Genomic DNA, 109,670 nt, shown 5'->3' with positions numbered 1-109,670 from the left:
GGCTCGCTCGCCGAGCTCGACGCGGACACCCGGACCCAGGTACTCGACCGCTACCTCGCCGGCGAGCTCCCACCGCCCGCCACTGCCCCCGCCACTGCCCCCGCCACCGACCCCGCCACCGACCCCGGCGCGGACCCGAAAGCCGAACTGGCGGCCCTGTTCCGCACCTACTTCGAGCGCGGCTTCCGGCTCGCGGTGACGGGTGATCAGCACGCCAAGGTGGACCACCTGGTGCACTGCGGGCCCTCGATGGGCGCCTTCAACCAGGTGGTGGCCGGCACCGAGCTGCACCCCTGGCAGGCCCGCACGGTCGCGGCCATCGCCGACGTCCTGATGGAAGGCGCAGCCGCCCACATCACCGCCCGCCTGCACACCTTCCGCTGACCGCCTCCCGCCGACCCACACGACCCGCCAACGGCGACCCGCTAACGCCGACCCGCGAACGGCGACCCGCTAACGGTGAACGGCCGACCCGCGAACGGCGAACGGCCCGCCCCTTCTCCGGGGCGGGCCGTTCGTGTGGGACTTGTGTCAGCGGGACTGCTGCGCCGGGACGCCGAGGGCGTCGTCGGTGGGCAGCGAGGCGGCCGCCACGGCCGCGCCGGTCAGGGTGGCCAGCATCTCGCGGACGTTGGTCAGCTGGGCGTTGATCGAGTCGCGGCGGTTGGTCAGCGCCGCCAGCTCGCGCTCGGACTCGCTGCGGATCCGGTCGGCCTTGGCGTTGGCGTCGGCCACGATGTCCTCGGACTGGCGCTGGGCCGTCTCCACCGTCTGGCGGGCGCGGCGCTCGGCGTCGGTGCGCAGCTTCTCGGCCTCCAGGCGCAGCTGCTCGGCCCGGTGCTCGATCTCCGCCAGCCGCTTCTCGGCCTTGGCCTGACGGGCCGCCAGGTCGCGCTCGGACTGCTCGCGGCGCTTGGCCAGGTTGGTCTCGAACTCCAGCGCGGCCTGGGCGGCCTTGGTGCGGGTCTCCTCGAAGAGGGCGTCCGCCTCCTCACGCTTGTTCTGCGCGTCCTTGTTGGCCTCGGCGCGCAGCTGGGAGCTGTCGCTCTTGGCCTTGTCGACGATCCGCAGGCCCTCGTCCTCAGCCTTGGCCTTGCGGTCCTTGGCGTAGTTCTCCGCCTCGGAACGGACCTGCTGGGCGGCGGCCTCGGCCAGCTCGCGGTGCTGCTCGGCGGCGCGGTGCGCCTCCTCGCGCAGGTCCTTCGCCTCCTCCTCGGCCAGCCGCAGGATCTTCTCGACCCGCGCGCCGAGACCAGCGTACGAAGGTTCGGCATCGGCCACCTGAGCCTGGGCGCTCTGGGTCTCCAGGTGGAGTTCTTCGATCCGCTTCTCCAGCGCGCTGATCCGGGTCAACGCGCTGTCACGGTCGGCCACCAGCTTGGTGATCCGCTCGTCGACCTGGGCGCGCTCGTACCCACGGCGCACCAGGTCGAAGCCGTGAGGGGAGTGACTGTCGCTCATGGGGTTCTGGGCTTCCTGTCGTCAAACCGCTGAGGTGGTTGAGGGAATCCTGACACGTTACCGGAGTGTCGTAGGCGAAAAGCCTATGGCTGACGGACAATGTCCGCTCAATCGGGTGGTGTCCCTTGGGAGCGACCGCCACCCGATCGGGGGGCGCCCACTCCAGCGCCCGCCTTTGATCCCCCGTTGGCTCCGTTCCCCTTGCCGCCGCCCTGCGCGGGCGGTGTCTCGCGAGCCGCCGCCTGCTGGACAGGTGACGGTGCCTCAAAGGCCTCCAGTGCCGAGAGCACGTCCTGCACGCGCGAGATCTCGGTGTTGATGTCCTTGCGCCGGCGTACCAGCTCGTCCAGCTCGCGCCGACCCTCGTCGGTCACCCGCTGGGCCTCGGTGCGGGCGGTGCTCGCCACCCGGTCGGCCTCCTCCTCGGCCAGCCGCAGCTGCTCGGCCGCCGTCTCCTCGGCGGCCCGCACCCGCTTGGCGGCCTCGCCGGCCGCGGCCTCCAGCTGCTCCTCCGCCTCGTCCTGGGCGGACTTGAGCCGCTGCTCGGCCTCGGCGGCCAGCTTCTCGGCCTTGGCGGTGGAGGCGGCGAGCTTCTGGTCGGCCTCCTTGAGCAGGCCCTCGGCCTTGCGCACGGCGGAGATCCGGACCTTGCTGGCCTCGGCGGAGGCCTGCGAGGTGAGCTCGGCGGCGCGCTCCTCGGCGGCCGCCACCAGCGCGGCCGCCCGCTCCTCGGCCTCGGCGACGGCGGCCACCGCCTGCTCCTCGGCCTCGGTGAGCTGCTCCTGAGCGGCCGTCACCAGCGCGTCGACCCGCTCGCCGGCCGACTTCATGGCCTGCGCGTTCTCCTTGCGGGCCCGCTCGTGCAGCGCCTCGACCTCGGCCTCGGTGCGCTCGCGCAGCTCCTCGGCGCGCTCGCGGATCGCGGTGGCGTCCCGGCGGGCTTCGGAGAGCAGCGCGTCGGCGTCGGCGCGCGCCCGCTCGACCTCCGCCTGCCCGGCGGCCTCGCCGGCCGCGACCAGCCGCTCGGCCTCCTTGCGGGCGGCGGCCACCATGGCATCGGCCTGCTCCTCGGCGGCCGCGGTGGTGGCCAGCGCGGTGCTCTGGGCCTCCTCGCCGAGCGACTCGGCGTCGGCAAAGGCCTTCTCCAACACCGAGGTGGCCTGTGCCCGGGTGGCGGTGTCGTACTGCTCCGCCTGCTCGCGGGTGCCCGCGTCGTAGGCGTCGGCCCGGGCCCGGGTGGCGACCTCGTACTCCTCGGCCAGCGTGCGGGTGGCGCCGGCGAACTCCTCCGCCTCGGTGCGCAGCCGGGCCGCGTACTGCTCGGCCTCGGCCAGCAGCGCGGCACCGCGCTCCTCGGCCTCGGAGACGGTGTGCTGGGCCTGCGCCTCGGCCTCGGCCAGCAGGCGGCGGGCCTCCTCCTCGGTCTGCTCGCGGTGCGCCTGGGCCTCGGCCCGGATCGCCGCGTCGTACTCGTGGGTCTCGTTGACCAGACGGGCGGACTCGGCCTCGGTGTCGGCGCGCAGCTGGGCGGCGTACTGCTCGGCTTCGGCCCGCAGGCCGCTGTCGTAGGCGTCCGCCTCGGCCCGCAGCCGCTCGCGGTAGGTCTCCGCCTCGGCGGCGATCCGGGCGGCCTCGCGCTCGGCCGCCTCCCGCTCGGCGGCGGCCGCGGCGGTGGCCTGCTCGCGCTCCTCGGCGGCGTCGCGCTCGGCGGCGGCGCGCAGCTCGGCGGCCTCCTGCGCGGTGCGCTCGCGCAGCTCGGTGGTCTCGCGCTCGGCCGTCGCCCGCTGTTCGGCGGTCTCCCGTTCGGCGGTGGCGCGCAGAGCCGCGAGTTCGGCGTCGGTGCGCTCGCGCAGCTCGGCGGTGTCGCGGTCGGCGGTGGCCCGCTGTTCGGCGGTCTCGCGCTCGGCGGTGGCGCGCAGCTCGGCGGCCTCCCGCTCGGTGCGCTCGCGCAGCTCGGTGGTCTCGCGCTCGGCCGTCGCGCGCAGCTCGCCGGTCTCCTGCTCGGTGCGCTCGACCAGCTTGCCGACCTGCCGGGCGGCCCGCTCGTGCAGCCCGGCCACCGACTGGCGGACGCCGGCCGCCTCCTCCTCGGCGGCGGCGACCAGCTCGGCCGCGTCGGCCGTGGCGGTCTCGACCGCGGTGGTGGCCTGCGCCCGCGCCTGGTCCAGCTCCTCGGCGGCCTGGGCCCGCAGTGCGGCGACTTCCTCGGTCGCGGTGGCCCGCAGCGCGTCGGCCTCCTCGGTCGCGGTGGCCCGCAGCGCGTCGGCCTCCTCGGCGGCCTGGGCCACCGAGGACTGGGCGGCGGCCTCGGCCTGCGTCACCTGCTCGGCGGCCCGGGTGCGCAGCGCCTCGGCGGCGGCCTCGGCCTCGGCCTGCAGCTGGGCGGCCTGCTCCTGGGCCTCGGCGCGGACCTGCTGGTCGTGCTCGTCGGCCTCGGTCCGCACCTGCTGGTCGTACGCGGCCGCCTCGGCGCGCAGCCGCTGGTCGTGCTCCTCGGCCTCGGTCCGCACCCGCTGGTCGTACGCGGCCGCCTCGCGGCGCAGCTCGGCGCTCTCCCGCTCGGCGTCGGCGCGCAGCTGAGCCGTCTCCCGCTCGGTGTCCGCCCGCAGCGTGCTCAGCTCGGCGTCGATCCGCTCGGTCAACTCCTCGGCGGCGGACTCGGCCTGCTCGCGCGTGCGCTGGGCCGCCGTCAACTGTGCGGCGCTCGTCTCGCGCTCGCGGTTCAGCTCCTCGGCCGCCTGCTCGGCCGCCCGGCGGGTCTCCTCGCGCAGCGCGTTGGCGGTGGCCTCGGCCTCCGCCAGCACCCGCTCGGCCTCGGCCAGCGCCTGCGCCTCGCGCTCCTCGGCGGCCTGCTGGGCCGCCGCCTGCACCGCGGTGGCCTGCTCCTCGGCCGCCGCGCGCACCCGCTGGTCGTACTCGGCGGCCTCGCGGCGCAGCTCGGCGGTCTCCCGCTCGGCGGCGGCGCGGTTCTCGGCGGCCGCGGCCTTGGCGGCCGCCAGCGCGTCCTTCTGCTGCTGCTCGGTGGCCGCGGTGAGCTTCTCGGCCTCGCCCCTGGCCCGGCCCAGGGTCTGCTCGGCGCGCGCCTGGGTCTGCGCCGCCTGCTCCTTGGCCTCGGTGCGCAGCCGCTCGACCTCGGCGGCCGCGCCCGCGCGCAGCTCGTCCGAGTCGGCCTTGGCCTTGGTGAGCAGCTCCTCGGCGGTCTTCGCGGACTCCTCTATCTGCGCCACGGCCTGCCGACGCGCCTCGCCGCGGACCTTCTCGGCCTCGGTGGCGGCCTGGGTGCGCAGCTCCTCGGCCTCGGCACGCAGCCGGGCCGCCTCGTCCTGCATCCGCTCCATCCGGGCCCGGATGTCCGCGGCGTCGTCCAGTGCGGCGTTCTGTGCCTGCTCGACGGCCTGCTGGGCCTGCTCGCGCAGCCGCTCGGCCTCCGCGGCCGCCTCGGTGCGCACCCGCTCGGCCTCGGTGGCGGCCGCGGCCAGGGTGGCCTCGGCGTCCTCGGCGGCCCGGGCCAGCGCCTCCTCGGCGCTCTTGGCGGCCTTGGCCAGTTGCACGGTGGCGTCCTTGGCGCCCTCGGCCCGGCCCTGCTCACGAGCGTCGTTGCGCAGCGCCTCGGCGGCGCCCTCGGCCTGTGCCCGCACCTCGCCGGCCTCGGCGATCGCGGCCGCGCGCAGCTCGGCGATCGCGGCCCCGGCGTCGGTGCGCAGCTGGGTGGCGACGGACTCGGCGGCGGTGCGCAGCCGGTCGTTCTCGTCGTCGGCGGCGGCCTTGGCGGCCACCGCCTCGGCCATCGCGGTCTGTGCCCGGGCCAGCAGCTCGGCGGCGGCGGCCTTGATCTGGCCGGCCTCCTCGGTGGCCTTGGCCACCATCCGGGCGACCTCGGCCTTGGCGGTCTGTGAGCGCTGCTCGCTGGCCGCCTCGCCGTCGGCGACCCGCTGCTCGGCCGCGGCCTGCGCGTCGGCCTGCAGCCGGTCGGCGGCCGCGGTGGCGGTGGCCCGCAGCTCGGCCGCCTCATGGCGGGCCCGCTCGGCCTCCGCCTCGGCCTCGGCGCGCAGTCGCTCGATCTCGGCCTGGGCCCGTGCCGCGGCCTCCTCGGCCCGGCGCTGGTCCTCCTCGGCCTGCCGCTTCAGCTGGGCGATCTCGGCCTGGGCGGCGGACAGCCGCTGCTCGGCGGCCGCCTGCGCGCCGGCCAGCTGCTGCTGGGCCTCGTTGGCGGCGCTGCCGCGCAGCTCCTCGGCCTGTCCCACGGTGTGCTGGGCCTGCTCGCTGGCGGCCCGCAGCAGCGCCTCGGCGTCGTTCTGGGCGCGCAGCAGCGCGGCCTCGGCGGCGGCCTGGGCCTCGCCCCGGGCGGCGTCCACGTCGGCGGCGGTCTGTGCCCGGGCCTGGTCGGCCAGTGCGGCGGCCTCGGCGCGGGCGGCGGCCATCAGCCGGTCGGCCTCGGCGCGGCTCTCCTGGAGCAGGCGCTGGGCCTCTTGCTCGGTGCCGGCCCGGGCCTGCTCGGCCCAGCTGACGTTCTCGTTGACGTGCTGCTCGGCCGCCCGGCGCAGCTCGGCCATCTCGTCCTCGAGCTGGCGGCGGCGGGCCTGGAGTTCGGCCTCCAGCCGGGCGGTGCGCTCGGCGGCCTCGGCCATCAGGCGCTGGGTGGCCGCCTGGGACTCGCGCAGCTGCCGCTCGGCATCGGCACGCAGCTGCTGGGCCTGCAGCTCGGCAGTGCGCAGCAGCTGTTCGGCCTGCCCGGAGACGGCGTCGAAGGCGCGCGGTTGAGCCAGCTGCCGACGGGACTCGTGCAGCTTGGCCCGGAGCACCTCCACCTGGTAGGCGAGGTCCTCGGCATGCTCGACGGTCTTGTCCCGCTCCTTGCGAAGCCGGTCCATCTCGGCCTCGAACTGGGAGAGGTGATCATCAACCTCGTAGCGGTCGTTGCCCCGCACTGCGCGGTCCCATCCATCTCCTGGTCGCGTCCTCGACCGGTGCGGCCACCCCGACCCCGTCGGGTGGGCCGGCCGCGCTGGTCCTTGCACCGCGGGCCAGTCCCGGACGGGCCGGAACTGGGGGCGCCCCTGGTCCTGGGTCACCCGCCACGGGTCGGAGCCGGTCGGTCGGTGTGGAGCACGGTGAACCGCGCTCCGCCGACCGGGTGGACTCCTGGGCGAACTCTTGCCTTGTGGAGAATGGTGACAGATCCGAACTGCGACTGTTCAGCCGTGCCCTGGTTGGACTCCCCTGCGACCCTGGGCAGTGTAGTGGGCCGGAGCGGGGCTGTAACCGCCGAGGTCGGTACTGGCGCAGGTTACCGGTGGGTCGGACCGGGGTCAGTGGCCCTCGCCGGCCTCCTGGTGGGCTCCCGCGGAGGTGACCAGTTCGGTCAGCACGCCGCCGCAGTCCTTGGGGTGCAGGAAGGTGATCCGGGAGTCCATCGAGCCGCGCCGCGGCTCCTCGTAGAGCACCCGCACGCCCTTGCCCTTGATCGCCGCGGCGTCCCCGTCGACGTCAGCCGTGCCGAAGGCGATGTGGTGCACGCCCTCGCCGTTCTTGGCCAGCCACTTGGCGACCGTGGAGTCCTCCCGGGTGGGCTCCAGGAGCTGGAGGTAGGAGGCGCCGCCGTCGCCGGTGTCGTTGATCTTGAGCATCGCCTCGCGGACGCCCTGCTCCTCGTTCACCTCGCTGTGGAACACCTCGAAGCCATAGGTGGCTCGGTAGAACTCCACGGTCTTGTCGAGGTCGAAGCAGGCGATGCCGATGTGGTCGATCCGGGTCAACACGGGTAAGCCTCCTGAAGCTGGGTCGGACCAGTGCAGCGCAGATTCCGGGTCTCGCGCCACCAGGCCTCGTGCGAGCCTGATCACACCGTTGCTCCGGTGACGCCCGGGTTACGGGTCAGTACATTGAGCTGCATCCTCCCCCCGGGCCCTGTCGCCGTGCTAAATCCGGCAGGACTCGCTGGCCATGACGCGCGAAGGGGCTCGTTCCATGCCTTCCGATTCCACCGCAACCACTTCCGTGATCGTCGCGGGCGCCCGTACCCCGATGGGTCGGCTGCTCGGTTCGCTCAAGGGCTTCTCCGGGGCCGACCTGGGCGGCTTCGCCATCAAGGCCGCGCTGGAGCGGGCCGGTGTGACGGGCGATCAGGTGCAGTACGTGATCATGGGTCAGGTGCTGCAGGCCGGCGCCGGCCAGATCCCGGCCCGGCAGGCCGCCGTCAAGGCCGGCATCCCGATGAGCGTGCCGGCGCTGACCATCAACAAGGTCTGCCTCTCCGGCCTGGACGCGATCGCGCTGGCCGACCAGCTGATCCGCGCGGGCGAGTTCGACGTCGTGGTGGCCGGCGGCCAGGAGTCGATGACCAACGCCCCGCACCTGCTGCCCAAGTCCCGCGAGGGCTACAAGTACGGCGCGATCGAGCTGCTCGACGCGATGGCCCACGACGGTCTCACCGACGCGTACGAGAACATCCCGATGGGTGAGTCGACCGAGAAGCACAACACCCGGCTGGGTATCGGTCGCGAGGTGCAGGACGAGATCGCCGCCCGTTCGCACCAGCGGGCCGCCGCCGCGCAGAAGAACGGCCTCTTCGAGGCCGAGATCGTGCCGGTGCCGATCCCGCAGCGCAAGGGGGAGCCGGTGCTCTTCGGCCAGGACGAGGGCATCCGCGCCGACACCACGGTGGAGGGGCTGGCCAAGCTGCGCCCGGCGTTCAGCAAGGACGGCACGATCACCGCCGGCAGTGCCTCGCAGATCTCCGACGGCGCCGCCGCCGTGGTCGTGATGAGCCGGGCCAAGGCCGAGGAGCTGGGCCTGAGCTGGATCGCCGAGATCGGCGCGCACGGCAACGTGGCGGGCCCGGACAACTCGCTGCAGTCCCAGCCGTCCAACGCGATCAAGCACGCGGTGGCCAAGGAGGGCATCGCGGTCGGGGACCTGGACCTGATCGAGATCAACGAGGCCTTCGCCGCCGTCGCCCACCAGTCGATGCTGGACCTCGGCGTCACCGACGAGAAGGTCAACGTCAACGGTGGCGCGATCGCGCTCGGCCACCCGATCGGGATGTCCGGTGCCCGCCTGGTGCTGCACCTGGCCCTGGAGCTGGGCCGGCGCGGCGGCGGCGTCGGCGCGGCCGCGCTGTGCGGCGGCGGCGGTCAGGGCGACGCGCTGATCATCCGGGTGCCCAAGGCCTGATCGACGCCTCGGCCGGCGCCCTCGCGCATCGCGGGGGCACCGGCCGTCCCACCTGAAGGAGAAGCTCCATGACCGATGTGCCGGCCCTGGTCGAGCAGGCCAGGGCGGGGCACCCGCGCGCGGTGGCCCGGCTGATCTCGCTGGTCGAGAACGCCGCCCCGGAACTGCGCGCGGCGATGGCCGCGCTCGCTCCGCACACCGGCCGGGCCCACACCGTGGGGCTGACCGGCTCGCCCGGGGTGGGCAAGTCGACCTCCACCTCGGCGCTGGTGACCGCCTACCGCCGGCTCGGCCGGCGGGTCGGGGTGCTGGCGGTGGACCCGTCCTCGCCGTTCTCCGGCGGCGCGCTGCTGGGCGACCGGGTGCGGATGCAGGAGCACGCCACCGATCCGGACGTCTTCATCCGCTCGATGGCCACGCGCGGGCACCTGGGCGGGCTCTCCTGGGCGGCCCCGCAGGCGCTGCGGGTGCTGGACGCGGCGGGCTGCGAGGTGATCCTGGTGGAGACCGTCGGGGTCGGCCAGTCCGAGGTGGATGTGGCCGCGCAGGCGGACACCACGGTGGTGCTGCTGGCCCCCGGGATGGGCGACGGGATCCAGGCCGCCAAGGCGGGCATCCTGGAGATCGGTGACGTCTTCGTGGTCAACAAGGCCGACCGGGACGGCGCGGACACCACCGTGCGGGACCTGGGGCACATGCTCGGGCTGGGCGAGGCACGCCGGCCGGGGGACTGGCGGCCGCCGATCGTCAAGACCGTGGCCTCCCGCGAGGAGGGGCTGGACGAGGTGGTCGAGGCGCTGGAGAAGCACCGCGCCTGGCTCGCCGAGGGCGACCGGCTGACGGTCCGCCGGCGGCGCCGGGCGGCCCAGGAGATCGAGACGATCGCGCTGGCCGCGCTGCGCTCGCGGATCAGCGACCTGCGGGGCGACCGGCACCTCGACGCGCTGGCCGAACGGGTGGCGGCGGGGCAGCTGGACCCGTACGGCGCGGCCGACGAGCTGGTGGCCGGGCTGACGGACGATCAGCGGGCCTGACCGGCCTGACCGGCCTGACCGGCCTGACCGGCCTGACCGGCCGGGCGGCGGTGCGGGCGGGCGCCGAGGCGGCGGGGCAGCGGGCTCAGGCCCGGCCGCGCAGCGCGCGCAGATGCTCGGCGATCGGGGCCAGCGCCTCGTACATGGCGTCGATCTGGTCGTTGTCGAAGCGGTCGATGAAGTGCGCCCGCACGCTGCGGACGTGGTCGGGGGCGACGGCACGCAGCGTCAGCCAGCCCTGCTCGGTCAGGTGGGCGTACAGGCCCCGGCGGTCGCCCGGACACTCCTGGCGCAGCACCAGGCCGGCGCTCTCCATCCGGGTGATCTGGTGCGAGAGCCGGCTCTTGGACTGGAGGGTGGCGGTGGCCAGGTCGGTCATCCGCATCCGCCGGTCGGGGGACTCGGAGAGCACCACCAGGATCTCGTAGTCGTTGATCGCCAGGTCGTGCTGCTGCAGCTCACGGCTGAGCTGGTACTCCAGCAGCTTGCTGACCTCGAGGTGGGCACGCCAGAGCCGCTGCTCCCGGGCGTTGAGCCAGGGGGTGTCATCGGCGGCGAGTTCGGGCGCGGCCGTGGTCGGCTCGGTGGCGTGCGTGTCCATGGAGTCAATGATACGCGATATTGTTCAACGTTCTACTATATTGGATGGTCCAGGAAGCATCTCGGCCGGTCTTGGCCCGTGGAATCACTCGAACGGATGAGATTCGAATCGCGCCCACCCGTTCCCATCTGCGGTGTCATGCGCCGACCGGGGCCACCTCGGCCGCCTGTTCGACCTCCAGCAGTGAGGCCGAGTGCCGCTCCGCCTCGAAGGCCTCGACGCCACCGCGCAGCCCGAACAGCCGCTTGGAGAGCAGGATCCACAGGACGGCGACCACATTGACGACGGTGGTGGCGATCTTGACCGCGGAGGCGTGCTCGGACAGCTCGTAGCCCTCCAGCGGCAGGAAGGCGGCGGTGGCGATCACCGCGAGGTACTCGGCCCAGCGGCGGCCGAGCCACAGGCCCACCCCCTCCACGGCCTCGATCAGCGAGTACGCCAGCACCCCGGCGGCGACGTAGACCAGCGTCTTGTGCTGGTAGTCGAAGGTCTTGCGGATGGTGTCCACCACCGAGGCGTGCTCCAGATCCCAGTGGAAGTGGTCGGCCACCGGCTTGAAGACCGTCAGGTTCTGGTCGAACAGCTGGTGCAGGGCGTCCTGGCTGTTGGAGAACTTCCACACCGCCCAGGCGATCAGGATGCCCAGCACCCCGCGCAGCCCGCGCTCGACCGCCAGGATCCGCAGCACGAGCAGGTCGCGCAGCGCCTTGCCGCGCACCACCAGCGGCGCGTTCGCGGCCGGTCCGCCGCCGTGCGGCTCGCCGAGCGTGAAGTCGCCGCAGCGCAGGCAGCGCCAGGCCTCGCCGACGCCGGTGGTGGCGTGCAGCCGGGCGCGCAGCTCCGGCTCGCTCGGTGCGTAGGTGGTGTGGCCGCGCCTGGCGCAGGTGCGTCGGTTCCAGTCCAGCTTGCCCATGGTGGAGCTCCCCCGTTCGGTTCCCGTACACCCGCTCGGGGTGTGCGGCAGCAGGATAGCGAGCCGGGCCCGCACGGTCCCAGCATGCGTCCCGCGGTGTGACCTCCGGCACCACGGGCCCCCCGGGGCCGGGTGCGGAAGGCTGGTCTGCTCATAATGGGCGACGGCTTGTGCCCCCGTTCACAAGCGAACACCGTCACCCGTGAGGTCCTCGTCATGCAGAACAGCGCCGCCCACCGCCTGCGCCTCGTCTCCGGCCCCGAAGGCCTGTCCTTCATACTTCTGCTGGTCGGGATGATCTTCAAGTACAACACCAGCTTCAACCCGGTGCCGGTGCTCGGCATGATCCACGGCATGCTCTTCCTCGCCTACGTCGCCTTCCTGGGCCTGGCCTGGCAGAAGCAGGGCTGGGACCTCAAGCGGGTCGGCCTGCTCTTCATCCTGTCGGTGCTGCCGACCGGCGGTTTCTTCGCCGAGCGGATGCTCGCCAAGGAGGAGCGCGGCGAGCTCGCACCGGCCGCCGCCTGAGCCGCGCTCGTCAACGGCAGGGTCCCACCATGCGGGCCGTCGGGCGGGCCGCGCAGGGCTCGCCGGTACGGTGTGGGACGTGGCCAAACCCCTCGCACTCGACTTCGACCCGATCGCCCGTGCCGACGAGCTGTGGGCCCGGCGCTGGGGCGAGGTGCCGTCGATGGCGGCGATCACCTCGGTGATGCGCGCCCACCAGATCCTGCTCGGCCGGGTCGACGCGGTGGTCAAGCCGTACGGGTTGACCTTCGCCCGGTACGAGGCGCTGGTGCTGCTCACCTTCAGCCGCACCGGTGAGCTGTCGCTGTCCAAGATCGGCGAACGGCTGATGGTCCACCCGACCAGCGTCACCAACACCGTGGACCGGCTGGAGAAGGCCGGCCTGGTCTCCCGGCGGCCCAACCCGCTGGACGGGCGCGGCGTGCTGGCGGCGATCACCGCGCGCGGGCGCGAGGTGGTGGAGCAGGCCACCCGGGAGCTGATGGCGATCGAGTTCGGCCTGGAGTCCTACGACGAGGAGCAGTGCCGCGAGGTGTTCGAACTGCTCAAGCCGCTGCGGGTGGCGGCCGGCGACTTCGCCGAGCCCCCGGCGCGGCCCGTGTGAAATCGGCGGCTACTCTCGATGAGCCGCCCCACTGACACCCTTGCCAAGCGAAAGCTGCCGAACATGAAGTCCACCCCCCTGCTGTCCGCGTACCGGGCCCTGGCGATCGCCACCGGCTGCGCGCTGCTGATCTTTTGCGGTTTCATCATCGCGAAGTACGGCTTCGACACCGGCGCGCAGGCCACCATGTACGTCGCGATGCTGCACGGCTACCTGTACCTGGCCTACTTCGTGGTGACCTTCATGCTCGGGCAGAAGCTGAAGTGGCCGCTGGGCCGGATGATCTTCACGCTGGCGGCCGGCTGCATCCCGTTCGCCTCGTTCGTCGCCGAGCGCCGGCTGATGCGCGACATCACCGCGGCCGCCGCCCCGGCGCCCGCCGAGCAGCCGGTCCGCGCCTGAGACCAGGTCGCTCGACGCAAGGCCCCCACCGAGGTGGGGGCCTTCTGTGTGTCCGGACCCGGTCCGCTCCGTCGCGCCGCCGACGGGTCGGCCCGGCGGCTCCGTAGATTTCTGGGACCCGGATACCGCCGACACCCGAACGACCTGAGCGGAGCCCCATGGACGCCGAGGAGATCGAGCGCGGCCGTCGCCGCTGGCAGCAGCGCTACGACAGCGCCGTCAAGCGGGCCGCCGACTTCACCACTCTCTCGGGTGAGTCGGTCGATCCGGTCTACGGGCCGCCGCCCGGCGCGGACCACCCGGGCTTCGAACGGATCGGCTGGCCGGGGGAGCACCCCTACACCCGCGGCCTGCACTCCACCGGCTACCGCGGCCGGCCCTGGACGATCCGCCAGTTCGCCGGCTTCGGCAACGCCGAGCAGACCAACGAGCGCTACCGGATGATCCTGGCGGCCGGCGGCGGCGGGCTCTCGGTCGCCTTCGACATGCCGACCCTGATGGGCCACGACTCGGACGACCCGCGCGCCCTCGGCGAGGTCGGGCACTGCGGGGTCGCCGTCGACTCGGCCGCCGACTTCGAGGTGCTCTTCGGCGGCATCCCGCTGGGTGCGGTGACCACCTCGATGACGATCAGCGGCCCCGCGGTCCCGGTCTTCTGCATGTACCTGGTGGCCGCCGAACGGCAGGGCGTGGACCCCCAGGTGCTCAACGGCACGCTGCAGACCGACATCTTCAAGGAGTACATCGCGCAGAAGGAGTGGCTCTTCGCGCCCGAGCCGCACCTGCGCCTGATCGGCGACCTGCTGGAGTACTGCGCCGAGCAGCTGCCCGACTACAAGCCGGTCTCGGTCTCCGGCTACCACATCCGCGAGGCGGGGTCCACGGCCGCGCAGGAGCTGGCCTACACGCTGGCCGACGGCTTCGCCTACCTGGAGCTGGGCCGCTCCCGGGGCCTGGACGTGGACGTCTTCGCGCCCGGCCTGTCCTTCTTCTTCGACGCCCACCTGGACTTCTTCGAGGAGATCGCCAAGTTCCGCGCGGCCCGCCGGATCTGGGCCCGCTGGCTGCGCGACGTCTACGGCGCCCGCACCGAGAAGGCGCGCTGGCTGCGCTTCCACACCCAGACCGCCGGGGTCTCACTGACCGCCCAGCAGCCCTACAACAACGTGGTGCGCACCGCCGTGGAGGCGCTGGCCGCGGTGCTGGGCGGCACCAACTCGCTGCACACCAACGCGCTGGACGAGACCCTGGCGCTGCCCTCCGCGCAGGCCGCCGAGATCGCGCTGCGCACCCAGCAGGTGCTGCTGGAGGAGACCGGGGTGGCCAACGTGGCCGACCCGCTGGGCGGTTCCTGGTACGTGGAGGCGCTGACCGACCGGATCGAGGCGCAGGCGGAGGAGATCTTCGCCAGGATCCTGGCCAAGGGCTCGTCCGAGCACGCGATCGGCCCGATGACCTCCGGCATCCTGCGCGGTATCGAGGAGGGCTGGTTCACCAGGGAGATCGCCGAGTCCGCCTTCCGCTACCAGCAGGCGGTGGAGCGCGGCGAGAAGCGGGTGGTGGGCGTCAACTGCTTCCCGCGGAGCGTCACCGAGGAGCTCTCGATCCTGCGGGTCGGCCACGAGGTGGAGCGCGAGCAGGTCAGGCTGCTGGCCGCGCGCCGGGCCGGGCGCGACGAGGCGGCGGTGCGGGCGGGGCTGGCTCTGATGCTGGCGGCGGCCCGGGACGGTTCGAACCTGATCCCGCCGATGCTGGCGGCGGTGCGGGCGGAGGCCACCCTGGGCGAGATCTGCGACGCGCTGCGGGCGGAGTGGGGGACCTACCGCGAGCCGGCCGGCTTCTGACCCGCAGGGGGCGGCCGGAAGGCTCTCAGCGTCTCTCAGCGTCCCTGGTACAGCCCCGGGTTGAGCAGCAGCTCGGTGAAGCGGCGGATCCACTGCGGGGTGACCGGGTCGCCGATCACCAGTATCCGGTGCTCGACGGCGCCCGCGATGGTGTCGAAGATGATGTCGATCTCCTCGGCGGCGGCCAGCGGGTCCAGGGGGTCGGCCAGCTCGCCGCGGGCCAGCGCCTGCGCCAGGCCCTGGTGCACCAGCCGCTTCTGCGGGTCCACGATGTGCTCGCGGATCCGGCGGCGCAGCTGCGGGTCGCGGGAGCCCTCGGCGAACAGGGCGAGCAGCGAGGCCTGGCTCTCCGGTCTGGCCAGCACGGTGGCGAACTGGGTGACCACGTCCTCGATGTCGGCCTGCAGGCTGCCCCGGTCGGTCATCTCCAGCTGGTCGAAGAGGCTGGCGACGGCGTCCACCACCAGCTCGTTCTTGGAGGGCCAGCGGCGGTACAGGGTGGTCTTGGCGACGCCGGCCCGGGTCGCGACGTGTCCCATGGTCAGCCCGCCCCAGCCGAGTTCGGCCAGGACCTCACGGGTGGCGTCGAGGATCGCCTGGTCCGCGGCGGCGCTGCGGGGTCGCCCTTTCGCGCGGGGCGGGGCCGGCTGCGGTGTGGGGGCCACCGGGCCTCCTTGGGTGTACTGGCGAGTAGCTTGGGTGGGGGATGTCACCGTATCGACACTTCGGCACCAGCGAAAGCATCTTGGCGGCACGGTCCGGCGCCGCCCGGCCCGGGGTCCGGCCCGAGAGTGGGCCACATCACGCGCTTGACAGCCGAGGAGGGCTTGCGTCCGGGGGGTCGGAGACAGATACGCTACGACCTGTAGCGAATAGAGCGACAACCACGTGCCGGCCCTGTGGGAGGGGCGGGCACGCAGCGCGGGTGGGGATCCGCGCCGCTGACCGACCGGCCCCTGGCCGGTCGCTACCGGAGTGAGGCGGCTGCGCGCCGGACGGGCGCGGAGCCGGGCCGGGGGTGGGGTCACCTCCCGGCCGACGCCGTCGGGTCCGAAGCGGCATTTCGGGCGGATGGCGCCCGGCATCCACGCGGACGGGGGAGGATAGTGCCATGCAGCCACGGAACACGCATCTGAACAGCTCCGCTCTGCGCGGTGCGGTCGACCTCGCCGCGGTGAAGGCGGCCGGCGAGGCCGCGCAGAAGGCCGAGCAGGCCCGGGCCGAACGCACCCGCCAGGCCGCCGCGGCTCAGGCCGCCGGAGTGGCGGCCCCGAGTGTCGGCTACCAGCTCGTCATCGACGTCAGCGAGGAGACCTTCGAGGAGGAGGTCGTCCAGCGATCCACCGAAGTACCGGTGGTGGTGGACTTCTGGGCCGAGTGGTGCGGCCCCTGCAAGCAGCTGAGCCCGATCCTGGAGCGCCTGGCCGAGGAGTACGCCGGCCGGATCGTGCTGGCCAAGATCGACGTCGACCAGAACCAGCTGATCGCCCAGCAGTTCGGCATCCAGAGCATCCCGGCCGTGATGGCCGTGGTGGCCGGTCAGCTGGTGCCGCTCTTCCAGGGCGCCGAGAACGAGGCCAACGTCCGCAAGGTGCTCGACCAGCTGATCGCGGTGGCCGAGCAGAAGTTCGGCATCGTCGGCGGCGCGGCCCTGCCGGGCGGCGAGGACGGCGCACTGCCCGGTCTGCCCGAGGACCCGGCGCTGGCCGCCGCGCACGAGGCGCTGGACCGCGGCGACCTGGGCGGCGCGGTGCAGGCCTACCAGAACGTGCTGAGCGACCAGCCGGGCAGCCAGGAGGCCCAGCTCGGCCTGGCCCAGGCCCAGTTGCTGCTCCGGGTGCAGGGCATGGACGCACCGGCGGTGCGCGATGCCGCTGCCGGTGACCCCAAGAACGTGCAGGCCCAGCTGGACGCCGCCGATCTGGACCTGGTGGGCGGCCATGTCGAGGACGCCTTCGGACGCCTGGTGGACACCGTGGGCCGCACCGCCGGTGCGGACCGGGACACCGCCCGGGTGCGGCTGCTGGAGCTCTTCGAGGTGATCGGCGCGGACGACCCGCGGGTCACCGCGGCTCGCTCGGCACTGGCCCGGGTGCTCTTCTGACACCTCCTCGGCGGCTGCCCTTTGGGGCTGATGGCACGGTGGATGACCTGCGGTGTCGTCAGAGATAAGGCGACATTCCTGTCAACTCCGGCTGAGGTTTATCAAATCTTGACAAGACTCGCGCGCGGTCACCTTGGGTGACCGCGCGCGGGTGTTTCCCTCCTGTTTCCAGCATGTTTCTCTCGTACGACGTTCGGATTTCGTCACAGCGTGTCGATGTCATGAACAGGCCATGATCAACCTCGGCGGTTATTGGATTACCCGTCAGTAATGCACCCCTTGTGCTCCGGCCGGTATTCCAGCACGATCGGCCACGCCTGGTCCCTCACTTCATCCTCCGGCCGTCCGCCGGACAGGTGTTGGTGCGGGGTCCCCACCGGGTAGTCGCCGACACCCATCGGCGGCTGGGAGGGCAGGGGGGTACCGCGTCCCACCGCGGTCCTGTCCTTGATTCGGTCGCGCGGCCCCGCGTGGCCGTTGGTTGTCGCTCGGGGGTGATCGCCCGTCGTCCGGTTCCGGCCGACGGCGGTGCTTTCGGCTACCGAGGACGTTGCACGTCTCCCATCCCAGGACGGGATCCGCCCTAGCGTGTCGGGCCCGACCGGAGATGTACGTCCGAGAAGGAGGACACGCATGTCCCAGACTTACGGCAAGACCAGCTGGAAGCGCTTCGCCCTGGTGATGGTGCCCAGCATCGCCGCCACCGCCGTGGTCGGCGTCGGCATCGCGCAGAGCGCGCTGGCCGCCTCGTTCAGCGTCTCGGGCCAGAGCTTCAAGGTCAGCACCGACCACCTGCGGGGCACCAACTTCGCCCAGTTCGGCTCGGTCGACGCGGAGACCAACGGCACGCCGCACGTGATCGCGGTCTCGGCCTTCGACCACGCGACGATCCACAACCTGTGCCAGTCCGTCGTCACGGACATCCCGCTGCTGGGCAAGTACACCCTGACGCTGCACGCCGGTGAGGCCGCCGAGCAGAACGCGTCGGACGACCCGTCGGTGACCGACCCGTCGACCGACCCGGGCCAGGTCCAGGCCACCAACCTGCTGATCGACCTGGACCAGCTCAACGCCGACGCGACGTTCACCGACATCAAGATCGGCCAGGACGCCTCCACCCTGGGTGGCACCGCCACGCAGAACTGGAAGGACATCCAGGGGCACCCGAAGCCGTCCGGCGCCCTCGGTTTCGCCCAGTCCGCCCCCAACGCCGCGCTGCACAACGTCCAGCAGGAGGCGTGGGCCACCTCGGCCGGCACCTTCAAGCTGCCCGGCCTGAAGCTCGGCATCAGCAAGGGCGCCAACGAGTGCTACTGATCCGGCCCTGACGGCCCACCAGGGCCGATCGGAACGGACACCGTGACCGACCAGAGTCGGCCATGAGGGGAGGGGGCGGCGCACTACGGGCCGTCCCCTACCCGCACACCACCGCTCTTCCCTCGGACAGACCTCGCGAGGAGTTCCATCGTGACCAGCGCAACTGCCCCCGCTTGGCCCGACGGCGCGGGCCTTTTCACCCGGCTGCGGCTCCGGTTCCGCGTCTGGCGCCGCACCCGGCCGTTCTGGGGCGGTCTGCTGTCCGCCATCGCGGGCTTTCCGATCCTGTACTTCCCCTACGCCCACCTGCGGCTGGGCGACCTCACCATGGCGATGGCCACCACGGGTGGTGCCGGCGCCCTGGTCATCGGTCTGCTGATGATCGCGCTCGGGGTCTCCTCCTGGTTCCAGCCGGCCACCAGAATCTTCTGCGGGATCGCGGTCACCATCCTGGCCCTGATCTCGGTTCCGGTCTCCAACCTCGGCGGCTTCACGATAGGCCTGATCCTCGGCCTGATCGGTGGCGGGCTGCTCTGCGCCTGGGCGCCGGTCAAGGATCAGGAGCTGGCGGCCGCCGCCGTGACCGCGGACCCCAACATCCCGCCCTCCCTGCCGCGCCAGGCCACCGCCGAGCCCGGCACCGCCGAGTTCGCGGCCGAGCCCGCCACCACCGGCAGCACCGGCAGCACCGAGTTCGCCGCCGAGCCTGCCGTCGAGCAGACCGGGCGGATCCCCGAGCAGTCCGGCACGACCGAGCAGGCGGGAGAGACGAAGTGACCGGCCGGGACGAGCAAGAGCCGCAGCGGTCCACCGACGGCCCCCGGCACGCCGCGCCGCGCGCGAGCGGGCGCAGGCGGGCCCGGCTGCTGGCCTTCACCGCCGTCCCGACCGCCCTGCTGATGGGCGGCAGCGTGGTGCCCGACCTGGCCTCCGCCGCGACCACCACGAACAGCGCCTGCGCCGCCGGTCCGAGCACCGCGAACGCGCCGAGCACCATCACCCAGGTGCCCAAGAGCCAGCTCACCCCGGTGCCGAGCGCGAGCGGCACCAAGGCCTCGGCGAGCGGCAGCGGTCAGGCGATCAGCGCCGCCTTCGTCGCGCCGAACGCCGGCCCGGGGGCCCAGCAGCAGGCCGCCGCGGCGGTCACCAGCCGGGTGGTGCAGGCGGACGACGGCAGCGGTGGCGGGAACCTGATCGGCGACATCATCAACGGGATCACCGGCATCTTCACGCCGAGCCACCCGTCGAAGCCGTCCCCGACATCGACGCCGGCCCCGGTGGCGCCCGCCGCCCCCCGGATCGGCGCGCCGGTCACCCCGAACACCTCCTCGCCCGCCGCCCCGAGCAGCCCGGCCGCCGCACAGCCCCCGGCAAGCCCCGCGCCGTCGTCCGCGGCCCCCGGCCCCACGGCCGCGCCGACGCCGTCCAGCGGGCCGTCCGGCGCCCCCAGCGCGTCGAGCGGCACGACCCCCGGCAGCGCCCCGAGCACCACCCCCAGCACCACGCCCAGCGCCTCACCGAGCGGCTCGGCCGCCGACAGCCCGGCGCCGGGCACCTCGGCCGCCCCGAGCGGCTCTCCGGCGCCGACCGGCAGCGCCGCGCCCTCGGCCGTCGCCTCCGCCCTCGCCAACGGCGACACCCGCCCGCTCTGCCCGGTGGACACCAGTAACGTGGCGGCCGCCGCCGCCCAGGGCGGCGAGGTGGTGCCCGACCAGAACTGGACGCTGAAGTCCACCAAACTGGCCCTGCACGGCGCGGTCTTCGGCGGTGTCTACGAGGTGCGCACCCCGACCACCACCAAGCGGGTGCTCAAGTTCACCGTCAGCTCGGTGGACATCGGCGATCTCGACATGTCGACGATCGAGAACACCGCGGCCGGTGGCAAGCCGCCGGAGACCTTCCACGTGCAGGGCGCCCCGGGCAGCACCTCGACCATGACCCAGGGCCCGGTCACCATGTACGTGGAGAGCCTGAGCGGCGAGCTGTCCGCGCTGTTCGGCATCCCGCTGCCGCCGCTGGGGAACATCACGCTCACCCCCGACACGCTGCCGACCTGGCTCTACGACCTGATCGGCGCCGTTCCGATCCCGCTCGACATCACCATGACCGGGGTCACCGCCATCCAGGCCGGCCAGTTCGGCGGCACCCTGCACATCCCCGGCATGCACCTCTACAACGACACCGTTCCTTACCAGTACGGGCACTGACCGGTACGGGCACTGACGCCCGGACCACCGGACAGCGGAGCGGGCCCCCTCCCACCGGGAGAGGGCCCGCTCCGCGTGCTAGCGCAGGCTCACTTGGCGTTGCGCGAACCCAGGTGGTGCACCTGCACCATGTTGGTGTTGCCCGGCACGCCGGGGGGCGAGCCGGCGGTGACGATGGCGGTCTCGCCCTCGGCCAGCCGCTTCATCGACAGCAGCTCGCGGTCGACCTGGAGCACCATCTCGTCGGTGGTGGCCACCTGCTCCGTCACGTACGCCTCGACGCCCCAGCTCAGCGAGAGCTGGTTGCGGGTGGCGGCGTCCGGCGTGAAGGCGATCACCGGGATCGGCGAGCGGTAGCGGGACAGGCGGCGGGCGGTGTCACCGGACTTGGTGAAGGCCACCAGCGCCTTGGCGTTCAGGAAGTCGCCCAGCTCGCAGGCCGCGCGGGCCACCGAGCCGCCCTGGGTGCGGGGCTTGCGGCCCGGGTTGAGCGGCTGCAGGCCCTGGGCCAGCAGCTCCTCCTCGGCCTGCTCGGCGATCCGGCTCATCGTCTTGACCGTCTCGACCGGGAACTTGCCGACGCTGGACTCGGCGGAGAGCATCACCGCGTCCGTGCCGTCCAGGATCGCGTTGGCGACGTCGGAGACCTCGGCGCGGGTGGGGCGCGAGGCGTGGATCATCGACTCCATCATCTGGGTGGCGACGATGACCGGCTTGGCGTTGCGGCGGGCCAGCGTGATGAGCTTCTTCTGGACCAGCGGCACCTTCTCCAGCGGGTACTCGACGGCCAGGTCGCCGCGGGCCACCATGATGGCGTCGAAGGCGAGGACGATCTCCTCCATCGCCTCGACGGCCTGCGGCTTCTCGATCTTGGCGATCACCGGAACCCGGATGCCGACCTCGTCCATCACCTTGTGGACGTCGTCGATGTCGGCGGCGTTGCGGACGAAGGAGAGCGCGACCATGTCGACGCCCAGCCGCAGCGCGAAGCGCAGGTCGTCCTTGTCCTTCTCGGACAGGGCGGGCACGTTGACGGCCGCGCCGGGCAGGTTGATGCCCTTGTTGTTGGAGAGCACCCCGCCCTCGATCACCACGGTCTTCACCCGCGGGCCGTCGACGCTGACGACCTCCAGGGCGATGACGCCGTCGTTGATCAGGACCGGGTCGCCGGGCTTCACGTCGCCGGGCAGGCCCTTGTAGGTGGTGCCGCAGATGTGCTGGTCACCGGGGACGTCTTCGGTGGTGATGGTGAACGTGTCGCCGTTGTCAACGGTCACCGGTCCGTTGGCGAAGGTCGCCAGACGGATCTTGGGGCCCTGCAGGTCGGCCAGGATACCGATGGTGCGACCGGTGTCCTCGGAGACCTGACGGACCTTGAGGTATCGCTCCTCGTGCTCCGCGTGGGAGCCGTGGCTCATGTTCAGTCGGGCGACGTTCATGCCCGCCTCGACGATGGCCTTCAGCTGTTCGTAGGAGTCCGTGGCCGGACCCAGGGTGCAGACAATTTTCGCTCGGCGCATATCGATGATCCTATCCGTACGAGATATTCCCGGGCATGGGGACGAACCTCCGAACAGCCGGTCATCGACCCCGGTGGACCAGTGCGTACGCCTGTTGCGCGATCTCCAGCTCCTCGTCGGTGGGCACCACGGCCACCGCGACCCGCGCGTACGCGGGCGAGATCACCCGGGCCTCGCCGGAGCGGATCGTGTTCAGCTCGGGGTCCACGGCGATGCCCAGCTCCGTGAGCCCCTCGGTGGCCGCCGCCCGCACCGGCGCGGCGTTCTCGCCGACCCCGGCGGTGAAGGCGATCGCGTCCACCCGGCCGAGTACCGCGTAGTAGCCGCCGATGTACTTGCGCAGCCGGTGCACATAGGCGCGGAAGGCCAGCTCGGCCGACTCGTCGCCCTCCTCGGCGCGGCGCATGATCTCGCGCATGTCGTTGTCCCCGCACAGCCCCAGCAGGCCGCTGCGGCGGTTGAGCAGGTCGTCGATCTCGTCGACGGACAGGCCGCCGACCCGGTGCAGGTGGAAGACCACGCCGGGGTCGATGTCGCCCGAGCGGGTGCCCATCACCAGGCCCTCCAGCGGGGTCAGGCCCATCGAGGTGTCCACGCAGACCCCGCCGGCCACCGCCGAGGCCGAGGCCCCGTTGCCCAGGTGCAGCACGATCACGTTGACCGTGGCCGGATCGCGGCCGAGCAGCTGCGCGGTGGCCCGGGCGACGTACTGGTGCGAGGTGCCGTGGAAGCCGTAGCGGCGCACCCGGTGCTCGTCCGCCACCGCCCGGTCGATCGCGTAGCGGGCCGCGTACTCGGGGATCGTGGTGTGGAAGGCGGTGTCGAAGACCGCGACCTGCGGCAGGTCGGGGCGCAGCGCCCGGGCCACCTCGATGCCGATGATGTTGGCCGGGTTGTGCAGCGGGGCCACCGGCACCAGGCGGTGGATCTCGCGGAGCACCTCGTCGGTGATCTCGGTGGGCGCGGTGAACCGCTTGCCGCCGTGCACCACCCGGTGGCCGATCGCGGCCAGCTCGGGGGAGTCCAGGCCCAGGCCGTCGGCGGCCAGCTCCTCGGCCACCGCCCTGAGCGCGGCGGCGTGGTCCGGGAAGGGCTGCACCGTCTCGCGCTTCAGGCCGCTGCGCGGGGTGTGCACCAGCCGGCCGCCCGGTTCGCCGATCCGCTCCACCAGTCCGGCTGCCAGCCGCTCGCCGTCCGCCATCTCGATCAGCTGGTACTTGACCGACGAGGAGCCGGCGTTGAGCACCAGGACCCGGGTCGCCTCGGTCATGCGGTCGCCTCCTTGGCGGCTCGGTCGTTCACAGCGGGCCGGTCGTTCACAGCGGACTGACCGTTCACAGCGGACTGACCGTTCACAGCGGGCTGACCGTTCACCGTGGTCTGGGCCTGGATGGCCGTGATGGCCACCGTGTTGACGATGTCCTCCACCAGTGCGCCGCGGGACAGGTCGTTGACCGGCTTGCGCAGGCCCTGCAGCACCGGGCCGACCGCGACGGCGCCGGCCGAGCGCTGCACCGCCTTGTAGGTGTTGTTGCCGGTGTTGAGGTCCGGGAAGATCAGCACGGTGGCCCGGCCCGCCACCGGGGAGCCCGGCAGCTTGGTCGCGGCGACGTGCGGGTCCACCGCGGCGTCGTACTGGATCGGGCCCTCCACCAGCAGCTCCGGACGCAGCGCCCGGACCAGCTCGGTGGCCTTGCGGACCTTGTCCACGTCGGCGCCCGAGCCCGAGGTGCCGGTGGAGTAGGAGAGCATCGCGACCCGGGGCTCCACGCCGAACTGCGCGGCCGTCTCGGCGGACTGGATCGCGATGTCGGCCAACTGCTGGGCGTCGGGGTCGGGGTTGACCGCGCAGTCGCCGTAGACCAGCACCTTGTCCGCCAGGCACATGAAGAAGACCGAGGAGACGATCGCGGCGCCCGGCGCGGTCTTGATCACCTCGAAGGCGGGCCGGATGGTCGCGGCGGTGGAGTGCACGGCGCCGGAGACCATGCCGTCGGCGAGGCTCTCCTGCACCATCAGGGTGCCGAAGTAGCTGACGTCGGTGACCACGTCGTGGGCCAGCTCGACGGTCATGCCCTTGTGCGCGCGCAGCTCGGCGTACAGCTCGGCGAAGCGCTCGCGCAGCGGACTGGTGGCCGGGTCGACGATCCGCACCTGCGCCCGGTCGGCACTCTCCTCGTGCGGCAGCGTGATGCCCAGGCCCGCGGCCTTGCGGCGCACGGCGTCCACCTCGCCGAGCAGGGTCAGGTCGCAGATGTTGCGGCGCAGCAGGATCTCGGCGGCGCGCAGCACCCGCTCCTCGGTGCCCTCCGGCAGCACCACGTGCCGCCGGGCGCCGCGGGCCCGCTCCAGCAGGGCGTGCTCGAACATCATCGGGGTCACCCGGTCCGAGCGGCTCAGCTCGATCCGGCTGGTCAGTTCGACGGTGTCGACGTGTAGTTCGAACAGGCCGAGTGCGATCTCGGCCTTGCGCGGGCTGCCGGCGGTCAGCCGGCCCTCCACAGGGGTCAGCGCGGCCGCGGTCGGCCAGCTGCCCTCGGGGACCACGGCGACCGGGGTGCCGGGGGCCAGCCGCGCGGCCAGCGCCAGGACGTCCGGGCCCGGGTGCTGAGCGAGTGTCAGCAGCACGCCGGCGATCGGCGGCGCGCCCGCCGCGTGCGCGGCCAGCGACCCGATCAGCAGGTCGGCCCGGTCGCCGGGGGTGACCACCAGGGCCCCCTCGGTCAGCGCGGGCAGGAAGGTGGGCAGCATCGCGCCGCCGAAGACGAACCCGCGCACGTCCCTGGCCAGCCCCGCCGCGTCGCCGAGCAGCACCTCGGCGCCGGTCGACTCGATCAGCTGGGCCACCGTCGGTGCGGCCAGCGCGGGTTCCTCGGGGATCACGTAGGCCGGTACCGGCAGCTTGCCGATCAGCCCGCGCAGCACCGGCTGCTTGGCGCTCGGCACCACCCGGTTGGCGATCATCGCCAGGGTGGAGCAGCCGAGGTCGGTGTAGGCGCGGTAGGCGTTGCGCACCTCGGCGACGGTGGTCGGTGGGTCCTGGTCGTGCCCGCCCACCACCGGCAGCACCCAGGCGCCGAACTCGTTGGCCAGGCGGGCGTTGAAGGCCAGCTCGTCGGGGATGTTGGTGTCCGCGAAGTCGGTGCCGAGCACCAGGACGGCCTGGCACTGCTGCTCCAGCGCGCGGAACCGGTCGACCAGGGTGGAGACCAGCTCGTCCTGCCCCTGGGCGGCCTGCAGCGCGGCGGCCTCCTCGTAGGTCAGCCCGTACAGCTCGGTGGCCGGCAGGTCCAGCCGGTAGCGGCTGCGCAGCAGCTCCACCACGTGGTCGGTGCCCGCCTCGCCGGTGGCCCGGGCATGCACCAGCGGCCGGAACACCCCGACCCGGTCCACCTGGCGGGTGAGCAGTTCCATGACCCCGAGTTCGACGGCCTGGCGCCCGTCCCCCCGGTCGATCCCGGTCACGTACACACTGCGTGCCACGCCAGTATCTCCGTCCCTCGCCGCTGCCTCCGGCGCCCTGCGGGCCCGGCCCTCGATTCGACCATACCTTCGCAGTCGGATGAGGTGTTCGCATGTGGACGGGGCCGGGCGGCGCAAGGGGCGAAGGTCACCTGGCGGGGGGCCGGAGGTCACTCACTTCGGAGCCGGGATGATCCCCGAGAGCCACTTGAAGGCCGGTACCACCTGCTGGCTCCAGACCGAGGTCAGGTGCCCCCCGGCGGTCTCCGTGACGGTTGCCGTGGTCGGTGCCTTGGCGGCCTGCTTCAGCGCCTGCGCGTCCGGGTAGCCGTCGGCGCCCTGGCCGCCGCTCAGCCACAGCCCGATGTTCGGCGGGGTGGTGGCGCGGGTGAGCATGTTGAGCGGGTTGTCGGCCTGGTTCAGCTGCGGGTCCTTGCCGACCAGCGAATCCGCCTCGTTCTGCGGGCTGTTGTAGCCGGACATGCTGATCGCGGCGCGGTAGCGGTCCGGGTGGCCGATCACCAGTCGGGTGGCGCAGTGCCCGCCGGCCGAGTAGCCCGCCACCGCCCAGCCGGAGGCGGTGTCCTGGGCCCGGAAGTTGTCCAGCACCATCTGCGGGACGTCGCGGGTGAGCCAGGTCTCGGCGTTGACCTTGCCGGGGATGTCGGCACACCCGCTGTCCTGGTTGTTGGGCAGCAGGTTGAACCGGGGCGAGACCAGGATGAACGGCGTCACCTGGCCGGACTTCATCAGCGGGGCGAGCTGGTTGGTGACGTTCATGCCGGACTTGCCGTACCAGGCGCTGGAGCTGCCGGGGTAGCCGACCAGCAGCTCGACCACCGGGAAGGTCTTGTCCTTGTAGGCGGGGTCGTCGTACTGCGGCGGGGTCCAGACCAGCACCTCGCCCTCGACGCCGGAGAGCTTGCCGTTGAGGTCGGTCTGCTTGACGTCCCGGGGCACCGCGTCGGAGTCCGGCTCCTTGAACTTCGCCACTACCTTGGCCGGGGCCGAGGCGCCGGGCGAGGCGGCGGCCGCCGCCTGGTCCCCGGCCAGGCCGTTGTCCTTCGGCGGGACGGGGACGGAGCGCACGTGGTTGGAGGTGCCCAGCAGGTCGCCCCAGCTGCCGTAGAGCTGGTTGTCGTTGTTGACCATGACGAAGACCAGCGCGATGGCTGTGGCCTGGCTGAACAGGATGGTCGCGAAGAAGCCGACGGTACGCACCGGGCCGGTGCCGCCGCCGGACCGCTTGCGCCGCCCCGCCGCCCGGGTGCCGATGCCCGCGTTGCCGCCCGCGCCGTTGCCACGGGTCAGCCACTGGACCATCGCCAGCGCGATCGATCCCACGAACAGAACGATCGTCAGAATGAAGAAGGGGGTGCCCGTCAGTGCCATCGCGCTCTTCGTACCCAGCTCCCGTAACTGCCCGGACCCGCTGCCCGGCACGAGGAGAGACACTAGGGCACGGCTGTTCGGTTGCGAGTCGGCGGGGAGTTTCCTGGGAGTCCTCGCCGGCCCACAACCGAACGGCCGGTCGGTCAGGCCGGACGCAGCCAGAGGGTGGCCAGCGGCGGGATCACCAGCTCGGTGCTGCGCGGCTGGCCGTTCCACTCCACCGGCTCGGCCTTCAGCACGGCGGGGTTGGCGACACCGCTGCCGCCGTACCGCTCGGCGTCGGTGTTGAGCGCCTCGGTCCACAGCTGGTCGGCGCCGCCGAGGCTGGGCAGGCCGACCCGGTAGCCGTGCCGGACCACCGGGGAGAAGTTGCAGACCGCCACGAGCGGAGCGCCGTCGACGGGGTACCGGACGAAGGAGAGCAGGTTGTCCTCGGCCGCGCCGCCGTCCAGCCAGCGGAAGCCGTCGGGGCTGGTGTCCTGCTCCCACAGGGCCGGGGTGGCGCGGTAGGTGCGGTTGAGCTCGCCGACCAGGCGCTGCACGCCCCGGTGCTCCTCGGCGGCGGGCCAGGCGGGGTCGAGCACCCACCACTGCGGGCCCTGTTCGTGGTCCCACTCGGCGCCCTGGGCGAACTCCTGCCCCATGAAGAGCAGTTGCTTGCCGGGATGGGCCCACATGAAGCCCAGGTAGGCGCGGTGGTTGGCACGCTGCTGCCACCAGTCGCCGGGCATCTTGGCGACCAGCGCCTGCTTGCCGTGCACCACCTCGTCGTGCGAGATCGGCAGCACGTAGTTCTCGGAGTAGGCGTAGACCATCGAGAAGGTGATCTCGTTGTGGTGGTACTTGCGGTGCACCGGCTCCTTGGCGATGTAGACCAGTGAGTCGTGCATCCAGCCCATGTTCCACTTGAGGCCGAAGCCCAGGCCGCCGCTGTCGGTGGGGCGGGTGACGCCGTCCCAGGCGGTGGACTCCTCGGCGATGGTGACCACACCGGGGCAGCGGCGGTAGACGGTGGCGTTCATCTCCTGGAGGAAGGCCACCGCGTCCAGGTTCTCCCGTCCGCCGTGCTCGTTGGGGGCCCACTGGCCGTCCTGGCGGGAGTAGTCGAGGTAGAGCATGGAGGCGACCGCGTCCACCCGCAGGCCGTCGATGTGGAACTCCTCGCACCAGTACACCGCGTTGGCGACCAGGAAGTTGCGCACCTCGGTCCGGCCGTAGTCGAAGGTGAGGGTGCCCCAGTCGGGGTGCTCGGCGCGGCGCGGGTCGGCGGGTTCGTAGAGCGGGGTGCCGTCGAAGCGGGCGAGCGCGAAGTCGTCCTTGGGGAAGTGCGCGGGCACCCAGTCGACGATCACCCCGATCCCCGCCTGGTGCAGCGCGTCGACCAGGTAGCGGAAGTCGTCCGGCGAGCCGAGCCGGGCGGTGGGGGCGTAGAAGCCAGAGACCTGGTAGCCCCAGGAGCCGCCGAAAGGGTGCTCCATCACCGGCAGGAACTCCACATGGGTGAAGTTCAACTCCCGCAGATACGCGGGCAGTTCCTCGGCCAGCTGCCGATAGCCCAACCCCGGGCGCCAGGAGGCCGGATGCAGCTCGTAGACCGACATCGGCGCGCGGTGGTGGTGGGCGCGGGCGCGGCGGGCCAGCCAGTCGGCGTCGTTCCAGGTGTAGTCGCTGTGGTGCACCACCGAGGCGGTGCCCGGCGGGCACTGGGCGGCGCGGGCCAGCGGGTCGGCCTTCTGCAGCAGCCGCCCGTCCCGGGTCCGGATCTCGTACTTGTAGAGCGCGCCTTCGCCCAGGCCGGGCACGAACAGCTCCCAGACACCGCTGGCGCCCAGCGACCGCATCGGCAGGCCGGTGCCGTCCCAGTGGTTGAAGTCGCCCACCAGGCGCACCCCGACGGCGCTCGGGGCCCAGAGGGCGAACGCCGTCCCGGTCACGCCGTCCACCGTGCGCAGATGCGAGCCCAGCACCCGCCAGAGCTGCTCGTGGCGGCCCTCGCGGATCAGGTGCAGGTCCAACTCGCCCAGTGTGGGCGGCAGTCGGTAGCCGTCCTGCTGGGCCAGCGGCGCGCAGCCCGGGTAGGCCACGGTCAACTGGTAGGCCGGGATGGCCGAGCCGGGCAGCAGGCCGGTGAACAGGCCGGCCTGCTGGTGGGTCAACTCGGCCGGGCCGTAGACGGTTTCGATGGTCACCCGGTCGGCCAGCGGCCGCAGCACCCGGATCGCGGTGCCGCCGGTGGTCGGGTGGGCGCCGAGCAGGGCGTGCGGATCGTGGTGCGCGCCGCTCACCAGCCGGTCGATCTCGGCCGGTGGCAGCGGGGCCTCGGCCAGCCGCAGGACCGGGGTGTCGGCCCCTCGTGGCGGAGCCTCCATCGGGGCTGCCGGCGCCGAGGGCGCGGGCGCCTCGGCGCCGGTCGCGGTGGCCGGCGGCTCGGCCGCGGGCGTGCCGCGCCGGGGCGCCTGCGCGGCACGCGGACCGCCGCCCGGCAGGAAGGTGGCGGGCACGGTCGGAGTGGTGCGGTCGAGCGGGGCCACTGCGGGGTTCCTCCTGGCGGCTAGGGGATCAGTGCTGGCGTCGCCCTCGGGAACCGCGCGGCGATTCCTGATGACACGTCAAGGAGTGGTGGCTAGACGGTGGATGGCGGTCAGCGGGATCGGCAGCCAGCCGGGTCGGTGCCGGGCTTCGTACACCACCTCGTAGACCGCCTTGTCGATCTCCAGTGCCCGTAGCAGCTCCGGGCAGCCGGCCGGGTCGGTGCCGCCGGCCGCCGTGTAGCCCGCGCAGTAGGCGGTGCGGTTGCGGGCCGCCCAGCTCGCCGCCAGGTGGGCCAGCTGTGGATCGGGGTCGGCGCCGGCCAGCAGGTGGGCGGCGGCGTAGTCGAAGGAACGCAGCATCGCCGCCACGTCCCGCAGGGCCGGCTGGGGCACCCGCCGCTCGGCCACCGACTTGGCCGGCTCGCCCTCGAAGTCCAGCAGCACCCAGCCGTGCGGGGTGCGCATCGCCTGTCCCAGGTGCAGGTCGCCGTGGATGCGCTGCACCGTCAGCCCGGTCAGGTGGTCGGCGGTCAGCTGCTGGAAGGCGGCGTGCAGCGCGACCCGGTAGCGGCGCAGCGCCGGCACCGCCGCGGCCGCGACGTCCAGCCGCTCGGCCATCGCGGTGGCCAGCCGGCCGGTCTGCTCGCGGTCCAGCTCGGCCACCGGCAGCGCCCGGGCCAGCACCCGGTGCACCTCGGCGGTGGCCCGGCCCAGCCGGTGCGCCTCCACCGCGAAGTTGCCGGGACTGGGGTCGCCCTTGAGTCGGGCCACCTGGTCCAGGGCCAGCTCCCAGCCGTCCTCCGCGTCCGGCAGAAAGCGCTGCAGCAGGCCCAGGGTGGCCGGTTCGGCGCCGACCAGCCGGCTCTCGAACCAGGCCGCCACCCGGGGGATCCGGGTGCTGCCGGCCCGCGAGAGGGCCAGCGAGAGCTCCAGGTCGGGGTTGGTGCCGGGGCTGATCCGGCGGAAGAGCTTGAGGATGAAGGAGGTGCCGTAGATGACCGAGGTGTTGGACTGCTCGGCGGTGCCGGCCCGGCCGAGCAGGTCGCTGGGCAGCCCCGGGCCCGGGGTGCGGCGGAAGGCGAGCGGGCCGAACCGGTCGGCGGTGGCCAGGTGGCCGAGCAGCCGGCCGGTCAGCTCGGGGTCGTGCACCGCGTCGTACAGCACGGCGCCGTCGTAGGGGCCGTGGCTGAGGCTGCCGAGCGAGGCCTCCGGGAGCAGGGTCGGCGGCGGCTCGGTGCGCAGGCCGAGCAGCAGCTGGTAGAGGTCGGCGCCGTCGCCGTGCTCCACCCGCAGCAGCAGGTGCAGCATCGCCGGGTCGCCGGTCAGCAGCGGGGTGGCGGTGAGCGGGCGCAGGCCGGTGATCGCCTGCCCCTTGCCGGCGTACCAGCGCTGCCCCGGCAGCCAGTCGGCGATCAGTGGCAGGGCGGCCTCGACGAGCTCGCCGACTGCCAGCGAGCCGCCCGTCCGCGGCCTGCCGCCGTGCCCGCCCGGGCTGTGTCCCGCCACGACCCGGCCGGCGCCGGCGGCCCCGCGCGGTCCGCCCGGACCGCCCGGACTGCCGGAACCGCGGGGTGCGGTACCCGGGTCGCGATGGGCGTGGGCTTGAGAACGGGAGATTTCCGACATGACTCCCTTTCCCCGGAAGCGGACTGACGACCCGACAGGATCAGGCCGGGCCCGCCAGTCTTCCGGATTTCGGCGGCGCTGCTGCGGCGGCACGCGAGACGGACTCGGGTGTCACGCCTGAGGGTGGGTACGCGTTGGGCTGTTCTCCGTACCAGAGGGCGCGCGGGCCGCCATGGGGCGTAGGGGCGGGCCGCACGCCGTGGCACGAGCCGGCGGGCGGAGCTGGTGGATCGTTACTGCGCGCCGGGCCTGCGCAGCTGGAACCAGTAGAAGCCGTGCCCGGCGAGGGTGAGCAGGTAGGGCCACTCGCCGATCGACGGGAACCGCACCCCGCCGATCAGCTCGACCGGGTAGCGCCCGCCGTACCGCCGCAGGTCCAGCTCGGTGGGCTGGGGGAAGCGGGAGAAGTTGTTCACACACATGACCAGGTCGCCCTCGTGCTCGCGCACGAAGGCCAGCACGGCCGGGTTGCTGGACGGGAGTTCGGTGTAACTGCCCAGCCCGAAGGCCGGGTTGAGCTTACGGATCTCGATCATCCGCCTCGTCCAGTGCAGCAACGAAGAGGAACTGGTCTGCTGCGCCTCGACGTTGGTCACCTGGTATCCGTAGACCGGATCCATGATGGGCGGCAGACTGAGCCTGCCCGGGTCGGCGGAGGAGAAACCCGCGTTGCGGTCGGGCGTCCACTGCATCGGGGTGCGCACCCCGTCGCGGTCGCCGAGCCAGATGTTGTCGCCCATGCCGATCTCGTCCCCGTAGTAGAGCACCGGGGAGCCGGGCAGCGACAGCAGCAGGGCGGTGAACAGCTCGATCTGGTTGCGGTCGTTCTCCAGCAGCGGGGCGAGCCGGCGGCGGATGCCCACGTTGGCCCGCATCCGCGGGTCCTTCGCGTACTCCGCGTACATGTAGTCGCGCTCCTCGTCGGTGACCATCTCCAGGGTCAGCTCGTCGTGGTTGCGCAGGAAGATGCCCCACTGGCAGCCGCCCGGGATGGTCGGCGTCTTGGCGAGGATTTCCGAGACCGGGTAGCGCGACTCGCGGCGCACCGCCATGAAGATCCGCGGCATCACCGGGAAGTGGAACGCCATGTGGCACTCGTCGCCGCCGGAGCCGAAGTCGCCGAAGTAGTCGACCACGTCCTCGGGCCACTGGTTGGCCTCGGCCAGCAGCACGGTGTCGGGGTAGTCGGCGTCGATCTCCTTGCGGACCCGCTGCAGGAACTCGTGGGTCTCGGGGAGGTTCTCGCAGTTGGTGCCCTCGCGCGCGAACAGGTACGGCACCGCGTCCAGCCGGAAGCCGTCGATGCCGAGGTCCAGCCAGAACCGCAGGCCCGCGATCATCTCCTCCTGGACCCGCGGGTTGTCGTAGTTCAGGTCCGGCTGGTGGGAGAAGAACCGGTGCCAGAAGTACTGCTTGCGCACCGGGTCGTAGGTCCAGTTGGAGGTCTCGGTGTCGACGAAGATGATCCGCGCGTCGGGGTACTGCTTGTCGTCGTCGGCCCAGACGTAGAAGTCGCCGTAGGGCCCCTCGGGGTCGTTGCGCGAGGCCTGGAACCACGGGTGCTGGTCGCTGGTGTGGTTCATCACGAAGTCGATGATCACCCGCATACCGCGCTTGTGGGCCGCGTCGACGAACTCCACGAAGTCGGCCAGGTCCCCGAACTCCGGCAGCACCGACTTGTAGTCGGCCACGTCGTAGCCGCCGTCGCGCAGCGGGGAGGCGAAGAACGGCGGCAGCCAGAGGCAGTCGACGCCGAGCCACTGGAGGTAGTCGAGCTTGGTGGTGAGCCCTTTGAGGTCGCCCACACCATCGCCGTTGCTGTCCTGGAAGGACCGCACCAGCACCTCGTAGAAGACCGCACGCTTGAACCACTCGGGGTCCAGGTCCTTCTTCTCGGTGTCCGCGAAGGTGTCGTGGACGGGCTCGTTCACAATCACAGGGAGGTCCTCCGAACGGTGAGGAGGTGGGCCGGCGCCGTTGAGGGATCGAGCCGGACGTAGTTGTGGCGGTGCCAGGTGTAGCTCTCACCGGTCGGCTCGTCGGTCACGATGAGCCGCTCGTCACTCGGGAGAGTGACAGTGGCCTCCTGGGCCTGGTGCGGGTCCAGGTTGACGACGAGGATCACCTGGTCGTCGCCGGTGCGCTTGGTGTAGGCGATGACCTGCTCGTTGTCGGTGGGCAGGAAGGTGAGATTGCGCAGTTCCTGGAGGGCGGGGTGCTCGCGGCGCAGCCGGTTGAGGGTGGTGAGCAGCGGGGCCAGGGTGTCGGTGCGGGTCCAGTCGCGCGGGCGCAGCTGGTACTTCTCGCTGTCCAGGTACTCCTCGGTCTCCGGACCTGAGGGGGTGGCCGCTCCGGCGGGGGCGGACTCGGCCAGTTCGAAGCCGGCGTAGATGCCGTAGCTGGGCGAGAGGGTGGCGGCCAGCACGGCGCGCACCGCGAAGGCGGCGGGGCCCTGGTGCTGGAGGTGGCGGGGCAGGATGTCCGGGGTGTTGGCGAAGAAGTTGGGACGCATGTAGGCGGCCGCCGGGCCGGACAGCTCGGTGAGGTACTCGGTCAGCTCGTGCTTGCTGTTGCGCCAGGTGAAGTAGGTGTAGGACTGCTGGAAGCCGATCTTCGCCAGGGTGTGCATCATCGCGGGTCGGGTGAAGGCCTCGGCGAGGAAGATCACGTCCGGGTCGGTGCGGTTGATCTCGCCGATCACCTTCTCCCAGAAGTGCACGGGCTTGGTGTGCGGGTTGTCGACCCGGAAGATCCGTACGCCGTGGCCCATCCAGTGGCGCAGCAGGCGCAGGGTCTCGATCACCAGGCCGTCGAAGTCCTGGTCGAAGTTGATCGGGTAGATGTCCTGGTACTTCTTGGGCGGGTTCTCGGCGTAGGCGATGGTGCCGTCGATGCGGTGGGTGAACCACTGCGGGTGCTTGTTGACCCAGGGGTGGTCGGGGGAGGCCTGGAGGGCGAAGTCGAGGGCGATCTCCAGGCCCAGCTCACGGGCCCGGGTCACGAAGGCGTCGAAGTCCTCGATGGTGCCCAGGTCGGGGTGGATCGCGTCGTGGCCGCCCTCGGGCGAGCCGATCGCCCAGGGTGAGCCGACGTCGTCCGGGCCGGGGGTCAGGGTGTTGTTCGGGCCCTTGCGGTAGGAGTGGCCGATCGGGTGGATCGGCGGCAGGTAGAGCACGTCGAAGCCCATCGCCGCGACCGCCGGCAGCCGCTCGGCCGCGCTGCGGAAGGTCCCCGAGCGGGGCGGGTTCAGCCTCGCGCCCTCGGACCGCGGGAAGAACTCGTACCAGGACCCGTACAGCGCCCGCCGCCGTTCCACCTGCAACGCCAGCGCCGCCGAGGCGGTGACCTGCTCCCGCAGCGGGTGGTGGGCCAGCGGCCCGGTCACCGCCGGGGCCAGCGCGGCGGCCAGCCGGGACAGCGGCGGCAGCGCGGGGTCGCGCAGTGCGGCGACCGCCTTCAGCACCTCGGCGCGGCCGGCCCGCCGGGGGACCCCGGCGGCGGCGCGCTCCAGCAGCAGCGCGCCCTCCTCCAGGGTCAGCTCGACGTCCTGCCCGGCCGGCACCTTGACGGTGGCGGCGTGCTGCCAGCTGGCCACCGGGTCGCTCCAGGCCTCCACGGTGTAGCTCCAGCGGCCCTCGGCGGTGGGGGTCACCTCGGCGCCCCAGCGGTCGGTGCCCGGGGCCAGCTCGCGCATCGGCGTCCACGGGCCGCTGCGGCCGCGCGGATCGCGCAGCACCACGTTGGCGTTGACCTTGTCGTGGCCCTCGCGGAAGACGGTCGCGGTCACTTGGAAGGTCTCGCCGACCACCGCCCGGGCCGGACGGCGGCCGCCGTCCACCAGGGGGGCGACGTCCAGCACCGGGATCCGGCCGATCAGCGGGTCGCCGGCCTTGGCCCGCCGGGTGGTGCGGGGTGTGGCGCTGGTGGCAGCGCCGCGCGGGGTCCTGGTGGTGCGGGTGGTGCCGGCGCCGGTGGTGCCCGGGCTCCGGCGCGGTGCGGACTTCGCGGCCGGGGTTTCGGCCGTTCGGGGGGCGCGTGCGGTGTCCCGCTCCGCAATGGCCGGATTTGGTACCGGATGGGCGAGGGGCACAGGCCGCTCGAAGAGGATCGGTTCCAATCCTTCGGACACCAGTGCGGACTGATTCCGTGTCTCGCCGTGCATGCCAAACTCCTGCCCGAGATCGGCGGCAGTCCCACGGGCGGATTCGAGCACCGGGGAGTACCGGGGAGGACTGCTGGGTGGGGGGACTGACGAGCGACCGGAGCCTGCCCGTGGCCGCCGTGCCCAAGAGCCTGGCCGAATCCGGCGCCCACGGCGGCCCGGAACGGCGAGGCGGCGCGTGTCCCGGCGCGCGACCTCGCGGCACGCCCTGAGGGCGATTCCGACCCACCCTGAAAACGATCAGGGCAGGTGTGAGGACACGCGGTGGCACACCAAGGGGGATCACAGGTGCGCCGAGTGGGCTAACGCCGGCGAGCTGACGGAGGGTCGGGGAAGGAGTCGAGTCGCGGAGGACCGACCGCGCCGCACGGGATTCGCCACCCAAGCACACCCGCTGCGACTGCGGCCTGTGCCCATCCTCGCACTGTTCGTAGCTCTTACCACTCGGTCAGAGGCCAGCGTGGTGGTGCGGGGGAGCAGACTGGCCACCGGCTGACCCCCGCTCGCGGGCTCCCCGTGCGCCCAGCGTGCGCTCGGATCGCGCCGTGCGCCCCCTGCGCCCCCCGTGTTGCGAACTGCGCCCAACGCGATCTCATCTGTCGCCCGAATGGAGCTGTGTTAAGAGAGTTGACGCTCCATCACCCCATCGGTGCGGTCTACGCTTCGGGCCGTGAAGGCCATCCGCAGATTCACCGTCCGTACCGTCCTGCCCGAGCAGCTCCAGCCGCTGCACGAACTCGCGCTCAATCTGCGCTGGTCCTGGCACCCGGAGACCCGGGAGCTGTTCCGCTCGGTCGAGCCCGGGGTCTGGGAGGCCGTCGGGGAGGACCCGGTCAGGCTGCTCGGCGAGGTGCCGGCCGCCAGGCTGGCCGCGCTCGCCGCCGACCGCCGCTTCCTGCGCCGGCTGGGCGACCTCACCGACGACCTGCACGACTACCTGAGCGGGCCGCGCTGGTACCAGTCGGCCCTGCCGGCCGGTGAGGGTCCCGCCGCGATCGCCTACTTCTCGCCCGAGTACGGCATCGCCGCCGCGCTCCCGCAGTACTCCGGGGGCCTGGGCATCCTGGCCGGCGACCACCTGAAGGCCGCCAGCGACCTGGGCGTGCCGCTGATCGGCGTCGGGCTCTTCTACCGGCACGGCTACTTCCGCCAGTCGCTGGCCCGCGACGGCTGGCAGCAGGAGCGCTACCCGGTGCTCGACCCCGACGAGCTGGCGGTGACCCTGCTGCGCGAGGCGGACGGCACCGCCTGCCGGGTCGAGCTGGCCCTGCCGGGCGGGCGCACGCTGGCCGCGCAGATCTGGAAGGCGCAGGTCGGCCGGGTCCCGCTGCTGCTGCTGGACTCCGACCTGGAGGCCAACGCGACCACCGAACGGGACGTCACCGACCGCCTCTACGGCGGCGGCAGCGAGCACCGGCTGCTCCAGGAGATGCTGCTGGGCATCGGCGGGGTGCGGGCGGTGCGGGCGTTCTGCCGGCTCACCGGGCACCCGGAGCCCGAGGTCTTCCACACCAACGAGGGGCACGCCGGGTTCCTCGGCATCGAGCGGATCCGCGAGCTGGTGGCCTCGGCCTCGGCCGACTTCTCCAGCGCGTTGGAGGCGGTCCGGGCCGGCACCCTGTTCACCACCCACACCCCGGTGCCGGCCGGCATCGACCGCTTCGACCGGGAGCTGGTGGCCCGGCACTTCAGCGGCGACGCCGCGCTGCGCGGGGTGCCGGTCGACCAGGTGCTCGGGCTCGGCCTGGAGAACTGGCCGGGCGGCGACCCCAAGCTCTTCAACATGGCCGCGATGGGTCTGCGGCTGGCCCAGCGCGCCAACGGCGTGAGCACCCTGCACGGCGAGGTCAGCCGGACCATGTTCGGCGCGCTGTGGCCCGGCTTCGACACCGGCGAGGTGCCGATCACCTCGATCACCAACGGCGTGCACGCCCCCACCTGGATCGATCCGGCGGTGGTGCGCCTGGGCGCCGCCGAGATCGGCGCCGACCGGGCGGAGAGCGCCATGTCGGTGGGTGGGGCCGAGCGCTGGAGCGGGGTCGAGCAGATCGGCGACGGCGAGATCTGGGGGGTGCGGCGCGCGCTGCGGGCCCAGCTGGTGGAGGAGGCCCGGCGCCGGCTGCGCGCCTCCTGGCGCCAGCGCGGGGCCGGCGACGCCGAGCTCGGCTGGACCGACGCGGTGCTCGACCCGGACGTGCTGACCATCGGCTTCGCCCGCCGGGTGCCCTCCTACAAGCGGCTCACCCTGATGCTGCGGGACCAGGAGCGGCTGCGCGCGCTGTTGCTGCACCCCACCCGCCCGGTGCAGATCGTGGTGGCCGGCAAGGCCCACCCGGCGGACGACGGCGGCAAGCGGCTGATCCAGCAGCTGGTGGCCTTCGCCGACGATCCGGTGGTGCGCCACCGGATCGTCTTCCTGCCGGACTACGACATGGCGATGGCCAAGCACCTCTACCCCGGCTGCGACGTCTGGCTGAACAATCCGCTGCGCCCGCTGGAGGCCTGCGGCACCTCGGGGATGAAGGCCGCGCTCAACGGCTGCCTCAACCTGTCGGTGCTGGACGGCTGGTGGGAGGAGTGGTACGACGGCCGCAACGGCTGGGCGATCCCGACGGCCGACGGCCCCGGCTTCGACGAGGACCAGCGCGACGACATCGAGGCGGCCGCGCTCTACGACCTGATCGAGCATCAGGTCGCGGGCGCCTACTACGACCGGGGGGCGGACGGTCTGCCGCACCGCTGGATCGCGATGGTCCGGCACACGCTGGTGACGCTCGGCCCCAAGGTGCTGGCCGGGCGGATGGTGCGGGAGTACGTCGAGCGGCTCTACGCGCCGGCCGCGCTCGCCCAGCGCGGGCTGGCCGGGGAGGGCGCGCGGCTGCTCGCGCTGTGGAAGGCGAAGGTGCGGGCGGCCTGGCCGGCCGTCCGGGTCGAGCACGTGGACGCCTCGGCCGCCGCCGAGGCCGAGGCGGCCGAGCTGGGGTCGGCGCTGGCGCTGCGGGTGCAGGTCGCGCTCGGCGGACTGGCTCCGGAGGACGTCGAGGTGCAGGCCGTTTCCGGCACGGTCGACGAGAGCGACCGGATCCGGGAGGCAGAGACGCAGACCCTCAAGCCGGTCGGTGGCCCGGACCTGAACGGCTGCCAACGCTACGAGGGCACCCTGGAGTTGAGCCGGACCGGGCCGTTCGGCTACACGGTCCGGGTGCTGCCCAGCCACCCGCTGCTGGCCTCCCCGGCCGAGCTGGGCCTGGTGGCGCTGCCACCGGAGTCGGCGGGGATGGACGCCGGGGTGCTGCGCTAGGCCCTGGGCCTGTCACGCCGGCCGTTGAGCTGGTGTCCGGGAAGTCGGGTGGGTCGACTTCCCGGACACCGTCGACGTCTCTGGGGAGGCCGCCGGCCAGCTGGTTCGGCCGCGCTGTCAGGAATGCGCCAAAGTTGGCCTGCCGTTCACAATCCGTGGTTAGGATGTTGCCCTCTGTTGCTGGCGGTACTGCATGGGGGGACCATGGCACGCCTGGAATTCGAGCAGTTGGCGACCGGTGAACTCACCGGTCCGACAAGGGAGGAGAGCCCGCCGATAGGCGGCGGTCGGCGCCGATTACTGGTCTGGGGCGTGGCCTTGGCCCTGGTGGCCGGGGCGGCGGTGACCGGGTTCTGGTGGAAACCGTGGCAGTCGGTGCAACTGCCGCAGAGCGCCTGCTGGGGCGAGTTGGGCCCCGCCGACTACCGGGTGCTGGCCGGCCCGGACGGCCGGGCCAAGGCCACGGTCCGGGGCGGTATCGACGGCCCGGTCTCCAAAGGGCTGCTGCTGTCCAGCTGTCGGCTGGCGTGGAACGACAAGCACCACTCCAGCATGCTGTCCGTGAGCATCGGTTCGGCGGACAACACCGATGTCGCCGACGACCCCCGCTTGCTCGGCAGTACTCTCCAGCAGGTGGGCTTCGGGCCGGACGTGACCGGCTGGTCCGCCCCCGGCACCGGCCCCGTGGCGCTCCAGTTCGCCTGTGCCTACCAGCAGGTCGCGGGCGCGGCCAAGCCCTCGCCCTACGTCCGGATCGTGGTGGCCAGTGCCGATCTGAGCACGGCGTCGACCGGCAGCGTCCGGGCGGCCTATGCCGACATCGCGCTCAAGATGGCCAAGGCCACGGCCCGGCGGATCCCCTGCACCAACCCGGTGCGGATGCTGGACCAGCCACCCGCGCTGCCCGGCGGCTGATCCGGCCTCAGACCAGGCTGTCGCGCCAGGCCGTGTGCAGCTCGGCGAAGCGGCCGCGACCGGCGATCAGCTCGGCCGGGGTGCCGTCCTCGATGATCCGGCCCGCCTCCATCACCAGCACCCGGTCCGCGATCTCCACGGTGGACAGCCGGTGCGCGATGATCACCGCGGTGCGGCCGGCCAGCACCGTGCGCATGGCGCGCTGCACGGCCTGCTCGCCGGGGACGTCCAGCGAGGAGGTGGCCTCGTCCAGGATCAGCACCGCCGGGTCGGCCAGCAACGCGCGGGCGAAGGCCACCAGTTGGCGCTGGCCGGCCGAGATCCGGCCGCCCCGCTTGCGCACGTCGGTGTCGTAGCCCTCGGGCAGGGCGGAGATGAAGTCATGGGCGCCGATCGCCTTGGCGGCCTGTTCGATCTCCTCGCGGCTCGCCTCGGGGCGGCCCACCGCGATGTTCTCGGCGACCGTGCCGGAGAAGAGGAAGGACTCCTGGGTCACCATCACCACCCCGCGACGCAGGTCGGCCGCGGCCAGCGAGCGCAGGTCGACGCCGTCCAGAGTGATCCGGCCCGAGGTCGGGTCGTAGAACCGGGCCAGCAGCTTGGCCAGGGTGGACTTGCCCGCGCCGGTGGCGCCCACCACGGCGGTGGTCCGGCCGGCCGGCAGGGTCAGTGAGAAGGCCGGCAGCACCTCCTTGCCGGTGCGGTAGGCGAACCCCACCTCGCGGAAGTCGACCGTGCGCCCGGTCGCGGCGGTGGCCGGCAGCGGCACGGGGGTGACCGGTTCGGCGACCGAGGGCTCCTGGGCCAGCAGACCGGAGATCTTCTCCAGCGCGGCCGCCGCCGACTGGTAGCTGTTCAGGAACATCGCCAGTTGGTCGATCGGGTCGTACAGCCGCCGCAGGTAGAGCACGAACCCGGTCAGCACGCCCAGTTCGAGGCTGCCGTCGGTCACCAGGTAGGCGCCGACCAGCACCACCACGGTGACCCACAGGTTCGCCGTCGCCCGTGAGAAGGCGACGTAACGCGCCATCTCCAGCAGGCCGTTGGCGTTGGCGTCGGCGTAACTCCGGTTGAGGCCGCCGAACGCGGCCCGGTTGTCCGCCTCGCGGCGGAAGGCCTGCACCGGGCGGATGCCGTTCATGGTCTCGGTGAACCGGACGATCACCGAGGCGACCGCGCTGCGCGAGGAGCGGTAGACCCGGGAGCTGCGGGTGCGGAACATCCTGACCAGCAGCGCCATCGGCAGCACCGAGCTGAGCGCCAGCAGGCCCAGCCGCCAGTCCATCACCAGCAGGATGACCGCGATGTAGCAGACCGACAGGAAGACCGCGAGCAGCTCCTGCAGGCCCTCGTTGAGCAGTTCGCGCAGGGTGTCCACGTCGCTGGTGCCGCGCGAGATGATCCGGCCCGAGGTGTAGCGCTCGTGGAAGTCCAGGCCGAGCCGCTGGGCGTGCCGGAAGATCCGGCCGCGCAGTTCGAGCAGCACGTCCTGGTTGAGCCGGCCGGAGACCCGGATGAAGGCGCGCTGCAGCAGCGTGCTCAGCGCGGCGCAGCCCAGGTAGCCGGCGGTGACGGCGATCAGCGGGCCGCTGTCGTGGTGGCGCAGCGCCGGGATGGCCCGGTCGATGGCCAGCGAGACCAGCAGCGGGCCGCACTGCAGTGCGCCCTGCTGGAGCAGGATCATCAGGACCCCGGTCAGCACCCGGCGCCGGTGCGGGGCGAGCAGCGAGCGCAGCAGGGCGGCGGAGGCGCCGGGCGGGACCGGGATCTCCTCGTCCTCGGTGGCCGGCTGCTCGTCGGTCCCGGCGTCGAGCGGGGTGGCGGCGTCGGTGCTGCTCATCGGGTCACACTCGCTTCCAACGCGCTTTCACCGGACATCAGTTCGCGGTACTCGGGACAGGTCTCCAGCAGCCGCTGGTGGGTGCCGGTGGCCAGGATCCGGCCCTCGGCCAGCACCGCGACCCGGTCGGCCAGCAGCACGGTGCTCGGCCGGTGCGCCACCACCAGCGCGGTGGTGTCGCCGAGCACCTCGCGCAGCGCCCGTTCGACCAGCGCCTCGGTGTGCACGTCCAGCGCGGAGAGCGGGTCGTCCAGCACCAGGAACCCGGGTGAGCCGACCACCGCGCGGGCCAGCGCCAGGCGCTGGCGCTGGCCGCCGGACAGGCTCAGGCCCTGCTCGCCGACCTCGGTGTCCACGCCCTGCGGCAGCTGGTGGACGAAGTCGGCCTGGGCGGTGGCCAGCGCCCGCTCCAACTGCTCCGGGCCGGCCCCGGGCGCGCCCATCAGCACGTTCTCGCGCACCGTGGCGGAGAACAGGGTGGGCTCCTCGAAGGCGACCGAGACCAGCTCGCGCAGCCGGGTCAGCGGCAGGTGGGCGGTGTCCTGGCCGTCCACCGTGATGGTTCCGCCGGTGGCCTCGTAGAGCCGGGGAAGCAGCGCGGTGAGCGTGGTCTTGCCGCTGCCGGTGGCGCCGACCAGGGCCATCGTCTCGCCGCGCCGGATGTGCAGGTCGATGCCGCGCAGCAGGTCGGGGCTGTCGGCGGGCGCGTCGGGGTAGCGGAACCGGACGCCGCTGAAGCGGATGCCCTCTTCCCCGTCCACGGGTGCCGCGGGCGTGGGCTCGGGCTGTTCGGGGGTGTCGAGCACGTCGAAGAGCCGGTCGGCGGCGGTGCCCGCCTCGTTGCTGTAGGCCAGCAGCCAGCCCAGCGACTCCACCGGCCAGCGCAGCGCCAGCGCGGTGGACAGGAAGGCGACCAGGGTGCCGGCGCTCAGCTCGTCATGGGCGACCAGCACCGATCCGACGGCCAGCGCGCTGCCCAGCGCCAGTTCGGGCAGGCCGACGATGACCGCCCACAGGTCGGCCAGCATCCAGGCCTTGCGCAGCTCGGTGCCGCGCAGCAGCTCGGCCCGCTCGGTGAAGTGCCGGGCCATGGTGCGCTGGCGGCCGAAGGACTTGAGGATCCGGATGCCGAGCACCGACTCCTCCAGCACCGTGGCGAGGTCGCCGTTCTGGTCCTGGGCGATCCGCGCGGCGGTCGAGTAGCGGGCCTCGAAGTGGGTGCAGATGAGGATCAGCGGCACCGCCGGGACCAGCGCGATCAGGCCCAGCCGCCAGTCCAGCATCAGCATCAGCACCGAACCGGCCAGGAACGTCAGGCTGTTGACGACCAGGAAGACCAGCGGGAAGGCCAGGAAGAGCCGCAGGGTGTAGAGGTCCGAGGTGGCCCGGGAGAGCAGCTGTCCCGAGGGCCAGCGGTCGTGGAAGGAGACCGGCAGCCGCTGCAGCTTGGCGTACAGGTCGTCGCGCATGGCGGACTCGACCTGGGCCAGCGGGCGTGCGACCAGCACCCGGCGCAGCCCGAACAGCCCGGCCTCGGCGGCGCCGAGCAGCAGCAGCAGTCCGATCAGCGGCCACAGCGCGGCCTGGTCGTGGTGGCCGATCGGGCCGTCCACGATCCGCCCCAGGACGAGCGGGACCACGAGGACCGCGCCGGAGGCGATCAGGGCGGCGGCCACCGCGCCGGTCAGGTGCCAGCGGATGGGGTACGCGTAGGGCTTGAGCCTGAGCAGCGAGCGCACCGTGGACCTGGTGGGCCGGTCGGTGGGCGGCTGATGCGGGGGTGCAGCGTTCTCGGCCATCGGGCCGAGGGTAGGCGGAGCGACTGACATTTCTCATCAGGTTTTTCACACCTGACGTGGTGCGCCGCCGGGAACCGGCCACCGGCGGGCGTCACTCCTGTCCGCCGGCTCGCAGCAGTCTCAGTGAGCGTGCGGCCAGCGGCTGTGTGACCCCGCGGTCGGCGGTGTCCAGCAGCAACTCCCAGGGGCCGCCGGGCGGCAGTGCGAACTCGGTGGCGCGGTCGGCGCCGTTGAGCAGCAGCAGGAAGCTGTCGTCGGTCAGCGGGCAGCCGTGCTGGTCGCGCTCCGACATCGCGTCGCCGTTGAGCAGCATGCCGAGCTGGGCGGTGGGGGCGTACCAGTCGGCCTCGGTCATCTCGGTGCCGCGCGCGGTGTACCAGGTCAGGTCGCGCCGGCCGCCGGGCACCGCGGCCCGCCCGGAGAAGAAGGCCCGTTGGCGCAGCACCGGGTGGGCCCGGCGCAGCCGGATCAGCCGCGCCGTCAGCTCGCGCTGGCGGCGCCAGGCCGGCTGGTCCAGCAGCGACCAGTCCACCCAGCTGGTCCCGTTGTCCTGGCAGTAGGCGTTGTTGTTGCCGCCCTGGGTGCGCCCGAACTCGTCCCCGGCCGTCAGCATCGGGACGCCGGAGGCGAGCAGCAGGGTGGCCAGCAGGTTGCGCAGCTGGCGCGCTCTCAGCTCCTGGACGGCCGGATCCGTGCTCTCGCCCTCCGCTCCGCAGTTCCAGGAGCGGTTGTCGTCGGTGCCGTCCCGGCCGTCCTCGCCGTTGTCCAGGTTGTGCTTGCCGTTGTAGGAGACCAGGTCGCGCAGCGTGAAGCCGTCGTGCGCGGTGATGTAGTTGACGGAGGCGTACGGGCGCCGCCCGCCGCGCTGGTAGAGGTCGGAGGAGCCGGAGAGCCGGTAGCCGAGCTCGGCCACGTCCGGGCGGGCGCCGCGCCAGAAGTCGCGCACGGTGTCGCGGTACTTGTCGTTCCACTCCGCCCACAGCGGCGGGAAGTTGCCCACCTGGTAGCCGCCGTCGCCGACGTCCCAGGGCTCGGCGATCAGCTTGACCCGGCTCAGCAGGGGGTCCTGGGAGATGGCCGCCAGCAGGGGGTGGTGCATGTCGACCCCGTCGCCGGCCCGGGCCAGTGCCGCGGCCAGGTCGAACCGGAAGCCGTCCACGCCCATCTCGCCGGCCCAGTAGCGCAGCGAGTCGGTGACCAGCCGCACGGCCTGCGGTTGGCGGGTGTCCAGGGTGTTGCCGCAGCCGGTGTAGTCGGTGTACCCGCGGCCGCCGCGGTTGCCCCGCCCCAGCCGGTAGTAGCCGGCGTTGTCGATGCCGCGCAGCGAGAGGGCCGGGCCCAACTCGCCGCCCTCGGCGGTGTGGTTGTAGACGACGTCCAGGATCACCTCGATGCCCGCGTGGTGCAGCGCGCGCACCATCCGCTTGAACTCCCCGACCTGCTGGCCACGGGTGCCGCAGGAGCTGTAGCCGCCGTGCGGGGCGAACCAGCCGATCGAGTTGTAGCCCCAGTAGTTGGTCAGGCCGCGCCGGTGCAGGTGGTCCTCGCTGGCGAACTGGTGGACCGGCAGCAGCTCGACGGCGGTGACCCCGAGCGAGGTCAGGTACTCGAGCGCCGCCGGGTGCGCCAGGCCCGCGTAGGTGCCGCGCAGTTCGGGCGGGATGCCGGGGTGGCGCATGGTGAAGCCGCGCACGTGCAGCTCGTAGAGCACCGTCTCGGCCCAGGGCGTTTTGGGGCGGCGGTCGTCCGACCAGTCGTCGTCATCGTGCACCACCACGCCGCGCGCGGTGTACGGGGCGGAGTCGCGGTTGTCGCGCACGGTGTCGGCGACCTCCGCCTCGGGCCAGTCGCGCACCGAGGCGCAGCAGGCGCCGTGGCCGGTGAACTCCCCGTCGACCGCCCGCGCGTAGGGGTCCAGCAGCAGCTTGGCCGGGTTCCAGCGGGCGCCGGTCCACGGGTCCCAGCGGCCGTGCACCCGGTAGCCGTAGTGCTGCCCGGGGACGATGCCGGGCAGGTAGCCGTGCCAGGTCTGGAAGGTCTGTTCGGAGAGCGGATGGCGGGTCTCGGTGCCGTCCTCGTCGAAGAGGCAGAGCTCGACGGACTCGGCGCCCGGCGCCCAGAGCGCGAAGTTGGTGCCGTGGCTGCCGTCGGCGCCGTGCCGGTAGCGGGCGCCCAGCGGCTGCCAGCTGCCCGGCCAGGGCGCGGCGGGCGGCAGGTGGGTGGCGGTGAGGGGCTCTGGGCGGCCCTGCTCCAGTTCCTGCCATGCCGTCATGCCCGCAGTCCTCCGAGGCCGGTCACCCGCGACTGTTACGGACGGATGTCCGCAGAGTGAATCGTTCCCTCGTGCCCCAGGCGGAATCCGATCGGTGGAGGCAGGACCTGATCGGCTCGGCGCGGGCGGCGGCAGACCGGTCGGCCACGCGGAGAACCGGACAAATCCCACCAGGGTGACCGCGTACCACCTGACGTGCTTTCACCTGCTGGTCACGACCCTCCCGCCGAAGATTCACTCAGTTGGCCCCGTTATCCTTGCGCGAGCGCGGGCCCCCGAGGCGTGGTCCGGCGATTGACAACGAGGGGGAGCGCCCAGTGGAGCCGGTTCAGGCGGCGGCAGCCGCGAGAGGGAAGCGGACGGGCAGCAGGGTCGCTCGCCGAGCCACCGCAGTGCTGTTGGCGGGTGGCGTACTGATGCTGGCCGGCGCGTGCGGGCCGGAGGACACCCCGGCCAAGGCCGGCGGTTCGGGCGGCGGTGCCGGCGCCGGTGGCGGGGCCGCCTCGGCCGCGCCCTCGGCCGGCTCCTCGGCCCCGTCCGCGCCCAAGCTCTCGGCGGCCCAGCTGACCGTGACGCCCGCTGACGGCACGCAGGACGTGGCGCCCAGCGGCGCGGTCAAGGTCGCGGTGGCCAACGGCAAGCTGACCCAGGTCTCGGTGGCCGACAAGGACGGCAACGCCGTTCAGGGCAGCATCTCGGCGGACGGGCTGAGCTGGACGCCGTCGGCGGCGCTGGCCGTCGGCATGCTCTACAAGGTGAGCGCCCAGGCGGTGGACTCGGCCGGTCTGCAGGCCGCGGTGGACAGCAGCTTCACCACGCTGACCCCGGCCAAGACCGTCTCCACCAACGACAACATCTCGACCGGCAGCACCTACGGCGTCGGCATGATCGTCTCGGTGAACTTCAACAAGGACGTCAAGAACAAGGACGACGTCGTCAAGGGCATCACCTTCGAGGCCTCGGACGGCACCCAGGTCAAGGGGCACTGGTTCGGCACCCGCCGGCTCGACTTCCGGCCGCAGGCCTACTGGAAGGCCGGCACCAAGGTGACGATCCACTACAAGCTGAAGAGCGTGGAGGTCTCGCCGGGCGTCTACGGCGGTTCGGACCGCGACGAGTCGTTCACCATCGGCCGCTCGCAGGTCTCCACCGCCGACGCGAGCACCGACAAGATGACCGTGGTCCGGGACGGCAAGCCGCTGGAGACGCTGGCGATCACCGCCGGCAACGACGACAACCCGTCGTGGAACGGCACGATGACCATCGAGAGCAAGGAGAAGGTCACCCGGATGAACTCCGCGACCGTCTCCAACGTGGTCGGCAGCGAGTACGACGTGCCGGACGTGCCGCACGCGATGCGACTGACCGATTCGGGCACGTACGTCCACGGCAACTACTGGAGCAACGCGTTCGGCCAGTCGAACGCCAGTCATGGCTGCGTCAGCATGCAGGACGCCAAGGGCGGCGACGACAACTCGGTGGCCGGGAAGTTCTTCAACTCCTCGCTGATCGGCGACGTCGTGATCATCAAGAACGCCAAGGGGAAGACGGTCAGCCCCAGTAACGGGCTGAGTGGCTGGACGTTGCCCTGGGCCAGCTGGTAATTCCATGAAAACCGGTAGCTGAGCGCAACCAATGGCCCCCCTCGGAACGTTCTCGGGGTGGGCCATTGGCGTGATGGTCACCATTCGGCTGCGAATATCCGGGGGAGGGCATGAGTGCGGTCGAACGGGTGAAGGAATCAGGTGCGACAATCAGCCGATTTGTTCGAAACCGGTGCGGAACCGGGGGCCCGTCAACGACGTGTAGGCGTACGGGACTGAATCAGGGGAGTAGAGGTATGCGCTCGATACGCGTGGGAGCGGCACTGGCCGTCGGTGGCACCCTGCTGCTGGCCACGGCCTGCGGTGGGGGCAGCAGCAGCCCGAAGGCCGGCTCCGCGCCCGTGGCGGCGGCGAGCGGGGGAGCGGCGGGCGGCTCGCCGGCCGCGCCGGCCACCTCGGCCTCCCCGACGTCGAGCGCCGTGGTCGACATCGAGCCGAAGGACGGCACCCAGAACGCCGCGCCGGACGCGCTCAAGGTCGCGGTCAGCAGCGGCAAGCTGAGCCAGGTGACGGTGACCGACAAGAGCGGCCAGGCGGTGCAGGGCAGCATCTCGGCCGACGGGACCAGCTGGGTGCCGGCCGCGGGCCTGTCGGTCTCCGACTCCTACCAGGTGAAGGCCGAGGCCACCGACGCCAAGGGCGTGGCGACCAGCGCCAGCAGCAACTTCAGCACGCTGACCCCGGCCAAGACCTCGCGCAGCCAGGACAACGTCATCACCGGCTCCACCTACGGCGTCGGCATGATCGTCTCGTTCGACTTCGGCATGTCGATCCAGAACAAGCAGGCGGTGGAGAAGGCGATCACCTTCGAGACCTCCGACGGCTCCCAGCTCAAGGGCCACTGGATGGGCAACAACCGGCTCGACCTGCGCCCGCAGAACTTCTGGCAGCCCAACACCCAGGTGAAGATCCACATCCGGCTGAAGAACGTCGAGGTCTCGCCGGGCGTCTACGGCGGCTCGGACCGCGACGAGTCGTTCACCATCGGGCGCTCGCAGATCAGCACGGTGGACGCCGCCGCCCACACCATGACGGTGCAGACGAGCGGGCAGGCCACCCAGACGATCCCGATCAGCTCCGGCTCGGACGACCACCCGACCTACAACGGCACCATGGTGATCGAGGCCAAGGAGGGCACCGCCCACATGACCTCGGCCTCGGTGCCGGGCCTCAAGCCGGGCGAGTACGACCTCGAGGTGCCGCACTCGATGCGCCTGACCGACTCCGGCACCTATGTGCACGGCAACAACTGGTCCTCGGCGGGCACCTTCGGGAGCGCGAACGTCAGTCACGGTTGTGTCGGGCTGCAGGACGCTCCCGGCAATGCGGGCGGCACCGACACCCCGGCGGCCAAGTTCTACGCGGCCTCGCTGGTGGGCGATGTGGTGAAGGTGATCAACTCCAAGGGCGCCCAGGTGACCCCGGACAATGGCCTGAGCGGCTGGAACATGGCCTGGAGCACCTGGTAGCCGACACCGCTCAAGCGCCCCTGCGGCCCCAATCGCACCCAGTGTCCGACCGGCTTTTGCAGCCGCTCCGACACTGGGTGCGAGCGTCATATGCCAAATGAATAGTGATCGTTTCGTCATTGTCCGTACGCGGCTGCTTGCGAACCGCAATGATGGGCACATGGCGGGATGGGGCGAAGTCGAGCAGTCATCACATCTCGGGCCCGGTCTGGCCGCTGACCTCCCGTCAGGGAGCCAGCGGGTGGGCACGGCGGCCCCCGCGGGGACGGCGTCCCGCTCCGGGCTCGCGGCCCTGGAACAGCTCTCCTCCTGCGAGTTGGAGCGCGCGGTCCTGCCCCGGTTACGCGACCCCGCCGGCGAGGAGGAGGCGCGCCTGCCCTCCCGCGGCGACTCCGGGCCACTGGCCCGCCGACTGGTGCTCTCGGTGCTGCAGAGCTGGGGCCTGCACCCGCTCCTGGAGGTCGGCGAACTCCTCACCGCCGAGCTGGTCGCCAACGCCGTGCGGCACACCGGCGGCCGCACCATCGGGCTGCGCCTGCTGCGCCGCCCCGGCTGGCTGCGGGTCGAGGTGCGCGACTCCTCGCGCGCGCTGCCCTGCCTGATCGTCGCCGAGCCGGGTCTGGCCGAGTGCGGCCGCGGCCTGCTCGTGGTCGACACCCTCGCCGACCGCTGGGGCGCCGATTTACTGCCGCGCGGCAAGGCCGTCTGGTTCGAACTGAAGGTGCGGGAGCGCGCTGTGATCTGAGTTGAGGCGGCCCGAGTACGACGGGCCGAGTACGACCGGCCCGGGCTTGCCCGGGCGGGCTTCCTCGCTGTCAATCGGCTGTCGATCCGCCGAGGACAGCATGCGAGCCGCTGGACATCCCAGCACTCGCTCAAGGAGGAAGCCCATGGCACGGAGCATACGAACCCAGCTGAAGCGGGCCGCGCTGACCGGCGTCGGCCTCGCCATCGCCGCAGGGGCATCCTTGACCTCGGCGGCTGCCGCGCACGCCGACACCACCCCCGGCGGCTGCGGCGGCCCGGCCTGGGAGAGCGCCTGCGTCGGTGTCGACGCAGGCGGGTACGTCACCGCGGACGCCTACACCAACTTCAACAGCGTCGACCCCAACTGCAAGGTCAACGTGATCCTCTGGGACTACACCACCAACCAGCAGGTCTTCACCAGCACGGCCAACTGCCAGACCGGCTCCCAGCACTACTCGACCAGCGCGCTGGGCAACCCCAGCCAGGGCCACGACTACAAGACCGAGCTCCGGATGTACTGGACCGGCGGCGCGGCCTACGACTACCAGACCAGCCCGGACCTGGTCTACGGCGGTGGCGGCTCCCAGCCCACCCCGGGGGTGAACATCACCATGGACACCTCGCAGGCCAGCGACCTGGCCGGCTGGGCGAGCACCGAGCAGTCCATCCTGCAGAAGTGGTACGGCCCCACCGTCAACCTGGTCGACGGCACCGACTACCAGGCGCCCACCAGCTACCGGGTCATCTTCGACCCGACGTTCAACGCGCCGGGCGACGTCGCGGTCACCATCTGGGACGGCTCGACGAACAACCTCACCGTCAAGGTCAACCCCGACTGGGTCCGCCAGCACCCGGACGACACCGGCTTCCTGGTCCACGAGCAGGTCCACGTGATCCAGGACGGCAGCAGCCTGAACTCCGGCTGGGTGGAGGGCAGCGCCGACTGGGTCCGCTACTACAACTACCAGCCCACCACCCTGGCCCGCCCGGACCAGAACACCCCGAAGGCCTACCTGGCCGGCTACAGCACCACGGCCTACTTCCTCAACTTCGTGGCCACCCACTACGACGCCAACATCGTGCGCGAGCTCAACGACGCGGGCCACGACCGCACCTACACCAACGACAACGACTGGTGGGTCCAGCACACCGGCAAGACGGCGCAGCAGCTCTGGGACTCGATGTACCAGTAGCCCGTGGGCAGCGCCCCATGACGAAGCCCGCCCTGCCAGGGACTCCCCGGCAGGGCGGGCTTCGTCATGCGGGGCTCAGCACTCGATGACGTTGACCGCGAGGCCGCCGCGCGAGGTCTCCTTGTACTTGACCTTCATGTCCGCGCCGGTCTCCTTCATGGTCTTGATCGCCTTGTCCAGGGAGACGTGGTGGCGGCCGTCGCCGCGCAGCGCCATCCGGGCGGCGGTGACGGCCTTGACCGAGGCCATGCCGTTGCGCTCGATGCAGGGGATCTGGACCAGACCGCCGACCGGGTCGCAGGTGAGGCCGAGGTTGTGCTCGATGCCGATCTCGGCGGCGTTCTCGACCTGCTCGGGGGAGCCGCCGAGCACCTCGGCGAGGCCGCCGGCGGCCATCGAGCAGGCCGAGCCGACCTCGCCCTGGCAGCCGACCTCGGCGCCGGAGATCGAGGCGTTCTCCTTGAAGAGCATGCCGATCGCGCCGGCCGCGAGCAGGAAGCGGACGATGCCCTCGTCGTCGGCACCCTGCACGAAGTTCTGGAAGTAGTGCAGGACGGCGGGGATGATGCCGGCCGCGCCGTTGGTGGGGGCGGTGACCACGCGCTGGCCGCTGGCGTTCTCCTCGTTGACCGCCATCGCGTAGAGGGTGACCCACTCCATCGCGTTCGCCGGGCCTATGCCCTCGGCCCGCAGCGCCCGGGCGCCGGCGGCGGCGCGGCGGCGGACCTTCAGGCCGCCGGGCAGGATGCCCTCGCGGGACATGCCCGCGCTCACGCACTCCTTCATCACGGCCCAGATCTCCAGCAGGCCGGTGCGGATCTCCTCCTCGGTGCGCCAGGCCTTCTCGTTCTCCAGCATCAGGCCGGAGATGGACAGGCCGGTCTCCCGGGTGTGGCGCAGCAGCTCCTCGCCGGTGCGGAAGGGGTAGCGCAGCACGGTGTCGTCCGGGACCACCCGGTCCGCGCCGATCGCGTCCTCGTCCACCACGAAGCCGCCGCCGACCGAGTAGTAGGTCTTGGCGAGCAGCTCGGTGCCGGCCGCGTCGTGCGCCACCAGGGTCATCCCGTTGGCGTGGTAGGGCAGCGAGCGGCGGCGGTGCAGGACCAGCTGGAGGTCCGGGTCGAAGGCGATCGAGTGGGTGCCGAGCAGGCTGAGCCGCTTGGCCTCGTTGATCCGGGCCACGTCCAGGTCGGCCTTGGTGACGTCGACCGTGCGCGGCGAGTTGCCCTCCAGGCCGAGCAGGACGGCCTTCGGGGTGCCGTGGCCGTGGCCGGTGGCGCCGAGCGAGCCGAAGAGCTCGGCCTTCACCGTGGTGACCTGGTCCAGCAGGCCCTCGGAGCGCAGGCGGCGGGCGAACATCCGGGCCGCGCGCATCGGGCCGACCGTGTGGGAGCTGGAGGGGCCGATACCGATGGAGAAGAGGTCGAAGACGCTGATGGCCACGGGGGGACGTCCTTGTCTGGTTCTCGTGGAGAGAGAAGGGCGGTGCATGAGACGGGGCACCGGCTCACCTTCCAGTGTGCGCGGTGCCCCGGGGCGGGAGCGCGGTCGGCAGGGGTGACGCCGACCACGCCCGCGGGTGAGGACTTGGACCGACCGGCAACCGGGGGGCGTCGCGACGCCCCCCGATCGCCGGTCGGTCTTACAGCTCGGGGTAGAGCGGGTACTTCTCGGCCAGCGCGGTGACCCGGGCCTTGAGGGCGGTGGCCTTGTCCGCGTCGAAGGCGGGCAGCAGCGCCTCGGCGATGATGTCGGCGACCTCGCGGAAGTCCTCCGCCGTGAAGCCGCGGGTGGCCAGCGCCGGGGTGCCGATCCGCAGGCCCGAGGTGACCATCGGGGGACGCGGGTCGTTGGGGACGGCGTTGCGGTTGACCGTGATGCCGACCTCGTGCAGGCGGTCCTCGGCGTCCTGGCCGTTCAGCTCGCTGTTGCGCAGGTCCACCAGGACGAGGTGGACGTCGGTGCCGCCGGACAGCACCGAGACACCGGCCGCCTTGGCGTCCTCCTGGAGCAGGCGGGCGGCCAGGATCTTGGCGCCCTCCAGGGTGCGCTCCTGGCGCTCCTTGAACTCCGGGGAGGCGGCGACCTTGAAGGCGACCGCCTTGCCGGCGATCACGTGCTCCAGCGGGCCGCCCTGCTGGCCGGGGAAGACCGCGGAGTTGATCTTCTTGGCCCACTCGGCCTTGGAGAGGATCACACCGCCGCGCGGGCCGCCCAGGGTCTTGTGGGTGGTGGTGGTGACCACGTCCGCGTAGGGGACCGGGGAGGGGTGCAGGCCCGCGGCCACCAGGCCGGCGAAGTGGGCCATGTCCACCATGAGCAGCGCACCGACCTCGTCGGCGATCCGGCGGAACGCGGCGAAGTCGAGCTGGCGCGGGTAGGCGGACCAGCCGGCGATGATCAGCTTGGGCTGGTGCTCCTTGGCCAGGCGCTCGACCTCCTCCATGTCGACCAGGTTGGTCTGCTCGTCCACGTGGTAGGCCACCACGTTGTAGAGCTTGCCGGAGAAGTTGATCTTCATGCCGTGGGTCAGGTGACCGCCGTGGGCCAGGTTCAGGCCCAGGATGGTGTCGCCCGGCTGGATCAGCGCGAACATCGCGGCGGCGTTCGCCTGCGCGCCGGAGTGCGGCTGCACGTTGGCGGCCTCGGCGCCGAACAGCGCCTTGACCCGGTCGATGGCGATCTGCTCGACCACGTCGACGTGCTCGCAGCCGCCGTAGTAGCGGCGGCCGGGGTAGCCCTCGGCGTACTTGTTGGTGAGTACCGACCCCTGGGCCTCCATGACCGCCACCGGGGCGAAGTTCTCGGAAGCGATCATTTCGAGGGTGGACTGCTGGCGGTGCAGCTCGGCGTCGACCGCGGCGGCGATCTCGGGGTCGAGTGCGTGCAGGGACTGGTTGAGAACCGTCATGGTGGCGTCTTCCCGTGAAAGGGGGCTGCCGCGCGCAGCGCGCCGTGGCAAGGGTGGCGGCGGGTGGCGGGCGAGGGGAACCTGGTGCGGGCGGCCGCCGCGCTGCGGCCGCCCGCCGTGTCGATCGCAGGCCGGCCGGGCGGCCCGGCCGGCGGTCCGGTCAGGACTTGGTGAACTCGGCGTAGCCGTCGGCGTCCAGCAGGTCCGCGGGGGCCTGGGAGACCTTCAGCTTGAAGAGCCAGCCACCCTCGAAGGCGGCCGAGTTGACCAGGGCGGGCTCGTCGGCCAGGGCCTCGTTGACCTCGGTCACCTCACCGGTGGCGGGGGAGTACAGGTCGCTGACCGACTTGGTGGACTCGAGCTCACCGCAGGTCTCCCCGGCGGTGACGGTGTCGCCGACCGCGGGCAGCTGCACGTAGACGATGTCACCGAGGGCGGTGGCCGCGTACTCGGTGATCCCGACGGTCGACACGCCGTCCGCGTCGGCGGCGGTCAGCCACTCGTGCTCCTTGCTGTACTGCAGGTGCTGCGGGTTGCTCATGGTGGTCATTCTCCAGGATGGGAAGCGGGAACGAGGGAACGGTCCGCCGAGCGGACGGTCGAAAGTCCGCGAAGTGGACGACTCGACAGCTGGGGGTCTGCTCAGCGGGCGCGCTTGTAGAACGGCAGCGCGACGACCTCGACCGGCTCGTGCTTGCCGCGCACGTCCACCGCGACGGCCGTGCCGGGGGCCGCGAAGGCGGCGTCCACGTACGCGATGGCGATCGGCTTGCCGAGCGTGGGGGAGGGGGAGCCGGAGGTGATCCGGCCGATCACGGCGGACTCGCCCTCGGTCGGTGCGCTGACCACCGCGTACTCGGCGCGCGGCACCCGCTTGCCCTCGGAGACCAGGCCGACCAGCTTGCGCGGCGGGTTGACCTCGGCCTGCGCGGCCGCGGCCTCCAGCGCCTTGCGGCCGACGAACTCGCCACTGTTGGTGGTCTTGTCGAACCGCACCACCCGGCCGAGGCCCGCGTCGAAGGGGGTCAGCGAGGTGTCCAGCTCGTGCCCGTAGAGCGGCATGCCGGCCTCCAGGCGCAGCGTGTCGCGGCAGGACAGGCCGGCCGGGACCAGGCCGTGCGGGGCGCCCGCCTCGGTCAGCGCCTGCCACAGGTGCTCGGCGTCCGCGGGGGCGCTGAAGATCTCGAAGCCGTCCTCGCCGGTGTAGCCGGTGCGGGCCAGCCAGACCTGCTTGCCGGCCACGGTGGCGGGCAGCAGCGCGTAGTACTTCAGGCCCGGCAGGTCGGCGTCGGTCACCGAGGAGAGGATCGCGTTCGCCTCGGGGCCCTGGACGGCGAGCAGCGCGTAGGCGTCGCGGTCGTCGCGCACCACGGCGTCGAAGCCGGCCGCGCGCTCGGTCAGCGCGTCCAGTACCACCTGGGCGTTGGAGGCGTTGGCGACCACCATGTACTCGTTCTCGGCGGTCCGGTAGACGATCAGGTCGTCCAGGATGCCGCCGTCCTCGCGGCAGATCATCGTGTAGCGGGCGCGCAGCACGCCGAGCGCGGAGATGAAGCCGACCAGCGCGTGGTCCAGCAGCTCACCCGCCTGCGGGCCCGAGACGGTGATCTCGCCCATGTGCGAGAGGTCGAAGAGGCCGGCCTTGGTACGGACCGCGAGGTGCTCCTCGCGCTCGCTGCCGTAGCGCAGCGGCATGTCCCAGCCGGCGAAGTCGGTCATGGTCGCGCCCAGGGCACGGTGCAGCGCGTCGAGCGCGGTCAGACGGGGGGACATGGTGAGACTCCCGAAGCTGGGTGCGGGCAGGGTGGGGTGGAGTCTCCCCGTCTGTCGTCACAACCTGAGAGCTTCACCGCACCAAGGATGACGCGGCTTGCACCGTGGGTGGGCGCACGGCACGGCCGTGTTCCGCTTTCCAGATTCGCCTCGCCCACGCGGTAGGGGTGCCTGAGAGATTCCGGGGAGGACTTGCTCCTTCGGCGCCGGTCCGTGCCCCGCCAGGGCACCTCCGGGCTCTCCCGCGCGGGTTCGAGCGGCCAGTATGAAGTTGGGTGCTGTGGAGTACGCGGACATCATGGCATGTCCGTCCGCCCGGCGGGAGAGGGGGCTGTCTCGGTACGCTTCGGCTGGACGCACTGCGTGACAAGCACCTGTGCTCGACGGTCCGGGTCAGAAGCGGGGCAGGGGCGGATGGAATCAGAGGGGTACGCCGCGACGGCGACGCAGTGGGCCGAGCCCGGTCGGGCACCGGTCGGCAGCGGCTGGCCGGCCAACGAGCTGGAGCGGGTGCTCAGCGCGGCCATCGGCGACCCCGGCGCCACGCCCCGGGTGATCGAGGTGCTGGCCCGCAGCCAGGTCTGGATCCCGCTGCCGTCCGGCGCCGACCCCTCCGGGGCCGGGCTGGACCTGCCGACCATCGAGCTGGCCGGTGCGCCCTATGTGCCGGTCTTCTCCTCCGAGGAGCAGTTCCTGCGGCACGCCCCGGGGCTGTCCTGTGCGGTCGCGCCGGCCTGGGAGTTCGCCCGCGGCCTGCCGCTGGGCATCGGCATCGCGCTCAACCCGCAGGCGCCGGTGGGCATCCCGGTGCCGCCCGAGGGGGTCGGCGAGCTGCGGCGCGGACCGCGCGAGGGGCGCTGGGAGACGATCGGGACGGGCGCGGGGGTGCCCGAGGGCGCCCGGGTCGCGCTGCGCGAGCCGGGTCCGGGCGAGGAGCCGGTGGCCTTCCTGCAGGTGGTGTGCGCGGAGCTCGCGGCGCTGGGCGGGGTGCTGACGGCCCGTCGGGCACTGGCCTCGGTGGAGGGCGAGCCGACGGTGCTCTTCGTGGGCGTCCAACTCGACCCGGCCGCGCCCGCCGACCCGGTGGAGGCCAACGCCGCGCTGGGGCGGGCGCTGGGCGTGGCACCGCTGCCCGGCGGGGTGCACATGGTGCTGCTGGACCTGGCGGACGACCCGGTGGTGGATTGGCTGCTGCACCGGGTAGCACCCTTCTACGTGCGGGGCTGAGCGGCTCGGGCCCTACGCGGCGACGCCGGCCCGGCGCCACCCGGCCCGGCGCCGCCCAGGGCGTCGGCATGACGGGTGTCGGCCGGGCCCCGTAGTCTGGCGCCCGGACCGTGGCGAGGGCAGCGGCATGGACAGGAGTGGGTACCGGTGACGACGGGAGCGGCGGGCGGTGGAGCGGGGTCCTGGGGCCCGGCCCCCGGTGCGGACCCGGGCGCCCTGGAACGGACCCTGGGCGAGGTCGCCCCGGACCGCTTCGAGGCCTACGAGCAGCTGCTGCACGAGCTCGCCGCGGGCCGGGTCTGGATGCTGCTCTGGCACGGCACCCCCGGCAGCCCGGACGCCCAGTACGGAAACATGGACCTCGGCGGCCACGGCTACGCGCCGGCCGTCACCTCGCCCGGCCAGCTGGCCGCCAGCGGCTGGGCGCGCGCCCACGAGGTGATCTCGGGGCGGGAGATCGCCGCCGCGCTCTACCGCACCCGCTGGGGGCTGTGGCTCAACCCGCACGCGCCCGGCGGCGGGGTCGGCGTGCCCTGGGCCGATCTGCGCCGGGTGGCGGCCGGGCTCGACCGGCTGCCGGCCGGTCCGCTGCGGCTGACCGAGCCCCAACTGCCGGGTACCGAGGGGTTCTACGCGCTGCTGGCGCAGCAGGCGCCCTCGGTGCGCCCGGTGCGGGCGCTGCGCCGGGCCTGGGTGCGGCCGGTGGTGGGCGAGGCCTACCTGGCCATCGGCCTTGAGCTCTACGACACCTCGCCGCCGGCGGTGGAGGCGGTGCGGGCGCTGATGCAGCGCGCGATCGCGCAGGCGCCGCCGGGCCTGGCGGTCTCCACGGTCGCGATGAGCGACGAGTTCGACCCGGTGGCGCTGTGGATGCGCGCCAACGCCCGGCCGTTCTACCACCGCGAGGCGACCCCGGCGCCCTACCCGCAGGCGGCGCCCGCGCCGTACCCGACCTATGCGCCGCCGGCCTATCCGCAGGCGCCGTACGGCGGTTCGCTGCCGCCGCAGCCGGGGTGGCCGCAGCAGCCCTGGCCCGGGCGCTGATCGTTCGTCGCCGTTCCGCCTGGTCCGGGTGCCCGCTCCGGTGCCTGCTCCGGTGCCTGCTCCGGGCGTTCGGCGTGGCCGCATCCGGCTGCTCCGTGTACCGACCACCCGGCGTTGTGGGTGCGGTGAACTGATGATCTTCACAAGTCACCTGACCGTCAGTCAGGTTTATTGATCATGAACAGTGGAAGATCACAGTTGGGCATCCTTCGTCGGGCAGGGCTGGCGCGAGCCAGGAGCCAGCATGGAGAGTTCTGCGCACCGCACCAGCCGAGCAGCTCGGGCGGCATTGACAGCTGGTTCTGACCTGGACCTGACACAGTCATGCCTGCGCCGGGCTGCCATGGGCCGACAACCGTCGGCGAGGGGACGCCAACTGCCCATGACCACACCCACCGACACCACCCCCGCCGCTCCGGGCGAGCCCGCGGCGACCGCCTCCGCGGGGCCGGCCGCGATCGAGGGCCGCTCGCTCGGCCGCATCGCCTGGCTGCGCTTCAGGCGCGACAAGGCCGCCGTCGCCGGCGGCGTGGTGGTCATCCTGCTGGTCCTGCTGGCCGTTCTGGCCAAGCCGATCGAATCGGTCTTCGGCCTCAGTCCCGATGCGCTGCACCAGGATCTGCTGGACCCCGACCTCGGCAGCCTGCCGACCGGGTCGTTCGGCGGCATGAGCCTGAGCCACCCGCTGGGCGTCGACCCGCTGCAGGGCCGTGACCTGCTCTCCCGGATCATCGAGGGCTCCTGGGTCTCGCTCCTGGTGGCCTTCGGCGCCACCGTGCTGTCCAACACCATCGGCACCGTGCTCGGTGTGATGGCCGGCTACTACGGCGGCTGGGTGGACACCGTGATCAGCCGGGTCATGGACACCTTCCTGGCCTTCCCGCTGCTGCTCTTCGCGATCTCCATCTCGGCCTCGCTGCAGGGCGGCGCGTTCGGACTGCACGGCCTGCCGCTGCACCTGGCCGTACTGATCTTCGTGATCGGCTTCTTCAACTGGCCCTACATGGGCCGGATCGTGCGCGGTCAGACGCTCTCGCTGCGCGAGCGGGAGTTCGTCTTCGCCGCCCGCAGCCTGGGCGCCCGCGGACCGTTCATCCTGTTCAAGGAGCTGCTGCCCAACCTGGTCGGCCCGATCCTGGTCTACTCGACCCTGCTGATCCCGACCAACATCCTCTTCGAGGCGGCGCTCAGCTTCCTCGGTGTCGGCATCCAGCCCCCGCAGGCGAGTTGGGGCGGAATGCTGAACGACGCCATCAAGTACTACCAGGTCGACCCGGAGTACATGGTGGTCCCTGGCCTGGCCATCTTCATCACCGTGCTCGCCTTCAACCTGCTCGGTGACGGGCTGCGCGACGCGCTCGACCCGCGCAGCAACTGAGTTTCCACCCTCTCCACTTCTATGGCCCGGGCCACTACTTCGGCCACTATTCCAAGGGGTTGATCCAGCAATGCGCCGATCTCGTACCCTCGCTCTGGCCGCGGTGGTTGCCACCACCGCGCTGGTGGTGAGCGGCTGTTCCAGCAGCAAGTCCTCCGGTGGCGGCGGAAACGCCGCGGGGGCGGATGCCGCCACCAAGGGCATCGTGAACGCCTCGGACCAGAAGGGCGGCACGGTCACCTATGAGATGAAGGGCACCCCGGACTCCCTGGATCCGGGCAACACCTACTACGCCTACATCTGGAACTTCTCGCGCCTGTACGCCCGTTCGCTCACCACCTTCCAGCCGGGCCCGGGCAGCTCCGGCGACAAGCTGGTCAACGACCTGGCCACCGGTCTCGGCCAGGCCAGCGACAACGGCCTGACCTGGACCTACCACCTGCGTGCGGGCCTGAAGTACGACGACGGCACCCCGATCACCTCCAAGGACGTCAAGTACGCGGTGGAGCGCAGCAACTTCGCGCCGACCGTGAACTCCAACGGCCCGACCTACTTCCAGGAACTGCTGGTCGACAACCCCACGCCGTACAAGGGTCCGTACGCCGACCCGACCGGTGGCCTGAACTCGATCCAGACCCCGGACGACACCACGATCGTCTTCCACCTCCAGCACGCGTTCGCGGACTTCGACTACCTGGTCAGCGCCCCGCAGACGGCCCCGGTGCCGCAGGCCAAGGACGACGGCGCCGGCTACGTCAAGCACATCGTCTCCAGCGGCTCGTACAAGTTCCAGTCGTACGACGACGGCAAGGACGCCGTGCTGGTGCCCAACACCAACTGGGACCAGGCCGGCGACCCGATCCGCAAGCAGCTCGCGGACAAGATCGTGCTGAAGATGAACATCGACCAGAACACCATCGACCAGGACCTGATCGCGGGCAACGCCCAGGTCGACCTGGTCGGCGGCGGCGTCGACCCGCAGACCCAGGCCAAGCTGCTGCTCGACCCCAAGCTGAAGTCGCAGACCGACAACGCCTTCGGCGGCCGGCTCGCCTACCTGGCACTGAACAGCAAGGTCGCGCCGCTGGACAACGTGGACTGCCGCAAGGCCGTCCAGTACGCGATCGACAAGGTCTCGGTGCAGACCGCCCAGGGCGGACCGGTCCGCGGCTCGGTGGCCACCGGCATCCTGCCGCCGGACCTGCCGGGCCACCAGGACATCAACCCCTACCCGTCGGACGGCAACAAGGGCGACATCGCCAAGGCCAAGTCCGAGCTGCAGGCCTGCGGCCACCCGGACGGTTTCAGCACCACCATCATCGCCCGCAGTGAGCGCGACACCGAGGTGCAGGCCGCGACCTCCATCCAGGCCGCGCTGGCCAAGGTCGGCATCAAGCTGAACATCCAGCAGTACCCGCAGGGCAAGTACTTCTCCGACTACGCGGGTGTGCCGGACTTCGTCAACAAGAACAACGTCGGCATGATGATGATGCAGTGGGCGGCCGACTGGCCGACCGGCTACGGCTTCCTGCAGCAGATCGTCGACGGCCGCGCCATCAAGGCCTCCGGCAACAGCAACCTCTCGCAGCTCGACGACCCGGCCGTGAACAAGCTGATCGACGACGCCGCGGGCAACGCCGACCAGGCGGCCCGCGAGAAGGACTACGCGGCGATCGACGCGCAGGTCATGAACGACGCCGTGATCGTGCCGCTGACCGACTACAAGGTCTTCAACTTCCGGCCGAGTACCAACACCAACGTCGTGGCCACCTCGGCCTACGACGGCGAGTACGACTACCTCAACATCGGTACCACCGCCAAGTAAGAGCCTGGCTCCCCGTCCCCGAAGGCAGGTGAAGGCGAGCGGAGCCGGCCTCCGTCCGGCGCGACCCAAGCGGTCGCGCCGGGCGGGGGCGGGGCACCCGGAGCCGTCCAACTGTGTTGGCCTACATCATCCGCAGGACGTTCGCCGCCCTGGTACTGCTGCTGGTCGTCAGCGCGGTCACCTTCGGCATCTTCTTCCTGCTCCCGAAAATCGCGGGCGAGACCACTGATCAGCTCGCCGCCCAGTACATCGGCAAGAACCCCACGCCGGCCGCGATGGAGGCGATCAAGCGGAACCTCGGCTTCGACCAGCCGCTGTACATCCAGTACGGGCGGTTCGTGAAGCAGATCTTCGTCGGCGCCCAGTACCGCTACGGCCCGGACGCGGCGACCTGCCACGTGCCGTGCTTCGGCTACTCGTTCAAGAACCACGTGGAGGTCTGGCCGGAGATCCGCAGCCGGATCCCGGTGACCTTCTCGCTGGCCATCGGCGCGGCGGTGCTCTGGCTGCTGGCCGGGGTGGCCACCGGGGTGGTCTCGGCGCTGCGGCCCCGCTCCGTCTTCGACCGCGTGGCGATGGGTGTGGCACTGGCCGGCGTCTCGCTGCCGATCTTCTTCACCGGCGCGCTGCTGCTGACCCTGTTCAGCTACAAGTGGCCCATCTTCAGCAATCTGCACTACGTCAACTTCACCGACGATCCGATCAGTTGGGCCAGCAACCTGGTCCTGCCCTGGATCTCGCTGGCCTTCCTCTACTCCGCGCTCTACGCCCGGCTGACCCGCTCGGGAATGCTGGAGACGATGAACGAGGACTACATCCGCACCGCCCGGGCCAAGGGTCTGGTGGAGCACAAGGTGGTGATCCGGCACGGGCTGCGGGCCGCGCTCACCCCGATCCTGACCATCTTCGGCATGGACCTGGGGCTGCTGCTGGGCGGCGCGGTCATCACCGAGCAGGTCTTCTCGCTGCAGGGCATCGGCTTCTACGCGGTCTCCTCGATCTCCGACAACGACCTGCCGAAGATCCTCGGCGTGACGCTGGTGGCCGCCTTCTTCATCGTGCTCTGCAACCTGCTGGTTGACCTCCTGTACGCCGCCGTCGACCCCCGGGTGAGGCTGTCATGACCACCGAGCCTGCCACCGCCACCGAGGCCGCGGCCCCCGCGGGCAGTGCGTTCCTGTCCGTGCGGGACCTGCGGATCCACTTCGACACCGACGACGGCCTGGTCAAGTCGGTGGACGGGGTCAGTTTCGACCTGGCCAAGGGCCGCACCCTGGGCATCGTCGGCGAGTCCGGCTCCGGCAAGTCCGTCACCTCGCTGGGCATCATGGGCCTGCACCGCACCAAGCGGGCCCGGATCAGCGGCGAAATCTGGCTGGACGGCCAGGAGCTGGTCGCTGCCGAGCCGGACCGGGTGCGCCGGCTGCGCGGCCGCTCGATGGCGATGATCTTCCAGGACCCGCTCACCGCGATGCACCCGTACTACACGGTCGGTGCGCAGATCATCGAGGCCTACCGGGTGCACCACCCCAAGGCCTCCAAGCGCGAGGCCCGCAAGCGCGCGATCGAGATGCTCGACCGGGTCGGCATCCCGCAGCCCGACCGGCGGGTGGACGAGTACCCGCACCAGTTCTCCGGCGGCATGCGCCAGCGCGCGATGATCGCGATGGCCCTGGTCAACGACCCCTCGCTGCTGATCGCCGACGAGCCGACCACCGCGCTGGACGTCACCGTGCAGGCCCAGATCCTGGACCTGATCCGGGACCTGCAGCGGGAGTTCGGCTCGGCGGTCATCATCATCACCCACGACCTGGGCGTGGTGGCCGAGTTGGCTGACGACATCCTGGTGATGTACGGCGGGCGGTGCGTGGAGCGCGGCTCGGCCACCACCCTCTTCGACGCTCCCGAACACCCCTACACCTGGGGGCTGCTGGGCTCGATGCCGCGACTGGACCGGCCGCTCCAGGAACGTCTGGTGCCGGTCCGCGGCACCCCGCCGAGCCTGATCAACGTGCCCGGCGGGTGCGCCTTCCACCCGCGCTGCCCGTACGCCGAGCGCACCGGGGGGCGGTCCAGCACCGAACTTCCGCTGCTCACCGAGGCCGGTCCCGGGCATGTCGCCGCCTGTCACCTGCCGATCGAGGAGCGCCGCCGGATCTTCACCGACGAGATCGCGCCCCGGCTGTGACCGGCTCCGGCTGGACCGCGGCTGTGAACGAGACTGAGAGTAAGGGATCATGACGGATACTCAGCGAGCGGCGGCGCCCGCGCGGCCGGCCGCGGACGAGCCGCTGCTGCGGGTCACCGACCTGCAGCGGCACTTCCCGATCCGCCAGGGTGTGCTGCGCCGCCGCACCGGCGCGGTGCGCGCGGTGGACGGGATCAGCTTCTCGGTCAGCCCCGGCGAGACCCTCGGCGTGGTGGGCGAGTCCGGCTGCGGCAAGTCCACCATGGGCCGGCTGATCACCAGGCTGGACGAACCGACCGGCGGGCGGGTCGAGTTCGAGGGGCAGGACATCACCCACCTGGGCGTCGGCGCGATGCGGCCGCTGCGCAAGGACATCCAGATCATCTTCCAGGACCCCTACTCCTCGCTGAACCCGCGGCACACGGTGGGCACCATCGTGGGCGCGCCGTTCAAGCTGCAGAAGGTGGCCACCGAGGGCGGGGTGAAGAAGGCGGTCCAGGAGCTGCTGGAGCTGTGCGGCCTCAGCCCCGAGCACTACAACCGCTACCCGCACGAGTTCTCCGGCGGCCAGCGCCAGCGGATCGGCATCGCCCGCGCGCTGGCGCTGCGGCCGAAGATGATCGTGGCCGACGAGCCGGTCTCCGCGCTCGACGTCTCGATCCAGGCCCAGGTGGTCAACCTGCTGGACGATCTGCAGCGGGAGCTGGGCCTGACCTATCTGATCATCGCCCACGACCTGTCGGTGGTGCGGCACGTCTCGGACCGGGTGGCGGTGATGTACCTGGGCAAGATCGTGGAGATCGCCGACCGCGACGCGCTGTACTCCCGCCCGGCGCACCCGTACACCGTCGCGCTGATGTCCGCGGTCCCGGTGCCGGACCCGCGGCGCAAGGAGAACCGGACCGGCGGCCCCGGTGGCAGCGGCGGCCGGATCCTGCTGACCGGCGATGTGCCCTCGCCGATCAACCCGCCCAGCGGCTGCCGGTTCCGCACCCGGTGCTGGAAGGCGCAGGACATCTGCGCCGCCCAGGAGCCGCCGCTGGCCGAGCTGGCGCCGGGGCACCAGACGGCCTGCCACTTCCCGGAGAACACCGGGGCCACCGGGAGCACCGCGAAGGCCGCGACGGCCGGGAAGGCCGCGACGGCCGAGGAGGCCGGGCCCGCCGGGGAGTGAGCCCTCGCCCGGCCGCCGTGGTTCGGTGGCCGGGCGCCGCCCGGGGGACACTGGCCCGGTGACCTCGCTTTTCTCCCCCGACGTGCAGCAGACGCTGGACCTGATCGGCATCTTCGTCTTCGCCCTGTCCGGCGGCCTGCTCGCCGTCCGCAAGAACATGGACATCTTCGGCATCTGTGTGCTCGCCGAGGCCACCGCGCTGGGCGGCGGGGTGATGCGCGACCTGCTGATCGGCGCCACCCCGCCGGCGGCCTTCAGCAACCTGGGTTACTTCCTGACCCCGCTGGCGGCCGGCGTGGTGGTCTTCTTCCTGCACCCCGAGGTGGAGCGGATCAACCGCCTGGTGCAGATCCTGGACGCGCTCGGGCTCGGCCTGTTCTGCGTCACCGGCACCGTCAAGGCACACGACTACGGGCTCGGCTCGGTGGCCTCGGTGGCGCTGGGCATGCTGACCGCGGCCGGCGGCGGCGTGGTCCGCGACCTGCTGGCGATGGAGCCGCCCTCGCTGCTGCGCTGGGACCGGGAGATCTACGCGGTGCCCGCGCTGGTCGGCTCCACCCTGGTGGCGGTGCTGATCGCCGCCGGCCACCTGACCACGCTGACCGCCAGCAGCGCCGCGCTGCTCGCCTTCGTGCTGCGGGTCTGCGCGCTCAGATACGGCTGGCGCGCACCGCGTGCTTGGCACCGCAACGGTTCTCGCACCAGCGAGGAGTAGGCGAGCCGCCGTAGGCCAGCGAGATCGCCTCCACCGTGCAGAGCAGCTCCGGCAGCAGCCGGCTCAGTTCGCTCACCGTGGCCACCGAGACCGGCGCCGAGATCGCGCAGGCCGCGATGGCGGTGCCCTCGATGCCGGTGATCGGGGCGGCCAGGCAGTTCACCGCCTCCTCGTACTCGGCCTGGTCCAGCGCCCAGCCCTGGCGGCTCACCGCGGTCAGCTCGGCGCGCAGCTCGGCGGCCGAGCGCAGGCTGCGCGGGGTGCGGGCCGGGAACTCCTGGCCGTCCAGTGCGGCCGTCAGCTGATCCTCGCTCAGGCCGGCCAGCAGCACCTTGCCGCAGGCGGTGGCGCCGGCCGGGGCGCGTCGGCCGATCCGGGAGGCGGCGCCGAGCCAGCCGCTGGTGGCGCCCGGGTAGCGGCCCTCCACCTTGTCGACGTAGAGCACCTCGGGGCCCTCCAGCACCGCCAGGTGCACGGTGTGCCCGTAGCGCTCGTTGAGCGAGGCGAGGTAGGGGGCCGAGACCTGGCGGACGTCGATGCCCTCCAGCGCGGTCTGGGCCAGCGAGAGCAGCCGCCCGCCCAGCCGGTAGCGGTGGTCGGACTGGCGGTGCACGAAGCCGTGCTCCTCCAGCGTGCGCAGCAGGCGCAGTGCGGTCGACTTGTGCACGCCGATCCGGTTCGCGGCCTGCTCCAGGGAGGCCGGGCCGTCGCCCAGCGACACCAGGATCGTCAGCGCCCGGTCCACGGTCTGCGACATGGCCCCACCCCCAATTCAGCAGGAGGCTAGCTTCCGCGTTGCAGCCCGTGCAATGGCCAAATCGTGACCCTCGTAGGGCTCCTTGGGCCCTGGCGGGCCGGACCCGCACGACGGGCCCCTAGACTGGTGCGGTTATGCCATACCTCGACCATGCGGCCACCACTCCGATGCTCCCCGAGGCGATCGCCGCCATGACGGGGCACCTCGGTGTCACCGGCAACGCCTCCTCCCTGCACGCGGCCGGCCGCCGGGCCCGGCGGGTGATCGAGGAGTCCCGGGAGTCGCTGGCCGCCTCGCTGGGAGCGCGCCCGAGCGAGATCGTCTTCACCGGTGGCGGCACCGAGTCGGACAACCTGGCGGTCAAGGGCCTGTACTGGGCCCGCCGGGACGCCGATCCGGCCCGCACCCGGGTGCTGTGCAGCCCGGTCGAGCACCACGCGGTGCTGGACGCGGTGCACTGGCTGGCCGAGCACGAGGGCGCCCGGGTGGAGTACCTGCCGGTCGACGGGTACGGCCGGGTGCACCCCCAGGCGCTGCGCGCGGCGATCGAGGAGGAGCCCGAGGCGGTCGCGGTGATCACCGTGATGTGGGCCAACAACGAGGTCGGCACCCTCCAGCCGGTCGCCGAACTGGTCGCAGTGGCTCGCGAGTTCGGCATCCCGATGCACGCCGACGCGGTGCAGGCGCTCGGTCAGGTGCCGGTCTCCTTCGCCGAGTCCGGGCTGGACGCGCTGACCGTGACCGGGCACAAGATCGGTGGCCCGTACGGAGTCGGCGCGCTGCTGCTCTCGCGTAGTGCCGCGCCGGTCCCGCTGCTGCACGGCGGCGGCCAGGAGCGCGACGTGCGCTCCGGCACGCTGGACGTGCCGGCGGCCGCCGGGTTCGCCACCGCCGCGGCCCTCGCGGTCGAGCGGCAGGCCGGGCACGCCGACACCCTGGCCGTGCTGCGCGACGAGCTGATCGCCGGGGTGCTGGCGGCCGTCCCGGACGCGGTGCTCAACGGCGACCCGAGCCCGGCGGGCCGGCTGCCCGCCAACGCGCACTTCTCCTTCCCCGGCTGCGAGGGCGATGCGCTGCTGATGCTGCTGGACGCCGCCGGAATCGAGTGCTCCACCGGCTCGGCCTGCTCGGCGGGCGTGCCGCAGCCCAGCCATGTGCTGCTGGCGATCGGCGCGGATCCGTTGCTGGCCCGTTCCTCGCTGCGCTTCTCGCTGGGGCACACCTCCACCAAGGCGGACGTGGCGGCGCTGCTGGAGGCGATCGGCCCGGTGGTGGCACGGGCCCGCAACGCCGGACAGCGCTGAAACCCGTCCCGGTCGAGCACGTACCCTGGGGGGACTATGACTGACTTCCCTGGTGCCCCGACCGGGCCTTCCGCCGGCTTCCGACTGCGCGTCCTCGCGGCGATGTCCGGCGGGGTGGACTCCGCCGTCGCCGCCGCCCGCGCGGCCGAAGCCGGGCACGAGGTCACCGGCGTACACCTGGCACTGTCGGCCAACCCGCAGTCCTTCCGCACCGGCGCCCGCGGCTGCTGCACCCTGGAGGACTCCCGGGACGCCCGCCGGGCCGCCGACGTGATCGGCATCCCGTTCTACGTCTGGGACCTCGCCGAGCGCTTCCGCGAGGACGTGATCGACGACTTCGTCGCCGAGTACGCCGCCGGGCGCACCCCCAACCCCTGCCTGCGCTGCAACGAGAAGATCAAGTTCGCCGCGCTGCTGGACAAGGCGATCGCGCTGGGCTTCGACGCGGTGTGCACCGGTCACTACGCACGGATCGTCGAACTCCCCGGCGGCGGCCGTGAGTTGCACCGTGCGGTGGACATGGCCAAGGACCAGTCCTATGTGCTGGGCGTGCTGGACGCCGAGCAGCTGGCGCACTCGCTCTTCCCGCTCGGCGACACCACCAAGGAGGCGATCCGGCTGGAGGCCGAGCGTCGCGGCCTGGCGGTGGCCAAGAAGCCGGACAGCCACGACATCTGCTTCATCGCCGACGGCGACACCCAGGGCTTCCTGGCCCAGCACCTGGGCACCGCGACCGGCGACATCGTGGACGAGACCGGGGCCAAGGTCGGCGAGCACGACGGCGCCTACGGTTTCACCATCGGCCAGCGCAAGGGCCTGCGGATCGGCCGCCCGGCGCCGGACGGCAAGCCGCGCTACGTGCTGGACATCTCGCCGGTGAACAACACCGTGACGGTCGGCCCGGTGGAGGGCCTGGACGTGCTGGGCCTGACCGCGATCCGCCCGCGCTGGTGCGGCGCGGCGCCTGCGGGCGAAGGCCGTTACACCGCTCAGCTGCGCGCGCACGGCGAGGAGGTGCCGGTCAGCGCCGAACTGGTCGGCGGCGAGCTGCGGGTGAGTCTGGACCGCCCGGTGCGCGGCATCGCCCCCGGGCAGGCCGTGGTGCTGTACGACGGGAGCCGGGTGGTGGGGTCGGCCACCATCGCCGAGACCGACCGTCGGACCGCAGAAACGGGGATCTCATGGTGACGAAGATCTGATAAGTCTCTTCTCACTATGAACATCACCGTCTTCTGCTCCGCGTACTCACTCGACGAGCGCTACTGCGCCCCCGCCGCCGAATTCGCCCGGCTGCTCGGCGAGGGCGGCCACACCCTGGTCTGGGGCGGCTCCGACGCCGGCCTGATGGGGCTGCTGGCCGACGGCGTCAAGGCGGCCGGCGGCAAGCTGGTCGGCATCCTGGTCGAGCTGCTGGCCCACAAGGGCTACCAGGGCGCCGACGAGCTGGTGATGACCCGCGACCTGGCCGAGCGCAAGGCCCAGTTGCTCGCCCGCGCCGACGCGATCGTGGTGCTGGTCGGCGGCCTCGGCACGCTGGACGAGGTCACCGAGGTGCTGGAGCTGAAGAAGCACAACCTGCACGACAAGCCGGTGGTGGTGCTCGACACCGAAGGCTTCTACGACGGCCTGCGCAGCCAGCTGCGGCGGATGGACGCCGAGGGCTTCCTGCCCCGCCCGCTCGCCGAGCTGATCTCCTTCGCCGACACCCCCGCCGAGGTCTTCGCCCACCTCGCCGCCTCCTCCGCCGCCTCCTCCTGACAGGATTCCGGACCATGGCTACTCATCTGATCACCGGCGCCGGCTCCGGCATCGGCGCCGCCGTCGCCAACCGCCTGCTCGACCGTGGCGACGAGCTCTGGCTGCTCGCCCGCGACGCCCGCCGCGCCACCGAGCTGCGCGGGCGCTTCCCCGGCGCGCAGACCCTGGTCGGCAACCTCGCCGACCCCGCCAAGCTCGCCTGGGCCTTCGGCCACCAGACCCTGCCCATCGACCTCGACTCGGTGCTGCACATCGCGGGCACGGTCGAGCTGGGCCCGATCGGGGACACCCCGGTCAAGGTCTGGAACGAGACCCTGGCGATCAACCTGGTCGCCCCCGCCGAGCTGACCCGCCTGCTGCTGCCCCAGCTGCGCCAGTCCCGCGGCCACGTGGTCTTCGTCAACTCCGGCGCGGGGCTGAGCGCGTCCGCCGAGTGGGGCTCGTACGCGGCCAGCAAGTTCGGCCTGCGCGCGCTGGCCGACTCGCTGCGCCAGGAGGAGCACGCGGCGGGCGTCCGGGTCACCACCGTCTACCCGGGCCGCACCGCCACCGCGATGCAGCTGAAGGTGCACCAGCAGGAGGGCGAGGAGTACGACGCCGACCGCTGGATCGCGCCCGAGTCGGTGGCCACCGCCGTGCTCACCGCCCTCGACCTGCCGCGCGACGCCGAGCTCACGGACATCACGGTGCGCCCGGGACGGTAGCGTGGGCCGCTATGCGGATCACCTCTCGTAACGCCCGCTTCCAGCAGTGGGAGTCGTTGCTCAGCAACCGGAACAAGCGCCAGCGCCTCGGCGAGTTCCTGGTCCAGGGCGTGCGCCCGATCTCGTTGGCGGTGGAGTACGGCTGGCCGATCCACGCGCTGCTCTACGACACCGGGCGCCGCCTGTCGGGCTGGGCGGCCGAGCTGCTGCGCACCGCTTCCGCCGACACCGAGACCGTCGCGATGGCGCCGGAGCTGCTGGCCGAGCTGGGGGAGAAGAACGAGGACGCCCCGGAGCTGATCGCGGTGGTCGGCCTGCCCGCCGACGACCTGGACCGGATCCCGGTGCGCGAGGACTTCCTGGGCGTCCTCTTCGACCGCCCCACCAGCCCCGGCAACATCGGCAGCATCCTGCGCTCGGCGGACGCCTTCGGCGCCCACGGCATGATCGTCTCGGGCCACGCGGCCGACGTCTACGACGCGAAGTCGGTCCGCGCGAGCACCGGTTCGCTCTTCGCCCTGCCCGCCGTGCGGGTCCCCTCGCACCGCGAGGTGGCCGACTGGATCTCGGCCGAGCGCGCGAGCGGCGCTCCCGTGGTGCTGGTCGGCACCGACGAGCACGGCGACTGCGAGGTCTTCGACTTCGACTTCACCCAGCCCACCCTGCTCCTGATCGGCAACGAGACCTCGGGCCTGAGCACCGCCTGGCGCGACCTGTGCGACTACACCGTGAGCATCCCGATGACCGGCGCGGCCAGCTCGCTGAACGCGGCCAACGCGGCCACGGCCGTGCTGTACGAGGCGTCCCGCCAGCGCATCGTGGCGGGGCGGCGGATCGGCTGACGGGTCCCATTACCTCCGCCGCCGCCATGCGTGCCTTCACGGACGCGGTCGTGGCGCGGACGCTGGTCTCGGCGTGAGCGCCGCTTCGACCGCCAAGGCCGATCTCTATTCTCGTGACCTCTCCGGCGTGGCCTGGATGGTGGCACCGGGGAGCTACCCCGAGGACCGGCTTGAGGCGGCCTTCTTCGAGGACGGTGCCGTCGCTCTTCGCTGCTCCGCAGACCCGATGGGCACGGTGCTCTTCTACACGGCCACGGAGTGGCACGCGTTCGTCTGTGGACTGGCGGATGGTGAGTTCGACGAAGACATGCCCGTAGCCGTTCGGTGAACGGGGCCAGTGGCGATCGAGTCATCCTCCCCTCACCGGCCCGCCACTCAGGTCAGGTCCACACGCCCGATCGCCGCGCCTTCAGCGCTCTTGATCACCCGCATGGCGCAGGCCGTCGGGAAGCCGCAGCCTCTGCTGCCGTGCGCCCTTGACGCCCCCAGGGCTCTGCGAAACGGTGTGACCCGCAACTACCCGAAACGGGCTGGACGCAGGAGATCGCCATGGGGCTAGATTTCGTTGGGATAGATCCGGACACCAAGGCGGGAGGCTCGCCGACGGTGTGGATCGAGGACGAGACGCACGAGATCGTCATCCAGGGATGGAAGGCGGACGGCGTGCTCGAAGCCCGGATCTGCGGGGCCGAGTGGGTAGCCGACCACGCACGGGGCATCCCCGATCACGAGGCCGTTGTCCGTATCCCCATGCGGATGATCCCGATCTTGAGGAAGGCGTGCGATGACGCAGAACGTGCCGGACTTTTCCACCTTGCTGAGGGGAGCGCAGCGGACGGCAGTTCACCTGGAGATGCGTGACGTTTATAGCGTCGCCGACGAGGCTGAAGAGTTCGAGGAGTTCAAGCGCTCCGGTACGGTCGACCTCGATCCCGAATCCGAGGGTTGGGCCGGCTGGGTCCCTCTTGTGCGCGAAACCGTCGCCCGCGGCGTCGAGATCCGCCGCGCGCGGATCGTCTCCGAGCCGGTCACCGACTACATCCGGTGGGAGCACGCTCTGACGCCCGTGAACATCGCGGCCGGAGAGCGGGTCCGCTGGCTCCCGCGCCGTCTGGCCTCGGATATCGCGTTGCCCGGCAACGACCTCTGGCTGATTGATGATCGGCTGGTCCTCTTCCACCACTTCACCGGCAACGGCGACTGGAAGGGCCACGAGTACACCGGCGACCCCGCCACAGTGAAGATGGTTGCCGACGCCTTCGAGACCGTGTGGGAGCGCGCCACCCCGCACGAGCAGTACGCCGTCTGATCCACCCATCACTCACCCGACAGACAGTTCATGCCCACGTCACCGCTCTCCGCCGCGCAGGCTGCCCGGAAGGCTCTCGCCGACCGGCTCCAGGACATTCGCAAGGACGCGGGGCTCACGGGGCGTGAGCTGTCTGCCCGGTGCGGCTGGCACCCGGCCAAGACCTCTCGCATCCAGGATGCCAAGGCCGCCCCGTCCGACGCCGATATCCGAACCTGGTGTAGAGCCTGCGGCACAGAGGCGCTGATCCCCGAGCTGATCGCCGCCTCGCGGTCGGTCGCGTCGATGTACATGGAATGGAAGCGCCTCCAGCGGGCCGGGCTCCGGCAGCTCCAGGAGACGTACACGCAGTCCTACGCGGACGCCAGGCTCCTGCGGTTCTACTCCTCCGACGTCATCCCCGGCATGCTCCAGACCCACGGTTACGCCGCCGCGATCCTGTCCCGCTGGGCGAGTTCGGACGCCGACCTGGAACAGGGCGTCGCACAGCGGATGCAGAGCACGCGGCCGATGCACGAGGGCAATCACCGCATCGTGTGCCTGGTTGAGGAATCGGTCCTGCGGTACTGCATCTGCGAGCCGTCGGTGATGGCCGGCCAGCTCGGGCACCTGCTGTCCGTCATGTTGCTTCCCCGCGTCAGCCTCGGGATCATCCCCTTCACGGCGGGGCGCACCCTCTGGCCGGTCGAGACCTTCCACGTCCTTGACGATCAGTCGGTGGAGATCGAGCTGGTGACCGCCCGCGTCAGGATCACTGCCCCTGGCGAAGTCCGCGAGTACATCGAGACCTTCGCGGAGCTGCAAGGGTTCGCCGTCTACGGTCAGGATGCCCGATGCCTGGTCGCTGCGGCGATCGACGCCCTGGGGTGAGAAACCGCAACTTCTCGCAACTTCGTTGAGAGCAACTCGGCTGGATTCGTAGGGTCGTTGATGTCGCTCCACAGGTATGGAGCCGGAGTCCCAGCGACCGACAGGAGTAGGCCGTGACCACGATCGGTCAGCTTGACGGCATCCTCGGCCGGCGCGGCATGACGACCCCCATCGAATGGTCGCCGCCGGGTGCTGCTCGCGGCCGTGCCGCGCTCCTGACCTCCGAGCACCGCAGCGGCGCGCGAGAGATCGTCAAGAACCCTCACCTCACCGAGAAGTGGGCGGACTTCGCCGTGCGCTCCCCGAACCTGCTCGCTGCCGTCCAGGCCGTCCTCGGGCCGGATGTCGCGGTGGAAAACACGTTCCTCGTGGTGAAGTGGCCGGACCGGGAGTTCGAGATCCCCTGGCACCAGGACGGTACGGGCGACCGTCTGGAGCTGGACCCCGAACGGTCCGTCTCCGCCTGGCTTGCCATCACCGACGCCACCGTGTCGAACGGCTGCCTCCACGTCGTCCCCAGTACCCAGTGCCTCGGGTACCTGCCCGTGGAGAAGGAAGGCGACGAGGGAGCAGCGCGCGGCCTGGCCGACCAGGCCCGCGGCTTCAGTGCCGCGACCATGACCACCGTGCCGCTGCGCGCCGGAAGCGCCGTCCTTATGGACAGCCGCCTTGTGCACCGCTCCGGCACCAACACGAGCGACGGCGCCCGCATCGGGCTGAACGTCCGCTACGTCGCCCGAGGCGGCATCCTCCGGCGCGACCCCCAGAGCCCCAGCATCGCCCCGATCAGTGGGACGGGCTGGTAGTCCAACTGGACACACCGAGAGGAGCACCACCGTGAGCATCCTCGACACGTTGGAGACGTCGGGCGCGGTCACCCGCGTGCGCGTCCTGAGCGGGGAGGACACCGATGCGGCCCGCCGCGCCGACAAGACCCCCATCGGCAAGTCCGACTGCACCTACTACTGCCCCGACGCGGCCGCCGCCGCGCGCTGCATCGAGGCCCTGCGTGAGTCCGACGAGCGCCTGCGCAACCGCCCGGAGGAGCTGATGCTCTGGGACTGGCAGGCCACCTACTGGGAGGCTGAGCCCGGCAACCCGAACGGCGGCGGCACCGTGCTGCTGGGCGTCGCCTGGTACAACGCGGAGTTCTTCGCCGACCGGCGCGACGCCTGGTTCGGGGCGATGCACCAGCACATCTACAAGCAGTTGGGCATCCCGCTGGAGGACATCTCTGTCACCCACTGGTCGCTGATCGCCTGATCTGTGACCGCATACAACGGGCCGGGCTCCCCACTTCGGAATGGGGGCCTGGCCCTCGCGGTGAAGGGATTACGCCACGGACGAGTTTCGAGGAGCAGGCCACCCTGGGGATCAGTCCCGGACCAGCTCGCGGACGTCCTCAGCGACCGGCAGCGGCTTGCGCACCTTGGCCCAACGCACCACCAGGGCGCACCCGCCGCCAGCCAGCACCGCGGTCGCCGTCCCGCCGACGAAGAATCCGGCCCGAGGGTGGGAAGCGGCGAGCGCGGGGACGACCATCATCGAGACCGTCCCGGTGGTGCGGATCAGCGTCTGGTCGACCGTGAGCAACCGTCGCCGAGCGGCGGGCGGGAACTGCGCGAGGTGGGTGGACAGCGAGATGGACAGGAACGGCGAGATCACGCCCGAGAGCGCCGAGACCGTCACTAGTGCCAGCAGTGACACCACAGCCCCGGTTATCGCCAACAGCACCCCCGAGGCCGCCCATACGGCGCAGTAGACGGCGGGGAGCAGCCGGGGTAGCCGGACGTTGCCCGCCACCGCGTTGCCCGCCAGGGAGCCGACCCCGACGGCTGCCAGCACCAGGCCGTACGCCCCGGCGCCTGCGTGCAGCCGGGTGGCGAGGAGCGCGGGCATCGCCATGGACACCGCGCCGGCGAAGATGCCGACGCCGTGAACGGCCAGTGCCACCCCGGTCTCCGGGTGGGTCCGGACCAGGCTCCGAGCCTGCGGCCTGGTAGTCGGAGTCGGGACTGTCGCCGCCGTCGGCTGCGCGAGCACAGCCCCCTTGGCAAGTACGGTCAATGCCACCGCCGACACGGCGAACGTGCCGGCGTCCAGCCAGAACAGTCCGATCATCGGCATCACGGCAAGCAGGATTCCGGCGGAGCCGGGGCCGGCGACCCGGGCGACCCGCCCGGTCAGATCCATGAGGCCGCTGACGGCCTGGACCTCCTCGGGCTTCACCAGGTCCGGCACCATCGCCCCGAGGTTCGGATCGAACAGCGCGCCGCCGACGCCGAGCAGTGCGGCCGACACCAGCAGCCCCTCCGTGCCGTACTGCTCCCAGGTCCAGGGGAGCGCGGCGACCAGGACCATGCGGACGACGTCGACCAGGGCGAGTAGCGTCAGAGTGGTGAACCGCTCCATGGCTCTGCGGCCGATGGTGCCGAGCACGATGTACGGAACCGACTCGGCGATGGCCACCAGACCCATGGCGCCCGCCCCGGACTTCTGCCAGGCGATCCACATCACCGCCAGGGCGTAGAGCCGGTCCCCGAACACCGACAGCATCTGCGCGCCCCACAGGAGCAGCACCGGACCCCGGCGCAGCAGCCGCACGTATCGCAAGATCCACACCCGTCCAGAAAGCACGACGTCCCGGCAGCGAGATGCCACCGGGAACTCGCCCTACCCTAGGGCAACTTGAAGATCTTCTGCCGCAGACGCCCCGGCAGCCACTCGGACGCCCCGGCCTCGCGCGCCCACCATGTCAGGGCGTGTACCTTCCCGCCGATCATCGGCGCAGACCCCACTTGAGCCGCGATGATCGCCATCACTGCATCGACCCCGTCGGTGCCCGTTCCACTCGCGGAGATCTTCCACCGCTGGATCCGGCGTGGTCGGGAAGCCGCCGCCGCTTGGTGACCCTGCAAAGGAGGCCGCCACGCTGCAGGCTGGTCAAGGCGTCAGACCCCGGCGGCCGCTCTCGCCGCCACCCGCGCTCCCGTAGTCTGCACACCGTGACCAGCAACCTCACCTTCCCCGACCTGCTCGGCGCCGCCACCGGAGTCGGCTCGATGCCCGGCACCGACGCACGGGAGGCGGCCAAGACCTCGGTCGGAGCCCTGGAGCAGCTCCCGTTCCTGCCCGAGCTGCCCGCGCGGGGGCCCGGGGCGGACATGATCGGGCGCTCGGCTGGGCTGCTGGTGGAGCTGTTCGCGCAGGTCGAGCCGAGTGGCTGGCGGTTCGCCGACCGGCCCGGGCGGGACACCAAGCGTGCTCACTCCTGGCTCGGCGAGGACCTGGACGCGCTGGAGGAGTTCACCCAGGGCTACACCGGGGCGCTCAAGGTGCAGGCGGTCGGGCCGTGGACGCTGGCCGCGAACATCGAGCTGCGGCACGGCGAGAAGGCGTTGGCCGATCCGGGGGCCTGCCGGGACATCGCCGGCTCGCTCGTTGAGGGCCTGCGCCGTCACCTGGCCGAGCTGCGCAAGCGGGTGCCGGGGGCGCAGCCGGTGCTCCAGCTGGACGAGCCCTCGCTGCCCGCCGTGCTCACCGGTGCGGTGAAGACCGCCAGCGGGTTCCAGCGGCTGCGCTCGGTGGACCGACAGGTCGCCGAGGAGGTGCTGCGCGGGCTGGTCGGAGCCCTGGATGTGCCGGTGGTGGTGCACTGCTGCGCGCCGCAGGTGCCAATCCCCTTGCTGCGCCGGGCCGGTGTGGCCGGGGTCTCGCTCGACTTCGGGTTGTTGACGGAGCGTGAGGACGAGGTGATCGGCGAGGCGGTCGAGGCGGGCACCGTTTTTCTCGCCGGAGTGGTGCCGGCCACCGATCAGGGATTGTCGGACCCGGCCGGTAATGTCACCGGTGTCAGGACGTTGTGGCGCAGGCTCGGACTCGATCCGGAACTGCTGGGCCGCCGGGTGCTGGTGACGCCGACCTGCGGGCTGGCGGGCGCGAGCCCGGCCTACGCCCGAACCGCGCTGTCACTCAGCGTGAGGGGCGCCCAGAGCCTGGTGGACAACCCGGAGTAGGGCGAATCAGGAGGCGTACGGTGGCGGCTGTCGAGGGCTGGGAAGAGGTCCCGGCGGAGGTGCGCAGGCGCCACGCCGAGCTGGCGGCCGAGGTCGAGGACCACCGTGTCCGCTACTACGAGCAGGACGCGCCGGTCGTCAGCGACGCCGAGTTCGACCGGCTGATGCGCGAGCTGGAGGCGATCGAGGCCGAGCACCCGGTGCTGGTCACCCCCGACTCGCCGACCCAGAAGGTGGGCGGCGGGGCCGCCGAGGGCTTCACCAAGGTCGAGCACCGCGAGCGGCTGCTCAGCCTCGACAACGCCATGGACGAGGAGGAGCTGGCCGCCTGGGCCGAGCGGGTGGCCCGCGAGCTGGACGGCGTCGAGTACCACTACCTGTGCGAGCTCAAGGTGGACGGCCTGGCGGTCAACCTCACCTACGAGCACGGCCGCCTGGTGCTCGCCGCCACCCGCGGTACCGGCCGGGTCGGCGAGGACATCACCACCAACATCCGCACCATCAAGGAGATCCCGCACCAGCTCAAGGGCGAGAACATCCCCGCCCTGGTGGAGATCCGCGGCGAGGTCTACCTGCCCACCGAGGCCTTCGCCGAGCTCAACGCCTCCTTCGCGGCCGAGAACGAGCGCCGCCGGCTGGAGAACGAGGAGCGCGCCGAGGAGGGCAAGCGCCCGCGCGCCCTGATCAAGCTCTTCGCCAACCCGCGCAACGCCGCCGCCGGTTCGCTGCGCCAGAAGGACCCGCTGGTCACCGCCGCGCGCCCGCTGCACATGGTGGTGCACGGGATCGGCGCCCGCGAGGGCTTCGAGATCGACTGCCAGTCGCACGCCTACCAGCTGCTGCACGACTGGGGGCTGCCCACCGCCAAGCACAACCGGGTGGTCGCCACCCTCGACGAGGTGCGCGCCTTCATCAAGCAGTACGGCGAGCAGCGCCACTCGGTCGAGCACGAGATCGACGGCGTGGTGGTCAAGGTGGACGAGATCGCGCTGCAGGGCCGGCTCGGCGCCACCTCCAAGTCGCCGCGCTGGGCGATCGCCTGGAAGTACCCGCCGGAGGAGGTCACCGCCAAGCTGGACCGGATCCAGGTCGGCATCGGGCGCACCGGGCGGGCCACCCCGTTCGCGGTGCTGGCCGAGCCGGTGAAGGTGGCCGGCTCGATGGTCCAGTACGCCACGCTGCACAACCAGGACGTGGTCAAGGCCAAGGGCGTGCTGCTCGGCGACACCGTGGTGCTGCGCAAGGCCGGTGACGTGATCCCGGAGATCCTCGGCCCGGTGGAGGACCTGCGGGACGGCACCGAGCGGGAGTTCGTGATGCCCAGCCACTGCCACGAGTGCGGCAGCGAGCTGCGCCCGATGTCCGAGGGCGACATCGACCTGCGCTGCCCCAATGCCCAGTTCTGCCCGGCCCAGGTCCGCGAGCGGATCGCCTACCTGGGCGGTCGCGAGTCGCTGGACATCGAGGGCCTGGGCTATGTGGCCGCGACCGCGCTGACCCAGCCGCTGGAGCCCAAGGAGCCGCCCGTCAAGAACGAGGGGGACATCTTCGGCCTGACCGTCGAGCAGCTGCTGCCGATCAAGGTGCTGGTGCGCGACCAGAAGACGGGCATGCCGAAGCTGGACGACAAGACCGGCAAGGAGAAGAAGGTCACCTTCTTCGCCAACCTCAAGGGCGAGCCGAAGAAGACGGCGGGTCTGCTGCTGGACAACCTGGCGGCCGCCAGGGAGCGCCCGCTCTGGCGCTACCTCAACGGCCTGTCGATCCGTCATGTCGGCCCGGTGGCCGCCCAGGCGCTGGCCCGCGAGTTCCGCGACCTGGACGCGATCTTCGCGGCCGACGAGGCGCAGCTGGCGGCCACCGAGGGGGTCGGCCCGGTCATCGCCCGGGCGATCATCGAGTGGTACGAGGAGGAGTGGCACCGCGAGATCGTGGCCAAGTGGCGCGAGGCCGGGGTGCGCTTCGTCGAGGAGGCCACCGAGGAGGCGGGGGAGCGGCCGCTGGAGGGGCTCACCGTGGTGGTCACCGGCACGTTGGCCGACCACACCCGGGACGGTGCCAAGGAGGCGCTGGTCTCGCGTGGGGCGAAGGTGACCGGATCGGTTTCGAAGAAGACCCACTTCGTGGTGGTCGGTGACAATCCGGGGTCGAAGTATGACAAGGCGGTGCAGCTCGGGCTGGCCGTCCTGGACGACGCCGGTTTCGCGGTGCTGCTGGAGCACGGCCCGGCCGCGGCCCGGGAGCACCTGGGCCTGCCGCCCCTCGACGAGCCCGCGGCCGAGCCCGCCACTGAGCCCCCCGCGCAGGAGCCGGCCGAGGTAACCCCCGAGGGGGCTGACCAGGCCTGACGTGTCCCTCTTGTTATCGTGCTGATGCCCCGTCATCAGGGTGGTGGGCGCGCAAAGGGGGCATCGTGTCACTGTGTGGCGCCGGACCCGTGCTGGCGTGCTCCCGGATGACCGAAAGTCCGCCCTCACGGTGAGGGCGGATTTACTCTGGAGCGCAACAGTGTGTCAGCAGGATGGGGGCACCGGGTCCTAGGGCGCCGACAGGGGGGCGCTTCCCGGCTGAGACCGACTGACACGTGATCAGGGGTGTCAGGACCGACTGTTCTTCCGGTCGGTTCCAGCCGCGATGCGGCCTGGCGGGGGCGGGCCTGACGGAGGACAGGGCGTATGGATCGTACGACCGGCGGTGCGCTGACGCGTCCGCCGCAGGGGGTTGCGGGTGCGGTCCTGCTGCTCGGCGTCCTGCTGGCCGGGGCCGCGCCGCTCATCCCGCTGGCCGTCCTGGTCAGCCGGCACGAGCCCGAACTGCTGCCGCTCTTCGCGGTCCCGATGGCCGTGCTGGTGGCGGCCTGGCGGATCGCCCGTGACCGGGCCAGGGATCAGCTCACCGATCCGCTGACCGGGCTGCCGAACCGTCATGCGCTGCTGCTGGCCGCGCAGGAGTCGATCGCCGAGCACGAGGCCGAGGACGGGTACAGCGTCGGGCTGATCCTGCTCGACCTCGATCGGTTCCGGTCGTTGAACGACACCCTCGGGCATGCCGCCGGCGACCGCTTACTCGTGCACATCGGCCGCCGGCTGCACCGGGTGCTGCGCGGCGGTCAGCTGGACGCCCGCGGCACCTCGCCCGCAGGACCGCCGGGCACCGGACCGGGCGCCGGAACGTCCGCCGGGCCGGGAGCCGCCGGCGCGCCGGGGACGGCCCCCGGCTACGGCGCGGCCCCCACCGCCCGGCTCGACCTCGGCGCGCTGCCGCCGCAGGCACCACCCGGCGGGCCGTTCGCCGGGCCGCCCGGGGCACCGACCGCCGGGCCCTACCCGTCGGCGCCGGCCGACCCGCGGGACCTGCTCGCCCCGCCGCACCCGCCCGGCCGGCCGCTGCCGCCGGGCGCGATCCCCGCCCTCCCCGCGGCCCCGCTGCTCGCCGCGCTGCCGTCCACGGCCCCGCTGGGCGACCCGCTCGGCTACCTGGGCGCCGCCGACCGCCGCCGCGAGACCGAGGAACTGCTGGCCGCCCTGCCGCCCGCCGCCGAGCACGCCCGCCGCGCGGTGGTGGCCCGGATGGGCGGCGACGAGTTCGCCGTCCTGCTGCCCGGCGTCGGGCACGCCGACACCCTGGAGCGCCTGGCCAAGGCGCTGATCGCCGAGCTGGCCGCGCCGATCCGGCTGGACGGTCTGCTGCTGGTGCTGGAGGCCAGTGCCGGTGTCTGTGTGTACCCGCAGCACGCGGGTGACGCAGAATCGTTGCTGCGGCGCGCGGACGTCGCGATGGGCCACGCGCAGCGCGGGCGTACCGGCGTCGAGCAGTACGACCACTCGCAGGACGCCGACACCCCCTACCGGATCGGCCTGCTCGGCGACCTGCGCCGGGCCCTGGAGACCGGCGAGGTGCAGCTGCACTACCAGCCCAAGGTGGCCTTCGACGGCCGGGTGGTGGGCCTGGAGGCGCTGCTGCGCTGGGAGCGGCCCGGGCGCGGCAAGGTCTCCCCGGACGAGTTCGTGGGCCTGGCCGAGTCCAGCGGCCTGATGCCCCGGCTCACCGACTACGTGCTGGAGGCCGCGATCGGCCAGCTCGCCGCCTGGCGCGGGCAGGGCCTGCAGGTGCAGGTGGCCGTCAACGTCTCGCCGCGCGACGTGCTCAACCCCGGCTTCGCCGAGCGGGTCGCCGCCCACCTGAGCCGCCACCAGGTCCCGGCCCAGGCGCTCCAACTGGAGATCACCGAGCGGCTGTTGCTCGACGACTCGCGGCGGGCCGCCGACACCCTGGCCGAGCTGCGCCGGCACGGCGTGGGGATGTCGCTGGACGACTTCGGCACCGGCCACTCCTCGCTGGTGCGGCTGCGCAGTCTGCCGGTCGGCGAGCTGAAGATCGACCGCTCCTTCGTCTCCCGGATGGTCGCCGACGACCACGACGCGGCCGTGGTGCGCTGCTCGGTGGAGCTGGCCCACTCGCTGGGCCTGACCGTGGTGGCCGAGGGCGTGGAGGACGACGAGACCTGGGAGCGCCTGCACGGCCTGGGCGTGGACGCGGTGCAGGGCTGGCTGGTCTCCGCCGCGCTGCCCGCCGACCAGGCCACCGCCTGGCTGCGGGTGCACCGCACCGGGCCGCCGTCCGCCGAGCGGCTCACCCACCTGGAGCGCTGGACCGGGCAGGCCGAGCTGCCCTGCCCGGGCCTGCCCCGGCAGCCGCTGAGCCCGCCCACCGAGGCCCCCACCACCCCGCAGTAACGTCCGCGACATCCGGCGCCCCCTAGGATGGTCAGCACAGACAAGAGGACGGACGACCAGCGCGGCCCTGCCCGCCGGTCCCCGTCCGGGTCGGTGCTCGCCCCACCGGGCGCCGCCGGCCTCATCAGAACTCACCTTGAGGATCGCTGCATGCCTGGCATCACGCGCGAGGAGGTCGCCCACCTCGCCCGGCTGTCGCGTCTGGAGTTGCAGGCGGAGGAGCTGGACCACTTCGCCGAGCAGCTGGACGTGATCATCGGCGCGGTCGCCCGCGTTTCCGAGGTCGCCGGAGCGGACGTCCCGCCGACCTCCCACCCGCTGCCGCTGACCAACGTCATGCGCGCGGACGAGGTGCGCCCCTCGCTCACGCCCGAGCAGGCGCTGTCCGGCGCCCCGGCCGCCGAGGAGCAGCGTTTCCGGGTTCCGCAGATCCTCGGGGAGGACTGACCACCGATGACCGATCTCATCAAGCACACCGCTGCCGAGACCGCTGCCGCGATCGCGGCCGGCACCGTCAGCGCGGTCGAGGTGGCCCAGGCGCACCTCGACCGGATCGACGCCGTCGACAAGAAGGTCAACGCCTTCCTGCACGTGGACACCGAGGGCGCGCTGGCCGCGGCCCGCGCGGTGGACGACAAGCGCGCCAGGGGCGAGGAGCTCGGCCCGCTGGCCGGCGTGCCGCTCGCGCTCAAGGACGTCTTCACCACCAAGGGCGTCCCCACCACCTGCGGCTCGAAGATCCTCGAAGGCTGGATCCCGCCCTACGACGCGACCCTGACGTCGCGTCTGAAGGACGCGGGCGTGGTCATCCTGGGCAAGACCAACATGGACGAGTTCGCGATGGGCTCCTCCACCGAGAACTCCGCCTTCGGCACCACCGGCAACCCCTGGGACCTGTCCCGGATCCCCGGTGGCTCCGGCGGCGGCTCGGCGGCCGCGCTGGCCGCCTACGAGGCCCCGCTGGCGATCGGCACCGACACCGGCGGCTCGATCCGCCAGCCCGGCGCCGTCACCGGCACGGTCGGCGTCAAGCCGACCTACGGCTCGGTCTCCCGCTACGGCCTGATCGCCTTCTCCTCCTCGCTCGACCAGGGCGGCCCGTGCGCCCGTACCGTGCTGGACGCGGCGCTGCTGCACGAGGCGATCGCCGGCCACGACCCGCTGGACTCCACCTCGATCGACGCCCCGGTGCCGGCCGTGGTCGCCGCCGCCAGGCAGCGCGACGTGCGCGGTATGAAGATCGGCGTGGTCAAGGAGTTCGCCGGCGAGGGCTACCAGGCCGGTGTGATGCAGCGCTTCAACGAGAGCGTGGAGCTGCTGCGCGAGCTGGGCGCCGAGGTCGTCGAGGTCTCCTGCCCGTCCTTCACCCTGGCGCTGCCGGCCTACTACCTGATCGCGCCGAGCGAGGCCTCCTCCAACCTGGCCCGCTTCGACGCGATGCGCTACGGCCTGCGGGTCGGCGACGACGGCATCGCCTCCGCCGAGCAGGTCACCGCGCTCACCCGCGAGGCCGGCTTCGGCCCCGAGGTCAAGCGCCGCATCATCCTGGGCACCTACGCGCTCTCCTCGGGGTACTACGACGCCTACTACGGCTCGGCGCAGAAGGTCCGCACCCTGATCTCGCGCGACTTCGACGCGGCCTTCGCCGACGTGGACGTGCTCATCTCGCCGACCACCCCGACCACCGCCTTCCCGATCGGCGAGCGCGCCGACGACCCGATGGCGATGTACCTGGCCGACCTGTGCACGATCCCCTCGAACCTGGCGGGCAATGCGGCCATGTCGCTGCCCTGCGGCCTGGCCCCGGAGGACAATCTCCCGGTCGGCCTGCAGATCATCGCACCCGCGATGGCGGACGACCGCCTGTACCGCGTGGGCGGCGCCGTCGAGGCCGCACTCAACGACAAGTGGGGGCATCCCCTGCTGGAGGAGGCACCGGCACTGTGAGCAAGATCGAGAAGGCTAAGGCCAGCAGTTCTTCAATCAAGGGCTTCAAGCACAGCAAGCCCGGTCTGTGGCTGTCCATCGGCACCAGCACCTTCGGTGCGCTGGGCGTCGTCAAGGAATTCCGGAAGGCTCGCAGCGAGAACGACACGCTGTTGCTGGCCAACGCCGTGGTCGGCGCCGCCGCGCTGCTCACCGGCACGCTGCTGCTGGTCCGTGAGCTGCGGCAGCTGGGCAGCGACGACGTCCTCGCGGGCTGACGCCCCGTCGGGTCCGGTCCCGCGCGCGGGACCGGACCGGTACCTCCCAAGTCTTTTAGTGAAGGGGACGCTGTGAGCGTCATGAACCTGGTGTCCTACGACGAGGCACTGGCCTCCTACGACCCGGTGATGGGTCTGGAGGTCCACGTCGAGCTGGGCACCAAGACGAAGATGTTCTGCGGCTGCTCCACCGAGCTTGGTGCCGAGCCGAACTCGCAGACCTGCCCGACCTGCCTGGGTCTGCCCGGCTCGCTGCCCGTGGTGAACGCGGTCGGCGTGGAGTCCGCGGTGCGCATCGGCCTCGCGCTGAACTGCGAGATCGCCCAGTGGTGCCGGTTCGCGCGGAAGAACTACTTCTACCCGGACATGCCGAAGAACTTCCAGACCTCGCAGTACGACGAGCCGATCGCCTTCAACGGCTACCTCGACGTGCGCCTGGAGGACGGCGAGACCTTCCGGGTCCAGATCGAGCGCGCGCACATGGAGGAGGACACCGGCAAGTCCAGCCACGTCGGCGGTGCCACCGGCCGGATCCACGGCGCCACGCACTCGCTGCTGGACTACAACCGGGCCGGCATCCCGCTGATCGAGATCGTCACCAAGCCGATCGAGGGCGCGGGCAGCCGCGCGCCCGAGGTGGCCAAGGCGTACGTCGCCGAACTGCGTGAGCTGATCAAGGCGCTGGGCGTCTCCGAGGCGCGGATGGACAAGGGCCAGATGCGCTGCGACGTCAACCTGTCGCTGCGCCCCAACGGCACCGAGACCTTCGGCACCCGCTCGGAGACCAAGAACGTCAACTCGCTGCGCAGCGTGGAGCGGGCCGCCCGGTTCGAGATCATGCGGCACGCCACCGTGCTGAGCGACGGCGGCACCATCGTGCAGGAGACCCGGCACTTCCACGAGGAGGACGGCTCCACCACCTCCGGCCGGATCAAGGACAACGCCGAGGACTACCGGTACTTCCCCGAGCCCGACCTGGTCCCGATCGCCCCGGCCCGTGACTGGGTCGAGCAGCTCCGGGCCGAGCTGCCCGAGCTGCCGCGGGTGCGCCGGGCCCGGCTGCAGGCCGAGTGGGGCCTGTCCGACCTGGACATGCAGTCGGTGCTCAACGCCGGTGCGGTGGAGCTGATCGAGCAGACCATCGCGGCCGGTGCCCCGGCCGACCAGGCCCGCAAGTGGTGGCTGGGCGAGCTGGCCCGGCGGGCCAACGAGAGCGGCACCGAGCTGGCCGAGCAGCCGATCACCCCCGCCCAGGTGGCCCGGGTGTGCGCGCTGGTCGCCGAAGGCAAGCTGAACGACAAGCTGGCCCGCCAGGTCATCGAGGGCGTGCTGGCCGGCGAGGGCGAGCCGGACGAGGTGGTGGCCGCCCGCGGGCTGGCCGTGGTCTCGGACGACTCGGCGCTCGGCGCGGCCGTCGACCAGGTGATCGCCGACAACCCGGACATCGCCGAGAAGATCCGCGGCGGCAAGGTGCAGGCGGTGGGCGCGCTGGTCGGCGCGGTCATGAAGGCCACCCGCGGCCAGGCCGACGCGGCCCGGGTCAAGGACCTGATCCTGGAGCGGCTTGCCGCGTAAGGACCGTGGGCGCCGTCTGGAGCGGCTTGCCGCGTAAGGACATCGGGCGCCGTCTGGAGCGGCTCGGCGCGGCCTGACGACCTCAGCCGGAGATCTTGGTCTAAGGACCTCACGGAGCCCGTGGCCCCCCTCCTTAGGGGTGGCCACGGGCTCCTGCCTTTCCTTCTAAGGCACCTGCCCCTCCCAAGATCCGGCATGCTGCCGATGTGCCGCACCCCCCTGGGCGAGGAGTCTCTGAGGAGCGGACGACGGACCGGCCGGGAGAGACCGGGAAGCGTCCCGAGGGGATACGAGGGGAACGCACCATGACCGAGATCGAGTACCAGCTCTACAGCCAGCGCGGTGCCGAGCTGCGCGCCCAGGCCGCCCACCGGCGCCTGGTGGCCCAGGCGCGCCGGGCCAACCGCGCGCAGGGCGGCCAGGGCGGCCAGGGCCGCCTGGGACGGCTGGCCGCCGGCCTGCGCCGCGCCCCGCGCCTGGCTCACCAGCCGGGCACCGCGCAGGCGGTGACCGGCGGGCGCCCGGCGGTGAGCACGGCCGGCTCGCCCTCGATCGGCGAATGCTGATCGGACCACCCGGTCGCCGAGCGCCTTCATGGGCACCCTCCCCGACGGATCGCCAGGTCCGCATGCCGGGATAACCGTTCGGCCGCCGTCCGGGCTCTGTGGCATGCTCAGCGCCGTGGAGCAGATCTCGGTCAGTCCTGTGTTCGTCGGCCGCGGCAGCGAGATCGCCTCGCTCACCAGGGCGCTGCGCCGCGCCGCGGCGGGGCAGCCGCAGGCGCTGCTGGTCGGCGGCGAGGCGGGGGTGGGCAAGACCCGGCTGCTGGAGGAGTTCCTCTGCCGCGCCGAGCGCGACGAGCGGCAGGCCACCGTCACCATGCTCGGCAACTGCCTGGAGGTCGGCGCCACCGGGCTGCCCTACGCCCCGCTGGTCACCGCGCTGCGCCGGCTCTACCGCCGGCTCGGCCCCGAGCTGGAGCAGGCCGCCGCGGGCATGGAGGGCCACCTCTCCCGGCTGCTGCCCGAGTTCGGCGGGTCCGACACCGAACCCAACGACGAGTACGGCCGGGCCCGGCTGTTCGAGCACGTCGGTCGCCTCTTCGAGCGGCTGAGCGCCGAGCGCACCCTGGTGCTGGCGATCGAGGACCTGCACTGGTCCGACCGTTCCACCCGCGAGCTGCTCGGTTATCTGATCAGTACCCTGCACCGGTCCCGAGTGCTGATCCTGGCCACCTACCGCACCGACGACCTGCACCGCCGCCACCCGCTGCGCCCCTTCCTGGCCGAGCTGGAACGCCAGCGCACCGTGCACCGCCTGGAGCTGGAGAGGTTCGACCAGCGCGAGGTGGCCGCCCAGCTGGCGGGCATCCTGGGCGTCGAGGCGCCGGACCGCGGGCTGGTCGCCCGGATCCACCGCCGCTCGGAGGGCAACCCGTTCTTCGTCGAGGAGCTGGCCTGCTCGCACCAGGAGGGCTGCTCGGTGGGGTTGAGCGACTCGCTGCGGGACATCCTGCTGGTGCGGGTGGAGGCGCTGCCCGAACAGACCCAGCGGGTGCTGCGGATCGCCGCCGAGGGCGGCTCGCGGGTCGAGCACCAGCTCCTCGAAGCGGTCCTGACCCGCGGTCACGAGGGGGCCGGGCGCGAGGCCGACGAGCGACTCGGGGTGACCGACCTGCTGGAGGCGCTGCGCACCGCGGTGGGCGCCAACATCCTGCAGCCGGACCGGGACGGCGAGGGCTACCGGTTCCGGCACGCCCTGGTCCGCGAGGCGGTCTCGGACGACCTGCTGCCCGGCGAGCGGACCAGGATCAACCGCCGCTTCGCCGAGGCCCTGGAGGCCGATCCCGGCCTGGTCGGCGGCGACCAGCAGCCGGCCCGGCTGGCCAACTACTGGTACCACGCGCACGATCCGGCCCGGGCGCTGCCCTCCGCGCTGGACGCCGCCCGGGCCGCCCGGCGCCGCAACGCCTTCGCCGAGCAGCTCAGCCTGCTGGAGCGGGCCATCGACCTGTGGGACGAGGTGGACGAGGAGAGCCTGCGGACCACCCTGCGCCCGTACGACTGGGCCGAGACCTACCCGCCGTGCTCCTGCGAGCCGCCCGTCCGCGGGCCCGAGTGCGACCGGCTGCGGCTGGTCGACGTGCTGGCCGAGGCGGTGGTCGCGGCCCGCCGGGCCGGTGACCGCGAGCGCGGCCTGAGCCTGGCCAAGCGCGCCCTCAAGCTGGTGGACGAGGCCGCGGACCCGCTGCGCGCGGCCTGGTTCCGGATGAACCGGTCCCGGATGCTGGGCCACCTCAACCGCCTGGGCGGCGACCAGGAGCTGGCGCACGCCCGCCGCCTGGTCGAGGGCACGCCGCCCTCGGCGGTCAAGGCCGACGTCTACGCGCTGGCGGCCGGCCAGTCGCTGTTCCAGCACCCCACCGAGGCCGATGTGGAGCTGGCCGAGCAGGCGGTGGCGATCGCCCGCCAGGTCGGCGCGCGAAGCGTGGAGCTGTTCGCCCGGATGACCCTCGGCTCGTTCCACGCCGAGTTCGGGGACCCCGAGCGCGGCATCGCGGTGCTGCGCGAGGCGATCGAGGGGGCCCGCCGGCTCGGCGTGCCGGACCTGCTGACCCGCGGCCTGAACAATCTGGCCAGCCTGCTCGGCCAGTTGGGCCGGGCCGAGGAGGCCGTCGAACTGGCCAGGGAGGGGCTGGCGGTGGCCGGCGACCTCGGTCTGCTGCGCAACGCGGGGGCGCTGCTGGCCGGCAACCTGGCCGAGTGCCTGTTGAAGGTCGGCCGTCCGGCCGAGGCCGCCCGGGTGCTGGCCGGCTGGGAGGGCGACGGGCGTCCGGAGCCCTACGACCCGTACCTGTTCCGGCTGCGCGGTGAACTCGCGCTGCACCGCGGCGAGCAGGCCAAGGCCGAGGAGTTCCTCGCGCTGGCCCGGGTCGGCGACTGGCACCAGCCGCAGCACGCGGTGCCCAACGCCCTGCTGGAGGTCGAGCTGGCCACGCGGGCCGGGCGTCCGCTGGAGGCCAGGGCCGCCCTGCTGACGGTGCTGGCGGGCCCGCAACCGGGCCGCGCCGGTGTGCTGCTGCCGCTGCTGGCCCGGGCCGCCGGGGTGGAGGCCGACACCCGCGGGCTGCCCGCCGCCGAGCCGGACCGCCCCGAGGTGCTGCGCCGGATCGCTGCCGAGCTGGTCGGGCTGCGCCCGCTCTCCCCGCTGCACCAGGGCTGGCTGGCGCTGGCCGAGGCCGAGCTGGCCAGGGCCACGGGGAGCGACACCCCGGCGCACTGGGCGGCGGCCGTCGAGCCGCTGCGCGCCACCGGGCTGCCGTATCCCCTGGTGCTGGCGTTGCTCGGTGCGGCCGGTACGGCGGCCGCGGCCGGCGAGCGCGAGCGGGCGGGCGAACTGCTGCGCGAGGCGGGACCGTTGGCCGAGCTGCGCGGTGATCTGGAGCTGGGCCGGCAGATCGCCCGGCTGGCCGAGCGCGTCGGCGTGGCCCGGGCCTTGCGTCCGGCCGAGCCGGTCGAGCAGGGGCGGCCGGCGGACGCGCCGGGCGGCGAGGGCGGGCCGGCGGTGGGCGCCGCGGCCTTCCACCTGACGCCCAGGGAGACCGACGTGCTGCGGCTGCTCGCCGAGGGCCGGACGAACCGGCAGATAGCCGAGGAGCTCTTCATCTCGCCGAAGACGGCCAGCGTGCACGTCTCCAACATCCTGGCCAAGCTGGAGGTGTCCGGGCGCGGCGAGGCGGCCGCGCTGGCCCACCGGCTGCACCTGTTTCCCGAGCCCGAGCTGGTACCGGTCTCCGGCGGCGCGTAGTCCGGCGCACGGACGCACGCGCCCCGGCGCGCGTGCTCCCGGGCGTGCGCTACGGCCAACCGGGCCGATCTGGTGGAAGCGGGTGCATATCCCTACTCTCGGACCATTACTCTAAGTTGAGTGCGCGTGTCATTGAGTGACCGAAGTGGTGTGGGGTCCCGGCCGGGAACCCCGGTGCTGCGAACTCCGGTACTGCCAGTCGCAGTACGGCCGGCAATCGCAGTACGGCCAGTCCCCGTACTGCGGACCCCGGTACGGGGAGGAGCTCCGGTGCCGCGGCGAACTCCGGTGCGGCGGCGCGGTACCGGGCTCGGCCGCCCCGGGGCGCCGCCGGTGTCCCGGACCGGAGGGGGAGGTGCCCGGTGAGCCCGGCCGACGTCGTGCCCCAGACGCTGCCTGCCCGCCCCCGCGGGGTGGCGCAGTCGGCCGCCGTCCTGGCGCCCGCCCCCGGCCTGGTGCCGGGCGCGGTGCCCGTCGGCGCGTCGGCCCTCGGCCCGCCGCCGGGCCGCCGCCCGCTGCTGCCGATCGGCCGGCTGCCCGGAGTGCTGCTGGCGGCCCTCTGCGCCGGCTACGCGATCGGCGCCGCCACCGGCTGGGGATCGCCGGCGCTGGCGACGTTCATGGGCGACTTCGGCCTGGCCGGCGCGGCCCTGGCGGCCGCGCTCTCCTGCCTGGCGCACGGCTGCACGGTGCCCGGGCCGACCCGCCCGGCCTGGCTGCTCTTCGGCCTCTCCTCCGCCACCGTGGCGCTCGGCAACGGCACCTGGGGCTGGTACGAGGTGGTGCTGCGCACCAAAGTGCCGCCGGACTCGCTGGCCGACTACGCCTTCCTGCCGTTCGCCCCGCTGGCCATCACCGGCCTGCTGGTGCTGGCCCAGCGCCCGCGCGGCGCGGCCGGCTGGTTCTGCCTGCTGCTGGACGGCTGGATGGTGGCCGGCTCGCTCTTCACGCTCGGCTGGAGCCTGGCGCTGGGCCGCACCGCCGAGGGCGAGGTCGGCGACCCGCTGCGCCTGGCGCTGGGCCTGGCCTACCCGGTGCTGGACATCCTGATGGTCTCGCTCGTGGTCGGCCTGCGCTTCCGCGGCCGGGACGGCAACCGGGCCGCCGTGCACACCGCGATGCTGGGCCTGGCGGTCACCGTGGTCTGCGACGGCCTGTTCACCTCGCCCACGCTGCGCGACACCTACCACTCCGGCAACCTGCTGGACGCGGGCTGGTTCGCGGGCAGCCTGCTGCTCGCCTCGGCGCCCTGGTCGGCCCGGTGGGGGCGCGGGCGCCCGAGCCGTGAGCACCCCTCGGCCGGCGGCCTGCCGCGCCGCCGGGTGGCCTCGACCTTCAGCGCGCTGACCCCGTACGCCGCCGCCGCGGTCTGCACGGCCGGCATCCTCGACAACGCCCTCGGAGGTCATCCGATGGACCGGGTGGTGATCGTGGTCGCCTGCACGGTCGGCCTGGCCCTGATCGTCCGTCAGGGCATCATGCTGCTGGACAACCTGTCGCTGGCCCAGGAACTGGCCCAGAAGGAGGCGCACTTCCGCTCGCTGGTCCAGGGGTCCAGCGACGTGATCATGATCACCGGCGCCAACGGTGTGCTCTCCTACGTCTCGCCGGCCGCCCTCGGGGTCTACAGCCGCGATCCCGAGGAGCTGGTCGGCGGGCGGCTGCTGGACCTGGTGCACCCCGAGGACGCGGACCGGGTGGTCGGCGAGGTGCACCGGTTCCTGGCCCGCAGCCAGCGCCTGGCCCGCCAGCTCACCCCCACCCCGCACCGGCCCACCCCACGCACGGTGGAGCCCAGCGCCCGGGTGGAGTGCCGGATCCGGGCGGGCGGCGGGGAGTGGCTGCATGTGGAGTCCACCGTCAACCGCTACCGCGACGGGCTGATCCTGAACAGCCGCGACGTCACCGAACGGGTCCGGCTGCAGGCCCAGTTGCAGCACAACGCGTTCCACGACCCGCTCACCGACCTGCCCAACCGGGCGCTGTTCGCCGAGCGGCTGCGCGCCGCGCTCGGCGGGCGCTCCCTCCAGCCGCCTGGGGCCGAGTGCCCGCGCGAGCACCCCTACCAGGAGCCCGGCACGGTGGCGGTGCTCTTCCTGGACCTGGACGGCTTCAAGGCGGTCAACGACACCGCCGGGCACCAGGTCGGCGACCAGCTGCTGGTGCAGGCGGCCCGCCGGCTGCAGTCCACCGTGCGCACCGGTGACACGGTGGCCAGATTCGGCGGTGACGAGTTCGCCGTGCTGGTCTGCGGCCCGCTGGGCCGCCTGCGGGTGCAGGAGCTGGCCGAGCGGCTGCGCCTGGCGCTCTCCGAGCCGTACTGGATCGGCGGCGCCGAGCTGGGGGTGGCCGCCAGCATCGGGATCGCCTTCGGCCCGCGCGGCCTGGACGAGTACGGCCAGCCGGTGGGCGAGGTGGCCGTGCTGGCCGACGAGCTGATGCGTGACGCCGACCTCGCGATGTACCGGGCCAAGTCCGAGGGCAAGGGCCGGGTGGTGCTCTACAGCCCCGCGATGCGGGCCGACGTGGCGCACCGCCGGGAGCTGGACGACCGGCTGCGCCTGGCGGTGCGCGAGGGCGGCTTCGCGCTGTACCACCAGCCCGTGGTGGACCTGCGCACCGGCGCGGTGGCCGGGGTGGAGGCGCTGGCCCGCTGGCGCTCCGCCCAGGGCCTGCTGCTCACCCCGGCCGAGTTCCTGCGCGCCGCCGAGGCCGGTGACGCGGCGGGCCGGTTCACCCGTTGGCTGCTCCAGCAGTCGATCGCCGAGGCGGCGCTGCGCTCGGCGGTGGGCGCCGGCGGCGCGGGGCGCGGCCCGGCCGGCGCGGTCCCGGTCACCGTGCGGCTGACCGCCGAGCGGCTGTGCGCGCCCGGGGTGCACGAGACCATCGCCGCCGCGCTGCGCGAGTGCGGCCTGCCGCCCGGGCGGCTGGTGATCGAGCTGGCCCGGATGGGGTCGGACGCCATGGCCGACGAGCTGGGCCGCAAGCTGGCCGCGCTGCGCCGGCTCGGGGTGGGTACCGCGCTGGCCGGCTTCGGGGCCGGCAGCGGCTCGCTGAGCGCGCTGGCCCGGCTGCCGTTCGACGCGCTGAAGCTGGACCGGGCCCTGGTCCAGGAGCTGGCCGAGAACCCGCGCAGCCGGGCGCTGGCCGGCCACGCGCTGCGGCTGGGCCGCGAGCTGGGGCTGGCCACCGGCGCCGAGGGGGTGGACCAGGAGCGCCAGGTGACGGTGCTGCAGGAGCTGGGCTGCCGGTACGGGCAGGGCCTGGCCTTCGCCCAGCCGCTGGACGAGTTCCGGCTGCGCCGGGCGCTGGCCCGCCGGCTCTACCCGCTGCCCCGGCCGCTGGGCGCGGTCTCGGCCCGGCTCGCCTATCTGTCGGCCGCCGACACCCGATCGGGTGGACGCCCGGAGCCCGGTGCGGGCCGTCCCGCGCACCAGCACCCGCCGCACGAGTCCGCCGAGCGCCAGGCGGCGTGCGGTACCGCGCCGGGGTCCACGGCTGGTCCGCATGGCGAGACGGCGATCCCACCTGCTTGACATCGGCCCGCGCCGAGGAGCAAGGTCGGTGCCATGACCACCCGAATTCTCGTACTTGGCGGGCGCGTCGGCTGAGCCCCGGACCTCGTCCGGACTCGTACCTAGCCGACGCGCCACCCCTCGCTTGCCCTTGGCACGAGGGGTTTTTTGTTGCACTCGCACTGTTTGAACACCGATGTACCGCCCGTTCGCCGCCCCGAATACCGGACGAAACGGACTGGCACCCGGCTACCGGACCCTCGCCGGCGGAGCAGCGTAGCGCTCCGGCGGAGCCCGCTCGGTCCGGCCGAACCCCGAGAAGAGACAGGCAGATGACTGAGCACACGGCATCCCCCCGCCGAGGGGACCAGCAGGGCGGCCCGTCCCACGAGGCTCCCGCTGTGGTCGAGACCATGACCGGCGCGCAGTCGCTCATCCGCTCGCTCGAGGCGGTCGGCGCGGAAACCGTCTTCGGCATCCCGGGCGGCGCGATCCTGCCGGCGTACGACCCGCTGATGGACTCGGTCAAGGTCCGGCACATCCTGGTCCGCCACGAGCAGGGCGCCGGCCACGCGGCCACCGGATACGCACAGGCCACCGGCAAGGTGGGCGTCTGCATGGCGACCTCGGGGCCGGGCGCCACCAACCTGGTCACCCCGATCGCCGACGCCTACATGGACTCGGTCCCGATGGTCGCGATCACCGGCCAGGTCGCCTCCAAGGCGATCGGCACCGATGCCTTCCAGGAGGCGGACATCTGCGGCATCACGATGCCGATCACCAAGCACAACTTCCTGGTCACCGACCCGGCCGAGATCCCGCAGGTGATCGCCGAGGCCTTCCACATCGCCGCCACCGGCCGCCCGGGCCCGGTGCTGGTGGACATCGCCAAGGACGCGCTGCAGGCCACCACCACCTTCCGCTGGCCGGTCGAGCTCTCGCTGCCGGGCTACCGCCCGGTCACCAAGCCGCACGCCAAGCAGATCCGCGAGGCCGCCAAGCTGCTGGTCGCCGCCCGCAAGCCGGTGCTCTACGTGGGCGGCGGCGTGCTCAAGGCGAACGCCACCACCGAGCTGCGGATCCTGGCCGAGCTGACCGGCGCCCCGGTGGTCACCACGCTGATGGCGCTGGGCGCCTTCCCCGACAGCCACCCGCAGCACCTGGGCATGCCCGGCATGCACGGCAGCGTCCCCGCGGTCACCGCGCTGCAGAAGGCCGACCTGCTCTTCACCCTGGGCGCCCGGTTCGACGACCGGGTCACCGGCAGGCTGGACAGCTTCGCGCCGTACGCCAAGGTGGTGCACGCCGACATCGACCCGGCCGAGATCGGCAAGAACCGCCCGGCCGACGTGCCGATCGTGGGCGACGCCCGGGAGGTGCTGGCCGACCTGATCGTCGCCGTCCAGGCCGAGCACGAGGCCGGGCGCAAGGGCGACTACGGCGACTGGTGGGTCAAGCTCAACGAGTGGAAGAAGACCTACCCGCTGGGCTACGAGCCCGCCCCCGCGGGCGAGCTGTCGCCGCAGCAGGTGATCGAGCGGATCGGGCAGTTGGTCGGCCCGGAGGCGATCTACGCGGCCGGTGTCGGCCAGCACCAGATGTGGGCCTCGCAGTTCATCAACTACGAGAAGCCGGCCAGCTGGCTCAACTCCGGTGGCGCGGGCACCATGGGCTACGCGGTCCCGGCCGCGATGGGTGCCAAGGCGGGCCGCCCGGAGGCCGCGGTCTGGGCGATCGACGGCGACGGCTGTTTCCAGATGACCAATCAGGAGCTGGCCACCTGTGCGCTGAACAACATCCCGATCAAGGTCGCGGTCATCAACAACGGTTCGCTGGGCATGGTCCGCCAGTGGCAGACGCTCTTCTACAACCAGCGCTACTCCAACACCGTGCTGCACGCCGGCCCGGAGCACGACGGGGTCGCCCCGCCGCCGCAGGGCACCCGGATCCCCGACTTCGTGCTGCTCTCCGAGGCGATGGGCTGCGTGGGCCTGCGCTGCGAGCGCCCCGAGGACCTGGATGCGGTGATCAAGCAGGCGATGGAGATCAACGACCGCCCGGTGGTGATCGACTTCATCGTCCACCAGGACGCCATGGTCTGGCCGATGGTGGCCGCCGGCACCAGCAACGACGAGATCCTGTTCGCCCGGGGCGTGCGCCCCGACTTCGGCGACGACCTCGACTGAACCTCGAACTAGGAATCAGAGACCATGTCCAAGCACACCCTCTCCGTCCTGGTCGAGAACAAGCCCGGCGCGCTGGCCCGCGTCGCCGCCCTGTTCTCCCGTCGGGGCTTCAACATCGACTCCCTCGCCGTCGGCCCGACCGAGCACCCGGACATCTCCCGGATGACCATCGTGGTCAACGTCGAGGACCTGCCCCTGGAGCAGGTCACCAAGCAGCTCAACAAGCTGGTCAACGTGATAAAGATCGTCGAGCTCGACCAGTCCGCTGCGATCCAGCGGGAACTGGTCCTGGTCAAGGTCCGGGCCGACAACGAGACCCGGTCCCAGGTCGTCGAGATCGTGCAGCTCTTCCGCGCCAAGACCGTGGACGTGTCGCCGGACGCCGTCACCATCGAGGCCACCGGCAGCTCGGACAAGCTGGAGGCGATGCTGCGAATGCTGGAACCGTACGGCATCAAGGAGCTCGTGCAGTCGGGCCTGGTGGCGATCGGGCGCGGTGCCCGGTCGATCACCGACCGCTCGCTGCGCGCGCTCGACCGCAGCGCCTGACCGAACCGCGTCTCCCCGCTGTCTCAGCAGCTGAGCGCGATCCCCTGAACCCCTGTCACCTGCGCGTACGGTAGCCAGAGCACCGACGTGACCAACCAAGGAGAAGTCCCACCGTGGCCGAGCTGTTCTACGAAGACGACGCCGACCTGTCCATCATCCAGGGCCGCAAGGTCGCGGTCATCGGCTACGGCAGCCAGGGCCACGCCCACGCGCTGTCGCTGCGCGACTCGGGTGTCGACGTCCGGGTCGGCCTGCTGGAGGGCTCCAAGTCCCGTGCCGCCGCCGAGGAGGAGGGCCTGCGCGTGGTCACTCCGTCCGAGGCCGCCGCCGAGGCCGACGTCATCATGATCCTGGTGCCGGACCCGATCCAGGCCGACGTCTACAAGGAGGCCATCGAGCCGAACCTGAAGGCGGGCGACGCCCTCTTCTTCGGCCACGGCCTGAACATCCGCTTCGGCTTCATCAAGCCCCCGGCCGACGTCGACGTCTGCATGGTCGCCCCGAAGGGCCCGGGCCACCTGGTCCGCCGCCAGTACGTCGAGGGCCGCGGCGTGCCGTGCATCGTGGCCGTCGAGCAGGACTCCACCGGCGGCGCCTTCGCGCTGGCGCTGTCCTACGCCAAGGGCATCGGCGGCACCAAGGCCGGCGTCATCAAGACCACCTTCACCGAGGAGACCGAGACCGACCTGTTCGGCGAGCAGGCGGTCCTGTGCGGTGGCACCGCCGCCCTGGTCAAGGCCGGTTTCGAGACCCTGGTCGAGGCCGGCTACCAGCCGGAGATCGCCTACTTCGAGTGCCTGCACGAGCTGAAGCTGATCGTCGACCTGATGTACGAGGGCGGCCTGGAGAAGATGCGCTGGTCGGTCTCCGAGACCGCCGAGTGGGGCGACTACGTCACCGGCCCGCGGATCATCACCGCCGACACCAAGGCCGAGATGAAGAAGGTCCTGACCGAGATCCAGGACGGCACCTTCGCCAACACCTGGATCGCCGAGTACAAGGCGGGCCTGCCCAAGTACAACGAGTACAAGACCGCGGACTCCGAGCACCTGCTGGAGACCACCGGCAAGGAGCTGCGCAAGCTGATGAGCTGGGTCAAGGAGGCCTGACCGGCCGGTCGGTGAGCGGTGGGGCGGGTCCGGACCGGCGGTCGACGGGCCCGCTCCTGCTGTTGCTGCGCCCGCCTGCTCCGCCCGTCTCCGCCGGCGTGTTCCGCCGATCTCCGCCCGTCTGTTCCGCCCATCTCCGCCCGTCTACGACCATGTACACGGCGTCGGTCCCGTGCGGGTGATTTCGCCGCACGGGCACAGGCAAAGCCCTTGCCCGCCGATACACTTCCGAGTGCGCGTCAGGCCCACAGCGTCGTGCGTCTACCTACGCGGCATGCCACCATCCCCACGCCCGCCGGAGCGCTGCGCCGGCCACGCCACCCACGTGCCCGTGGAGCGGGGGAGTACCGGACAGTAAGGACCAACTGTCGTGAGCACTGTGACATCCAAGGCCGTGACCTCTCAGAGCGCCGTCGTACTGATCGCCGAAGAGCTGTCGCCCGCCACCGTCGACGCCCTGGGACCGGACTTCGAGATCCGCCACTGCGACGGAGCCGACCGCACCGAACTCCTGACCGCCATCGCGGACGTGGACGCCATCCTGATCCGCTCGGCCACCCGGATCGACGCCGAGGCGCTGGCCGTGGCGAAGAAGCTGAAGGTGGTCGCCCGGGCCGGTGTCGGCCTGGACAACGTCGACGTCGCCGCCGCCACCAAGGCCGGCGTGATGGTCGTCAACGCGCCGACCTCCAACATCGTCACCGCCGCCGAGCTCGCCTGCGGGCTGCTCATCTCGGTGGCCCGCAACATCGCGCCCGCCAACTCCGCGCTCAAGGCCGGTGAGTGGAAGCGCAACAAGTACACCGGCGTCGAGCTGTCCGAGAAGACCCTCGGCGTGGTGGGTCTGGGCCGGATCGGCGTGCTGGTCGCCCAGCGGATGTCGGCCTTCGGCATGAAGATCGTCGCCTACGACCCCTACATCCAGGCCGCCCGCGCGGCCCAGATGGGCGTCAAGCTGCTCTCGCTGGACGAGCTGCTGGAGGTCTCCGACTTCATCACCGTCCACCTGCCCAAGACGCCCGAGACGATCGGCCTGATCGGCGACGACGCGCTGCACAAGGTCAAGCCGAGCGTGCGGATCGTCAACGCCGCCCGCGGCGGCATCGTGGACGAGGCCGCGCTCGCCGCCGCCCTCAAGGAGGGCCGGGTGGCCGGCGCCGGCCTCGACGTCTACGCCAAGGAGCCGTGCACCGACTCCCCGCTCTTCACCTTCGACAACGTGGTGGCCACCCCGCACCTGGGCGCCTCCACCGACGAGGCGCAGGAGAAGGCCGGCATCGCGGTCGCCAAGTCGGTGCGCCTGGCGCTGGCCGGCGAGCTGGTCCCGGACGCGGTCAACGTCCAGGGTGGCGTGATCGCCGAGGACGTGCGCCCCGGCCTGCCGCTGGCCGAGAAGCTCGGCCGGATCTTCACCGCGCTGGCCGGCGAGGTGGCGGTGCGGCTCGACGTCGAGGTGCGCGGCGAGATCACCCAGCACGACGTCAAGGTGCTCGAACTCTCCGCGCTCAAGGGCGTCTTCGAGGACGTCGTGGCCGAGACGGTGTCCTACGTCAACGCCCCGCTGTTCGCCCAGGAGCGCGGTGTCGAGGTACGCCTGACCACCAGCAGCGAGAGCGCCGAGCACCGTAACGTGATCACCGTGCGCGGCACCCTGGCCGATGGCGCCGAGATCGCCATCTCGGGTACGCTGTCCGGCCCCAAGCAGCAGCAGAAGATCGTCGGCGTGGACGCCTTCGAGGTGGACGTGGCGCTCACCGACCACATGGCCTTCTTCAAGTACGAGGACCGCCCCGGCGTGGTCGGCACCCTGGGCCGGATCCTCGGCGACGCGGGCATCAACATCGCCGGCATGCAGGTGGCCCGGGACGGCGAGACCAAGGACGCGCTGGCCTCGATCACCGTCGACTCCGAGATCCCGCAGGAGGTGCTGGCCGAGATCGCCAGCGAGGTGGGCGCCAAGTTCGCCCGCGGGGTCGACCTGGGCTGATCCACCCGGCCGACGAGCCGTCAGTTGCGCAGTCCCGGACCGCTCGGCGGTCCGGGGCTGCGCGCGTTTTCGGCCAGGTCAGAGGGGCATTGGGCTCGCCGGGTGAGAGTCGTCTCAGATAGTAGGAAATCCAACTAGTCGTGCAGACAGCGGCCCGGGGTCGGCGTACCGTGAAATGACCATCCGGTACCCCCGCCAGGGCCCCACCAAGCCGCCCGGCGCGCGCGGCCCGGATGCGCCGTACGCAGCGCGGCGGGCGATCCCCGCCAGGCGTACCCCCCTCCTCCCGCTTCCGGCGCCGCATGGCGTCTTCTGGACCAAGGAGCCCGGTATGCCCTCCACCGCAGAGCAGGTCAGCCACCGTCACACCGCCGCCCCCCTCGGCATCACCGCCCGCGTCGCCGCCGCCCTGGACGCCCCGGGCCGGCCGCGCCGTCGGCGTCGCCGTCTCGACCCGCACGCCCCGGCCGGCTTCGGCCAGGGCGCCGGGCAGGCCGCCGCCGCGCTGCAGCGCTCGCTCGACCGCCGCGACAACGGCGGCGCCACCGGGCACTGAGCGACCGGTCCCGGCCGGCCTCGACGGCGCGTTGGGCCATTCGCCTGACGCGGCGTCAGTATCCGGGACGGGGCCGCGGGCAGCCGAGATCCTGAGGTGGTGCGTATCCGACCACTTCGCCCTGGACCGTCCGGCCCCCGATCCTCCGCTCCCCGTAACCGTCGCCACGGCCAGCACGGCCAGCACGGTGCGCAGCACCGGCACGGCCCCCGGCACCGCGCGGCGCGCCGCCGGCTCCCCGGGCTGCTGCTGGCGCTGGCCCTGCTGGCCGGGCCGCTGGTGCTCGCCGCCGTGCCGCCCGCCGGCCTGGCGGCCGAGCAGGGCCGGGCCGCGGGCGCCGGCCGGCGCTCGGTGCTGCTCGAACTGGACGCCGAGCCCGTCGCCCCCGCCTGGCGCCGGGCGGCCGAGGGCGCCCGGCGCGAGCAGCGCTCGGCGGCCCAGGCCCGCCAGTCGGCCGCCGAGGCGGGCCGGGCCGCCCGGCAGCGCGCCGAGGCGGCCCTGACCCGCCTGCAGCAGAGGCTCGGGCCGGACGTCCGGGTGCTCTACCGCACCCACACCCTCTTCACGGGCCTGGCCGTCAACGCCCCCGCGGCCCGGCTCGCGGCGCTGCGCTCGCTGCCCGGCGTGCGCGCGGCGCACCCGATCGCGCCCAAGCAGCGCTCCAACGCGCACTCCGTCCCGCTCACCGGCGCACCGGCGCTCTGGGCCGGGGTGCCCGGCAACACCGGCCAGGGGGTGCGGATCGGCATCATCGACAGCGGGATCGACTACACCCACGCCGACTTCGGCGGCCCCGGTACGGAGGCCGCCTACCGCGCGGTCGATCCCGCCAGGCCCGCGCCCGCCGGGCTCTTCCCCAACGCCAAGGTGACCGGCGGCCGGGATCTGGTCGGCGACGACTACGACCCCGATCCGAGCGCCGCCGACTACCAGCCGGTCCCGCACCCCGATCCCAACCCGCTGGACTGCGCCCGCAACGGTCACGGCACCCATGTGGCCGGCACCGCGGCCGGCTACGGCGTCGACGCCCAGGGGCGGACCTACCGCGGCCCGTACCGCCCGGGCCTGGACCCGGCCGCCTTCCGGGTCGGCCCCGGCGCCGCGCCCGGCGCCACCCTCTACGCGATCAAGGTCTTCGGCTGCCAGGGCTCCACCGACCAGCTCGCGCACGCCCTCGACCTGGCCGCCGACCCGGACCAGAACGGCGACCTCGGCGACCACCTGGACGTGGTCAACCTCTCGCTCGGCAGCGGCTTCGGCGACCCGGGCGACGCCGACGCGCTGGCCGCCGACCGGCTCGCCGAGGCCGGCACCGTGGTGGTCGCCTCGGCCGGCAACGACGGCGACGTCTACGGCATCGGCGGCAGCCCGGGGGTGGCCACCCGGGCCATCGCGGTGGCCGCCTCGGTCGACGGCCACGGCGACGCGGACGGGGTGCGGGTGCTCGCCCCCGCCGCGCTGGCCGGCGTGCTGCCCGCCCACTGGAGCGCCCGCTACAGCGGCTGGAGCAGCGCCGAGGTGACCGCCGAGGTGGTGCGGCCCGCCGCCGACCCGGACGGCTGCGCCGCCTTCGCCCCGGCCGATGCGGCCCGGCTGCGCGGCCGGATCGCGCTGCTCGACTGGGCCCGGAGCGACAGCGACCGGGCCTGCGGCTCCACCCCGCGCGCCGACCACGCCGCCGACGCCGGGGCCGTCGGTGTGCTGCTGGCCGGGACGGGGGCCGCCGACCCGACGGCCGGCGGCAGGCTGGACGAGATCGGGGGCGACGAACGGATCCCGGCCGCGCTGCTCGCCAAGGCGGACGGCGACCGGCTGCGCCAGGCCGTCGAGCAGTCGTCGGGCCAGTCGTCGGGCCAGTCCTCCGGTCAGTCGTCCGGTCAGTCGTCCGCGCTGACCGTCAAGCTCGCCACCGCGGGCAACCCGCTGCACGGTGCGGTCGGCCAGGACTGGCCCGAACGGGTCGACACGCTCACCGACTTCAGCTCGCGCGGCATCGGCGAGCCGGGCGTGGTCAAACCCGACCTGGCGGCGCCCGGCGAGACCATCTGGTCCGCCAAGGCCGGCACCGGCGGCTGGGGCACCCGCGAGGACGGCACCTCGATGGCCGCCCCGCACATCACCGGGACCGCCGCGCTGGTCCGCGCCGCCCACCCCGACTGGAGCGTCACCGAGGTCAAGGCCGCGTTGATGAACACCGCCACCGACCTGCGGGCGGGCAACGGCCGCACCGGGGCCCTGCTCGGCCCCGAGCGGGCCGGGGCCGGGCGGGTGCGCGTCGACCTGGCCGTCGCCACCCCCGCCGTCGCCTACGCGGCCGAGGACGCCGGTCAGGTCGGCCTCTCCTTCGGCCCGGTCCCGGTGACCGGGCCGCTCACCGTCACCCGTGCGATCGCGGTGCACAACCTGTCCGGCGCGCCGGTGACCTATCGCACCGGCTACCAGGCGGCCACCGAACTGCCCGGTGCCCACTTCGACCTGACGCCGGACCAGCTGACGGTGGCGCCAGGGGAGAGCGCCCTGGTGCACGTCACGCTGAGCGCCCCGGGGCCGGTCGACCGGGCACCCGATCCCACCCTCGCCCGCACCCAGGCCGGGCGGGCTCGCAGCTTCCGCGGCGAGCTCTCCGGGCGCCTGCTGCTCACCCCGGCGGCGGCCGGTCCGCCCGAGCTGCGGGTGCCGCTGTTCGCCGCCCCGCGCGCCGCCTCCGAGCTGACCGCGACGGCCGTCGGCGCCACCACGCCGGCGGTGCGCCCCGGGGCCCAGGCGGGGCAGGCGGGGCAGCCGGGGCAGGAGGGTCTGGTCGGCCCGGTGGTGACCAGGCTCGCCATCACCGGCACCCCCGCCCTGACCAGCGCGGGGCCGTCCTCGCTGATCAGCGCCTTCGAGCTCGGCGGTGAGGGCGGCCGGTGGCCCGACTGCGCGCCCCCCACTCCCACTCCCGCCCCCACTCCCACTCCCGCGCCCGCCCCCGGCGGCCGGGCGGTGGCGCCCGGCGGCATCGAGCACCCCGAGCACAGCCAGGACGGCGCCCCCTGCGCGGCCCAGGATCCGGACCGCTCGGCCGACCTGCGGGCGGTGGGCGCGGCCAGTGACGCGCCCACCGTGCCGGCCGCCGACGCCAGGCTCTACCTGGCGGCCACCGGCTGGGCCCCGGCCGTCACCCCGGTGGCCGCCACGGCGGTGCGCGCCGCGCTCGACACCGACGGCGACGGCGTGCCGGACGCGCTCGTGGTGGCCGACCGGCTGCCGGGCAGCGACGTCCTGGTGGCCCGGCTGCTCGACGCCCGCAGCGGAGCGCAGCTCGACGTCCAGCCGCTCAACGCGCGGTGGGGGGATACCGACACCGATCTGCTGGACAGCGACACCGTCGTCCTGCCGATCCGGATGTCCGCGCTGCCCAGGTTCTCGCCCGCCGGCGGCCGGATCCGCTACGCCATCTGGACCGGTTCGGTGGGCGGCACGCCCGACCCGGCGCACGCGCTCTCCGCCATCGGGCTCACCGACGGCCGGCCCCGGCTGGAGTTCGATCCGCTGCACCCGGCCCTGGACATCCGCTCCGGCCTGGGCGGATCGAGCGCCATCGCCCAGCCCGAGGCCCCCGGCACCGTGCTGGAGGTGCGCCGGGCGACGCCCGACCCGGCCCGCCTGCTCCTGGTGCACCACCTCAACACCGACGGGCACCGGGCCCAACTGCTCAGCCTGCCGGCGGGCTGAGCTCCGATCGGGCCTGTCGGACAGGTCCGGGCGCCGCCGTCCGGTCGCGGCGGCGCCACCGGCTCCCCACCGTCACCAGCAGCCACCCGCCCACCGCCGCGGCCGAGACCCACAGCCCCGGCGCCAGCCCCGGCTGTTCGAAGGTGCAGTCGACCCGGCTCGCGCCCGCCCCCAGCGGCACGGCGAGCAGCCCCTGCACCGACCCCGCGGGGGCCGTCGGCCCGCCGTCCACCCCGCAGCGCCACCCCGGCACCGCGGGCACCGCGAGCACCGCGCTGCCGGTGCTGCCCGGCGGCAGCTCGGCACCGATGGTGTGCCCGCCGGCCCGCACCGAGCGGGCCCCACCCGCGCGCAGCGCCTGCACCGCCTGGTTCAGCGCCGCCGGATCCAGGCAGCCGAACGGGCTGGCCGGCACCTGGGTGGCCAGCTCGACCCGCACCGTCACCCGGACCACACCGTCCGGCGGCACCGGGCCGAGCGGCAGGATCGGCAGCGCCGTCGCGTTCTGCTCCCCGCGCACCGTCAGTGCGCCGCCCGGCCGGCTCAACCGGCCGTTCAGATAAGGCGCGTAGAGATAGGCCAGGCGTCCGGGCGAGCAGGCGGCGGTGAGTTCGGTGCCGGCCTCGCCCGCCGGTGTGCTGGGCAGCGACCACCCACTGCGCCCGTGGTCGGTCGGGGCCGGCCCGGCGCCCGGCACCAGCGCGGGGACCTGGTAGACCGTCGCGCCGAGCAGCGCCTGCTGGCGGGCCCAGACCGAGGCGCCGCTCGGCGGGTCCGGCGCCCCGGGCGGCCGCACGGTGACCAGCGGCGCCGCCGGGGCCCGGCGCACCGTCAGGTCGGGCTGGAGCGTGCTGCCCACCGCGAGGAGCGCCTGCCCGACCGGGTCGGCGGCGCTGAGCGTCTGACGCCCCTGCAGCAGCCAGCCGGCGCCCAGCCCGTGCAGCGTCTGCGCGGTGGCCAGTGGCAGGTAGTCGCTGCGGTAGCCGCCGCCCTGGCCGCCCAGCAGCATCGGGTCGTTGCCGGTGAGCGCCTGTGGCCCGGGGTCGGCGCGGGCGGCCGGCCAGTCCTCGGCACCCTGCAGCAACCGCCGTGCCGCCGCGGTCTGTTCGGCCACCAGGTCGGGTGCTGGTACCGGCACCAGCACCGGGACCGGCGCGGGTGCCGCCGCCGTGGTCGCCGCCGTCGCGTCGTCCGGATCACGGTCGCGCGGCCCCAGCGCCGCGTAGGCCGCCGCGCTCGCTCCGGCGAAGACGGCGCAGCTCAGCACCACCGCCGCGGCGCGCCGCAGCACCCGTGGCGGTGGCCCGGCCGTCTCATCCGGGCCCGGGCCGGCGGGCGCCAGTACCCGGAGCGCCCCCACCAGCACCGGGACTCCGGCGGCCGGCAGCACCCAGCCGAGCGCCCCGGCCGACTGCCGGGCCCAGGTCAGCCCGGCCAGTACGGCGAGCAGCGCCACCCCGCCGCCGAGCGCGAGCGGATCGGGCCGGTGCGCCAGGCAGACCCACGCCGCCATGGTCAGCAGCCCGGCCAGTACGAAGGTCGACCGGTACGGATCGCCCTGTGGCGCGGTCGCCACGTGCCAGAGCAACTGGCTGGGCCGCCAGACGAACGAGGCCGCGACCAGCGCCAGCGCCGCCGGCCAGGCCAGCCGCTCGCGCACCGGCACCGCGCGGTTGAACGGCAGCGCGGCCACCAGCAGCAGGCCCAGCACGCCGGCGAAGACATCGGGCAGCGCGCTCCCGGCGAGCCCGCCGGGCAGCAGCCGGGCCAGGTAGTCGGTGATCCCCGGCGTGCCCGGGTGCAGCACGGCGGCAGGCACCGCGTTCCGTCCGGCCTCGAAGGTCACCCAGAGCACCGGCGCCGCCGCCGCGACCCCGACCGCCGTCATCGCCAGCGCCCGCCCCAGCGAGCGCAGCCGCTCGCCCGCCGGTCGCCGCTCCAGCAGCAGGCGCAGCACCAGCACCAGCGCGGCCCCGAGCGTGGCCGTCGCGGCGGTGTAGAAGTCGCCGACCCAGGCCAGCGCGACGGCAGCCGCGCCCAGTGGCCAGCCGGTGCGCCGCAGGCAGCGGTCGAAGGCCAGGCCGACCAGCGGCAGCGAGACCAGGCCCCAGAGCCAGGCGGGCTGCCCGATCCCCTCCACCAGCACCCAGCCGCAGAGCCCGTACCCGGTGGCCACCAGCGCCCGCAGCCACGGCGGCCCCGGGTGCAGCCGCCCCAGGAAGACGGTCATCAGCGCGGTGCCCAGGCCGATGCTCAGCAGCGTGCCGAGGAAGACGGCCAGTCCCACCTGGTCGCGCGGGACGAGCACGACCAGCAGCGAGAAGGGGTTCAGCAGGTCGGTCACCAGGTCGGGCAGGAACGGCACCCCGTACCCGCTGTTCCAGTTGATCAGCAGGTCCCCGCCGCCGTGCCCGTGCAGCAGGTCCCACAGGTGCGCGTGCAGCGGGATCACCTGCTCGGCGAGCACCGTCCCCGCCCGTGGCCCGGCCCCGAACGGATAGACCCGCCGGGCCGCCAGCGCCACCAGATACGCGCCCACCGCCAGGGCGGCGGAGCCCAGCGCGGCGCGGCGGACACCTTCGGGTGATTCCTCCTCAGGAACCGCCGGGTAGCCTGAAGTGGACCGCCAGAGTCTCCGCATGGGAGTAATCATGAGCGTCGAACCGTTCCCGGACTGGCTGGTTCCGCCCGTCGGTGGTTGGACAGCGGAAGATCTGGACCGGCTCCCCGAGCTGCCTCCGCACACGGAGCTGATCGACGGGAATCTGGTTTTCGTGAGCCCACAGACCATTTTTCATATCTGGGTCATGCGGTTGCTGGAGAACGGCCTGCTGGCGGCGGTTCCGAAGAGCTGGGAGGTCTGGCGGGAGATCACCGTGGTCCTTGGACCCAAGAACCGCCCGGAGCCTGACCTGGTCGTGGTCAAGGCTGAGGCGCGGACCAGTCCCACGCAGACCTCATTTCGCGCAGAGGACGTTCTGCTCGCAGTTGAGGTGGTCTCCGCTGAATCGGAGGAGCGTGACCGGTACGTGAAACACAACAAGTACGCCGCCGCCGGTATCCCGTTCTACTGGAGGATCGAGAGCATGGCGGGCAAGCCCGTGGTCTATGCGTATGAGCTGGACCCGGCCACCGAGGCCTACGGCGCCGCCACGATCATGCGGGACGTCCTCGATCTTCCCGTCCCCTTCCCCGTCCGGATCGAGCTCAGCTCCCCCTGAGGTCCGTCCGCATTCTGGACGCCGGATGTCACTCCCCAAGACAGGGGAGTACCGTTCCCACCATGTCTCGCAGCCTTCGTCTCGCAGTGATCCCCGGTGACGGTATCGGCCAGGAAGTGGTGGCCGAGGGCCTCAAGGTGCTTGCCGCCGCCCTCCCCGACGACGTCAAGCTGGAGACCACCGAGTACGACCTCGGTGCCCGCCGCTACCACGCCTCCGGTGAGACCCTGCCGGACGAGGTGCTCGCGGAGCTGAAGACGCACGACGCGATCCTGCTCGGCGCGATCGGCGACCCCTCCGTCCCGTCCGGGGTGCTGGAGCGCGGGCTGCTGCTCAAGCTGCGGTTCGCCTTCGACCACCACATCAACCTGCGCCCGGGCAAGCTCTTCCCGGGTGTCGCCTCGCCGCTGGCCGGTAGCCCGGAGATCGACTTCGTGGTCGTCCGCGAGGGCACCGAGGGCCCCTACGTCGGCAACGGCGGCTCGCTGCGCACCGGCACCGAGCAGGAGGTGGCCACCGAGGTCAGCCTCAACACCGCCTTCGGCATCGAGCGCGTGGTCCGCGACGCGTACCGCCGGGCCGCCGCCCGCCCGCGCAAGAAGCTGACCCTGGTCCACAAGAACAACGTGCTGGTGCACGCCGGTCACCTGTGGACCCGGATCTTCCAGCAGGTCGGCCAGGAGTTCCCCGAGGTCGGCACCGACTACCTGCACGTGGACGCGGCGACCATCTTCTTCGTCACCCAGCCCGAGCGGTTCGATGTGATCGTCACCGACAACCTGTTCGGCGACATCCTGACCGACCTGGCCGCCGCCGTCACCGGTGGCATCGGCCTGGCCGCGAGCGGCAACATCAACCCCTCCGGCGCCTTCCCCTCGATGTTCGAGCCGGTGCACGGCTCCGCCCCGGACATCGCGGGCCAGGGCAAGGCCGACCCGACCGCCACCGTGCTGTCGGTCGCCATGCTCCTCGACCACCTCGGCTTCAGCGCCGAGGCGGCCAAGGTCGAGGCGGCCGTCGCCGCCGACCTGGCCGGGCGCGGCAGCGCCACCCGGACCACCACCGAGGTCGGCGACGCGCTCGCCGGCCGAGTATCCGGCTGACGGGCCGGCTGAGAGGCGGAGCAAGGCGCCCCCGGGGCGCTACAACCCCACAGCTGTTCGGCACGGCCCCTTAGATGCGAGTATCAACAGTGGGCCGTGCCTTCGGCGTACCCGGGTTCCCCCGACCCACCGCCCGAGGCGGTCACGGCCCTGACCAACCACACGGTGAAGGACAGAAGCCATGACCACGCCCACCCAGGCGCCCATCACGTTCGAGCTCAAGCCTTCCGCTCACCCGCTGCCCGCGGCGGAGCGCGAGGCCCGGCTGGCGAACCCCGGCTTCGGCCGGATCTTCACCGACCACATGGTCACCATTCGCTGGACCGAGGGCCGCGGCTGGCACGACGCCCAGCTCACCCCGTACGCGCCGCTGGAGATGGACCCGGCGAACATGACCCTGCACTACGGGCAGGCCATCTTCGAGGGCCTCAAGGCCTACCGCCAGCCCGACGGCTCGATCGCGAGCTTCCGGCCGGAGGCCAACGCGGCCCGCTTCCAGGCCTCGGCCCGCCGTCTCGCGATGCCCGAACTGCCTGCCGACGCCTTCGTCAAGGCCTGTGAGCTGCTCGTCCAGCAGGACCGCGACTGGGTGCCCACCGAGGCCGAGCAGAGCCTGTACCTGCGCCCGTTCATGTTCGCGGCCGAGGCGGGCCTGGGGGTCCGGCCGGCCAACGAGTACCTCTTCATCGTGATCGCCTCCCCGGCCGGCGCCTACTTCCCCGGCGGCGTGAAGCCGGTCTCGGTCTGGCTCTCCGAGGAGTACGTCCGGGCGGCTCCCGGCGGCACCGGCGCCGCCAAGTGCGCGGGCAACTACGCGGCTTCGCTGGTCGCCCAGGCCCAGGCCGCGGCGCAGGGCTGCGACCAGGTGGTCTGGCTGGACGCCGCCGAGCACAAGTGGATCGAGGAGATGGGGGGCATGAACCTCTACTTCGTCTTCGGGGAGGGCGAGGACGCCCGGATCGTCACCCCGGCCCTGTCCGGCGCACTGCTGCCCGGCATCACCCGCGACTCGCTGCTCACCATCGCCGGCGACCTCGGCTACGCCACCGAGGAGCGCAAGATCTCCACCGACGAGTGGAAGCAGGGCAACGCCGACGGCACCCTGACCGAGGTCTTCGCCTGCGGCACCGCCGCCGTGATCACCCCGGTCGGCTCGGTCAAGTCCGCGCGCGCCGACTGGACCGTGGGCAAGGGCGAGCCCGGCCCGGTCACCATGCGCCTGCGCGAGACCCTGCTGGCCCTCCAGGGCGGCACCGTCAAGGACACCCACAACTGGATGCACCCGATCGCCTGAGCCACCTCGCCCGGGTGTTCCACGGAGCTGGGACACCCGGGTCGGTACCACGCGAAGTGTTCCGCTCGTCGAGCTGCGACCCCGAGCGATGAGGGCAAATCGGCTGTTCTGACACACGCGTCCCGGATCGCGAGACGTCCCGCCCGCCCTGCGGATCCTGTGCCAGACTGCCAGCGTGTCCTCGCTCGCGCTCATGATTAGCAGCAGGCGCGCCGGTCCGCAGTGACCGTTCCGCAGTGATCCCCGCGGGACGACCACCGTGTCACAAGACCCGCGCGCAGACCTCTCGCACCCGCGAGGGGTCTTTTGTTTTGCCCGGTCCGGCCCACCCCACGCCGACCGGCCAGGACCCGGCACACCGGCCCCCGCCCACCAGGCGGGCGCGGAACCCGGGTGGCGCGCGGGATGGTGGACAGTGGAGCCGGGGACGGAAGACCGGCAGACAAGCAGAGACATCTCCCCGAACGGAGAAACCAGGGCCATGACCGACGGCAGTACGCGTCACCCCGACGACAGCTTCCACGTCTTCGACACCACCCTGCGCGACGGCGCGCAGCGCGAGGGCATCAACCTCACGGTGGCCGACAAGCTGACCATTGCACGGCACCTGGACGACTTCGGCGTCGGGTTCATCGAGGGCGGCTGGCCGGGCGCCAATCCCCGGGACACCGAGTTCTTCGCCCGGGCCGCCACCGAACTGGATCTCAAGCACGCGCAGTTGGTGGCCTTCGGGGCCACCCGCCGGGCCGGCGGCGACGCGGCGACGGATCCGCAGCTGGCGGGGCTGCTCGACTCCGGCGCCCCGGTGATCACCCTGGTCGGCAAGGCGCACGACCGCCATGTCGAGCTGGCCCTGCGCACCACGCTGGACGAGAACCTGGCGATGATCCGGGACAGCGTCGCGCACCTGCGTTCGCGCGGGCGGCGGGTCTTCCTCGACTGCGAGCACTTCTTCGACGGCTACCGGGCCAACCGCGACTACGCCCTCGCCGTGGTCCGCACCGCGCACGAGGCGGGCGCCGACGTGGTGGTGCTCTGCGACACCAACGGCGGGACGCTGCCCGGCGGCGTCCGCGAGATCGTCGCCGAGGTGCTGGCCGCGACCGGCGCCCGGCTCGGCATCCACGCACAGGACGACACCGGCTGCGCGGTGGCCAACACGCTGGCCGCGGTGGACGCGGGGGCTACTCACGTCCAGTGCACGGCCAACGGCTACGGCGAGCGGGTCGGCAACGCCAACCTGTTCCCGGTGGTCGGCGCGCTGGAGATCAAGTACGGGCGCCCGGTGCTGCCGCTCGGCAAGCTGGCCGAGATGACCCGGATCTCGCACGCCATCGCCGAGGTGGTCAACCTGACGCCCGGCACCCACCAGCCCTATGTGGGTGTCTCCGCCTTCGCGCACAAGGGCGGTCTGCACGCCTCCGCGATCAAGGTCGACCCGAACCTGTACCAGCACATCGACCCCGAACGCGTCGGCAACACCATGCGGATGCTGGTCTCGGACATGGCCGGGCGGGCCTCGGTGGAGCTCAAGGGCCGGGAGCTGGGCTACGACCTGTCCGCCGACCGCGAGCTGGTGGGCCGGGTGGTCGCCAAGGTCAAGGAGCAGGAGAACCTCGGCTACACCTACGAGGCCGCCGACGCCTCCTTCGAGCTGCTGCTCCGCGACGAGGTGCACGGCAGCCGCGCGCGCTTCTTCGCCCTGGAGTCCTGGCGCACCATCAGCGAGCAGCGGCACGAGGGCGGCACGGGCAACGAGGCCACCGTGAAGCTCTGGGCCAAGGGCGAGCGGATCGTGGCCACCGGCGAGGGCAACGGCCCGGTCGACGCGCTGGACAAGGCCCTGCGCACCGCGCTGGAGCGGATCTACCCGCAGCTGGCCAAGCTGGAGCTGGTGGACTACAAGGTCCGGATCCTGGAAGGCCGGCACGGCACCGGCTCGCGCACCCGGGTGCTGGTGGAGTCGGCGGACGGCACCGCCACCTGGTCCACCGTGGGCGTCGCGGACAACGTGATCGACGCCTCCTGGCACGCGCTGGAGGACGCCTACACCTACATCCTGCTCAAGTCCGGCCTGGAGCCGGAACACCGGGAGCTGGGCCACCGGGAGCCGGAGCGCGGGTGACGCGGCGCGGGGGACCCCGGTCCACGGGGTCCCCGACTGCCCCGGTTCACCGGCGGGTGCGCCGGACCGGGGCCCAGGTCAGCGGAGTCTGGCGAGCAGGGCGTGTTCGACGAGGGTGATCAGGGCGCTCTTGGCGCTGTCGCGGCGGCGGGCGTCGAGGGCGATGATCGGGG

At 72.5% G+C, this 109,670-nt stretch carries 78 protein-coding genes, 2 pseudogenes and 1 riboswitch; of the genes and pseudogenes, 55 read left to right on the top strand and 25 right to left on the bottom strand.

Going from position 1 to position 109,670, the window contains the following annotated elements:
• A pseudogene (locus ACFZB9_RS33985) lies at positions 1 to 384 on the top strand ([acyl-carrier-protein] S-malonyltransferase); the annotation flags it as partial.
• 147 nt (positions 385 to 531) lie between these two features.
• Here the strand turns inward: ACFZB9_RS33985 and ACFZB9_RS33980 are convergent.
• The 3 genes from ACFZB9_RS33980 to mce form a co-directional block, all read right to left on the bottom strand.
• Positions 532 to 1,461, bottom strand: a complete 930-nt coding sequence (locus ACFZB9_RS33980; protein ID WP_391453661.1) for a cellulose-binding protein — start codon at positions 1,459 to 1,461, stop codon at positions 532 to 534.
• A gap of 107 nt (positions 1,462 to 1,568) precedes the next feature.
• A complete protein-coding gene (locus ACFZB9_RS33975; protein ID WP_391453659.1) occupies positions 1,569 to 6,389 on the bottom strand; it encodes a hypothetical protein in 4,821 nt (1,606 codons plus the stop codon).
• Positions 6,390 to 6,770: 381 nt separating this feature from the next.
• Positions 6,771 to 7,220, bottom strand: a complete 450-nt coding sequence (gene mce, locus ACFZB9_RS33970; protein ID WP_391453658.1) for a methylmalonyl-CoA epimerase — start codon at positions 7,218 to 7,220, stop codon at positions 6,771 to 6,773.
• Between the two features lie 208 nt (positions 7,221 to 7,428).
• Between mce and ACFZB9_RS33965 the strand changes: the two genes are divergently transcribed.
• Both ACFZB9_RS33965 and meaB read left to right on the top strand, forming a co-directional pair.
• Positions 7,429 to 8,634 (top strand): acetyl-CoA C-acetyltransferase, encoded by a 1,206-nt coding sequence (locus ACFZB9_RS33965; RefSeq protein WP_391453657.1) that lies wholly within the window; start codon positions 7,429 to 7,431, stop codon positions 8,632 to 8,634.
• A 68-nt stretch (positions 8,635 to 8,702) separates the two neighbouring features.
• Positions 8,703 to 9,668, top strand: coding sequence for a methylmalonyl Co-A mutase-associated GTPase MeaB (gene meaB, locus ACFZB9_RS33960; RefSeq protein ID WP_391453655.1), 966 nt, complete (start codon positions 8,703 to 8,705; stop codon positions 9,666 to 9,668).
• Positions 9,669 to 9,753: 85 nt separating this feature from the next.
• Here the strand turns inward: meaB and ACFZB9_RS33955 are convergent, their stop codons facing one another.
• Together ACFZB9_RS33955 and ACFZB9_RS33950 are read right to left on the bottom strand one after the other, a co-directional pair.
• Positions 9,754 to 10,269 (bottom strand): MarR family winged helix-turn-helix transcriptional regulator, encoded by a 516-nt coding sequence (locus ACFZB9_RS33955; RefSeq protein WP_391453653.1) that lies wholly within the window; start codon positions 10,267 to 10,269, stop codon positions 9,754 to 9,756.
• Between the two features lie 136 nt (positions 10,270 to 10,405).
• Positions 10,406 to 11,182, bottom strand: coding sequence for a DUF2127 domain-containing protein (locus tag ACFZB9_RS33950; protein ID WP_391453652.1), 777 nt, complete (start codon positions 11,180 to 11,182; stop codon positions 10,406 to 10,408).
• A 216-nt stretch (positions 11,183 to 11,398) separates the two neighbouring features.
• Here ACFZB9_RS33950 and ACFZB9_RS33945 point away from each other — a divergent pair, with 216 nt between their 5' ends.
• From ACFZB9_RS33945 to ACFZB9_RS33930, 4 genes are all read left to right on the top strand, one after another.
• Complete coding sequence (locus ACFZB9_RS33945) at positions 11,399 to 11,710, top strand: DUF3817 domain-containing protein (protein ID WP_391453651.1); 312 nt, start codon at positions 11,399 to 11,401, stop codon at positions 11,708 to 11,710.
• 79 nt (positions 11,711 to 11,789) lie between these two features.
• Positions 11,790 to 12,314 (top strand): MarR family winged helix-turn-helix transcriptional regulator, encoded by a 525-nt coding sequence (locus ACFZB9_RS33940; protein WP_391453649.1) that lies wholly within the window; start codon positions 11,790 to 11,792, stop codon positions 12,312 to 12,314.
• 63 nt (positions 12,315 to 12,377) lie between these two features.
• Positions 12,378 to 12,716 carry a DUF3817 domain-containing protein gene (locus ACFZB9_RS33935; protein WP_391453648.1) on the top strand — a complete coding sequence of 113 codons (339 nt, stop codon included), beginning with the start codon at positions 12,378 to 12,380 and terminating at the stop codon, positions 12,714 to 12,716.
• Between the two features lie 158 nt (positions 12,717 to 12,874).
• Entirely contained in the window at positions 12,875 to 14,560 is a 1,686-nt protein-coding gene (locus ACFZB9_RS33930) for a methylmalonyl-CoA mutase (RefSeq protein WP_391453647.1), read from the top strand.
• A 35-nt stretch (positions 14,561 to 14,595) separates the two neighbouring features.
• Here ACFZB9_RS33930 and ACFZB9_RS33925 read toward each other — a convergent pair whose 3' ends face one another.
• Positions 14,596 to 15,225: a TetR/AcrR family transcriptional regulator gene (locus tag ACFZB9_RS33925; RefSeq protein WP_391453645.1), complete on the bottom strand. Its 630-nt coding sequence runs from the start codon at positions 15,223 to 15,225 to the stop codon at positions 14,596 to 14,598.
• 446 nt (positions 15,226 to 15,671) lie between these two features.
• On the opposite strand from ACFZB9_RS33925, the gene trxA reads away from it, so the two are divergent.
• From trxA to ACFZB9_RS33905, 4 genes are all read left to right on the top strand, one after another.
• Positions 15,672 to 16,664, top strand: a complete 993-nt coding sequence (gene trxA / locus ACFZB9_RS33920) for a thioredoxin (protein ID WP_391453643.1) — start codon at positions 15,672 to 15,674, stop codon at positions 16,662 to 16,664.
• 633 nt (positions 16,665 to 17,297) lie between these two features.
• On the top strand, positions 17,298 to 17,981 hold the full coding sequence (locus ACFZB9_RS33915) for a DUF6230 family protein (protein WP_391453641.1): 684 nt from the start codon (positions 17,298 to 17,300) through the stop codon (positions 17,979 to 17,981).
• A 150-nt stretch (positions 17,982 to 18,131) separates the two neighbouring features.
• The gene (locus ACFZB9_RS33910) at positions 18,132 to 18,758 is read left to right on the top strand and encodes a DUF6114 domain-containing protein (RefSeq protein ID WP_391453640.1); all 627 of its coding nucleotides are present in this window, start codon (positions 18,132 to 18,134) and stop codon (positions 18,756 to 18,758) included.
• Positions 18,755 to 20,188 (top strand): hypothetical protein, encoded by a 1,434-nt coding sequence (locus ACFZB9_RS33905; protein WP_391453638.1) that lies wholly within the window; start codon positions 18,755 to 18,757, stop codon positions 20,186 to 20,188. The genes ACFZB9_RS33910 and ACFZB9_RS33905 overlap by 4 nt, the downstream gene beginning before the upstream one ends.
• 89 nt (positions 20,189 to 20,277) lie before the next feature.
• Here the strand turns inward: ACFZB9_RS33905 and pyk are convergent, their stop codons facing one another.
• The 8 genes from pyk to ACFZB9_RS33865 all read right to left on the bottom strand — a co-directional run bounded on the left by pyk (position 20,278) and on the right by ACFZB9_RS33865 (position 34,596).
• Positions 20,278 to 21,708 (bottom strand): pyruvate kinase, encoded by a 1,431-nt coding sequence (pyk, locus tag ACFZB9_RS33900; protein WP_391453636.1) that lies wholly within the window; start codon positions 21,706 to 21,708, stop codon positions 20,278 to 20,280.
• Between the two features lie 61 nt (positions 21,709 to 21,769).
• Complete coding sequence (locus ACFZB9_RS33895) at positions 21,770 to 22,978, bottom strand: acetate kinase (protein WP_391453635.1); 1,209 nt, start codon at positions 22,976 to 22,978, stop codon at positions 21,770 to 21,772.
• The gene (gene pta / locus ACFZB9_RS33890; RefSeq protein ID WP_391453633.1) at positions 22,975 to 25,191 is read right to left on the bottom strand and encodes a phosphate acetyltransferase; all 2,217 of its coding nucleotides are present in this window, start codon (positions 25,189 to 25,191) and stop codon (positions 22,975 to 22,977) included. Before pta ends, ACFZB9_RS33895 begins: the two co-directional genes overlap by 4 nt.
• Positions 25,192 to 25,344: 153 nt before the next feature.
• Positions 25,345 to 26,562 (bottom strand): alpha/beta hydrolase, encoded by a 1,218-nt coding sequence (locus ACFZB9_RS33885; protein ID WP_391453632.1) that lies wholly within the window; start codon positions 26,560 to 26,562, stop codon positions 25,345 to 25,347.
• A gap of 143 nt (positions 26,563 to 26,705) precedes the next feature.
• Entirely contained in the window at positions 26,706 to 29,093 is a 2,388-nt protein-coding gene (gene glgB, locus ACFZB9_RS33880; RefSeq protein WP_391453631.1) for a 1,4-alpha-glucan branching protein GlgB, read from the bottom strand.
• Between the two features lie 78 nt (positions 29,094 to 29,171).
• Entirely contained in the window at positions 29,172 to 30,599 is a 1,428-nt protein-coding gene (locus ACFZB9_RS33875) for a maltokinase (RefSeq protein ID WP_391453629.1), read from the bottom strand.
• Positions 30,600 to 30,952: 353 nt separating this feature from the next.
• Positions 30,953 to 32,656 (bottom strand): maltose alpha-D-glucosyltransferase, encoded by a 1,704-nt coding sequence (treS, locus tag ACFZB9_RS33870; RefSeq protein WP_391453627.1) that lies wholly within the window; start codon positions 32,654 to 32,656, stop codon positions 30,953 to 30,955.
• Positions 32,653 to 34,596, bottom strand: coding sequence for an alpha-1,4-glucan--maltose-1-phosphate maltosyltransferase (locus tag ACFZB9_RS33865; protein ID WP_391453668.1), 1,944 nt, complete (start codon positions 34,594 to 34,596; stop codon positions 32,653 to 32,655). Before ACFZB9_RS33865 ends, treS begins: the two co-directional genes overlap by 4 nt.
• Positions 34,597 to 35,551: 955 nt before the next feature.
• Here ACFZB9_RS33865 and glgP point away from each other — a divergent pair.
• Positions 35,552 to 38,182, top strand: a complete 2,631-nt coding sequence (glgP, locus tag ACFZB9_RS33860; RefSeq protein ID WP_391453626.1) for an alpha-glucan family phosphorylase — start codon at positions 35,552 to 35,554, stop codon at positions 38,180 to 38,182.
• 204 nt (positions 38,183 to 38,386) lie between these two features.
• Entirely contained in the window at positions 38,387 to 39,097 is a 711-nt protein-coding gene (locus ACFZB9_RS33855) for a hypothetical protein (protein WP_391453625.1), read from the top strand.
• 7 nt (positions 39,098 to 39,104) lie between these two features.
• Here ACFZB9_RS33855 and ACFZB9_RS33850 read toward each other — a convergent pair whose 3' ends face one another.
• The 3 genes from ACFZB9_RS33850 to glgX form a co-directional block, all read right to left on the bottom strand.
• Positions 39,105 to 40,937, bottom strand: a complete 1,833-nt coding sequence (locus ACFZB9_RS33850; RefSeq protein ID WP_391453623.1) for an ABC transporter ATP-binding protein — start codon at positions 40,935 to 40,937, stop codon at positions 39,105 to 39,107.
• Positions 40,934 to 42,736, bottom strand: coding sequence for an ABC transporter ATP-binding protein (locus ACFZB9_RS33845; protein WP_391453621.1), 1,803 nt, complete (start codon positions 42,734 to 42,736; stop codon positions 40,934 to 40,936). Before ACFZB9_RS33845 ends, ACFZB9_RS33850 begins: the two co-directional genes overlap by 4 nt.
• Before the next feature lie 91 nt (positions 42,737 to 42,827).
• Positions 42,828 to 45,008: a glycogen debranching protein GlgX gene (glgX, locus tag ACFZB9_RS33840; RefSeq protein WP_391453620.1), complete on the bottom strand. Its 2,181-nt coding sequence runs from the start codon at positions 45,006 to 45,008 to the stop codon at positions 42,828 to 42,830.
• A gap of 392 nt (positions 45,009 to 45,400) precedes the next feature.
• Here glgX and ACFZB9_RS33835 point away from each other — a divergent pair, with 392 nt between their 5' ends.
• The 4 genes from ACFZB9_RS33835 to ACFZB9_RS33820 all read left to right on the top strand — a co-directional run bounded on the left by ACFZB9_RS33835 (position 45,401) and on the right by ACFZB9_RS33820 (position 50,021).
• On the top strand, positions 45,401 to 46,612 hold the full coding sequence (locus ACFZB9_RS33835) for an Ig-like domain-containing protein (protein WP_391453618.1): 1,212 nt from the start codon (positions 45,401 to 45,403) through the stop codon (positions 46,610 to 46,612).
• 236 nt (positions 46,613 to 46,848) lie between these two features.
• Positions 46,849 to 48,081 carry an Ig-like domain-containing protein gene (locus ACFZB9_RS33830; RefSeq protein WP_391453616.1) on the top strand — a complete coding sequence of 411 codons (1,233 nt, stop codon included), beginning with the start codon at positions 46,849 to 46,851 and terminating at the stop codon, positions 48,079 to 48,081.
• 241 nt (positions 48,082 to 48,322) lie between these two features.
• Positions 48,323 to 48,826: an ATP-binding protein gene (locus ACFZB9_RS33825; RefSeq protein ID WP_391453614.1), complete on the top strand. Its 504-nt coding sequence runs from the start codon at positions 48,323 to 48,325 to the stop codon at positions 48,824 to 48,826.
• A 145-nt stretch (positions 48,827 to 48,971) separates the two neighbouring features.
• Complete coding sequence (locus ACFZB9_RS33820; RefSeq protein WP_391453612.1) at positions 48,972 to 50,021, top strand: basic secretory protein-like protein; 1,050 nt, start codon at positions 48,972 to 48,974, stop codon at positions 50,019 to 50,021.
• A 75-nt stretch (positions 50,022 to 50,096) separates the two neighbouring features.
• On the opposite strand, the gene ACFZB9_RS33815 is transcribed toward ACFZB9_RS33820, so the two are convergent.
• From ACFZB9_RS33815 to gcvT, 4 genes are all read right to left on the bottom strand, one after another.
• Positions 50,097 to 51,464, bottom strand: a complete 1,368-nt coding sequence (locus tag ACFZB9_RS33815) for an L-serine ammonia-lyase (protein WP_391453610.1) — start codon at positions 51,462 to 51,464, stop codon at positions 50,097 to 50,099.
• 199 nt (positions 51,465 to 51,663) lie between these two features.
• Entirely contained in the window at positions 51,664 to 52,932 is a 1,269-nt protein-coding gene (glyA, locus tag ACFZB9_RS33810) for a serine hydroxymethyltransferase (RefSeq protein ID WP_391453608.1), read from the bottom strand.
• A 160-nt stretch (positions 52,933 to 53,092) separates the two neighbouring features.
• Positions 53,093 to 53,473, bottom strand: a complete 381-nt coding sequence (gene gcvH, locus ACFZB9_RS33805) for a glycine cleavage system protein GcvH (protein WP_391453606.1) — start codon at positions 53,471 to 53,473, stop codon at positions 53,093 to 53,095.
• A gap of 101 nt (positions 53,474 to 53,574) precedes the next feature.
• The gene (gene gcvT, locus ACFZB9_RS33800) at positions 53,575 to 54,705 is read right to left on the bottom strand and encodes a glycine cleavage system aminomethyltransferase GcvT (protein WP_391453605.1); all 1,131 of its coding nucleotides are present in this window, start codon (positions 54,703 to 54,705) and stop codon (positions 53,575 to 53,577) included.
• A gap of 149 nt (positions 54,706 to 54,854) precedes the next feature.
• Positions 54,855 to 54,960: riboswitch (glycine riboswitch) on the bottom strand.
• 159 nt (positions 54,961 to 55,119) lie between these two features.
• Here gcvT and ACFZB9_RS33795 point away from each other — a divergent pair.
• From ACFZB9_RS33795 to ACFZB9_RS33760, 8 genes are all read left to right on the top strand, one after another.
• Positions 55,120 to 55,932 carry an enhanced serine sensitivity protein SseB gene (locus ACFZB9_RS33795; protein WP_391453603.1) on the top strand — a complete coding sequence of 271 codons (813 nt, stop codon included), beginning with the start codon at positions 55,120 to 55,122 and terminating at the stop codon, positions 55,930 to 55,932.
• A 147-nt stretch (positions 55,933 to 56,079) separates the two neighbouring features.
• Complete coding sequence (locus ACFZB9_RS33790; protein ID WP_391453602.1) at positions 56,080 to 56,976, top strand: enhanced serine sensitivity protein SseB C-terminal domain-containing protein; 897 nt, start codon at positions 56,080 to 56,082, stop codon at positions 56,974 to 56,976.
• 382 nt (positions 56,977 to 57,358) lie between these two features.
• The gene (locus ACFZB9_RS33785; protein ID WP_391453601.1) at positions 57,359 to 58,354 is read left to right on the top strand and encodes an ABC transporter permease; all 996 of its coding nucleotides are present in this window, start codon (positions 57,359 to 57,361) and stop codon (positions 58,352 to 58,354) included.
• A gap of 70 nt (positions 58,355 to 58,424) precedes the next feature.
• The gene (locus tag ACFZB9_RS33780; RefSeq protein WP_391453600.1) at positions 58,425 to 60,179 is read left to right on the top strand and encodes an ABC transporter substrate-binding protein; all 1,755 of its coding nucleotides are present in this window, start codon (positions 58,425 to 58,427) and stop codon (positions 60,177 to 60,179) included.
• 113 nt (positions 60,180 to 60,292) lie between these two features.
• Complete coding sequence (locus ACFZB9_RS33775; protein ID WP_391453598.1) at positions 60,293 to 61,303, top strand: ABC transporter permease; 1,011 nt, start codon at positions 60,293 to 60,295, stop codon at positions 61,301 to 61,303.
• Positions 61,300 to 62,367, top strand: coding sequence for an ABC transporter ATP-binding protein (locus ACFZB9_RS33770; RefSeq protein WP_391453597.1), 1,068 nt, complete (start codon positions 61,300 to 61,302; stop codon positions 62,365 to 62,367). The genes ACFZB9_RS33775 and ACFZB9_RS33770 overlap by 4 nt, the downstream gene beginning before the upstream one ends.
• A 49-nt stretch (positions 62,368 to 62,416) precedes the next feature.
• Positions 62,417 to 63,541, top strand: coding sequence for an ABC transporter ATP-binding protein (locus tag ACFZB9_RS33765; protein WP_391453595.1), 1,125 nt, complete (start codon positions 62,417 to 62,419; stop codon positions 63,539 to 63,541).
• Between the two features lie 58 nt (positions 63,542 to 63,599).
• Complete coding sequence (locus ACFZB9_RS33760) at positions 63,600 to 64,256, top strand: trimeric intracellular cation channel family protein (protein WP_391453594.1); 657 nt, start codon at positions 63,600 to 63,602, stop codon at positions 64,254 to 64,256.
• Here ACFZB9_RS33760 and ACFZB9_RS33755 read toward each other — a convergent pair.
• Positions 64,192 to 65,013 (bottom strand): IclR family transcriptional regulator, encoded by an 822-nt coding sequence (locus ACFZB9_RS33755; RefSeq protein ID WP_391453593.1) that lies wholly within the window; start codon positions 65,011 to 65,013, stop codon positions 64,192 to 64,194. The two genes, ACFZB9_RS33760 and ACFZB9_RS33755, sit on opposite strands and share 65 nt — an antisense overlap.
• 134 nt (positions 65,014 to 65,147) lie before the next feature.
• Here ACFZB9_RS33755 and ACFZB9_RS33750 point away from each other — a divergent pair, with 134 nt between their 5' ends.
• The 10 genes from ACFZB9_RS33750 (at position 65,148) to ACFZB9_RS33705 (ending at position 73,063) form a co-directional block, all read left to right on the top strand.
• Positions 65,148 to 66,317, top strand: a complete 1,170-nt coding sequence (locus ACFZB9_RS33750) for a cysteine desulfurase family protein (RefSeq protein ID WP_391453591.1) — start codon at positions 65,148 to 65,150, stop codon at positions 66,315 to 66,317.
• 36 nt (positions 66,318 to 66,353) lie between these two features.
• Positions 66,354 to 67,505 carry a tRNA 2-thiouridine(34) synthase MnmA gene (mnmA, locus tag ACFZB9_RS33745; RefSeq protein ID WP_391453590.1) on the top strand — a complete coding sequence of 384 codons (1,152 nt, stop codon included), beginning with the start codon at positions 66,354 to 66,356 and terminating at the stop codon, positions 67,503 to 67,505.
• 27 nt (positions 67,506 to 67,532) lie between these two features.
• Positions 67,533 to 68,075 (top strand): TIGR00730 family Rossman fold protein, encoded by a 543-nt coding sequence (locus ACFZB9_RS33740; RefSeq protein WP_391453589.1) that lies wholly within the window; start codon positions 67,533 to 67,535, stop codon positions 68,073 to 68,075.
• A gap of 14 nt (positions 68,076 to 68,089) precedes the next feature.
• Positions 68,090 to 68,779, top strand: a complete 690-nt coding sequence (locus tag ACFZB9_RS33735; RefSeq protein WP_391453588.1) for an SDR family oxidoreductase — start codon at positions 68,090 to 68,092, stop codon at positions 68,777 to 68,779.
• Between the two features lie 11 nt (positions 68,780 to 68,790).
• Complete coding sequence (locus ACFZB9_RS33730) at positions 68,791 to 69,621, top strand: RNA methyltransferase (protein WP_391453587.1); 831 nt, start codon at positions 68,791 to 68,793, stop codon at positions 69,619 to 69,621.
• Positions 69,622 to 69,694: 73 nt separating this feature from the next.
• Positions 69,695 to 69,949, top strand: a complete 255-nt coding sequence (locus ACFZB9_RS33725) for a DUF397 domain-containing protein (RefSeq protein WP_391453585.1) — start codon at positions 69,695 to 69,697, stop codon at positions 69,947 to 69,949.
• Between the two features lie 456 nt (positions 69,950 to 70,405).
• The gene (locus tag ACFZB9_RS33720) at positions 70,406 to 70,930 is read left to right on the top strand and encodes a DUF6879 family protein (RefSeq protein WP_391453583.1); all 525 of its coding nucleotides are present in this window, start codon (positions 70,406 to 70,408) and stop codon (positions 70,928 to 70,930) included.
• A gap of 30 nt (positions 70,931 to 70,960) precedes the next feature.
• On the top strand, positions 70,961 to 71,800 hold the full coding sequence (locus tag ACFZB9_RS33715) for a helix-turn-helix domain-containing protein (RefSeq protein WP_391453581.1): 840 nt from the start codon (positions 70,961 to 70,963) through the stop codon (positions 71,798 to 71,800).
• 113 nt (positions 71,801 to 71,913) lie between these two features.
• Entirely contained in the window at positions 71,914 to 72,606 is a 693-nt protein-coding gene (locus ACFZB9_RS33710; protein WP_391453580.1) for a phytanoyl-CoA dioxygenase family protein, read from the top strand.
• Positions 72,607 to 72,637: 31 nt separating this feature from the next.
• Positions 72,638 to 73,063 (top strand): hypothetical protein, encoded by a 426-nt coding sequence (locus ACFZB9_RS33705; protein WP_391453578.1) that lies wholly within the window; start codon positions 72,638 to 72,640, stop codon positions 73,061 to 73,063.
• A 111-nt stretch (positions 73,064 to 73,174) separates the two neighbouring features.
• Here ACFZB9_RS33705 and ACFZB9_RS33700 read toward each other — a convergent pair whose 3' ends face one another.
• The gene (locus ACFZB9_RS33700; protein WP_391453576.1) at positions 73,175 to 74,422 is read right to left on the bottom strand and encodes an MFS transporter; all 1,248 of its coding nucleotides are present in this window, start codon (positions 74,420 to 74,422) and stop codon (positions 73,175 to 73,177) included.
• A gap of 440 nt (positions 74,423 to 74,862) precedes the next feature.
• On the opposite strand from ACFZB9_RS33700, the gene ACFZB9_RS33695 reads away from it, so the two are divergent.
• The 16 genes from ACFZB9_RS33695 to ACFZB9_RS33620 all read left to right on the top strand — a co-directional run bounded on the left by ACFZB9_RS33695 (position 74,863) and on the right by ACFZB9_RS33620 (position 101,754).
• Complete coding sequence (locus ACFZB9_RS33695) at positions 74,863 to 75,816, top strand: methionine synthase (RefSeq protein WP_391453666.1); 954 nt, start codon at positions 74,863 to 74,865, stop codon at positions 75,814 to 75,816.
• A gap of 20 nt (positions 75,817 to 75,836) precedes the next feature.
• Positions 75,837 to 78,164 (top strand): NAD-dependent DNA ligase LigA, encoded by a 2,328-nt coding sequence (gene ligA / locus ACFZB9_RS33690; RefSeq protein WP_391453574.1) that lies wholly within the window; start codon positions 75,837 to 75,839, stop codon positions 78,162 to 78,164.
• Positions 78,165 to 78,491: 327 nt separating this feature from the next.
• Entirely contained in the window at positions 78,492 to 80,552 is a 2,061-nt protein-coding gene (locus tag ACFZB9_RS33685) for a putative bifunctional diguanylate cyclase/phosphodiesterase (RefSeq protein WP_391453573.1), read from the top strand.
• A gap of 150 nt (positions 80,553 to 80,702) precedes the next feature.
• The gene (gene gatC, locus ACFZB9_RS33680; protein ID WP_184935436.1) at positions 80,703 to 80,999 is read left to right on the top strand and encodes an Asp-tRNA(Asn)/Glu-tRNA(Gln) amidotransferase subunit GatC; all 297 of its coding nucleotides are present in this window, start codon (positions 80,703 to 80,705) and stop codon (positions 80,997 to 80,999) included.
• A gap of 6 nt (positions 81,000 to 81,005) precedes the next feature.
• The gene (gatA, locus tag ACFZB9_RS33675; protein ID WP_391453571.1) at positions 81,006 to 82,499 is read left to right on the top strand and encodes an Asp-tRNA(Asn)/Glu-tRNA(Gln) amidotransferase subunit GatA; all 1,494 of its coding nucleotides are present in this window, start codon (positions 81,006 to 81,008) and stop codon (positions 82,497 to 82,499) included.
• A complete protein-coding gene (locus ACFZB9_RS33670; RefSeq protein ID WP_391453570.1) occupies positions 82,496 to 82,756 on the top strand; it encodes a hypothetical protein in 261 nt (86 codons plus the stop codon). Before gatA ends, ACFZB9_RS33670 begins: the two co-directional genes overlap by 4 nt.
• Positions 82,757 to 82,828: 72 nt before the next feature.
• Positions 82,829 to 84,331, top strand: coding sequence for an Asp-tRNA(Asn)/Glu-tRNA(Gln) amidotransferase subunit GatB (gene gatB / locus ACFZB9_RS33665; protein WP_391453568.1), 1,503 nt, complete (start codon positions 82,829 to 82,831; stop codon positions 84,329 to 84,331).
• A 305-nt stretch (positions 84,332 to 84,636) separates the two neighbouring features.
• Positions 84,637 to 84,897, top strand: a complete 261-nt coding sequence (locus tag ACFZB9_RS33660; RefSeq protein ID WP_391453567.1) for a hypothetical protein — start codon at positions 84,637 to 84,639, stop codon at positions 84,895 to 84,897.
• A 115-nt stretch (positions 84,898 to 85,012) separates the two neighbouring features.
• Positions 85,013 to 88,138, top strand: a complete 3,126-nt coding sequence (locus tag ACFZB9_RS33655) for a helix-turn-helix transcriptional regulator (RefSeq protein WP_391453566.1) — start codon at positions 85,013 to 85,015, stop codon at positions 88,136 to 88,138.
• Between the two features lie 515 nt (positions 88,139 to 88,653).
• Positions 88,654 to 91,674 carry a putative bifunctional diguanylate cyclase/phosphodiesterase gene (locus ACFZB9_RS33650; protein WP_391453664.1) on the top strand — a complete coding sequence of 1,007 codons (3,021 nt, stop codon included), beginning with the start codon at positions 88,654 to 88,656 and terminating at the stop codon, positions 91,672 to 91,674.
• Positions 91,675 to 91,985: 311 nt separating this feature from the next.
• On the top strand, positions 91,986 to 93,839 hold the full coding sequence (locus tag ACFZB9_RS33645) for an acetolactate synthase large subunit (protein ID WP_391453564.1): 1,854 nt from the start codon (positions 91,986 to 91,988) through the stop codon (positions 93,837 to 93,839).
• Positions 93,840 to 93,863: 24 nt separating this feature from the next.
• Entirely contained in the window at positions 93,864 to 94,388 is a 525-nt protein-coding gene (gene ilvN, locus ACFZB9_RS33640; protein ID WP_184935429.1) for an acetolactate synthase small subunit, read from the top strand.
• A gap of 113 nt (positions 94,389 to 94,501) precedes the next feature.
• Positions 94,502 to 95,497: a ketol-acid reductoisomerase gene (ilvC, locus tag ACFZB9_RS33635; protein ID WP_391453562.1), complete on the top strand. Its 996-nt coding sequence runs from the start codon at positions 94,502 to 94,504 to the stop codon at positions 95,495 to 95,497.
• Between the two features lie 394 nt (positions 95,498 to 95,891).
• Positions 95,892 to 97,484, top strand: coding sequence for a phosphoglycerate dehydrogenase (gene serA / locus ACFZB9_RS33630; protein WP_391453663.1), 1,593 nt, complete (start codon positions 95,892 to 95,894; stop codon positions 97,482 to 97,484).
• 331 nt (positions 97,485 to 97,815) lie between these two features.
• Positions 97,816 to 98,040: a hypothetical protein gene (locus ACFZB9_RS33625; protein WP_391453561.1), complete on the top strand. Its 225-nt coding sequence runs from the start codon at positions 97,816 to 97,818 to the stop codon at positions 98,038 to 98,040.
• 99 nt (positions 98,041 to 98,139) lie between these two features.
• Positions 98,140 to 101,754, top strand: a complete 3,615-nt coding sequence (locus ACFZB9_RS33620; protein WP_391453559.1) for a S8 family serine peptidase — start codon at positions 98,140 to 98,142, stop codon at positions 101,752 to 101,754.
• Here ACFZB9_RS33620 and ACFZB9_RS33615 read toward each other — a convergent pair.
• A complete protein-coding gene (locus tag ACFZB9_RS33615) occupies positions 101,735 to 104,395 on the bottom strand; it encodes a YfhO family protein (protein WP_391453558.1) in 2,661 nt (886 codons plus the stop codon). The two genes, ACFZB9_RS33620 and ACFZB9_RS33615, sit on opposite strands and share 20 nt — an antisense overlap.
• Positions 104,396 to 104,405: 10 nt before the next feature.
• Between ACFZB9_RS33615 and ACFZB9_RS33610 the strand changes: the two genes are divergently transcribed.
• From ACFZB9_RS33610 to cimA, 4 genes are all read left to right on the top strand, one after another.
• On the top strand, positions 104,406 to 104,975 hold the full coding sequence (locus tag ACFZB9_RS33610) for a Uma2 family endonuclease (protein WP_391453556.1): 570 nt from the start codon (positions 104,406 to 104,408) through the stop codon (positions 104,973 to 104,975).
• 62 nt (positions 104,976 to 105,037) lie between these two features.
• The gene (locus ACFZB9_RS33605) at positions 105,038 to 106,078 is read left to right on the top strand and encodes a 3-isopropylmalate dehydrogenase (RefSeq protein WP_391453554.1); all 1,041 of its coding nucleotides are present in this window, start codon (positions 105,038 to 105,040) and stop codon (positions 106,076 to 106,078) included.
• Positions 106,079 to 106,259: 181 nt separating this feature from the next.
• On the top strand, positions 106,260 to 107,372 hold the full coding sequence (locus tag ACFZB9_RS33600; protein WP_391453552.1) for a branched-chain amino acid aminotransferase: 1,113 nt from the start codon (positions 106,260 to 106,262) through the stop codon (positions 107,370 to 107,372).
• A 481-nt stretch (positions 107,373 to 107,853) separates the two neighbouring features.
• Complete coding sequence (gene cimA, locus ACFZB9_RS33595) at positions 107,854 to 109,497, top strand: citramalate synthase (protein ID WP_391453551.1); 1,644 nt, start codon at positions 107,854 to 107,856, stop codon at positions 109,495 to 109,497.
• A 78-nt stretch (positions 109,498 to 109,575) separates the two neighbouring features.
• Here cimA and ACFZB9_RS33590 read toward each other — a convergent pair.
• A pseudogene (locus ACFZB9_RS33590) lies at positions 109,576 to 109,670 on the bottom strand (ATP-binding protein); the annotation flags it as partial.

The sequence above is a fragment of the Kitasatospora sp. NPDC008050 genome (assembly GCF_042957465.1).
Taxonomy (GTDB): Bacteria; Actinomycetota; Actinomycetes; order Streptomycetales; family Streptomycetaceae; genus Kitasatospora.
The sequence above is the reverse complement of the archived record's forward strand: the minus strand, read 5'-3'. Positions and strand labels throughout refer to the sequence as shown.

What these genes read in the sequence shown, in the direction of transcription:
- ACFZB9_RS33965 (WP_391453657.1), top strand. Translation starts at nt 7,429, where the DNA reads ATGCCTTCCGATTCCACCGCAACCACTTCCGTGATCGTCGCGGGCGCC.
- ACFZB9_RS33715 (WP_391453581.1), top strand. Translation starts at nt 70,961, where the DNA reads ATGCCCACGTCACCGCTCTCCGCCGCGCAGGCTGCCCGGAAGGCTCTC.
- ACFZB9_RS33895 (WP_391453635.1), bottom strand. Translation starts at nt 22,978, where the DNA reads ATGACCGAGGCGACCCGGGTCCTGGTGCTCAACGCCGGCTCCTCGTCG.
- ACFZB9_RS33855 (WP_391453625.1), top strand. Translation starts at nt 38,387, where the DNA reads ATGGCACGCCTGGAATTCGAGCAGTTGGCGACCGGTGAACTCACCGGT.
- ACFZB9_RS33645 (WP_391453564.1), top strand. Translation starts at nt 91,986, where the DNA reads ATGACTGAGCACACGGCATCCCCCCGCCGAGGGGACCAGCAGGGCGGC.
- ACFZB9_RS33720 (WP_391453583.1), top strand. Translation starts at nt 70,406, where the DNA reads ATGACGCAGAACGTGCCGGACTTTTCCACCTTGCTGAGGGGAGCGCAG.
- ACFZB9_RS33915 (WP_391453641.1), top strand. Translation starts at nt 17,298, where the DNA reads ATGTCCCAGACTTACGGCAAGACCAGCTGGAAGCGCTTCGCCCTGGTG.
- ACFZB9_RS33660 (WP_391453567.1), top strand. Translation starts at nt 84,637, where the DNA reads ATGACCGAGATCGAGTACCAGCTCTACAGCCAGCGCGGTGCCGAGCTG.
- ACFZB9_RS33845 (WP_391453621.1), bottom strand. Translation starts at nt 42,736, where the DNA reads ATGGCCGAGAACGCTGCACCCCCGCATCAGCCGCCCACCGACCGGCCC.
- meaB (WP_391453655.1), top strand. Translation starts at nt 8,703, where the DNA reads ATGACCGATGTGCCGGCCCTGGTCGAGCAGGCCAGGGCGGGGCACCCG.
- pyk (WP_391453636.1), bottom strand. Translation starts at nt 21,708, where the DNA reads ATGCGCCGAGCGAAAATTGTCTGCACCCTGGGTCCGGCCACGGACTCC.
- ACFZB9_RS33755 (WP_391453593.1), bottom strand. Translation starts at nt 65,013, where the DNA reads ATGTCGCAGACCGTGGACCGGGCGCTGACGATCCTGGTGTCGCTGGGC.
- trxA (WP_391453643.1), top strand. Translation starts at nt 15,672, where the DNA reads ATGCAGCCACGGAACACGCATCTGAACAGCTCCGCTCTGCGCGGTGCG.
- ilvN (WP_184935429.1), top strand. Translation starts at nt 93,864, where the DNA reads ATGTCCAAGCACACCCTCTCCGTCCTGGTCGAGAACAAGCCCGGCGCG.
- gatC (WP_184935436.1), top strand. Translation starts at nt 80,703, where the DNA reads ATGCCTGGCATCACGCGCGAGGAGGTCGCCCACCTCGCCCGGCTGTCG.
- ACFZB9_RS33850 (WP_391453623.1), bottom strand. Translation starts at nt 40,937, where the DNA reads ATGAGCAGCACCGACGCCGCCACCCCGCTCGACGCCGGGACCGACGAG.
- ACFZB9_RS33735 (WP_391453588.1), top strand. Translation starts at nt 68,090, where the DNA reads ATGGCTACTCATCTGATCACCGGCGCCGGCTCCGGCATCGGCGCCGCC.
- ACFZB9_RS33930 (WP_391453647.1), top strand. Translation starts at nt 12,875, where the DNA reads ATGGACGCCGAGGAGATCGAGCGCGGCCGTCGCCGCTGGCAGCAGCGC.
- ACFZB9_RS33795 (WP_391453603.1), top strand. Translation starts at nt 55,120, where the DNA reads ATGGAATCAGAGGGGTACGCCGCGACGGCGACGCAGTGGGCCGAGCCC.
- ACFZB9_RS33785 (WP_391453601.1), top strand. Translation starts at nt 57,359, where the DNA reads ATGACCACACCCACCGACACCACCCCCGCCGCTCCGGGCGAGCCCGCG.
- ACFZB9_RS33980 (WP_391453661.1), bottom strand. Translation starts at nt 1,461, where the DNA reads ATGAGCGACAGTCACTCCCCTCACGGCTTCGACCTGGTGCGCCGTGGG.
- mnmA (WP_391453590.1), top strand. Translation starts at nt 66,354, where the DNA reads ATGACTGACTTCCCTGGTGCCCCGACCGGGCCTTCCGCCGGCTTCCGA.
- ACFZB9_RS33730 (WP_391453587.1), top strand. Translation starts at nt 68,791, where the DNA reads ATGCGGATCACCTCTCGTAACGCCCGCTTCCAGCAGTGGGAGTCGTTG.
- gcvH (WP_391453606.1), bottom strand. Translation starts at nt 53,473, where the DNA reads ATGAGCAACCCGCAGCACCTGCAGTACAGCAAGGAGCACGAGTGGCTG.
- ACFZB9_RS33945 (WP_391453651.1), top strand. Translation starts at nt 11,399, where the DNA reads ATGCAGAACAGCGCCGCCCACCGCCTGCGCCTCGTCTCCGGCCCCGAA.
- ACFZB9_RS33955 (WP_391453653.1), bottom strand. Translation starts at nt 10,269, where the DNA reads ATGGACACGCACGCCACCGAGCCGACCACGGCCGCGCCCGAACTCGCC.
- ACFZB9_RS33625 (WP_391453561.1), top strand. Translation starts at nt 97,816, where the DNA reads ATGCCCTCCACCGCAGAGCAGGTCAGCCACCGTCACACCGCCGCCCCC.
- glyA (WP_391453608.1), bottom strand. Translation starts at nt 52,932, where the DNA reads ATGACGGTTCTCAACCAGTCCCTGCACGCACTCGACCCCGAGATCGCC.
- ACFZB9_RS33950 (WP_391453652.1), bottom strand. Translation starts at nt 11,182, where the DNA reads ATGGGCAAGCTGGACTGGAACCGACGCACCTGCGCCAGGCGCGGCCAC.
- gatA (WP_391453571.1), top strand. Translation starts at nt 81,006, where the DNA reads ATGACCGATCTCATCAAGCACACCGCTGCCGAGACCGCTGCCGCGATC.
- ACFZB9_RS33780 (WP_391453600.1), top strand. Translation starts at nt 58,425, where the DNA reads ATGCGCCGATCTCGTACCCTCGCTCTGGCCGCGGTGGTTGCCACCACC.
- cimA (WP_391453551.1), top strand. Translation starts at nt 107,854, where the DNA reads ATGACCGACGGCAGTACGCGTCACCCCGACGACAGCTTCCACGTCTTC.
- ACFZB9_RS33695 (WP_391453666.1), top strand. Translation starts at nt 74,863, where the DNA reads ATGCCCGGCACCGACGCACGGGAGGCGGCCAAGACCTCGGTCGGAGCC.
- ACFZB9_RS33765 (WP_391453595.1), top strand. Translation starts at nt 62,417, where the DNA reads ATGACGGATACTCAGCGAGCGGCGGCGCCCGCGCGGCCGGCCGCGGAC.
- ACFZB9_RS33600 (WP_391453552.1), top strand. Translation starts at nt 106,260, where the DNA reads ATGACCACGCCCACCCAGGCGCCCATCACGTTCGAGCTCAAGCCTTCC.
- ACFZB9_RS33820 (WP_391453612.1), top strand. Translation starts at nt 48,972, where the DNA reads ATGGCACGGAGCATACGAACCCAGCTGAAGCGGGCCGCGCTGACCGGC.
- ACFZB9_RS33605 (WP_391453554.1), top strand. Translation starts at nt 105,038, where the DNA reads ATGTCTCGCAGCCTTCGTCTCGCAGTGATCCCCGGTGACGGTATCGGC.
- ACFZB9_RS33610 (WP_391453556.1), top strand. Translation starts at nt 104,406, where the DNA reads ATGAGCGTCGAACCGTTCCCGGACTGGCTGGTTCCGCCCGTCGGTGGT.
- ACFZB9_RS33615 (WP_391453558.1), bottom strand. Translation starts at nt 104,395, where the DNA reads ATGCGGAGACTCTGGCGGTCCACTTCAGGCTACCCGGCGGTTCCTGAG.
- ACFZB9_RS33740 (WP_391453589.1), top strand. Translation starts at nt 67,533, where the DNA reads ATGAACATCACCGTCTTCTGCTCCGCGTACTCACTCGACGAGCGCTAC.
- glgX (WP_391453620.1), bottom strand. Translation starts at nt 45,008, where the DNA reads ATGACGGCATGGCAGGAACTGGAGCAGGGCCGCCCAGAGCCCCTCACC.
- ACFZB9_RS33935 (WP_391453648.1), top strand. Translation starts at nt 12,378, where the DNA reads ATGAAGTCCACCCCCCTGCTGTCCGCGTACCGGGCCCTGGCGATCGCC.
- gcvT (WP_391453605.1), bottom strand. Translation starts at nt 54,705, where the DNA reads ATGTCCCCCCGTCTGACCGCGCTCGACGCGCTGCACCGTGCCCTGGGC.
- ACFZB9_RS33830 (WP_391453616.1), top strand. Translation starts at nt 46,849, where the DNA reads ATGCGCTCGATACGCGTGGGAGCGGCACTGGCCGTCGGTGGCACCCTG.
- ACFZB9_RS33750 (WP_391453591.1), top strand. Translation starts at nt 65,148, where the DNA reads ATGCCATACCTCGACCATGCGGCCACCACTCCGATGCTCCCCGAGGCG.
- ACFZB9_RS33770 (WP_391453597.1), top strand. Translation starts at nt 61,300, where the DNA reads ATGACCACCGAGCCTGCCACCGCCACCGAGGCCGCGGCCCCCGCGGGC.
- ACFZB9_RS33685 (WP_391453573.1), top strand. Translation starts at nt 78,492, where the DNA reads ATGGATCGTACGACCGGCGGTGCGCTGACGCGTCCGCCGCAGGGGGTT.
- ACFZB9_RS33885 (WP_391453632.1), bottom strand. Translation starts at nt 26,562, where the DNA reads ATGGCACTGACGGGCACCCCCTTCTTCATTCTGACGATCGTTCTGTTC.